Below are 97,412 nucleotides of genomic sequence, written 5' to 3'. Positions count from 1 at the left end.
GACGTCACCACCGTGCGAGCCCAGGTACGGCCGCACCCGGTCGAGCGCGTCGGACACCCTGCGGTGCACGTCGTGGGGGTGCAGGCCGTGGACGAGGAGCAGGCTGGCCACCAGGTCGTCGGTGGCCAGCCGCTCGGCCAGGCCCGGGCCTGGTCCGTCCCGGGAGCCCTCTTGAGCCAGCAGCATGATCCGTTCCAGCCCGGCCCCGTAGAGCCCGACCACCTCCCGGACCAACTCCCTCGCGCGTTCCTGCGCGGCCCCCCCGCTCGCCGCGCAGGAATCCAGCAGGGTCTGGATCCGATCGCCCGCTGTGCGCCAACGCGCCGCACTGTCGTCAAGGGTTTCCGGGCGATCCACCATCTCCTCACTCCCCGACGGGTGACTGAGTTGGCGTGTGCAGTCTCTCCAGGGTCTTGCCTTTGCCCAGGTACATGTGCACACCGCAGGGCAGGCACGGATCGAAGCTGCGCACCGTGCGCATGACGTCGATGCCCTTGAAGTTCTCCCGGCTGTTCTCCTCGAAGATCGGTTGACCCTGCACCGCGTCCTCGTACGGCCCGGGTGTGCCGTAGCTGTCGCGCGGGTTGGCGTTCCACGGGGTGGGCGGGTACGGGTGGTAGTTGGCGATCTTGCCGTCCCGGATCACCAGGTGGTGGCTGAGCACGCCGCGCACCGCCTCGGTGAAGCCGCACCCGATGGCTTCGTCGGGCACCTCGAACTTCTCCCACGTCTTGGTGCGGCCGGCACGGATCTCGGTCAACGCCTTCTCGGCGAAGTGCAACGCGCACGCCGCCGCGTAGGCCTGGAAGTAGGTGCGCGCCCGGTCGCGCTCGATGGTGTTGCTGCCGTATTTGGGCACCTTCCATTCGAACTCGACCGGACCCTTGAGCGCGGTCTTGGGCAGGTTGATCTTGACGCTGTTGCCGGTCGCCTTGACGTAGCCGATGTCGACCAGGCCGGCCAGCGCGGTCGACCACAACCGGGCCAGCGGGCCGCCGCCGGTGTCCAGCGCCAGGTGGTCCTTGCCGTCGAACCAGCGCGGCGACATCACCCAGCTGTACTTGCCGCCGTCCATGTCCCGCTTCTGCGGGTGCGGGTTGGTGTGCTGGTTCCACGGGTGGCGCCGGTCCACCGCGTTGCCCAGGGGATCGGTCTTGACGAACATCTCCTGCTCGGTCCAGTCGTCGTAATACGAACTGCCCAAGAGGATCCGGATGCCGAGGTTGATGTCCACCAGCGAGTGGGTGAGCAGTTTGCCATCGACCACCACGCCCGGGGTCACGAACATGGCGTTGCCCCATTGCTCCATGTCCTTGTATGCGAAGTTGCACACCTCGGGGTCCTGGAAGGAGCCCCAGCAGCCGAGCAGGGTGCGGCGCAGCCCGACCTTCTCGTAACCGGGCAGCGCCTCGTAGAAGAAGTCGAACAGGTCGTCGTGCATGGGCACGACCTTCTTCATGAACTCCACGTACCGCATCAGCCGGGTCATGTAGTCGGTCATCAGCTGAATCGTCGCGACGGTGCCGACCCCACCGGGGTACAGCGTGGACGGGTGCACGTGGCGACCCTCCATGAGGCAGAACATCTCTCGCGTCCAGCGGCTGACGGCCAGCGCCTCGCGGTAGAACTCGCCGGTGAACGGGTTGAGCGACCGCATGATGTCGGCGATCGTCCGGTACCCGTGGGCCTCGGCCTGAGGCGCGGGCGTCTTCTCGGCGAGCGAAAGCACACTCGGGTTGGTCTCGGACACCATCTTCTCGCAGAAGTCCACGCCGACCAGGTTCTCCTGAAAGATGTTGTGGTCGAACATGTATTCCGCGGCCTCACCGAGGTTGACGATCCACTCGCCGAGGTGCGGTGGCTTGACGCCGTACGCCATGTTCTGCGCGTAGCACGAGCAGGTCGCGTGGTTGTCACCGCAGATACCGCAGATGCGGCTGGTGATGAAGTGGGCGTCGCGAGGATCCTTGCCCTTCATGAAGATCGAGTAGCCGCGGAAGATCGACGAGGTGCTGTGGCACTCGACGACTTCGCGGTTCTCGAAGTCGATCTTGGTGTAGATGCCCAAGCTGCCCACGATCCTGGTGATGGGGTCCCAGGCCATGTCGACCAGTTGGCCGGGTTCCCGCTTGGCGTGGGTGGGCTCCGGAATGATGGTTGTCATCGCACTTCTTCTTCCCGCTGTGGGCTCTTGAGCTCGAGAGCTCAGACTTGAGAACGAAGCGCGCCCACCCGGTAGGTGACCTACCAGGTGCGGCGCGCTCCGGTGGTGAGTTGGTTACCGTTGTGGCGCCACCGCGGTTCCTTGTCGACGGTGCGCGACGTGATGCCCCGCAGATTGCGAATCACGGTTCCGTACAGGCCCACGGCGGTCGTCGAAACCTTGCCGCCCGGCGGTTCGTCCATGAACGGCATGAACTTGTCGGGGAATCCCGGCATCGTGCAGCCGATGCAGATCCCACCGACGTTGGGGCAACCGCCGACACCGTTGATCCATCCCCGTTTGGGCACGTTGCATTTGACCACCGGACCCCAACAGCCAAGCTTGACAATGCATTTCGGCGATCCGTATTCGGTGGCGAAGTCGCCCTGCTCGTAGTATCCGGCCCGGTCGCAACCCTCGTGCACGGTGGCGCCGAACAACCACGCGGGGCGCAGCGCGTCGTCGAGCGGGATCATCGGCGCCTGACCGGTCGCCATGTAGAGCAGGTAGGTCAGCGTCTCCGACAGGTTGTCGGGATGGATCGGGCAACCGGGCACGCACACGATGGGAATGCCGGCCTTGCTCTTCCAGTCCCACCCCAGGTAGTCGGGCACCCCCATCGCCCCGGTCGGGTTACCGGCCATGGCGTGGATGCCGCCGTAGGTGGCGCAGGTCCCGACCGCGACGACCGCGGTGGCCTTGGGCGTCAGCCGGTCGAGCCACTCGCTGGTGGTCATCGGCTGGTTGGTGGCCGGGTCGTTGCCGAACCCGCACCAGTAGCCCTCCTCCTTGATCTTCTCGTTGGGGATCGATCCCTCGACGACGAGCACGAACGGTTCGAGCTCGCCGCGATCGGCTTTGAAGAACCACGACAGGAAATCGTCCGCCCCTCCGCTGGGTCCGCACTCGAAATCGATGAGCGGCCAGTGCACGGCGACCTTCGGAAGCCCCGGTAGAGCCCCCAGGGCGATCTCCTCGATCGTGGGTTGGGTGGCGGCAGTCAACGCCACCGAATCGCCATCACAACTGAGCCCCGCATTAATCCATAGGACATGAATCAATGTTTCTTCCGCTTTGACTGCTGCTTCTGTTGGCATGCTGCAGCTTTCCGGGGCCGGGCTGAGGCCCCTGCGCCACCGGAGTCGACCGTCGGCCCACTTGCGCAGCGCTAATTTCTGGGTCTACTCTTCACCGCCCAGCGTGTCAACGTCTCTGCGGTACCAAGTAGTTAGACAACCGTTGCATACACTTTCGCGCCGCTCGGGGAGCAATCGTCGGCCGCGCCGATGCCCCGAGATCATGCGAAAGCCTTGCAAGAGCGGACCGTCAGGCCGGCGCGTCCGCGGCGAATCGTCGCAGCCAGCCGAACCAAGCGCCCATCCCCGCCCCGGTCCGCGCACTGAGCGGCAGGATCGTCGCCGTCGCATTGACCTTGCGCACGTGGGCGATGTACTCGTCGACATCGACGTCGAGGTACGGAACCAAGTCAATCTTGTTGAGCAACACCACATCCACCGAGCGGAACATCACCGGGTACTTCAGCGGCTTGTCCTCGCCCTCGGTCACGGAGTAGACCATGGCCTTAGCGTGCTCGCCCACGTCGAACTCGGCCGGGCAGACCAGATTACCGACGTTCTCGATGATCACCAGGTCCAGCGCGGGCAGGTCGAGACCCGGCAGTGCGCGGTTCACCATGGGCGCGTCGAGATGGCACTCGCCGCCAAAACCGTTGCTGGTGTTGAGCAGTGACACCTGGGCGCCTCGACCGCTGAGCTTGGCCGCGTCCAGGTCGGTGGCGATGTCGCCCTCGATCACCCCGATGGCAAGCTCACCGGCGAGCTCGTCAAGCGTGGCCTGCAGGACGGTCGTCTTGCCCGATCCCGGCGAGCTCATCAGGTTGAGGGTGCGCACCCCGCTGCTCTCGAACGCCGCGCGGTTGGCGTCGGCGAGCAGGTCGTTCTCCGCGAAGATCGCCTCCAGCACGTCGACCCGCTGCTTGCCGGTCTGGTATTGGCCGTGATCGCCGTGCCGGTGATCCGGGTCGTCGTGCTCGTGGGTGTGCACGGTCCCGTCGTCATGCCGATGAAATCTACCCATGGTCAAATCCGTTCGGAGCGGGCCAGTTTCATGAGACGTCCAACGACGTCACCAAGAATTCGTTGCCGCGCAACACCTCGACGTCGGAGCTGTCACACTCGGGACACCAGATCGACCAGGCCGACGTGATCTCCGAGTGCCGGCCGCACGCGCGGCAGCGCACCTCGGCGCCGACGCACTCGAGTTCCAGCTCGGCGCCGGGCATGTCCTCGGCGTCCCGCACGAGCGTCCAGCAGAACGACAGCGACTCGGGCACCACCTGGCGCAGCGCCCCGATCCGCACGCGCACGACGTCGACGTGCCGACCGTCGGCATGCGTCTTGACCACACCGGCGATCGCTTCGCACAGCGACAGCTCATGCACAGCCGATCACCGGCGTCCGGCCGCAGCGAGGCTCATGAGCACTGTTCTACACCGACGGCCCAGGATGCGCAGCCGCTCTCCGGGTTCGCGGTTTCTAAGGCGACGTCCACTTCTGTTCGAGGCGCCCGTAGCGCCAGACGAGCAACGCCACCGCCCAGGTGACGACGAACGCGCCGACGATGAAATAGCCGACGGCGCCCAGGTCCAGCCCGCCGATCCAGCTCCAGAACGCGCCCCGCCAGCCGAACTGCTCGGCGAACAGGGTGAGGAGTTCGACGCTGCCGATCAGCAGCGCGACGACCACCGACAGCGAAGTGATGGTGATGTTGTAGTAGATCTTGCGGACCGGATTCGAAAAGGCCCAGCCGTAGGCGAAGTTCATGAACGAGCCGTCGATGGTGTCCAGGAGGCACATGCCGGCGGTGAACAGCACGGGCAGACACAGGATGGCGTACCACGGCAACCCGGCGGCCGCGCTGGTGCCCGCCAGGACCAGCAGCGCGATCTCGGTGGCAGTGTCGAACCCGAGCCCGAACAGCAGCCCGACGGGGTAGGAGTGCCATGACTTGGTGACCGATTTGGTGAAGCGGCCGAGTAATCGGTTCATCAGTCCCCGGTTGTCCAAGTGCCGTTCCAGTTCTGCCCCGTCGGTGTCGGGGTCGTAGCCGCCGCGGCGGACCCGCGTGAACACCCGCAGGATGCCCACCAGCACGACGACGTTGAGGAGGGCGATCGCATAGAGGAACACACCGGAGACGCCCGTGCCGATCAGTCCCGTGTAGTGATGCAGCTTCGAGGAGTCGTCGCGGACCGGTCCCACGAACGTCTTGACCCCGGACGCCAGCAGGACCGCCAGCGCGAAGACCACCGTGGAATGGCCCAGCGAGAAGAAGAATCCGACCGCGAGCGGCCGCTGCCCGTCGTTCATCAGCTTGCGGGTGGTGTTGTCGATGGCGGCGATGTGGTCGGCGTCGAACGCGTGCCGCATTCCCAGGGTGTAGGCCGTCAACCCGACGCCGACCCCGAATGCCTTGCCGCCCAAGCTGAATTGCGCCGGGGCCACGAAGGCCGCCAGGGCGAACCAACCGACCACGTGGAGCGCGACGATGATCGCCGACATCGATGCGAGCCGCCCCCACTCCGCCGGTGTCAGGGCGCTGCGCAGCCTGGTCGTCCATGACGGGCGCCGACCGAACTCAGTACTGACCACTGGGTTCCTCCAGGGTCCTTCCAGCATCGGGCATGGAACGGAACAACCCGCACGACTGTATGTGCCGTCGTCAGCCAGATGCAAGTAGGTTGCAGGAATCCCGGGGCCGGTGCAGGGCGAATTCGGCCGAAAGCTGGCGCGCCCACCGCGGCGGCGCGACACTGAACGGGTGACGCCCAAGCCGCCGGCACTGGACCCGTCCGCCACCGCCCGGATCGGCGATCTCCTGCGCGCCCGGGGGCTGCGGCGGATGTCCTCGCGGATCCAGGTGCTGGCGGTGCTCGAGCCGGTCGACGGCCATCTGCCGGTGGCGGAGATCCACAAGCGGGTGCGGGCGTGCCTGCCGCACGGGGCCCAGGCTCCCGACGTGGCGACCATCTATCGCACGGTGACCACCCTGGTCGGCCAGGGAGTGCTGCACCCGTTGACCCTCGACGGCGGTGTCACCACCTACGGGATGGCCACCGCGCCGCACCACCACGCCGTATGTACCGAGTGCGGCTCGATCATCGAGGTGCCCGCCCGGCAGCTCAGTTCGGCGCTCGAACACGCGATGGCGGGCAGTTCCTTCGCGCTGTCCGAGGCCGCGGGCCTGACCCTGCACGGCCTGTGCCCGCAGTGCCAAAAGCGTTGAGCTGCACCAACAGTGGCGACCCGTCCCCCGCAAGCGGGAGGTGCCCCCAGCGCCCGGCTACGCCGCGCTTGCGATCGCCACTAGGACAGATCGAGTAGCGCGTTCTCGACCACCTCGGGCAGCGCCGGATGAATCCAGTACTGGCCGCGGGCCATCTCGTGGGCGGTGAGCCCGAAGCTCATCGCCTGGATCAGGGGTTGGATGATCGACGACGCCTGGTGGCCCATGATGTGCGCGCCCAGCAGACGGCCGGTGCTGCGCTCGGCGATCAGCTTGACTATCCCGGTGGTGTCCTCCATGGCCCAGCCGTAGGCGACGTCGCCGTAGTCGTGTATCGCGACCGAGACATCGAATCCCTGTGCGATGGCCTGGTTTTCGGTCAGTCCGGCGGATGCCAGCTGAGGGTCGGTGAACACCGCCGACGGTACGTGGCGGTGGTTGGTCATCACCATCGACTCGGTGTCGTCCCAGTCGCAGTGCAGGTTGTGCTGTACGACGCGGGCCTCGTGGTTGGCGACGTGCTTGAGCTGGTATGGCGACGAAACGTCGCCGAGGGCGAAAACACCACGCGCCGAAGTCCGTTGGTATTCGTCGACCACCACCCGGCCGCTCTCGACCTCGACACCGGCCTGTTCGGCGTCCAGCAGGTCGGCGTTGGACACCCGCCCGGTCGCGACCAGCAGCAGGTCGGCGTCCAGCGTCGACCCGTCGTCGAGGCGCAGCGCGACGCCGGAGCCGTTGTTGGTGCCGCCCACGATGTTTCGGTGTGTGCGCAGTTCCCATTTAGCTGCGGCGATGCGGGTGAAGCGTTTACAGATGGTGTCGTCACAGTGCCGCAGCATCGAGCTGCCGCGGATGACCAATGTCACCCGGACCCCGAGGGCGGAAAAGACATGGGCGAATTCAGCTGCCACGAAGCCACTCCCGACGATCACCAGGTGCTCGGGCAACTCCGGGATCCGCATGATCGTGTCGCTGGTGTGATAGGCGACACCGCAGTCGAGGATCGCGGGAGGGATGACCGGGCGGGACCCCGCCGCGATCACCACCTGATCGGCGGTGAATTCGTCGCCCCCGTCCGTGCGCAACAAGTAGCGCCCGTCGGGTTGAACCGGTCCGAACCGGGTGTGCTGGTCGTACAAGTCGATGCTGGGTGACGCGCGGCGGTAATCTTCGCCGCTCATCGAGATCGGATCGATACGTCCGAAGATCCGCGAGACGATGTCGTCCCAGCGGATCCGGTCGACGTGCGCGTCGACACCGAAGCGCGCCGCGTCCCGGATCGTCGTGGCGACTTCGGCGGCGTAGACGAACATCTTGGTCGGGATGCACCCGACGTTCAGGCAGGTGCCGCCGAACGTGCCGTGCTCGCACAGCGCCGCACGCTTGCCGGTGAACTGATCGTCGAGAAGGGTGTTGCCCGAGCCGGTTCCGATAATGGCGATGTCATATGTCTCCAACCCGTCACCCCATCCTCGAAGAGGGCTCGGTGCGGTCGATGTGGAGGTAGCGGTCCAGCCAGAGGTCGAGCTGGCGGTAGGCCGCCCGCCGAGGCTGCGGCAGCGAGAGGAAGACGTCGTGTTTGGCGTCGCCGATCGGCACGATGGTGCTGTGATTCCCGATGCATCCGGCCCGCCTGGCAATCTGGGTGACGTCGAGAACCGCGTCGCCGCACTGCATGGACGCCGCGTCGCTGGTTTCCCGCACGGTGTGGTCCGAGCGCAGGATGAGGTTTGGCACCCCGACGTCGAGCCCGCGGTGCAGCCGGGCGTGGCCGCGGCGGATGGCGTGCAGCCAGCCGAGCGTGATCGGGAAGCCGCCCACCGGTTTCCACTGCAGGTCGTAGTCGAACTCGCCGTGGTAGTCGCGGTGCAGGGTGGTGCCGTAGCCGCCCTCGGTGGGCGCCCGGACCACCACCCTGGACCGCACGCGGGACAGGCCGGCGATCAGCGCCGAGGTCACCGAATGGCGCAGCACCGCCGGGCCGTGCAGGTCCAAAAACGGGCTGTTGAGCACGAGACCGCCGATGCCGGCGTGGGCTGCGGCGTCGCGCCGGCGGAGCCGGTCCAGCCATAACGACACGATGAGCCCACCGGAGGAATGGCCGTACACCAAAACCTTGGCGGGTAGATGGTGCTCGCGGATCGCCGCCAGAGCGTGGTCGAGTTCGGCGTCGTAGTCGTCGAGGTTGGTGATGAAGTGCGGTGTCTGGCCGTCGCGGCGCGACCGGCCGCATTTCTGTAGGTCCAGCGCGTAGAAGGCAAAGCCGCGGTCGGCGAAGTGGTCGGCCAGCGCCGTGTTGAAGAAGTAGTCCGTGTAGCCATGCACGGCCAGCACCGCGTGACCCGCGCCGGAGGGTCCGGCGGGCTCACCGCGTCGGATCAGCGTCGCGACGATCTCGCCCTCGCCGACCGGGTCGGGCCCGAGGGGGATGGTGCGCTGCCAATAACCGGGCAGGACATCGGGCACCCAGCCAGTCACGAGGCCAGCTTAGAGGTTTTGCTGGCGATGGGGAGGCGCACGCCGTCCGTGCCGCGTTTGCCTCGGGATAGCCTGGGAACCGGCACAGTCGACGGAAGGACCAGGAGCAGGTGTCATCGCTAGCCCGAACCGCACGGACGGACGTCGTGCTGGTGGGCGCGGGCATCATGAGCGCAACCCTGGGTGCGTTGCTGCGGCGGCTGCAGCCCGACTGGTCCATGACCATCGTCGAACGCCTGGACGCCGTCGCGGCCGAAAGCAGCAGTCCGTGGAACAACGCCGGCACCGGGCACTCCGCGCTGTGCGAGCTCAACTACACCCCGCAGAACCCGGACGGCTCGATCGATATCACCAAAGCGGTGCGCATCAACGAGCAGTTCCAGGTGACCCGCCAATTCTGGGCCTACGCCGCCGAGAACGGGATCCTGACCGACACCGGCTTCCTCAACCCGCTCCCGCACGTGAGCTTTGTGCGCGGGGCGCAGCTCGTCGAGTTCTTGCGCCGACGGCAGCAGGCCCTGGCTCCCAACCCACTGTTCGCCGGCACCGAATTCATCGACGATCCGCAAGAGTTCGCCCGCCGGCTACCGTTCATGGCCGCCAGGCGCGACTTCTCCGAACCGACCGCGCTCAACTGGGCCCCCCACGGCACCGACGTCGACTTCGGTGCACTGGCCCGACAGCTCATCGGCTACTGCGTGCAGGGCGGCGCCACCGCGTTGTTCGGCCACGAGGTCCGCGACCTGACCCGGCAATCGGACGGCAGCTGGACGCTGCTGATCCGCAATCGCCGCACCGGCGAAAAGCGCCGGCTGAACGCCAAATTCGTCTTCATCGGGGCCGGCGGCGACGCGCTGCCGCTGCTGCAGAAGGCCGGCATTCACGAGGTCAGGGGCTTCGCCGGGTTCCCCATCGGCGGCCGGTTTCTGCGCACCGACAACCCCGCGCTCACCGCCGCGCACCGGGCCAAGGTGTACGGGGTCCCGGCGCCGGGGGCCCCGCCGCTCGGCGCGCTGCACCTGGACCTCCGGTTCGTCAACGGCAAATCCTGGCTGGTGTTCGGGCCGTACGCCGGCTGGTCACCCAAGTTCTTGAAACACGGCCGCCTCAGCGACCTGCCCCGCTCGGTGAAGCCGGACAACGCAATGGCCATGCTCGGGGTCGGCCTCACCCAGCTGACACTGATCAACTACCTGATTCACCAGCTGCGGCTGTCCGAACCGGACCGCATCCACGCGCTGCGCGAATTCGCCCCCAGCGCAGCGGGTTCCGACTGGGAGCTGACCGTGGCCGGTCAGCGCGTGCAGGTGATCAGGCGGGACCGGCGCAAGGGAGGCGTGCTGGACTTCAGCACCACCGTGCTGGCCGCCGCCGACGGCAGCATCGCCGGGCTGCTGGGAGCCTCGCCGGGAGCATCGACGGCCGTGTCGGCCATGCTCGAGGTGTTGGAGCGGTGCTTCGCCGGCCGCTATCAATCCTGGCTGCCCACGCTCAAAGAGATGGTGCCGTCGCTAGGGGTGGAGCTGTCCCGCGAGCCGGCGTTGTACGACGAGGTGTGGTCCTGGGGAACCGAGGTGTTGGGGTTGCAGTCCGATTCGGGGGTTCGGTCATGAGTGAAGCGTTGCGTCGGTCCTGGGCCAAAGACCTTGACGCCCGGACCCTTTACGAGCTGCTCAAGTTGCGGGTGGAGGTGTTCGTGGTGGAGCAGGCCTGCCCGTACCCGGAGCTGGACGGGCGCGACCTGCTCGCCGAAACGCGGCACTTCTGGCTGGAGACGCCCGACGGCGAGGTGATCTGCACGCTGCGGTTGATGGAGGAGCACGCCGGCGGCCGAAAGACGTTCCGGATCGGCCGGTTGTGCACCAAACGCAGCGCGCGCGGGCAGGGCCACACCACCCGATTGCTGCGCGCCGCCCTGGCCGAGGTCGGCGACTACCCGTGCCGGATCGATGCGCAGACCTACCTGTCGGACATGTACGCCCAGCATGGGTTCGTCCGCGCCGGTGAAGATTTCGTCGACGACGGCGTTCCGCACGTGCCGATGCTGAAGCCCCCACGCCCGCCTCCTCAGGGGGATACCCCGCCGGCATCGTCGACCGGCTGGCCGGGCGCCGGCCTGACGGAGCTCCCGTGAAGCCGTATCCGTTCAGCGCGATCGTCGGGCACGACCAGCTGCGCCTCGCGCTGCTGCTGTGCGCGGTGCGCCCGGAGATCGGCGGTGCGCTCATCCGGGGCGAGAAGGGCACGGCCAAGTCGACGGCCGTGCGCGGCCTGGCGGCGTTGCTGTCCGAGGCGACCGGTGACGCGGGCGCCGGCCTTGTCGAAATGCCGCTCGGCGCAACCGAAGACCGGGTGATCGGCTCGTTGGACCTGCAGCGGGTGCTGCGCGACGGCGAGCACGCGTTCTCGCCGGGACTGTTGGCGCGCGCGCACGGCGGCGTGCTGTACGTCGACGAGGTCAATCTGCTGCACGACCATCTGGTGGACGTGCTGCTCGACGCCGCGGCGATGGGCCGGGTGCACATCGAACGCGACGGGATCTCGCATTCGCACGAGGCCCGGTTCGTGCTGATCGGCACCATGAATCCCGAGGAGGGCGAGCTGCGTCCGCAGCTGCTGGACCGGTTCGGTCTCACCGTTGACGTGCACGCGTCCCGTGACGTCGACGTGCGGGTGGAGGTCGTCCGGCAGCGCATGGCCTACGAGGCCGACCCGGACGCGTTCGCCGAGCGTTACGTCGACGCCGAGGCCGAACTGGTCCGGCGCATCGCCGCCGCGCGGGCGCTCGTCGGCGAGGTGGTATTGCCGGACAACGAGTTACGGCGCATCGCGGCGGTATGCGCGGCGTTCGACGTCGACGGGATGCGGGCCGATCTGGTGGTGGCCCGCACCGCCGCCGCGCACGCCGCCTGGCGTGGGGCCAAGTCCGTCGAAGAGCAAGACGTCCGGGTGGCCGCCGAGCTGGCGTTGCCGCATCGGCGCCGCCGCGACCCGTTCGACGACCCCGGCATCGACCGCGACCAGCTCGACGAGGCGCTGGCGCAAGCCGGCGACGACGACCACGAGCCGGAACCCGACCCGCCGGGCGGCGGTCAGTCCTTGGAAGGCACTGGGGAGCAATCGAATTCATCGTCGGCGTCGAAGCTGCCGCAATCACCGAACTCGATGGGCAACGACCAGCCGCGCTCCAGCGCGCCGCCGTCAAAGACCTTCCGCGCCCGCGCGCTGACGGTGCCCGGGGTCGGCACGGGCGCGCCGGGGCGGCGATCACGGGCCCGCAACGCCAGCGGCAGCGTGATCGCGGCCACCGACGGAAACGACACGACTTCCGGCGCGCATGGGCTCCACCTGTTCGCCACCCTGCTGTCGGCCGCCGAGCGTGCCGGGTCCGGCCCCCTGCGCCCGGGGCCGGATGACGTGCGGCGGGCGATCCGGGAGGGGCGCGAAGGCAACCTGGTCATCTTCGTCGTGGACGCCTCGGGCTCGATGGCGGCGCGCGACCGGATGGCCGCGGTGAGCGGCGCGACGTTGTCGCTGCTGCGCGACGCCTACCAACGCCGCGACAAGGTCGCCGTGATCACGTTCCGCCAGCAGGAGGCGCGGCTGCTGCTGCCGCCGACATCGTCGGCGCACATCGCCGGCCGGCGGCTGGCCCGGTTCGACACCGGCGGCAAGACTCCGCTCGCCGAAGGCCTGCTCGCCGCGCGTGAACTGATCGTCCGGGAGAAGGCGCGCGACCGGGCCCGGCGTTCCCTGGTGGTGGTGCTGACCGACGGCCGGGCCACCGCCGGAACGGACCCGTTGGGCCGCAGCCGGGCCGCGGCCGCCCGGTTGGTGGCCGAGGGCGCGGCCGCCGTGGTCGTGGACTGCGAAACCTCCTATGTGCGGCTGGGTTTGGCCGAGCAACTGGCCCGCCACCTCGGGGCGCCGGCCGTGCGCCTGGAGCAGCTACACGCGGACTCTCTGACGCGCGCCGTGCGCAACGCGGCCTGAGAAAGGTAACCGCCGATGCCACAAGGCCGCCCACTGCAGGTCCCCGAGGACGGACTGAGCACCAAGGCCCGGCGCAACACCCCGGTGCTGGCGGTGCACACCGGCCCCGGCAAGGGGAAGTCGACTGCCGCGTTCGGAATGGCGTTGCGGGCCTGGAATGTCGGGCTCTCCGTCGCGGTCTTCCAGTTCGTCAAGAGCGCCAAATGGAGGGTGGGCGAGGAGACCGCCTTCGCTCAACTTGGCCAGGTGCACCAACAGCACAACATCGGTGGGCCCGTGGAATGGCACAAGATGGGCGCGGGCTGGTCGTGGTCGCGCAAGGCGGGCAGCGAACTCGATCACGCCGCGGCCGCGGCCGACGGGTGGGCGGAGGTCTCGCGCCGGCTGGCCGAGCAGCGCCACGACTTCTATGTGCTCGACGAGTTCACCTACCCGCTCAAATGGGGGTGGGTGGACGTCGACGAGGTGGTGGACGTGCTGCTGGCACGGCCGGGCCACCAGCACGTGGTCATCACCGGGCGCGATGCCCCGCAGCGGTTGATCGAGGCCGCCGATCTGGTCACCGAGATGACCAAGGTCAAGCACCCGATGGACGCGGGCCGCAAGGGGCAGAAGGGCATCGAGTGGTGAGTGTCCCCGCGGTCATCGTCGCCGCGCCGGCGTCGGGCAGCGGAAAGACCACCGTGGCAACGGGTTTGATCGGCGCGCTGCGGCGAGCGGGTCATGTCGTGGCACCGTTCAAGGTGGGCCCGGACTTCATCGACCCCGGTTATCACGGCCTGGCCGCCGGGCGTCCCGGCCGCAACCTGGACTCGGTGCTGGTCGGCGAGAACCTCGTCGGCTCGCTGTACGCGCACGGCTCGGGCGGTGCGGACATCGCGGTGATCGAGGGGGTGATGGGGCTCTTCGACGGGCGGATCGGGCCCGCCGCGGCCGGTCCCGCGGAAGGCTCCACCGCCCACGTGGCCGGCCTACTGGGTGCGCCCGTGATTCTGGTGGTCGACGCGCGTGGCCAGAGCCACAGCATCGCCGCACTGCTGCATGGCTTTTCGACGTTCGATGCCGCGACCCGGGTCAGCGGCGTGATCCTCAACCGGGTCGGTTCGGCCCGGCACGAACACGTGCTGCGGCAGGCCTGCGAGCAGGCCGGTGTCGCGGTGCTGGGGGCCATTCCGCGCACCACCGAATTAGAGCTCCCGACAAGGTATTTGGGTCTGGTCACCGCGGTGGAGTACGGGCGGCGGGCGCGGCTCGCGGTCGAGGCGATGACCGACCTGGTCGCCCGTCACGTCGACGTGGCGGCCGTGGCGGATGTCGCCGCGAGCCGGACCTGCACGGCGTGGGACCCGGCGACCGCGGTGGGGGAGACGCTCGGCGGGCGCGCCACCGTGGCGATGGCGGCGGGTAAGGCGTTCACCTTCGGCTACGCCGAGCACGCCGAGCTGCTGCGGGCCGCCGGCGCCGACGTGGTCGAATTCGACCCGCTGGCTGAGGAGTTGCCGGACGGCACGGACGCGGTGCTGCTGCCCGGCGGCTTCCCGGAACAGTTCACCGCGGAGCTCTCGGCCAACGACGCCGTGCGCCGGCAGATCAACGAGCTGGCCGCCGCCGGTGCGCCGATCCACGCCGAATGCGCGGGCCTCATCTATCTGGCCACCGAACTCGACGGCTACCCGATGTGCGGAGTGCTGGCCGGGTCCGCGCGGTTCACGCCGAATCTGACGTTGGCCTATCGCGACGCCGTCGCCGTGGCCGATTCGCCGCTCTATTCCGCCGGGCAGCGGGCGGTGGGGCATGAATTCCACCGGACCGCAATCACATTCAGCGGCGGCTACCAGCCCGCCTGGGCCTATCGGGGCAACGACGCGGATACCGTGCGCGAAGGCGTCGTGCACGCCGGAGTGCACGCCTCGTATCTGCACACCCATCCGGCTGCCGCACCACAAGCCGTCGCGCGGTTCGTCGCGCACGCCGCCGCCCGCCGTTACCGCCGCCCTCGCGGTCGCCACTAGGCTTGCCCGGTGACCGAGAACGCCTACCTCGCCGGGCTGCGGCTGGCCGGCAAGAAGGTCGTCGTGGTCGGCGGCGGCTCGGTTGCCCAGCGCCGGCTGCCCTTGCTCATCGCCAGCGGCGCGGACGTTCACGTCATCTCTCGCAGCGCCACCAGGTCGGTCGAGGCGATGACCGGAATCACGTTGTCGCTGCGCGAATACCGCGACGGTGACCTCGACGGGGCCTGGTACGCGATCGCGGCCACCAACGACGCGCAGGTGAACGCGGCCGTCGTCGCGGAGGCCGAGCGCCGTCACCTCTTCTGCGTCCGCGCCGACGTCGCCGTGGAAGGGACCGCGGTGACCCCGGCGTCCTTCAGCTACGAAGGGTTATCGGTCGGGGTGCTCGCCGGCGGCGAGCACCGCCGGTCCGCGGCCATCCGCTCGGCCATCCGGGAGGCGCTGCAGACCGGGGTCATCGCCCCGGACAGCGCGGTGAGCCCCGACGTCGTGCGCGGTGGGGTGGCGCTCGTCGGCGGCGGCCCCGGCGACCCCGAACTGATCACCGTGCGCGGGCGCCGCCTGCTGGCCCACGCGGACGTGGTGGTCGCCGACCGGCTGGCGCCGCCGGAACTCTTGGCCGAGCTGCCGCCGCACGTGGAGGTCATCGACGCCGCCAAGATTCCCTACGGGCGGGCGATGGCGCAGGACGCGATCAACGACGTCATGATCGAACGCGCCCGGTCCGGGAAGTTCGTCGTCCGGCTCAAGGGCGGGGACCCGTTCGTCTTCGCCCGCGGCTACGAGGAAGTGCAGGCGTGCGTCGACGCCGGGATCCCGGTCACCGTCGTGCCGGGTGTGACGAGCGCCATAGGAGTGCCCGCTCTGGCCGGCGTTCCGGTCACGCATCGGGCCATAAATCACGAATTCGTCGTGGTCAGCGGACATCTGGCGCCCGGTCACCCCGAATCGTTAGTGAATTGGAATGCGCTGGCCGCGCTCTCCGGCACCATCGTTTTGCTGATGGCCGTCGAACGCATCGAGCTTTTCGCCGACGCACTCATAGCGGGCGGCCGACCTGCGGAAACGCCGGTCCTGGTGGTTCAACATGGAACGACGGCGGCTCAGCACACTTTGCGGGCCACTCTCGCCGACACGCCGGAAAAGATCCGAGCCGAGGGCATCCGACCTCCCGCGATCATCGTGATCGGGCCGGTGGCGGCTTTCGGGCTTTAAACGGATCTTAAGATTACTGTAAGGTAACCCTTTATGACGGCCCTCAACGACAGTGAGCGCGCGGTGCGGAACTTCACGTCCGCGCGCCCCGATCGTCCGGCCCCGGCGCGCTCCACGCGCCCGGCGGAGACCGCCTCCACCCGCATCAGCAAGTACTACCCGGCCTGGCTGCCTTCCCGTCGCTTCATCGCGGCCGTGATCGCCATCGGCGGGATGCAGTTGCTGGCGACCATGGACAGCACCGTCGCCATCGTCGCGCTTCCCAAGATCCAGAACGAGCTCAGCCTGTCCGACGCCGGCCGTAGCTGGGTGATCACCGCATACGTGCTCACCTTCGGCGGGCTGATGCTGCTGGGCGGCCGGCTCGGCGACACCATCGGGCGCAAGCGCACCTTCATCGTCGGCGTCGCGCTGTTCACCATTTCCTCGGTGCTGTGCGCGGTCGCGTGGGACGAGGTGACCTTGGTCATCGCGCGGCTGTCCCAGGGGGTCGGTTCCGCCATCGCCTCGCCGACTGGGCTGGCGCTGGTCGCGACCACCTTCCCCAAGGGGCCCGCGCGTAACTTCGCGACGGCGGTGTTCGCCGCGATGACGGCCATCGGCTCGGTGATGGGCCTGGTCGTCGGCGGCGCGCTGACCGAGGTGTCGTGGCGGCTGGCCTTCCTGGTGAACGTGCCGATCGGGCTGGTGATGATCTACCTCGCCCGCACCGCGCTGCGCGAGACCAACCGGGAGCGGATGAAGCTCGACGCCACCGGCGCCATGCTGGCCACGCTGGCGTGTACCGCCGCCGTTTTCGCCTTCTCGATGGGACCGGAAAAGGGCTGGGTCTCGCTCACCACCGTCGGCTCGGGCGTGGTCGCGATGGCCGCCGCGCTCGCCTTCATCATCGTGGAGCGCACCGCCGAAAACCCCGTCGTCCCCTTCGACCTGTTCCGGGACCGCAATCGGCTGTTCACCTTCGCCGCGATCTTCCTGGCCGGCGGACTCATGTTCAGCCTGACCGTATGCATCGGCCTGTACGTGCAGGACATCCTGGGCTACAGCGCGCTGCGCGCCGGCGTCGGCTTCATCCCGTTCGTCATCGCGATGGGGATCGGCCTGGGCGTCTCCTCTCAATTGGTGTCACGGTTCTCGCCCCGGGTGTTGACCATCGGCGGCGGAATTCTGCTGTTCTGGGCGATGCTCTACGGCTGGGCGTTCATGCACCGCGGCGTGTCCTATGCCCCCAACCTCGTGCTGCCCATCATCGTCGGCGGAATCGGCATCGGCATCTGCGTCGTTCCGCTGACGCTGGCGGCCATCGCCGGTGTCGGCTTCGATCAGATCGGCCCGGTGTCGGCGATCGCGTTGATGCTGCAGAGCCTCGGCGGGCCGCTGGTGCTGGCCGTCATCCAGGCCGTGATCACCTCCCGCACGCTGTACATGGGCGGCACCACCGGCCCGGTGAAGATCATGAACGACCTCCAGTTGCACGCGCTCGACCAGGGCTATACCTACGGCCTGCTGTGGGTGGCCGGGGTGGCCGTCGTCGTCGGCGCGGCGGCGCTGTTGATCGGCTACACGCCGGCGCAGGTGGCCCACGCGCAAGAGGTCAAGGAAGCGATCGACGCCGGCGAGTTGTAACGCCGCGGGCCGCAGACGGCGGCCGGCTCCAAGATCTTTGCGCCGGATTCGATTTCGATAGCGCCGGTGATATCAGATTCGCGGAGCCTTGCATGGGTCCTCGGCTGCCGGGCGCCCATCCCTGACAAGTTAGGCTGGCCCGCTGTGATCACCCGGATGTCCGAACTGTTCTTGCGCACGTTGCGTGACGATCCCGCTGACGCCGAAGTGCCCAGCCACAAACTTCTGATCCGGGCCGGCTACATCCGGCCGATCGCGCCCGGGCTGTACAGCTGGCTGCCGCTGGGGCTGCGGGTGCTGCGCAAGATCGAACGCATCGTCCGCGAGGAGATGAACGCGATCGGCGGGCAGGAGATCCTGTTTCCCGCCCTGCTGCCGCGCGCGCCGTACGAGACCTCGAACCGGTGGACCGAATACGGCGACGGCGTGTTCCGGCTCAAGGACCGCCGCGGCAACGACTACCTGCTGGGGCCGACGCACGAAGAGGTGTTCACGCTGACCGTCAAGGGTGAATACAGCTCCTACAAAGACTTTCCGGTGTTGCTCTACCAGATCCAGAACAAATACCGCGACGAGGCGCGGCCGCGCGCGGGGATCCTGCGGGTGCGCGAGTTCCTGATGAAGGACTCCTATTCCTTCGACGTCGACGACGCCGGACTCAAGGCCGCCTATCACGCGCATCGGGAGGCCTACCAGCGCATCTTCAACCGGCTAAAGGTGCGCTACGTGATCGTGTCCGCGGTATCGGGGGCGATGGGCGGCAGCGCGTCCGAGGAATTCCTGGCCGAAAGTCCGGTCGGCGAAGACACCTTCGTGCGCTGCCTGGAATCCGGGTATGCGGCTAACGTCGAGGCGGTCGTCACCGCCCGCCCGGAGGCCAAGCCCGTGGATGGACTGCCCCAGGCGGTGGTCCACGACACCGGTGACACCCCGACCATCGCCACCCTGGTGGACTGGGCCAACACGGCCGACCTGGGCCGCACGGTCACCGCCGCGGACACGCTGAAGAACGTGTTGCTCAAGGTGCGCCAGCCCGGCGGGGAGTGGGAGCTGCTGGCCATCGGCCTGCCGGGCGACCGCGAGGTCGACGACAAGAGGCTGGGCGCCGCGCTGGAACCGGCCGACTACGCATTGCTCGACGACTCCGACTTCACCAAATACCCATTCCTGGTGAAGGGCTATATCGGCCCGAAGGCGCTGCGGGACAACGGCGTTCGCTACCTCGTCGACCCACGGGTGGTGGATGGCACCAGCTGGATCACCGGGGCGGACGAGCCCGGCCGGCACGTCGTCGGCTTGGTGGCCGGCCGGGATTTCACCGCCGACGGCACCATCGAGGCCGCCGAGGTGCGCGACGGCGATCCGTCTCCCGACGGCGCCGGCCCGCTGGTGTCGGCCCGGGGCATCGAGGTCGCGCACATCTTCCAGCTCGGCCGCAAATACACCGACGCCTTCGCCGCCGACGTGCTCGGTGAGGACGGCAAGCCGGTGCGGCTGACCATGGGGTCCTACGGCCTCGGCGTGTCGCGGATGGTGGCGGTGATCGCCGAGCAGCACCACGACGAGCTGGGCCTGCGCTGGCCGTCTTCGGTCGCGCCGTTCAACGTCCACCTGGTGATCGCCAACAAAGACGCGGACGCCCGCGCCGGGGCCACCGCGCTGGCCGCCGACCTGGACCGGTTGGGCGTCGAGGTGCTGCTCGACGACCGTCAAGCATCACCGGGGGTCAAGTTCAAGGACGCCGAGTTGCTGGGCGTGCCATGGATCCTGGTGGTCGGGCGCGGCTGGGGCAACGGCGTGGTGGAACTGCGCGACCGCTTCAGCGGACAGACGCGCGAGCTGGCCACCGGTCCGTCGCTGGCCACCGACGTCGCGGCCGCCCTGACCGGGTAGCGCTGAAAACCCTTGCGCCGCTAGTCGTTTCCGCCGGGAAAGCTCGTCGTGATGGGCCAGGCGCCCAGCACCCGGTTCCACCGAGCGGCCATCACCGCGCTTTGCGTCAGTGCCGTGGCGGCGAACGCGCGGTCGTCGGCCGTCTCGGCGTGCTCGATCACCACGCGCCAGGCCGACGCGCCATCGTTTTCCATCCGCGCCGCCAGCCGCGCCGCATCCGCCGCGCTGCCCACCAGGATCGGCAACTGGTAGCCGGGGGCGGCGACCGGCGCGTTGACCTTGCGGGCGGTCAGCATCGCGATCACGTCGTCGCGGCGCTGGCGGTGCTGGGACAGGGCTTCCACCACCAGGCCGTTGACGCTGGGCGGCGACAACGCCGAGACCATGCCATAGCCGTAGATCGTCGAGTGTTCGATGGCCAGCGCGTCGCACAGCGCCGCGTTGTCCGCGTCCTTGCCGGAGCTCATATCGACGGGCCCCCGGGCACCAGGGCGACCGTGTACGACGCGGTGCAGGACGCGATGATCGAGGCGAGCAACCCCGCGCGGTAGCCGGATTCGCCCGCCACCAATCGGCTGGCGCTGTCCGCCGAGGCACGCAAGGCGTTGATCACGTCGGACACCGGCGGCGGAGGCGGCGGCGGCCCCGCCGGTTCGGCGGGGCTCGGGCTGGGGCCCGTCGTCTCGCTGGTCGAGGAGGCGGTGATCTTGCCGGCGGCCCGCGAGATCTCCGTGGACAGGGCGCGGGCGTGCGCGGCACGCTGACTCGCGACCACGGCCAGCGCGGCGGCGATCTGCGGTGGATTGCCGACGGCCGCCGCGGCGGCACCGGCCAGCGCGCTGTCCTTGCGAGCCTGGTCCAGCGGCCCCAGCAGCTCTTCGACGGACGGGGGCTTGGGCTGGGACTCGCCGCAGGCGGAGGTCACCACCCCGAGCGCAGCCAGAGCCGCGCCGCCGGCGAGCACGCCCCGCCGGTTGACGACCGGAAATGCGCTAGACACAAACACATCCTGCCATCGGTGCGGGGGTGGGTACGAAGCCAGGACGCGATCCGGCCGTCAGACGCGATTCCTGGCGTATCGTTGATAGCTGCTCTCGCGGAACGGCAGCCTTCGCGTTCCGCCAGGACACTGGAGCCGCCCGCAGGGCAACGGGGCGGCGACGCCCTCCAGCTGACCGAACAACTCAAGATGAGGAGCTCGCCGTGACCACCGGGCTACCATCGCAGACGCAGGTGATCGAGCTACTCGGTGACGAGTTCGCGCGCGCTGGATACGAGATCGAAGACGTGGTCATCGACGCCCGGACGCGCCCGCCGCGGATCATGGTCGTCGCCGACGGTGACAAAGCCCTCGACCTGGACACCATCGCGACGCTGTCGCGCTCGGCGTCGACTTTGCTGGACGGCCTCGACGACGTCGCGGACCGCTATGTGCTCGAGGTGAGTTCCCCGGGCGTGGACCGCCCGCTGACCAGTGCGAAGCATTTCCGTCGCGCCCGCGGCCGCAAGGTCGACGTCTTTCTCGCGGACGGTGCGCGACTGACCGGTCGCGTCGGCGAGACGCACGGCGACACCGTCGCGCTGGTGGTCCGCGCAGGACGGGACTACCGGGTGCGCGAATTGCCGCTCGCTGATATCGCCAAAGCCGTTGTCCAGGTGGAGTTTTCGCCCCCAGCCCAAGCGGAGTTGGACCTGGCGGGCCAGGCCGACGGGACGGAGGCCGGAGCATGAACCGCGCCGGCGACGATGCAGAGCTTAGCGATGAAGAGGAGCGGCGCTGATGAACATCGACATGGGCGCGCTGCACGCCATCGAGGTGGATCGCGGCATCTCGGTCAACGAGCTACTCGAGACGATCAAGTCGGCGCTGCTCACCGCCTACCGGCACACCGAGGGCCACCAGAACGACGCGCGCATCGAGATCGACCGCAAGACCGGCGCCGTCAAGGTCGTCGCCCGCGAGACCGACGAGGACGGCAACGTCATCAGCGAATGGGACGACACCCCCGAGGGTTTCGGCCGCATTGCCGCCACCACCGCCCGTCAGGTAATGCTGCAGCGGTTTCGGGACGCGGAGAACGAGCGCACCTACGGTGAGTTCTCCACCCGCGAGGGCGAGATCGTCGCGGGCGTGATTCAGCGGGACAACCGCGCCAACGCCCGCGGCCTGGTCGTCGTCCGGATGGGCAGCGAGACCAAGGCCTCTGAAGGCGTGATCCCGGCGGCGGAACAGGTGCCCGGCGAAAGCTACGAACACGGCAACCGGGTGCGCTGCTACGTCATCGGCGTGACCCGCGGGTCCCGGGAGCCGCTGATCACGCTGTCCCGAACGCATCCCAACCTGGTCCGCAAGCTGTTCTCCCTGGAAGTCCCCGAGATCGCCGACGGGTCGGTGGAAATCGTGGCGGTGGCCCGGGAGGCCGGCCACCGCTCCAAGATCGCGGTGAAGTCCAACGTTCCCGGGCTGAACGCGAAAGGGGCCTGCATCGGCCCGATGGGCCAGCGGGTCCGCAACGTGATGAGCGAGCTTTCCGGGGAGAAGATCGACATCATCGACTACGACGAGGACCCGTCTCGTTTTGTGGCGAACGCGCTGTCGCCGGCCAAGGTGGTCTCCGTGTCGATCATCGACCCGAACGCCCGCGCCGCGCGCGTGGTGGTGCCCGACTTCCAGCTTTCCCTGGCCATCGGCAAGGAGGGCCAGAACGCGCGGTTGGCCGCGCGCCTCACCGGGTGGCGCATCGACATCCGCGGCGATACGCCGGGGGGATCGGAGTCGCATTCGGAGAGCCATCCCGAACACGGGGCCACCCACGGGATGGCGCACGACCGCTAGCGGATCCCCGCGCGCACCCTTGGGCGGTTCTGACCATCGGATAAGTGACGCTAGACTGAGCCGTGATCCAGCGTGAGCCTTCGGCCCGGGCGCACAGACGTGTGGACGGACCTGTCCGGACGTGTGTCGGGTGCCGAAAGCGAGAGCTGGCCGTCGAACTGCTTCGCGTGGTGGCTGTGTCGGACGGGAACGGCGAATATGCCGTGATCGTTGACACGAGGGCCAACCGGCCGGGGCGGGGTGCATGGCTGCATCCCGTACCGCAGTGCGTGCAACAGGCGATTCGGCGGCGGGCTCTCACCAGAGCGCTGCGCATCGACCGTCCACCGGACACATCCGCGCTGGTCGAGCACGTGGAATCGCTCGACCAGCACGGCAACAGAACAGGTAGCAAAGAACATGAGCACACCGTGAAGTCCCGATGACCATGCGTCATAGCTAAACCCGAGGCGCGGCCCCACGACTGTCGCCTCTTAGACAGGAGATGTAGTGGCAGGTAAGGCCCGCGTACACGAGTTGGCCAAGGAACTCGGTGTTACCAGCAAGGAAGTTCTCGCCCGGCTGAATGAACAGGGCGAATTCGTAAAATCCGCATCGTCAACGGTGGAAGCGCCGGTCGCTCGTCGACTGCGCGAATCCTTCGGGGGCGGCAAGCCGGCTCCCCAGAAGACGGCGGCCAAGGCGGCCGCCAAGGCTCCGGCCAAGGGTCCGGACAAATCGCTTGACCAGGCACTCGATAAGGCCATCGGCAATGGCGAGGCCAACGGCGAAGCCGCAGGCGGGACGACGACCGCCGCCGCCCAAGCGGCCCCGGCCGCGCCCGCGGAAGCGCCGGCGCACCCCGGCGCGGTGCCCGGCCGCCCCTCACCCGGACAGCCGACGCCGCCCGCCCCCGGGCAGCCAGCCGGACAGCCCGGCCCCCACCCCGGCATGACGCCGGGTCCGCGCCCGGGTCCGGCGCCGAAGCCCGGCGTCCGCACCCCGCGCGTCGGCAACAACCCGTTCTCTTCCGCGCAGCCCGTCGACCGGCCGATCCCGCGCCCGGTGCCCCGCCCCGGGGCGCCCCGGCCCGGGGGCGCGCGCCCCGGCGCCTCGCCCGGCAACATGCCGCCCCGTCCCGGCGGTGCCGCAGGTCAGGGCCGCCCGGCCCGGCCCGGCGCCCCGCGACCCGGCGGTGGCCGTCCCGGCGGTCCCGGCGGCCGTGACGGCGGCGGCGGCAACTACCGCGGCGGTGGCGGCGGAGTCGGCGCCCCGCCCGGGGGTGGCGGTGCGGGAGGTTTCCGCGGCCGTCCCGGTGGCGGTGGCGGCGGCGGTCGTCCCGGTCAGCGCGGCGGCGCCGCCGGTGCGTTCGGCCGTCCCGGCGGTGCGCCCAGGCGTGGTCGCAAGTCCAAGCGGGCGAAACGCGCCGAGTACGAGAACATGCAGGCGCCGGTCGTCGGCGGCGTGCGGTTGCCGCACGGCAACGGCGAGACCATCCGGCTGGCCCGCGGCGCGTCGCTGAGCGACTTCGCCGACAAGATCAACGCCAACCCGGCCTCGCTGGTGCAGGCGCTGTTCAACCTCGGCGAGATGGTGACCGCCACCCAGTCCGTCGGTGACGAGACGCTCGAGCTGCTGGGCAGCGAGATGAACTACGTCGTCCAGGTGGTCAGTCCGGAGGACGAGGACCGCGAGCTGCTGGAATCCTTCGACCTGACCTATGGCGAGGACGAGGGCACCGAGGAAGACCTGCAGACCCGGCCGCCGGTGGTGACCGTGATGGGTCACGTCGACCACGGTAAAACCCGGCTGCTGGACACCATCCGGAACGCCAGCGTGCGCGAGGCCGAGGCCGGGGGCATCACCCAGCACATCGGCGCGTACCAGGTGTCCGTCGACTTCGACGGCACCGAGCGGCCGATCACCTTCATCGACACCCCGGGTCACGAGGCGTTCACCGCCATGCGTGCCCGCGGCGCGAAGGCCACCGACATCGCGATCCTGGTGGTCGCCGCCGACGACGGCGTGATGCCGCAGACGGTGGAGGCCATCAACCACGCGCAGGCGGCCGACGTACCGATCGTGGTGGCGGTCAACAAGATCGACAAGGAGGGCGCCGACCCGGCGAAGATCCGCGGCCAGCTCACCGAATACGGCTTGGTTGCAGAGGATTTCGGCGGCGACACCATGTTCGTCGACATCTCCGCCAAGGAAGGCACCAATATCAAGGCGCTCGAAGAGGCGGTGCTGTTGACCGCCGACGCCGCCCTGGACCTGCGGGCCAACCCCGACATGGAGGCCCAGGGTGTGGCGATCGAGGCGCACCTGGACCGCGGCCGCGGCCCGGTCGCCACGGTGCTGGTGCAGCGCGGGACGCTGCGCGTCGGCGACTCGGTGGTGGCCGGCGACGCCTACGGTCGCGTCCGCCGCATGGTCGACGAGCACGGTGACGACGTCGAGGAGGCGCTGCCGTCGCGTCCGGTGCAGGTCATCGGCTTCACGTCGGTGCCCGGCGCCGGTGACAACTTCCTTGTCGTCGACGAGGACCGCATCGCCCGCCAGATCGCCGACCGGCGCAGCGCCCGTAAGCGCAACGCGCTGGCGGCGCGGTCGCGCAAGCGGATCAGCCTGGAGGACCTGGACTCGGCGCTGAAGGAAACCAGCCAGCTGAACCTGATCCTCAAGGGCGACAACGCCGGTACGGTCGAGGCGCTCGAGGAGGCCCTGATGGGCATCCAGGTCGACGACGAGGTGGAACTGCGCGTTATCGACCGCGGCGTCGGCGGCATCACCGAAACCAACGTCAACCTGGCGTCGGCGTCGGACGCGGTGATCATCGGCTTCAACGTGCGCGCCGAAGGCAAGGCGACGGAGCTGGCCAACCGCGAGGGCGTCGAGATCCGGTACTACTCGGTCATCTACCAGGCGATCGACGACATCGAGAAGGCCCTGCGCGGCATGCTCAAGCCGATCTACGAGGAGAAGGAGCTGGGTCGCGCCGAGATCCGCGCGATCTTCCGGTCCTCGAAGGTGGGCATCATCGCCGGCTGCATGATCAGCTCCGGGGTGGTGCGGCGCAACGCGAAGGCCCGCCTGTTGCGGGACAACGTCGTGGTCACCGAGAACCTCACGATCAACTCGCTGCGACGGGAGAAGGACGACGTGACCGAGGTCCGCGAGGGCTTCGAGTGCGGTATGACGCTGGGCTACTCCGACATCAAGGAAGGCGACATCATCGAGTCCTACGAGCTCGTCGAGAAGGAGCGCGCCTGATGGCCGACCCGGCCCGGGCGCGCCGATTGGCCAAACGCATCAACACGATCGTCGCCTCGGCGATCGAGTTCGAGATCAAGGATCCCGGCCTGGACGGGGTGACCATCGTCGACACGAAGGTCACCGCCGACCTGCACGATGCGACGGTGTTCTACACCGTGATGGGCCGCACCCTGGACGACGAGCCGGACTACGCCGCCGCGGCGGCCGCACTGGAACGGGCCAAAGGCGCGCTGCGCACTCTGGTGGGGGCGGGCACCGGCGTGCGATTCACGCCCACGCTGACCTTCACCCGCGACACCACGTTGGACACCGTGCAGCGGATGGACGAGTTGCTGGCGCGTGCCCGCGCCGCGGACGCCGATCTGGCGCGGGTTCGTTCCGGGGCCAAGCCGGCGGGGGAGGCCGATCCCTACCGGGGGTCTAGTGATGAGGACACCGGTGACGACGACCGACGCGAAGACTGAGCTGGCCCGCGCCGCGGGAGCCGGGGGCCGCGTTGACGCCCGCGGCGCGGTCGAATTGCTTTCGGGCGCCGCGACTATCGCGGTGGTCGCCCATGTCCATCCCGACGCCGACACGATCGGCGCGGGCCTGGCGCTGGCTTTGGTGCTGGACAAGTGCGGCAAAAGCGTCGAGGTCGGTTTCGCCGAGCCGGCGACGCTGCCGGAGTCGCTGTCGTCGTTGCCCGGTTGTCACCTGCTGGTCGGTGCGGACGAGATGCGGCGGGACGTGGATCTGGTTGTCACCGTGGATGTTCCGAGCGTGAAGCGGCTGGGCGCGTTGAGTGATCTAACCGGTCCCGGCCGCGAGTCGCTGGTGATCGACCACCACGCCTCCAACGAGCTGTTCGGGACCGCGAACTTCGTTGACGTGTCGGCGGATTCGACCACGATGATGATTGCCGACATCCTCGACGCGTGGGACAAGCCGATCGAACCGGACGTCGCGCACTGCATTTACGCCGGGCTGACGACCGACACCGGGTCGTTCCGCTGGGCCACCCCCCGTGCGCTTCGACTGGCGGCCCGGTTGGTGGAGACCGGCGTCGACAACGCCGCCGTCAGCCGAACGCTGATGGACAGCCATCCCTTCACCTGGCTGCCGCTGCTGTCACGCGTGCTGGGCTCGGCGCACCTGCTGCCCGAGGCGGCCGGTGGTCGTGGGCTGGTGTATGCCATTGTCGGACACCAGGATTGGGTCACTTCGCGCCCCGAGGAAGTCGAAAGCATCGTCGACATCGTGCGCACCACGCAGCAGGCCGAGGTGGCCGCGGTGTTCAAGGAGGTCGACCCGCAGCAGTGGTCGGTGTCGATGCGCGCCAAGGCCGACGTGGACCTGGCGGCGGTCGCGTCCGCGTTCGGCGGGGGCGGCCACCGGCTGGCCGCCGGCTATTCGACGAGCGGGCCGATCGACGACGCGGTCGCGTCGCTGCGTGCGGCCCTGGGCTGATTGCCCGACTTCTCCGCACCTCGCTGCGCGAGCTGCTGCGTCGCCGGGCGGGCTAGAACGCCCAGCTGCCCGCCCGCTGCAGCACGAACCCGTGGTCTCCGCTGGTGGTGTCCAGGCAGGCGACGAGGTTGTCGGCTCCGACGGCGCACGTGACGTTCAGGTAGGTCAGCTTCTGACCCGCGCCCAACAACTTGCCGCCCTGCGGCAGGGCGGCCGGGTTGCCGTCGCATCCGCCGTAGGACATGCGGCTCAACTGGTAGCCCGGTCCCTTGAACTCGACGGAACCCACCAGGCAATCGCCCGGGTGCGGGCGCCCGCCGAGAACCGGAACGTCGTCGATGCCGGGCATGTCGCCCTTGCACTTGATGTCCTGTGACGGCTGCGGCGCGGGCGCCGGTCCGCCATAGAAGTCGCAGGCCAGGGTGTACGGGGTAGAAAAACTGATCCGCGGCGGAGTGCTCGGGCCGCTGCTGGTGACGTAGCCGTCCGCCGGGACGGGCGTGAAACCGTCCAGGTTGGGAAATCCCGCCGGCGGCTGCGCGGTAGCGCGCGGCGCGGGACCCGCGATCGTTACCGCCGCGGCGAGCGCAACGGCGCACGCGAGCAGCCTCCCGATGACGTCGACGACCAAACGCATCAGCTGATCGTATTGGTTGCCCTCAGTTCACCCACAAGCCAGCGGCGATGAGAAGTGACACAACGCCGATGACCAGGGGCAACGCCGGCCATTTCCACATTCCGGCTCGACGGCGCGTGCCTGCGACCAGCGCCCCGATGCATGACACCAGCAGCGCCAGCGCAATCCCGCCCCCGATGACGACGGTCCCGGCGAAGGTGCGATGAAAACGGCGCTGACCGCCGGCTCCGCGACGAAGAGCAGCACGGTCGCGACGATTTCCGCGGTCGGTCGTCGCCACGGCGCGGCCGGCGGAAATTGGATCATCGACAAGGCCGCCGCGGCTAGCGGACCTGCGCCCGTCCCCGCTGCAGCACCGCCTCGCGGTTCGCGGCGATGTCGTCGCCGCTGGTCCGGAACTGGCGGGCCGCCATCGCTTCCAGCCACAGCCCCGCGCTGGTCTGCGAGTCGTCGATCCGGTGATAGGACGCCAGCAGCGCGCGCACCGCGTCCTGGTTATTGCCGACGATCGACGCCGCCACTGCGCGGGCGGCGGGCAACAGCCGGTCGTGCGGCACCACCTCGGTCACCAGCCCGGCGCGCAGCGCGTCGGTGGCCGACAGGTAGTCCCCGGTCATACTCATCCGGCGGGCCAGGCCGATTCCGACCTTCTGCGGCAGCCGCACGCTCAGTCCCCAGGTGGGCAGCAGGCCGACGCGGGCGTGGGTGTCGGCGAAACGGGCGTTCTCCGAAGCGATCAGGATGTCGCAGTACAGGGCCAGCTCCAGCCCGCCGGTCACCGCGGCGCCGTTGATCGCACCGATGACCGGCTTGCTCAGCGGTGGCCACCGCGGGGAGATGTCCGGCAGCGCCGAGGAACCGCCCAACTCCTTGAGATCCAGGCCCGCGCAGAACACCGGGTCGGCGCCGGTGACGATGACGACGTCGACGGCGCCGTCGGTTTCCGCGTCGGCCAGCGCCCCGAAGAACCGATCCCGCAGCGCCGAAGACAGCGCGTTGCGGGACTGCGGCCGGTTGAGGGTCAGGGTGCGCACCCGCTCGTCGGTTTCGATCAGCAGGATGTCGTCGCTCATGAGATCACCGTAAAGGGTCGCCGGCCGCGCCTATCGTTGAGGCATGTGCCGGAACATCACCGAGTTGCGCGGGCTGCAACCGTCGGCCACCGCCGAGGAGATCGCGGCGGCGGCCCGCCAGTATGTGCGCAAGGTCAGCGGGATCACCCGACCCTCGGCCTCGAACGCAGACGCCTTCGAGGCGGCGGTTGCCGAGGTCACCGAGACGACGACGCGGTTGTTGGCGGCGCTGCCCCCGCGGCGTCAGCCGCCCAAGTCCGTCCCGCCGTTGCGAAGGCCCGAGGTGGTCGCCCGGCTGGCCGGGGCGCAATGACGCTCACCGCGACCATGCCCGCCCTCAAGGAGTGGAGCGCCGCCGTGCACGCCCTGCTGGACGGTCGCCAGCGGGTGCTGCTGCGCAAGGGCGGCATCGGGGAGAAGCGGTTCGAGCTGGCCGCTTCCGAGTTCCTGCTGTTCCCGACGGTCGCGCACAGCCATGCGGAGCGCGTGCGGCCCGAGCATCGCGACCTGCTCGAGGCGGCCGCCGCCGACAGCACCGAGGACCGCCTGGTGATCCGGGCGGCAGCGAAAGTCGTTGCCGCCGTGGCGGTTAACCAACCCGACCGCCTAGCGGAAATCGAGGACCTGCACATCTGGACCCCCGAGTCGGTCCGCGCCGACCGGCTCGACTTCCGCCCCAAGCACAAGCTCGCCGTGCTGGTGGTGTCGGTGCACCCGCTGGCCGAGCCGGTGGAGATCACCCGGACGCCCGACTACGGCGGCTGCAAAAGCTGGGTGGAGCTGCCCATGCGGGCGCCGCTCGCCCCGCCGGTGCATGACGAGGCATCGCTAGCCGAGGTCGCCGCCCGCGTCCGCCGCGCCGTTGGCTGACAGGTCGAGCGGGCCGACGGGCAGCAACAGCCGGGAGCGTCCGTAGCGCACGGTGTGGGTGGCCGGCTCGGACTGTCGGCCCGTCAGAATCGGCTCGTCGGTGCCCAGGTTGCGCGCGTAGCGGGGAAACCAGCTGCCGGCGATCAGCAGGCGGATGCGGGAGCCGGCGCGGAAGCGGTGGGCGATGCCGTCGAGTTCGACGCGGACGGTCCCCTTCGACGACTTCTTGGCGGTCCGCAACCGCCGGTAGCCGTCGCTGACGTTCTTCGACCGGCCTTTGGCGTCGACCTCGCTCACCCGGACGAAGAGATCGACGTGGGGAGTGTCGGCGCCGTGCGTTAGCTCGACGACCGGGGTCCCGTAGACGCACAGGTCGTGGGTGAGGGTGAGGCTGGTGAAGGCCAGGACGTCGTCGCGCGACGCGAGCCGGCTGTCGTCGCGGTAACCGCCGTTCGGCGACAGCAACGGGCCGCCCGTGGTGGGTGTCGGGTCGGCGGGGTCGTAGCGGAAAGACGCCGGCGCCAGCCGCGCCAGGTCCGTCGGCGCGGTTTCACCGAGGTGGCCGCCGGGCCGCAGATACAGCGCGCGCTCGGTGGTGGCGGGCGGCCAGTCGGTGAGGTTGCGCCAACCCTGGCCGGTGACATACGCGTGGACCCGGCCGGGCCGGCGCGGGGCGGGGCCGCCACCGAGGTGGGCGCCCAGCCAGTCCAGCGACTCCCGGGTGCAGGTGCTCAACCCGGTGGTGAGCAGCTGGGTGTGCGTCCAGGGGCCCATCGTCAGCGCGACGTCGACGCCCCGGCCGCGCAGATGCTCGTACTGCTGCAGCGTCTGCCTGACGAAGATGTCCTGCCAACCGCCGATCAGCAGCACGGGCACGTCGACTCGGTCCAGCGCGTCGCCGCAGCGCAGGGCGTCCCAGAACGGATCGTTCGGGTCGGTGTGCTCGACCCACGACTCGAACCACGGCGCGCCCGCACCGAGCAGCGCCCGGGCCGTGTCGCCCACCGGCAGCCCGAGGGCCGCCTGTGTCACCCGGCTGCGGTTCTGCAGCTGGCGCAGCGCCGACCGGGCGCGCACCGGGTCCTCCTGGTGGGCGACCATGTGGCTCCAGCCCAGAAAGTCGTTGATCGCGAACGAGCCGGTGCCCCACACCGAGGCGTTGAAATCGTGCGGCCCCACGATGACGACCGCCGCGGCCAGCTCCGGCGGGGGATCGGTCATCAGCGCCCACTGGGTGAACCCGAGGTAGGACAGCCCGATGGTGGCGAACCGGCCGGTGAACCAGGGCTGCTCGCGCAGCCAGGCCACCGTGTCGGCACCGTCGGCGGCCTCGTTGGCCATCGGTTCGAAATCCCCGCCCGACCCGAACGTGCCGCGGACGCTCTGCAGCACGACGTGGTAGCCGCGGGCCGCGTACAGCGCGCCGAACACCAGGGAGAACGGGAAGGAGCGCCCGTAGGGCCCCCTCGCCAGCAGGGTGCCGGCGGGGGAGTCGGTGTTCGGCGTGTAGTGATCGGCCACCAGGTCGACCCCATCACGCATGGGCACCCGGACGCGTTCGACGGTGTACTCGGTGGTCGCCGGCGGCAGGCCAAGCAGCCGGCCCACAGCCTTGCCGCCGAGGTGTCGCAGGGCGTGCAGCGTGGGCTGGGCGGGTCGCGTCGAGGTGATACTCACGGTGCCCAGGTTAAGGCCCGCGTGGACTTTAGAACTTGTAGTAAGGCGCGAGGTCGTTGGCCCGCTGCAGGTCGGTCGACATGCAGTCGACCTCGGGATTGGAGTAAACGGTCGAGTAGTAGAGCGCCTGCTGCAGCACGCCGTAACTGGTCTTGAACGCGACCATGCAGGAGTAATACCAGTAGCTGTTGTGATACGTCGGCTTGAGCACCCAGTACTGCGCGGCGCGGTGGCCGGCGATGGTGGTCTCGACGGCGTCGGGAGGCAGCGACTCCTCGTAGGTGCGCCAGATGATGGGCTCGACGGCCACCTGGTAGTTGCCCGCGTCGAAGTGGCAGCGCAGGCCGTCTTCGTGCTCGGGCGGCGTGAACGCCAGCCCCAGCCGCTGGATGACGTCGAACGGGATGTCCTCGCACGCGTCGAACGGGCGCGGATCGGTGGTCGCCACGATCGGGCTCTTCATCGTGGTTTCCATCGGTGCCGCCGTCGAGCGCAGCTCGACGCGCCCGCCCCCGGTAGGCCCCGGAGCGGCGCCCTGCCACCCGGCCGTTCCGGCGATGGCCGCTGCGACCACGGCACCGATCGCCCCGATCAGACGCACCTTGGCGAACACGACACCCCCTGACGGCTCCCTGGCCCTTGCCGGGAGTGTACAAGTCGCCTCCCGCACGGTCACCGATAAACAAGAACACGTTCCAATGCCGGCGAGCAAGGCGCGGCCCCAACCGGCCCCGCACCGCGGGTCATTAGGCTGGTTAATCGTGGCTGGTCAAAATGCGGGGCAGGAATCGACCAATGGGGGGCAACCCACGCTGTGGGCCGTGTCCGACCTGCACACCGGCCACCTCGGCAACAAGCCGGTCACCGAATCGCTGCACCCGTCCTCGCCGGACGATTGGCTGATCGTCGCGGGTGACGTCGCCGAACGCACCGACGAGATCCGCTGGGCCCTCGACCTGCTGCGCCGGCGCTTCGCCAAGGTGATCTGGGTGCCCGGCAACCACGAGTTGTGGACCACGACGCGGGACCCTGTGCAGGTCTTCGGGCGGGCCCGCTACGAGTACCTGGTCCACATGTGCGACGAGTTGGGCATCGTCACGCCCGAGCATCCCTTCCCGGTGTGGACCGAGCGCGGCGGCCCGGCCACGATCGTGCCGATGTTCCTGCTCTACGACTACAGCTTCTTGCCCGAGGGGGCGGCGAGCAAAGCCGAGGGCCTGACCATCGCGCGGGAGCGCAACGTGGTCGCCACCGACGAATTCCTGCTGTCGCCGGAGCCGTACCCCACCCGGGAGGCGTGGTGCCAGGAGCGGCTCGCCACCACGCGGACCCGCCTCGAGCAACTCGACTGGATGACGCCGACTGTCCTAGTGAACCATTTCCCGCTGGTCCGCGAGCCCTGCGATGCGCTGTTCTACCCGGAGTTCTCGCTGTGGTGTGGGACCACCAAGACCGCCGACTGGCACACCCGCTACAACGCGCTCTGTTCGGTCTACGGTCACCTGCACATTCCGCGCACCACCTGGTACGACGACGTGCGCTTCGAGGAAGTGTCGGTGGGATATCCGCGGGAGTGGCGGCGCCGCAAGCCGCACAGCTGGCTGCGCCAGGTGCTGCCCGACCCGCAATACGCGCCGGGCTACCTCAACGACTTCGGCGGCCACTTCGAGATCACTCCCGAGATGCGGCAGCAGGCCGCGCAGTTCCGGGAACGGTTGCGGCAGCGGCAATCACGATGACGGACAAGCTGGTTTCCTCGGTACTGCCCGACATGGGCGAGCTCGCCTATTCAGAGCTGTACTCCGACCCGCCCGACCTCGTTCCCCTGCCCGAAGAGGAGCCGCTGATCGCCAAGTCGGTTGCCAAGCGGCGCAACGAGTTCGTCACCGTCCGGCACTGCGCCCGGGTCGCGCTGGGCGAGCTCGGGCTGCCGCCTGTGCCGATCCTCAAGGGCGAGAAGGGCGAACCGTGCTGGCCGGACGGCGTGGTGGGCAGTCTCACCCACTGCACCGGCTATCGCGGCGCGGTCGTGGGCCGCACCGAAGCGGTGCGCTCGGTGGGCATCGACGCCGAGCCGCACGACGTGCTGCCGGACGGCGTGCTGAACGCGATCAGCCTGCCCGAGGAGCGACACGAGATGACGACGTTGCCCGCCGGCCTGCATTGGGACCGAATCCTGTTCTGCGCCAAGGAAGCAACGTATAAGGCCTGGTTCCCGTTGACCAAGCGCTGGCTCGGTTTCGAGGACGCCCACATCGTGTTCGACCTCGACCCGCCGGACGGGGAGACCACCGGGGTGTTCGTGTCCAAGATCCTGATCGACGGGCAGACCCTCGACGGCCCACCGCTGACCGCGCTGAGGGGCCGGTGGTCGGTCGAGCGGGGACTGGTGCTGACCGCCATCGTGCTATGAGTGCGGGGCCTGGTCCGGGATTGGTCGTCGTCGACAAGCCGGCCGGGATGACCAGCCACGACGTGGTGGGACGCTGCCGCCGTATCTTCGCCACCCGCCGGGTGGGGCACGCCGGGACGCTGGATCCGATGGCCACCGGCGTGCTGGTGATCGGCGTCGACCGCGCCACCAAGATCCTCGGCCTGTTGACGGCGGCGGCCAAGTCGTACACCGCCACCATCCGGCTGGGGCAGACCACCTCCACCGAGGACGCCGAAGGGAAAGTGCTGCACAGCGTCTCGGCCGCGCACCTGACGCGCGAGGCGATCGCGGCCGCGGTCGCCGGCCTGCGCGGGGACATCCAGCAGGTGCCGTCGGCGGTCAGCGCGATCAAGGTGGACGGGCGGCGCGCCTATCGGCTGGTTCGCGAGGGCCAGACCGTCGAACTCGAGGCCCGGCCGGTACGCATCGACCGGTTCGAGGTGCTCGATGTTCGGCCCGGATCCGACGTCGACGGCGTCATCGATGTTGATGTGGAGGTCGACTGCTCGTCGGGAACCTACGTTCGCGCGCTGGCCCGCGACGTCGGCGCCGCGCTCGGCGTGGGCGGGCACCTGACGGCGCTGCGGCGCACCCGGGTCGGCCGCTTCACCCTGCAGCAGGCCCGCCAACTCGACGACCTGGCCGAGCGGCCCGGCCTGTCGTTGACCCTGGATGAGGCGTGCCTGCTGATCTTCCCGCGCCGCGACCTGACCGCCGGGGAGGCCGATTCGGCGGCCAACGGGCGAGCGCTCGCGCCTGCCGGCATCGACGGTGTTTACGCCGCCTGCGACGCCGACGGCCGGGTGATCGCACTGCTGCGCGACGAGGGCGCACGCACCAAGTCGGTGGTTGTCATCCGCCCGGCGACGCTGTAGCGGGCTTCGAGGGTCCCCATCGAGGGGCCGGCGGGGTTAAGTTGCACACTGGGGGCCTGGCCGTTGGAAAGGGACAAAGATGTCTAACAAGGTTTACGTCGTCGGCGTCGGCATGACGAAGTTCGAGAAGCCGGGCCGCCGTGAAGGCTGGGACTACCCGGACATGGCGCGCGAGTCCGGGACGAACGCGCTCACCGATGCGGGGATCGACTACCGCGAGGTGCAGCAGGGCTACGTCGGCTACGTCGCCGGCGATTCGACGTCCGGGCAGCGGGCGCTCTACGAGCTGGGCATGACCGGCATCCCGATCGTCAACGTCAACAACAACTGCTCGACCGGCTCGACCGCGCTGTTCCTGGCGGCCCAGGCGATCCGCGGCGGGATCGTCGACTGCGCCATCGCGCTCGGCTTCGAGAAGATGCAACCCGGCCCGCTGAGCGGCGGCTTCCAGGACCGCGAATCGCCGATGGGCAAGCACGTGAAGGCGATGGCCGAGATCGACGAGTTCGCGATGCCCGTCGCGCCCTGGATGTTCGGTGCCGCCGGTCGCGAGCACATGCGCCAATACGGCAGCACCGCAGAGCATTTCGCCAAGATCGGTTACAAGAACCACAAGCACTCCGTCAACAACCCGTTCGCGCAGTTCCAGGAGTCCTACACGCTCGAGGACATCCTGGCGGCGCGGATGATCTCCGACCCCCTGACCAAGTTGCAGTGCTCGCCCACGTCCGACGGCTCCGGCGCGGCGATCCTGGCCTCGGAGGGCTTCGTCGACCGCCACGGGTTGGCCGCCCAGGCCGTGGAGATCGTCGGCCAGGCCATGACGACGGACTTCGCGTCGACGTTCGACGGGAGCGCCAAGAACCTGATCGGCTATGACATGAATGTGCAAGCGGCGCAACAGGTTTACGGCCAGTCCGGGCTCGGCCCGGAGGACTTCCAGGTGATCGAGCTGCATGACTGCTTCTCGGCCAACGAGCTGCTGCTCTACGAGGCGCTCGGCCTCTGTGGCCCGGGCGAGGCGCCGAAGCTGATCGACAACGGCGACACCACCTACGGGGGACGCTGGGTGGTCAACCCGTCGGGCGGCCTGATCTCGAAGGGGCATCCGCTGGGCGCGACCGGGCTGGCGCAGTGCGCCGAGCTGACCTGGCAGCTGCGCGGCACCGCCGACAAGCGTCAGGTCGACAACGTCAGCGCCGCACTGCAACACAACATCGGGCTGGGCGGCGCGGCGGTTGTCACCGCGTACCAGCGCGCCGAACGCTAACGCCGCGCTCGCGATCGCCGCTAGCCCACCACCCAGACCGCCCGGGCCGCCGGGCTGCCCAGGTCGACCGTCGTCTCCGCACCGTCGCCGGCTTCGATCGCCACTGAGATCATGCCGGCGAATTCCCGGCGGGTCAGGACCCGCAGTCGCGAATCGAGGTTGATGCCGACGTCGGCGAAATAGCGCAGCATCTCCGGGTCGGCGTCGGAGATCCGGGCCACCGTTCCGGTGTCTCCGTCGCCGCACGCCCACAGCTGGCGGGCCGGCGGCGTGGGCACCTGCCCGTCGGAGGCCGGGATCGGGTCCCCGTGCGGGTCGCGTTGCGGGAACCCGAGCTTGGCGTCGATGCGGGCCACCAGCCGATCCGACACCGCGTGTTCGAGCACCTCGGCCTCGTCGTGCACCTCGTCCCAGCCGTAGCCGAGCTCGTTGACCAGGAAGGTCTCCAGCAGCCGATGCCGGCGCACCATCGCCAGCGCCGCCCGCCGTCCCGCCTCGGTCAGGGTCACGGCCCCGTATTTCTCGTGATCGACCAGGCCCTGCTCGGCGAGTTTGCGGATCGACTCCGAGGCCGTGCTGGCGGAGACCCCGATCTTCTCGGCCAGCATCTTGGTGCTGACCTTCTCCCGGGACCACTCCTGGGCATTCCAGATGACCTTGAGATAGTCCTGGCCGACCGCGGTGAGACCGCCACGCTCTTCGTCAGCCCTCACACCGAGAAAGTTTAGGCAACCCAAGCCTGATCGTGTGCTCCTCGACACCCTCGCGCCGGCGGATCTCCCGGCGGCCCGCGGCGGGCCGTAGGCTTGCGGTCGTGCAGCGGTGGCGCGGCCAAGACGAGATTCCCACGGACTGGGGCAGATGCGTGCTCACCATCGGGGTGTTCGATGGCGTGCACCGGGGCCACGCGGAGATAATCGCGCATGCCGTCAAGGCCGGGCGCGCCCGCAACGTGCCGACCGTGCTGATGACATTCGATCCGCACCCGATGGAAGTCGTCTACCCGGGCAGCCATCCCGCGCAGCTGACGACGCTGACCCGCCGCGCCGAACTCGTCGAGGAGCTGGGCATCGACGTCTTCCTGGTGATGCCGTTCACCAGCGACTTCATGAAACTCACGCCGGAGCGCTACGTCCATGAGCTGCTGGTGGAACACCTGCACGTGGTCGAGGTCGTGGTGGGGGAGAACTTCACCTTCGGCAAGAAGGCGGCCGGCAACGTCGAGACCCTGCGGCGCGCAGGCGAGCGATTCGGCTTCGCGGTGGAGTCGATGTCACTGCTCAGCGAGCACCTGAGCAACGAGACCGTGACGTATTCGTCCACGTATATCCGGTCCTGCGTGGACGCCGGTGACGTGGTGGCGGCCATGGAGGCGCTGGGCCGTCCGCATCGCGTCGAGGGCGTCGTTGTCCGCGGCGAGGGGCGGGGCATGGAGCTGGGATTCCCGACCGCCAACGTGGCGCCGCCTATGTATTCGGCGATCCCGGCCGACGGCGTGTATGCCGCCTGGTTCACCCTGCTCGGGCACGGACCGGTGACCGGCACCGTCGTCCCGGGCGAGCGCTACCAGGCCGCGGTGTCCGTGGGCACCAACCCGACCTTCTCCGGGCGCACGCGCACCGTCGAGGCCTTCGTCCTGGACACCACCGCCGACCTCTACGGCCAGTACGTGGCGCTGGACTTCGTCGCCCGCATCCGCGGTCAGCGCAGGTTCGACTCGGTGAAGGAGCTGATCGACGCGATGGGCAAGGACACCGACCGGGCGCGCAAGATGCTCTCGGCGCAGGACTGAACGGCCGCAGCTTCAGGAAGCAACCAGGTCGTCGATTTGGTTGATGGCCGACGTGGAGCCCTCGACGACGCCCATGTCCAGCACTCGCTGAAGATCCTCCGCGGATCCGAAGGTGCACACGTAGATCGCGCGCGTGCCGCCGCCGTGCTCGGTGAAGCTGTAGGTGTTCTCCGCGACCGGCAGGTCGGGGTTCGGGTTGAAGTCCAGGTCGGCGAACCCGTCGAGAAACGAGAAGCTGTTCGGCTCGTCGACGGCGGTGATCTCCCAGTAGCCGGCGTACTTCTCGCCGTCCGGACCGGTCATGAAGTAGGTCGTGCGGCTTCCCGGCGTGAGGCTGTGGCTCACCACGGTCGCCGGATGCGACGGCGGTCCCCACACCTTCTCCAGTTGACGCGGATCGGCGTAGATCTGCCAGATGCGCTGCACCGGGGCGGCGAAGGCGGCGGTGATGGTCAGCGTCAGGGCGTCCGGGTCATGCTTGACGTCGGTCACGGGCATGGTCAGTCCTCCTTGGTTGGGTCGGTCGAGATGAGTTCGTCGATGCGGGCGATGCGGCCCCGCCAAACCTGCTCCAGCTCGGTGAGCATGCCGGCGACCGACCGCACCGCCGCCACGTCACCGCTGGCCAACTGCTCGCGACCGTTTCGGCGTTTTTTGATCAGGCCGGCCTTCTCCAGCACGACCACGTGCTTCTGCACGGCCGCAAAGCTCATGTCGTATTTCAGGGCGAGCGAGGAAACCGAGTGTTCCCCGGCCAGCGTCCGGCGCATGATGTCGCGCCGGGTCCGGTCGGCGAGCGCGTGAAAGAGGGCGTCCACCCGGTCCTCTTCGTCGACGGTCACCCGCCAAACATACAACCAAATGGTTGTATGTTGTCAAGCGCTGGGTGCTGGCCTGCGATTTCGGTGGACATCGCAGCCGCTGATAGACTCGCCCCCCGGATATGGCGTGTGCTGCAGTCCGCGGTGGCCACGTACGAATTTTTCGCGGCACCGATTGATGGAGATGTTTTCGTGGCGCTGACAGCCGAGCAAAAAAAGGAAATCCTGGGCACCTACGGCCTGCACGACTCCGACACGGGTTCCCCGGAGGCGCAGGTCGCGCTGCTGACCAAGCGGATCGCCGACCTGACCGAGCACCTGAAGGTCCACAAGCACGATCACCACTCCCGGCGGGGCCTGCTCCTGCTGGTCGGCCGGCGTCGCAGGCTGCTCAAGTACGTCGCCCAGATCGACGTGGAGCGGTACCGCTCGCTGGTCGAGCGCCTGGGTCTGCGCCGCTGACCCGGGCCTGCTTTCGGGCCAAGTCCGCCCGTGTAGAGTGGGAGCGTTCTGGGCCGGGTTCGGCCCGAGCGAACGGTGCGGCCACGCAGATCCGCGTGCGCCGTTCCAGCGTGTCATGACGGGAGCAGCCCAGTCTGTATCGGGCGGTCTTCGGTAGTGGCTGCCGGGCTCTCCGGATCTGGGGCAGGTCGGCCGCTTCGATCGATGGCCGTAGCCGCATTCAGACTTTTTCCTCTCGTAGGAAGCTCTCGGGTTACTTGCGCGTGACGACGCGAAATAGCTAAATACCCAGAGAGGCCGTACGGACACCTATGTCTGTCGCTGAAATTGAAGAAGGCGTGTTCGAGTCGACCGCCGTTATCGACAACGGGAGCTTCGGCACCCGCACCATCCGTTTTGAGACCGGCCGGCTGGCCCAGCAGGCCGCCGGCGCTGTCGTCGCCTACCTCGACGACGAGAACATGCTGTTGTCGGCGACCACCGCCAGCAAGAACCCGAAGGAGCACTTCGACTTCTTCCCGCTGACCATCGACGTCGAGGAGCGGATGTATGCCGCCGGGCGGATCCCCGGCTCGTTCTTCCGCCGCGAGGGCCGGCCCTCCACCGACGCGATCCTGACCTGTCGCCTCATCGACCGGCCGCTTCGCCCGTCGTTCGTCGCCGGACTGCGCAACGAGATCCAGGTCGTCGTGACGATCATGAGCCTGGACCCCAACGACCTGTACGACGTGGTGGCGATCAACGCCGCCTCGGCCTCCACCCAGATCTCCGGCCTGCCGTTCTCCGGCCCGGTCGGCGGCGTGCGCGTGGCCCTGATCGACGGCACCTGGGTCGCCTTCCCGACCGTCGAGCAACTCGAACGGGCCGTGTTCGACATGGTGGTGGCCGGCCGCAAGGTCGATGGGGATGTCGCGATCATGATGGTCGAGGCCGAGGCCACCGATAACGTTATCGAGCTCGTCGAGGGCGGCGCCCAGGCGCCGACGGAAACCGTGGTGGCCGAAGGCCTGGAGGCGGCGAAGCCGTTCATCGCCGTGCTGTGCACCGCGCAGGAGGAGCTGGCCGGCGCGGCCGCCAAGCCGACCGGCGAGTACCCCGTCTTCCCCGAGTACGGCGAGGACGTCTACTACTCGGTTGCCTCGGTGGCCACCGACGAGCTGGCCAAGGCGCTGACCATCGGCGGCAAGGCCGAGCGCGACCAGCGCACCGACGAGCTGAAGGCCGAGGTGCTGCAGCGGCTCGCCGAGACCTACGAGGGCCGGGAGAAGGAGGTCGGCGCCGCGTTCCGCTCGCTGACCAAGAAGCTGGTCCGGCAGCGCATCCTGACCGACCACTTCCGCATCGACGGCCGGGGCATCACCGACATCCGCGCGCTGTCGGCCGAGGTCGCCGTGGTGCCGCGGGCGCACGGCAGCGCGCTGTTCGAGCGCGGCGAAACCCAGATCCTGGGTGTGACCACGCTGGACATGGTCAAGATGGCCCAGCAGATCGACTCGCTGGGACCGGAAACCTCCAAGCGCTACATGCACCACTACAACTTCCCGCCCTTCTCCACCGGCGAGACCGGCCGCGTGGGTTCGCCCAAGCGGCGCGAGATCGGGCACGGCGCGCTCGCCGAGCGGGCCCTGATCCCGGTGCTGCCCAGCGTCGAGGAGTTCCCGTACGCCATCCGCCAGGTGTCCGAAGCGCTGGGCTCCAACGGCTCGACGTCGATGGGATCCGTCTGCGCGTCCACGCTGGCGCTGCTCAACGCGGGTGTGCCGCTCAAGGCGCCGGTCGCCGGCATCGCGATGGGGCTGGTCTCCGACGACGTCGAGATCGACGGCAAGAACGAGCGTCGCTTCGTCACGCTGACCGACATCCTCGGTGCCGAGGACGCGTTCGGCGACATGGACTTCAAGTGCGCGGGCACCAAGGACTACGTCACCGCCCTGCAGCTGGACACCAAGCTGGACGGGATCCCCTCCCAGGTGCTCGCGGGCGCGCTGTCCCAGGCCAAGGATGCACGCCTGACCATCCTCGAGGTCATGGCCGAGGCCATCGACGCGCCCGACGAGATGAGCCCCTACGCGCCGCGGGTGACCACCATCAAGGTCCCGGTGGACAAGATCGGCGAGGTCATCGGGCCCAAGGGCAAGGTCATCAACGCCATCACCGAGGAGACCGGGGCGCAGATCTCCATCGAGGACGACGGCACGGTGTTCGTCGGCGCCACCGACGGGCCCTCGGCGCAGGCCGCGATCGACCGGATCAACGCCATCGCCAACCCGCAGCTGCCGACCGTGGGCGAGCGGTTCCTCGGAACCGTGGTCAAGACAACCGATTTCGGCGCGTTCGTGTCGCTGCTGCCGGGACGCGACGGCCTGGTCCACATCTCCAAGCTGGGCCGCGGCAAGCGCATCGCGAAGGTCGAGGACGTCGTGAACGTCGGAGACAAACTGCGGGTCGAGATCGCCGACATCGACAAGCGCGGCAAGATCTCCCTCGTCTTGGTCGAGGAGGACAGCGCTGCCCCAGCCGATGCTCCGGCGGCCGCCCCTGCCGATGCCGCGACCGCCAGCAACTGACCTACCCCGGCCGCGTCCGACTCGTGCGGGCGCCCTGCGCCGGGGTAAGCAGATCGCCGAGGCGGAACCGGACCGCCAATCCGCACTGCGCCGCAGCCCGCTTCCGGGCGGTCTGCGGGTAGTCACCGAGTACCTGCCGTCGGTGCGTTCGGCGTCCGTCGGGGTCTGGGTCGGCGTCGGATCGCGCGACGAGGGCGCCACCGTGGCGGGGGCGGCGCACTTCCTCGAGCATCTGCTGTTCAAGTCGACCCCCACCCGGAGCGCCGTGGACATCGCGCAGGCGATGGACGCGGTCGGCGGGGAGCTGAACGCGTTCACCGCCAAGGAGCACACCTGCTACTACGCGCACGTGCTGGACAGCGACCTGGAGCTGGCCGTCGACCTGGTGGCCGATGTGGTGCTCAACGGCCGCTGCGCGGCGGAAGACGTCGAGCTGGAACGCGACGTGGTGCTCGAAGAGATCGCGATGCGCGACGACGATCCCGAGGACGCGCTGGGGGACATGTTCCTGGGGGCGATGTTCGGTGACCACCCGGTTGGCCGGCCGGTGATCGGCACCGCGCAGTCGGTGTCGTCGATGACCCGGACCCAGCTGCACTCCTTCCATGTCCGGCGCTACACGCCGGAACGCATGGTGGTCGCCGTGGCCGGCAATGTCGACCACGACGAGGTGGTGGCGCTGGTGCGTGAGCACTTCGGGCCGCACCTGGTGCGCGGGCGCCGGCCCGTCGCCCCGCGCAAGGGCGCCGGACGGGTGACCGGCCGGCCCGGCTTGATGCTGGGCAATCGGGACGCCGAGCAGACCCACGTCGCGCTGGGCGTGCGCACCCCGGGGCGTGGTTGGCCCCATCGCTGGGCGCTGTCGGTGCTGCACACCGCGCTGGGCGGGGGGCTGAGTTCCCGCCTGTTCCAAGAGGTTCGCGAGTTGCGCGGGTTGGCCTACTCGGTGTACTCGACGGTGGACATGTTTGCCGACAGCGGCGCGCTGTCCGTCTATGCGGCCTGCCAGCCCGAGCGGTTCGCCGAGGTGATGCAGGTGACCAACGAGGTCCTCGAGTCGGTGGCCCGCGACGGCATCACCGAGGCCGAGTGCCGCATCGCCAAGGGGTCGTTGCGCGGCGGCCTCGTCCTCGGCCTGGAGGATTCCAGCTCCCGGATGAGCCGGCTGGGCCGCAACGAGCTGAACTATGGCCACCACCGCAGCATCGAGCACACCCTGCGGAAGATCGACCAAGTGAGCGTCGAGGAGGTCAACGCGGTTGCCCACCGGCTGCTGAGCCAGCCCTACGGGGCCGCCGTCCTGGGTCCGTATGCCTCCAAACGGTCACTGCCCCAACAACTTCGGGCGATGGTAAATTAGCCCCGTGGTACTGGGCTTTTGGGACATCATGGTGCCCATCGTGGGTGCGCCGATGGCCGGCGGACCGGGCACGCCCGAGCTGGCCGCGGCGGTGTCCAACGCGGGTGGACTCGGCTTCGTCCCGGGCGGCCACCGGAGCGCGGAGCGCTTCGCCGAGGACATCGCCGCCGCGCGCAAGGCCACCACCGGGCCGCTGGGCGTCAACCTGTTCGTTCCGCAACCCAGCGTCGCCGACTGGATGGCGCTGGACTACTACGCCGAAGAGCTCGAGGAGATCGCGGACTACTACCAGGTCGAGGTCGGCCACCCGCACTACGGTGACGACGACGACTGGGAGCGCAAGCTCGAGATGGTCGCCGACGTGCGGCCCGAGCTGGTGTCGTTCACCTTCGGTGTCCCGCCGCCCGACGTCATCCGGCGGCTGGGGGCGCTGGGCCTGCTGGTGATGGTCACGGTGACGTCGGCGTACGAGGCCGGGGTGGCCGTCGCCGCCGGCGCGGACAGCCTCATCGTCCAGGGGCCGGACGCGGGCGGGCACCGGGGCACGTTCGCGCCCGACATGGAGCCCGGTAACGAATCGCTGCACCACCTGATCGATCGCATCCGCCACGCGCATGAAGTGCCCGTCGTCGCGGCGGGCGGGCTGGGCACCGCCCGGGATGTCGCCGCCGTGCTGCATCGCGGCGCGGTGGCCGCCCAGATCGGCACCGCGCTGCTGCTCAGCGACGAAGCGGGCACCAGCACCGCGCACCGCACCGCCCTGAAGAATCCGGTCTTCGGCACCACCGTTGTCACCCGCGCCTTCTCGGGCCGGTATGCGCGCGGCCTGGAGAACAACTTCACCCGCCTGCTCGACAACGTCGCGCCGCTGGGCTACCCGGAGGTCAACCAGATGACCTCCCCGATCCGCGAGGCGGCGGCCGCGATGGAGGACCCGAACGGGATACCGCTGTGGGCCGGAACGTCGTTCAAGGAGGCCCAGCCGGGGCCGGCGGCCGATATCATCGCCAGCCTGGTGGAAGCCGACTAGGCCAGGACGCTCGCCGGATCGGTGAACGGCAGCCCCAAGTCGGTGGCCACCCGTTCGGACAGCAGCCCGCCGTCGTGCGTCGAAAGTCCCTTCGCCAGAGCGGGATCCGACCGGCACGCCGCCTGCCAGCCACGGTTGGCCAGTTCCAGCACGTACGGCATCGTCGCGTTGGTCAGCGCCACGGTCGACGTCTTGGGCACCGCGCTGGGCATGTTCGACACGCAGTAGAACTGCGTGTCGTGCACGGCGAACGTCGGGTCATCGTGCGTGGTCGGCCGGGAATCCGCGAAGCAGCCGCCCTGGTCGATGGAGATGTCCACCAGCACCGCACCCGGCTTCATCTGCGCGACAAGCGAATTCGAAATCAGTTCCGGCGCCTTGGCGCCCGGCAGCAGGACCGCCCCGATCAGCAGGTCGGCCCGCGTGACCGTGCCCTCCAGCTCGTACGCCGACGAGTAACGCGTGCGGACCTGTCCGCCGAACTCCGCGTCCAGCAGCCGGAGCTTGCTGATGTTGAGGTCGAGCACCGTCACGCTCGCGCCCATGCCGTTGGCGACCCGGGCGGCGTTGTAACCGGCCGTGCCGGCGCCGATCACCACGACGTCGGCGGGTTTGACGCCCGGGACCCCGCCCATCAGCACACCGCGCCCGCCGTGGGACCGCATCAGATGGTAGGAGCCGACCTGCGCCGAGAGCCGACCGGCAACCTCGCTCATCGGGGCCAACAACGGAAGGCTGCCGTCGGCGGCCTGCACGGTCTCATAGGCGATTGACGTTGTGCGGGAAGCCAATAACGCTTCGGTGCAGGAGCGAGAGGCGGCCAAGTGCAGATAGGTGAACAGCACCTGATGCTGCCGCAACAGGCCGTATTCGGCCGGAATCGGTTCCTTCACCTTGAGCAGCAGGGCGGCGTCGGCCCACACCTGTTCGGCCGAGTCGGCCAGTTGGGCCCCCGCCGCCTTGAACTCCTCGTCGGGAATCGACGACCCCTCACCGGCGCCGGCCTGGACGAGCACCTCGTGGCCGCGACGGGTCAGTTCGGCGACGCCCGCGGGGGTGATGGCCACCCTGAACTCGTTGGCCTTGGTCTCGGTCGGTACGCCGACTCGCATGGTTGCCCCTTGCTTTGGGAGGTTCGCCCTTCAGTGTGGAGAAAGTTCGGATGGGCCGCAATCGAGGTGAAACCGCGGGAGCGCTGGCTATGATCGGCCCATGACTGACCCCTGCGTGTCGGACACCGTGCAGGTCGATGCCCGCCCGGACGTGGTGTACCGGCTGATCACCGACCTGCCCACGCTGGCCTCGTTCGCAGAGGAGGCGGTGGCGATGGAGTGGCGCAAGGGCGATTCGGCGCGCCCCGGGGCGGTGTTCACGGGTCACAACGAGAGCAGCAAACGGCGCTGGAGCACCAAGTGCAGGGTCACCGACGCGGAACCGGGCCGCCTCTTCGCGTTCGATGTGCGGCACTCCGTGCTTCCGATCGCGCGCTGGCAATACGACATCGTCGCGGCCGATGGTGGTTGCCGGGTCACCGAAAGCACCTGGGATCGCAGGCCCGGCTGGTTTCGCAAGATCGCCGGCAAGGCCACCGGTGTCCCAGATCGCGTGGCCGCCAACACCGAACACATCCGGCTCACCTTGCAGCGCCTCAAGCAGCGCGCCGAGTCCGAGTAGCCGGCAACCATGCGACGCGATCCCGCCGTAGCCGTCGTCGGAGCCGGCATGTCGGGCATGTGCATCGCAATCGCGTTGCTGCGCAGCGGGATAACCGACGTGACCCTCTACGAGAAGGCCAGCGAGGTCGGCGGGACCTGGCGCGAGAACACCTACCCCGGTCTGGTCTGTGACATCCCTTCGCGGGTCTACCAGTACACGTTCGCCCGAAACCCCAACTGGTCGCACCTGTTCTCGCCCGGCCGCGAAATCCAGGCGTATTTCCGCGACGTCGCGGACCGCTTCGGGTTACGCGACCGCATCCGGTTCGGCACCGAGATCTCCGATGCGCGCTTCGAGGGCGGCCGCTGGCGGCTGCGCACGGATGCCGGGGAGGAATCGAGCGTCGACTTCCTGATCTGCGCGACCGGCGTGCTCCATCACCCCCGCCTACCGTCGATTCCCGGCCTGCAGGACTTCGGCGGGCGGGCTTTTCATTCGGCGCGGTGGGATCATTCCGTCGAGTTGCGCGGTCGCCGGATCGCGATCATCGGCAACGGGTCGACGGGCGTGCAGCTCGTCTGCGGCCTGACCGGCGTCGCGGGCCGGGTCATGCTGTTCCAGCGAACCGCGCAGTGGGTGCTTCGGCTGCCCAACCCCCGGTACAGCAGGTTCACCAACGTCACCCACAACAGGTTCGGCTGGCTCGACCGGATGGCTTACCGCTGCTACAGCTTCGGCTTCGACCTGTTCGCCGCCGGCCTCACGAAGCCGGGCCTGCGCCGAAAGATCATGGGGGCGCTGTGCCGCGCCAGCCTGCGCGAGGTCCGCGACCCCGAGCTGCGCCGCGCCCTGACCCCCGACTACACGCCGATGTGCAAACGGCTGGTGATGTCCAATGGCTTCTACCGCGCCATCCAGCGCGACGACGTCGAACTGGTCACCGCCGCTATCGACCACGTGGAACCGCGCGGCATCGTGACCGGCGACGGCGTCCTGCACGAGGCGGACATCATCGTGCTCGCCACCGGATTCGACACCCACGCGTTCTTCCGGCCGATGCGGCTGATCGGCCGCGACGGTATCGCCGCCGACGACGTGTGGCGTGACGGCCCGCGGGCCTACCAGACCGTGGCGCTGCCGGGCTTCCCCAACTTCTTCATGATGCTGGGTCCGCACAGCCCGGTCGGCAACCTCGCGCTCACCACCGTCGCCGAATCGCAGGCCGACCACATACTGCGGTGGATTCAGCGTTGGCGGCGTGGCGAATTCGACACGGTGGAGCCGACCTGGCCGGCGACCGAGAACTTCAACGCCAAGCTGCGCGCCGCGATGCCGAACACGGTGTGGACCACCGGTTGCCAGAGTTGGTACCTGAACAAGGACGGGGTGCCCGAGGTGTGGCCCTTCACGCCGGGCGAGCATCGCGCCATGCTGGCGAACACCGATCTCGGACAGTACGACTTGCGCCGACACGTCACCGCCGGCTGAGCCGGAAGCCCAGATGGGCGACCTTGATGCCGCCCACGGGCTCCCAGTCCAGGGTGCGTCCGTCGGCGCGAAAGTCGTTCTTCTCGTAGAAGGTTCGCGCTTGGATGTTGCGTTCCGCGCACCACAGGACGACGTCAACCGACGGGCTTTCGGCCAGAGCGGTGGCGAGCAGGCGCTCGCCGACACCCCGCCGTTGGCATTCCGCCGCGATGTACAGCGAGTCGAGTTCGACCTGCTCGGGATTCGCCGGGTCCGGTCCGAAGATGGCCATTCCGATTGTCCGGGAACCTGATTCGGCGACCCACATGCTCCAGTCGCGGCGCTGCAGGATTCGCGGGTACGCCAGCACCGCCCAGCGCCGCGGCGATCCGAGGACGTCGAGGGTGGCGTCCGGCAGGATGCCGGTCCAGGACTGCCGCCAGACCGGATAGTGCATCTCGGCGACGTTCGCGAGATCGGCAGGTCCGGCTTGGCGGATCGTGATGCCGCCCATCGTCACGGGCGGGGTTGTTCCAGATAGGCGGCCAGCGCGTTGGTCAGGCCCCGCCGCGCCATGTCCAGGTCGGCGTACGAGCCGAGCTGGCGCTCGGACACCAGCCCGCGCATCGCGCCGGGAATCAGGGCGGCCACCTCGCGCACCCGGTCCGGGTCGACGTCGAGACCGGCGAAGGCGTTCTGGCAGGTCTCCAGCCAGCTCTTGCCCCACGAGAACAGCTCGGCGGCGGTGCGCGGGAACAGCCGCTCGAGCTCGTCGGGGTCGCGGGGGAGCGCCGCACGGAGGTTCTCGATCGCGCGCGAATCCGGCGACGCCAACCCGGTGTAGAGGGTGTCGATGATGGCGCCGACCCGCTCGCGCAGGGGCGCGTCCGGTGAGATCGGCGTTGAGAGGGTCGAGAAGGTTGCGGCGCGCCGTTCGGCGGTGCGGTGCAACACCGCCGCCCAGAACCCGTCGGTGTCGCCGAACTGGTACTGCACGGCGCCCCAGGTCGCGCCGATCTCCTTGGCGATGCGATTGGCCGACACCGAGCCTGGGTCGCCGGAGGCCAACGACTTGAGCGCGGCTTCGAGCATGCTCTCGCGCGTGGCGTTGCCACGCCGGTTGGGGCGCCGGTTCGCGGTTCCGGCCCCGCTCACCTGCCGAGTCATCTGCCGAGCGTATCGCACACCCAAAGTTTCATAGAGGGTACTTTTATTTCTTCGGTCGCCCCGCCTATCATTCTTTTCAAGGAGGGATCCCGCATGGCTAAGCCGCCGCTGTCGATGAGGCCCACGGGCTGGTTCCAGGTCGCCTGGTCCGACGAGATCGGTATGGGCGACGTGCACAAGATGAAGTATTTCGGCCAGGAGATGGTCGCGTGGCGGGCCGAGTCGGGTCAGCTCACCGTGATGAACGCCTACTGCGAACACCTCGGCGCGCATCTCGGTTACGGCGGCACGGTCGTCGGCGAGGTGTTGCAGTGCCCCTTCCACGGGTGGCAGTGGAGCCAGGAGGGCCGCAACGTCCGCATTCCGTACCAGGATCGCCCCAACCGCGGGCGGCGCATCCGCACCTACCCCGTGGTGGAACGCAACGAGTCGGTCTACATCTGGCACGACGTCGAGCGCCGCGAGCCGTACTTCGATGCTCCGGACGTGTTCGGCGCGTTCGGCGACGGCAGCAACTCGGACGACTACTACCCCCAGCAGCGGTTGTACCGGCCGGCCCTGGAGCTGCATCCGCAGTACGTGCTTGAAAACGGTGTCGACTTCGCACATTTCAAGTTCGTGCACAACACGCCTATCGTGCCGGTGTTCACCCGGCACGACTTCGCCGAACCGGTGTCGTTCGTCGACTTCACCATCACCTTCGAGGGTGACGACGGGCAGAAGATCGAGGACGTCAACAGCGGCGTCGAGGCCATCAACGGCGGTCTGGGCATCGCGGTGACCAAGAGCTGGGGGATGATCGACAACCGCACCATCTCCGCGGTCACCCCGGTAGACGAGTTCACCTCCGACGTCCGCTTCATGGTCTACATCGGCCGCACGCCGGGCAAAGACCCGGCCCGCGCCGAGCTCAAGGCGACCGAGTTCGGCCGTGAGGTGATCCGGCAGTTCGAGCAGGACATCGAGATCTGGCGGCACCAGCGCTACTCCGACCCGCCTGCGCTGGCCACCGACGAGTACGAGGGCTTCACCGCAATCCGCAAGTGGGCCAAGCAGTTCTACCCCGAGGCATTCGCAACGCAGAAAGGCTCAACGGAATGAGTACAGCACCGGTCCGCGTCTTCCAAGTGGCCACCGGAAATGTCGGCTCGGAGATGATCAAGCGGATCGCCACCCAGCCAGACCTCGAACTCGTTGGCGTGCACTGCTATTCGCCGGACAAGATCGGGCGCGATGCCGGCGAGCTCGCGGGCATTGAGCCCAACGGGGTGAAGGCCACCGGCTCCATCGAGGAGATCATCGCCGCCAAGCCGGACGTGCTGACCTTCCACGGTGTGTTTCCCGACGAGGACCTCTACGTCAAAGTGCTTGAGGCCGGGATCAATATCGTCACCACCGCCGACTGGATCACCGGCTGGCACCGCGACAAGAACCATCCGCACCCGTCGGGCAAGCCGGTGAGCCGGCTGCTCGCCGAGGCTTGCGAAAAGGGTGGCGCGACGTTCTACGGGACCGGGATGAACCCGGGCCTGAACCAGATACTGGGCGTGGTGTGTTCGGCCGACGTCGCCGACATCGAGAACGTCACCACCATCGAGTCCGTGGACGTGTCGTGCCACCACTCCAAGGACACCTGGATCGAGGTGGGCTACGGCCAGCCGGTAGACGATCCGGAGATCCCGTCCAAGCTGGAGAAGTACACCCGCGTCTTCGCCGACAGCGTGTTGATGATGGCCGACTGCTTCGATCTGACCCTCGACGAGGTGAAGTTCAGCTACGAGCTGGGCGCCTGCACCAAGGACGTCGACCTGGGCTGGTACACCCTGCCCAAAGGCTCGCTGGGCGGCAACTACATCAAGTACCAGGGCATGGTGGACGGGGTGCCCCGGGTCGAGACGCACCTGGAGTGGCAGATGACGCCGCACACCGATCCGAGCTGGAACATCAAGGGCTGCTACATCACCCAGATCAAGGGCGACCCGTGCATCTACAACAAGCACATGATCTTCCCCAAGCCCGGTGTGGACCTGTCCAACCCGGACAACTTCGCCTCCATCGGGATGACCGTCACCGGCATGCCCGCGCTGGCCTCGATCAAATCGGTCGTGGCGGCGCCGCCGGGGCTCATCACCAGCGCGGACCTGCCGCTGCGCGGGTTCGCCGGTCGGTTCAAGACTTAGGCGCCGGTCAAGGATCCGCGAGGCGCTCCGGGTGGTGATAGTCGTTAGTGCCCGGGCCGCGGCCCACGCGAGGCGGAATCCATTCGGTACGCCCGTCAGTTAGCTTCCTTGTGTGCCAGCCCTTTTCGATCAGCTTGTGGTGCGGGGTGCAGGCGAAGGTGAGCTTGTCGGCATCGGTCAGGCCGCCGGTGGCCCATTCGTCGAGATGGTGGACCTCGCACCAATAGCCCGGCGCGTCGCAGCCCGGATGCGTGCAGCCGCGGTCCTTCGCATAAAGCACCACCCGCTGATCCGGTGTGGCGATTCGCTGCGTCCGGCCGAGATACAGTGGGCGGCCGGAGTGTTCGTCGAACACGGCCAAATAGTGGTAGGCGTGTCGCGCCATCCGGATCACGTCGCGCATCGGCAACACCGTTCCGCCGCCCGTGACCGCGCGCCCGGTGCCCGCCGTCAGCTCCTGCAGCGTGGTGGAGACGATGACGGTGACCGGCAATCCGTTGTGCGCCCCTAACCGCGGGTCGCCCAGCTGGCCGCGCACCAGCGCGTTGATCGCGTCATGCTGGCGCTGCGCTTGGCTCCGCGTGTCGCCGTTCGCGGATTCCTCGGCGGGTTCGCCGTCGACACAGGGCTTTTCGTCGTCCGGATCGCACATGCCTGGGGCCGCGAACCGCGCGAGCCAGGCATCGAGATTGGCCCGCAGCTCCGGCGAGGCGACCAGCTTGCCGATGCTCATACCGTCGAGACGCTGCCCAGTCCAGGCGAAGCCGCGCTGCCGGGCGCGGTCGGTGTCGGAGAATTTCCCGTCGGGATTGATCCGCAGGGCGCACTGGTGCGCGACCTTTTGCAGCTGGTCGGGACGCAAACCCAGCGCCTGCTGGGCCAGGAAGCGCTCGGCCGCATCGACCTTTCCGGCGGGCACGGCGTCCGGTAGGTCGCGCACGAACGCCTGAATCACCCGCAGGTGCTGCCCGTCGAGAAGGCCGCTCCGCCACGCCACGGCGGTGGCCGGCAGCTCCGGCGGCATCTCCTGGCCGGTGAGGGTCAGGCGCGGCGAGAGCTGCTTGGCGTCTCGAACTCGACGGCACGCGTCGGCATAGCTGATCCGCAGCCAGTCGGCGATCACCTTATGGACCGGACCGCCGACGTCGCCGGGATCCTCGTTCGCCAGGCCGGCGATCACGTCGGTGCCGACCGCGGTCTGGCGCCGGTGAGAGCGCTCCATCGCTTCCAGCACGCGCAGCCGTACTTCGGGGCGCAGCGCGTCGAAGTCCAGCCCGCCCACCGCCGCATCGGCCGCGGCCAGCGCGTCCAAGGCGGCCTCCACCTCGGCCGGGACCTCGATCGAACTCATGTTCGAACACTATCCGGGGACTCCGGCGCCGGCCACCGCGAAAGCGACCGCTGTGGATAAACACCCAACTGTGGATGAAGTGGCCCGGTCTAGGGTGAAGCTCATGCGGGTAGGCGTCTTGGGAGCTAAGGGCAAAGTCGGTGCGGCGATGGTGGCGGGCGTGCAGGCCGCCCAGGACTTGACCTTGTCCGCGGAGGTGGACGCCGGTGACTCGCTGGACATGTTCACCGACTCCGGCACCGAGGTGGTCATCGACTTCACCCATCCCGACGTGGTGATGGGCAATCTAGAGTTCCTGATCGGCAACGGGATTCACGCCGTCGTCGGCACCACGGGCTTCACGCAGGAGCGCCTCGACCAAGTGCAGGCGTGGTTGGCCGACAAGCCCAACACGAGCGTCCTCATCGCCCCGAACTTCGCGATCGGCGCGGTGCTGTCGATGCACTTCGCCAAGCAGGCGGCGCGCTTCTTCGAGTCGGTGGAGGTGATCGAGCTGCACCACCCGCACAAGGCCGACGCCCCGTCGGGTACGGCCGCGCGCACGGCCAAGCTGATCGCCGAAGCGCGAAAGGGCATGCCGCCCAACCCCGATGCCACCAGCACCAGCCTGCCCGGCGCCCGCGGCGCCGACGTCGACGGCATCCCGGTGCACTCGGTGCGGCTGGCCGGGCTGGTCGCCCACCAGGAGATCTTGTTCGGCACCGAGGGGGAGACGCTCACCATCCGCCACGACAGCTTGGACCGCACCTCGTTCGTGCCGGGCGTGTTGTTGGCGGTGCGGCGCGTCCAGGAACGGCGCGGCCTCACCGTGGGCCTCGAGCCCCTGCTCGACCTGCACTGAACCTGCGATGAACACCGCCCTGCGCACCCAGTTCCTCATCGCGTTCCTCTGCGTGGCGATGCTGGTTTACTTCGTGCTGCTGGGGCGGATGGCCGTCGCGATGATCGCCTCGGGCCGGGCGGCCGCCGTGGGCCTGGGCCTGGCGGTGCTGATCATGCCCCTGATCGGGCTGTGGGCCATGGTGGCGACCCTGCGGTCCGGGTTCGCCCACCAGAAGCTGGCCCAGTTAATCGCGGCCGACGGCATGGAGCTCGACACCAGCGCGCTGCCGCGACGGGCGTCGGGCCGCATCGAGCGGGACGCCGCCGACGCGCTGTTCGCCTCGGTGCGCACCGAAGTCGAAGACCACCCCGACGACTGGCGGCGCTGGTACCGGCTGGCCCGCGCCTACGACTATGCGGGGGACCGCAGGCGGGCGCGGGAGGCCATGAAGACGGCGCTGGAATTGCAGGGCCGCCAATGAGCAAGACGCTGCTGATCGTCCACCACACGCCGTCCCCGCATTGCCATGAGATGTTCGAGGCGGTCGTCTCGGGTGCCACCGACCCCGAGATCGAGGGCGTCGAGGTCGTCCGGCGCCCGGCGCTGACCGTGTCCCCGGCCGAGATGCTCGAGGCCGACGGCTACGTGTTGGGCAGCCCCGCGAACCTGGGCTACATGAGCGGGGCGCTCAAGCACGCCTTCGACTGCGCCTACTACCAACTGCTCGACTCGACGCGCGGGCGCCCGTTCGGCTTGTACCTGCACGGCAACGAGGGCACCGAGGGCGCCGAACGCGGCGTCATGTCGATCACCACGGGGCTCGGTTGGACGAAAGCCGCAGAGACCGTGCTGGTTTCGGGCAAGCCGGACAAGAGCGACCTACAGGCGTGCTGGGAACTCGGCGCTACGGTTGCTGCCCAGTTGATGGGATGAGCCGTCTAGGCGAAAGCCGGCTTGAATGCCTCGGCCGGCTGGGCCAGGGCCAGCGCCGAGCTGGTGCCGATCGGCCCGTGCCGGTCGAACAGGGTGGCTGCCCCGGTCGCGACGCCGGCCGTCGCGTAGTGGCTCTGGGCCGCCAGCCCCAGGTATTCACCGTCGGGCAGGCGGCTCGCGGTGACCGTGTAGTCGGCGTTGATGTAGCGCAATCCGCCGGTGCCCCAATGGGTCAGCGAACTCGTGATGTCTCCGACGAAGGCCAGGCGGGTGAACGGGGTCAGTGGGTGGCCGTGCACCATCGGGCGAAAGATCCGCGTCCAGGCGAACTTCTGGGAATGGGACTGTTCCCACTCGCCGGCCGCGATGCCCGGGCTGCCCGCGGCGGTGGCCCCGTAGCCCCAGATCAGGAACGGCATGTCGGTAGGGGAGCCCTCGGAATCGGCCGGAAGCGGCGGCATTTGAAGGGGCGCGGACCACACCGCCCCCTCGGGATGATCCCCTCGGCGCAGGAACAGCGCGCTGGCCCGCGCGACGGTGTTGCCGTTCTGCACCAGCGCCCCGTCGACGAGCTTGATCCGCCGGCCTTCCCGTTGCACCGAGGTCCGAATCTGCACCGGCTCGGGCAACGCCGGACGCAACAGGTCGACCGTGAGGCGGGCCGGCTGGAAGTCGGGTTCGATGCCGGATTGCTCTATGCCCCAACCGAGCAGGCCGCCGACGATCTGGCCGCCCATCGCCGCACCCCACGGCCCTCCGGTCAACCGGCCGGGCAGGTAGCAGTCGCCGTCGACAGTGAAGAACGCCTCGGGCATGATGGCGGGATCGTCGATCGTCACCGCTATCACGATAGGACACCGGATAGTAAGGAACGGGCATGCCTGCAGTGATCGAAATTTCCCGTGAAAACAACCCGTTCCCCACGACCGGCGTGACCCGCGACGCCGACGGCGTCCCGCACTACGACGATCTACCCGCCACGCTGCTGGACATGCTGGCCGAACAGGTCGACCGGCGCCCGGACAGCGAGGCGCTGGTCGAACTCGGTGCCGGTCGGCTGACCTACCGCCAGCTGTGGGACCGCGCCGCGCGCGTCGCCGGTGGGCTGCGCGCCGCCGGGCTGCGGCCCGGTGACCGCGTCGCGGTGCGATACCCGGCCGGCGTCGACTGGGTGCTGGCGTTCTGGGGCACCGTGATGGCGGGTGGCGTTGCGGTGGCGGTCAATACGCGCTCGGCGCAACCGGAAGTCGAGTTCGTCCTCTCCGACTCCGGGGCGACACTGGACCTGGCGGCGGACACGCCGCTGCCCGACGGCCAGCCCTACGTGACCGAGCGACTCGGCCCCGCCGACGTGGCCGCGCTGTTCTACACCTCGGGCACCACCGGCCACCCCAAAGGCGTGCCGACCACTCACGAGGCCTTCCTGACCAACACCGAGAACGGGATCCGCTGTCTCGACCAGCCCCGAGACCTGGGCGAAGGGATGCGCACGCTCATCTCGGTGCCGCTGTTCCACGTGACCGGTTGCAACACACAGCTTTTGGCCGCCGCCCGGCTGGGCGGGGCCTCGGTGATCATGCCCGCCCTCAACCTGGACGCCTTGATCGCCACCCTGGGCGCCGAGCGCATCTCCGTCATGGTCACCGTTCCGGCGGTCTACGCATTGATGCTGCGGCAGAATGCCTTTGCCGACGCCGACGTTTCCAGCGTCCGCTGGGTGGGTTACGGGGGCGCCCCGATCGCCCCGTCGTTGGTGCGGGCGGTGCAGAACGCCTTCCCGCAGGCCACGGTCTTCAACGGCTACGGCATGACCGAGACCTCGTCGCTGATGACGGTGCTGCCCAGCCGGGATGCCGTCGAGCACGCCGACTCGGTCGGCTACGCGGTCCCTTCCGTCGACCTCGGCCTGATTCCGTTTGGCGGCGACGAGCCAGGCGTCGGTGAGTTGGTGGTGCGCGGGGCCAACGTGACCGCCGGGTACTGGAACAGGCCGGAAGCGACCGCGGCCACCATCGTGGACGGCTGGCTGCACACCGGCGACGTGGTGCGGGTCGACGACGTGGGCCGGGTGCACATCGTCGACCGGCTCAAGGACATCATCAACCGCGGCGGTGAGAACGTCTCCAGCGTCGAGGTGGAAGCCGTGCTGCTGGCGGCGCCCCAGGTGCAGGACGCGTGCGTGCTGGCGGTTCCCGACGACGTCATGGGCGAGAAGGTGGGCGCGGTGTTGTTCGGCGGTGCGGACGGGATCGACGTGCCGGCGGTGCTCGACCACTGTCGCGAGCAGCTCGCCGACTTCAAGGTGCCGCAATACGTCACGGTGGTCGACAGCGCGCTGCCGCGCAACGCCGGCGGCAAGCTGCTCAAGGGCAAACTCCGTGAACAGGTGCAGTGGGGAGAGCCGCTGCGATGAGCGCGACCGTACTGGTGGCAAACCGGGGCGAGATCGCGCTCCGAATCATTCGCACGGCAGTCGAATTGGGCATGCGAACGGTCGCGGTCTACGCCGAAGACGATGCCGAAAGCCCGCACGTGCATGCCGCCGACGAAGCGATCGGCCTTCCCGGCGCCGGCCCGCGAGCCTACTTGGACCAGCCCGCCATCCTGGCCGCGGCCAAGAGCTGCGGCGCGGAGCTGATCCACCCCGGTTACGGATTCCTCAGTGAGAACGCCGAATTCGCCCGCACCTGCGCCGGCGCCGGCTACGCGTTCGTGGGACCGGACGCCGACGCGCTCGAACTGGTCGGCAACAAGTCCGCCGCCCGCGGCGCCGCCACCGCCGCCGGGGTGCCGGTGTTGCCCGCGACCGACGGGCCGAGCAGCGTCGCCGAGATGGAGGCGTTCTTCGAGGCCCAGGGCGGCGCCATCATGATCAAGGCGCTTGCCGGCGGCGGTGGGCGGGGAATGCGCACCGTGCGCAGCGCCGACCAGATCGGCAGCGCCTACCAACAGTGCGCCGGGGAGGCGCAACTGGGCTTCGGCGACCCGGCGCTGTTCGCCGAGGCGCTGCTCGACGGCGCGCGGCACATCGAGGTCCAGGTCGTCGCCGCGCCGGCGGGGCACCAAACCCGCGCGCTTGCGCTCGGCGACCGTGACTGCAGCATCCAGCGGCGTTACCAGAAGCTCGTCGAAATGGCGCCCGCCCAAGGGCTTTCCGACATATTGCGGCGTGACTTGCACCAGGCCGCGGTCCGGCTGTGCGCACGGGTCGGGCTGCGGGGGCTGGCGACCGTCGAATTCCTGCTCGCCGGTGAGGAATTCGTGTTCCTCGAAGTCAACCCGAGAATCCAGGTGGAGCACACGGTCACCGAGGAGACGACCGGATTCGACCTGGTGGCCGTCCAGCTGGCCATCGCCGGGGGCGCCTCCTACTACCAGCTCGGGCTGCCGGCCGGGATCGCCTCCGACGGCAACGAAATCATCGGGGAGCCCGCGGCGCATCGGGGCATCGCCATCCAGGCCCGGGTCAACATGGAGACTTTCGCCCCCGACCTCTCCGTTGTGCCCGCGGCCGGCACGCTCACCGCGTTCTCGCCGCCGAGCGGGCCGGGGATCCGCGTCGACACCTACGGCAGGACCGGCCTGGTCGTCAACCCGCAATACGACTCACTGCTGGCGAAGGTGGTGGCCCATGTGCACGGGTCGTCGCCGCAGGCGGCGTTGCGGAAGGCCCGAACCGCGCTCGCCGAGTTCGGCATCGAGGGGGTCCGCACCAACATCGACTTCCTCAACGAGCTGTTGAATGACCCCGCCGTTCAATCCGGTTGCGTGAGCACCGGTTTCGTCGACGAGAAGTTACCCGAGCTGGTGGCGGCGGCCTCGTCGCACCAGCACGACGTCCGCGCGGCTTCGGTCGAGCTCTATCCCGGCGAGGACGTGCTGCGCGCCCAGCTGGCCGGCACGGTGGTCGAGCTGGTGCCCGAAGGCGCGGAACACCCGGCGGGCAGCCAGCTCGTCGTCCTCGAAGCGATGAAGATGCAGCATGTGCTCGTCGCGCCGGACGCGCTGCGGACCGTGCGCAATCTGGTGACGCCCGGGCAGGTCGTCGGAACCGGTGACCCGTTGCTCGTGTTCGCTCGCACCGATGCCGGCGTACGGGGCGACTCATCCACGGCCGCAACGGATCTCGACCGTCCGCGCGCCGACCTCGACGAGGTGCGCAGGCGGCATCTGTTCACCCTCGACGAGGGCCGCGAGGCCGCGGTCGCCAAGCGGCACAAGCAAGGCCGTCGCACTGCGCGGGAGAACATCGCCGATCTGGTCGACCCCGGCAGCTTCGTCGAATACGGCGCGCTGGCCATCGCGGCGCAGCGCAGCCGGCGCTCGGAAGACGACCTCATCGCCAACACGCCGGCCGACGGCCTGGTCGCCGGCCTGGCCACCATCGGCGCGGACCGTTTCGGGCGAGCGGCGGCCGAGGCCGTCGTGGTCTCCTACGACTACACCGTGCTGGCGGGCACGCAAGGCATGCGCAACCATGCCAAGACCGACCGTGCGTTCGACCTGGCCGCCCGGAAACGGCTGCCGGTGGTGCTGTTCGCCGAGGGCGGCGGCGGCCGGCCGGGGGACACCGACGTCGGCGGCGCCGCCGGTCTGGACGTCCCTACCTTCCGGATGCTGGCCGCGCTGAGCGGCCGGGTGCCGCTGGTATCGATCGTCTCGGGCCGGTGCTTCGCCGGGAATGCCGCGCTGGCCGGCGTGTGCGACGTCATCATCGCGACCCCGGACGCCAACATCGGGATGGGCGGGCCGGCCATGATCGAGGGCGGCGGCCTGGGGGTGTACCCGCCGGAGGCGATCGGGCCGATCGGCGTGCAGCGGCGCAACGGCGTGGTCAGCCTGGTCGCCCGCGACGAGGCGCACGCGGTGTCGCTGGCCAAGCAGTACCTGTCGTATTTCCAAGGCGCCAAAGATGATTGGGCGGCACCGGATCCGCGGCTGGCCCGGTATGTGGTGCCGCAGAACCGGTTACGCGCCTATGACGTGCACCGGGCGATCGGGGCGATCGTGGACACCGGCTCCGTGCTGGAACTGCGGCCGGACTACGGCGTCGGCATCGTCACGGCGCTGGTCCGCGTCGAAGGTACGGCGTACGGGCTGATTGCCAACAGCACGCATCACCTCGGCGGCGCCATCGACGCGGAGGCGGCCGACAAGGCCGGCGACTTCCTCGCGCTGTGTGAATCGTTTCGGCTGCCGGTGATTTCGCTGTGCGACACCCCGGGCTTCATGGTCGGGCCCGACGCGGAAAAGGATGCGGCGGTCCGGCGGTTCGGGCGGATGTTCGTGCTGGGCGCGCGCTTGACCGTGCCGGTCGGAATGATCATTTTGCGAAAGGGATACGGGCTCGGGGCGATGGCGATGGCCGGCGGTTCCTTTCGCGCCCCGCAGTTCACCGTCGCCTGGCCGACCGGGGAGATCGGCGGGATGGGACTCGAGGGGGCCGTGCGCCTCGGGTTCAGCAAGGAGCTGGCGGCCGAGGGTGACCCCGTCAAGCGCCAAGAGTTATTCGACAAGCTGGTGGCGGCGGCCTACGAGCACGGCAAGGCGCTGCGGGCGGCCACCACCTTCGAACTCGACGACGTCATCGACCCCGCGGAGTCCCGGGCCTGGATCGCCAGGCTCCGGGAGCCGCGAGGACCGACTGATCAGGCGTGACCGGAACCGCAGCCGACGCCGGGCAGGCAGCCCTGGCCGCCCGGAATTCCGCCCGGTCCGGCGTTTTGGCCGCCGGAGCCGCAGCCGACGCCCGGGAGGCAGCCCTGGCCGCCTGGACCGCCGCCCGGGCCGGTGTTCTGGCCGCCCGAACCGCAGTTGCCGTTGGCGTCACAGCCCCCGCCGTTCGGGTCGTCCTTGAACACCAGGTGCGTGGGTGCCGCGGACTGCGCAGGTGCGAAAGCCAGGGAATCGGTTACGGCGATCGGGGTAACCGCGATCGCGGCGGCCGCAGCCCCGCCCACCACCAGTTTTTTCGTGAAGGTTAATTTCGTGGTCATGCGGGTCGCATACCACGCTGACGCACGTGTAAACACATCCATATAGCGAACGGTAAACCGTTGGCTGTCGCGACGGAAGGCATATCTCGATGACTTCACTGGATCTGACCGGCCGAACCGCGATCGTCACCGGCGCATCGCGCGGGATCGGGCTCGCGATCGCCCAACAGCTCGCGGCCGCCGGGGCCAACGTGGTGCTCACCGCCCGCAAGCAGGAGGCCGCCGACGAGGCCGCGGCACAGGTAGACGGCAACGCGCTGGGCGTCGGCGCGCACGCCGTCGACGAGGACGCCGCCCGGCGCTGCGTGGACCTCACGCTGGAGCGTTTCGGCAGCGTGGACATCCTGATCAACAACGCAGGCACCAACCCGGCGTACGGCCCGCTGATCGACCAGGACCACGCCCGCTTCACCAAGATCTTCGACGTCAACCTCTGGGCCCCGCTGCTGTGGACCTCGCTCGTCGTCAAGTCGTGGATGGGGGAGCACGGCGGCGCGATCGTCAACACCGCCTCCATCGGCGGCCTGCACCAATCGCCGGCCATGGGCATGTACAACGCCACCAAGGCCGCGCTGATCCACGTCACCAAGCAGCTGGCGCTGGAACTGTCGCCCCGCGTCCGCGTCAACGCGATCGCCCCGGGGGTGGTGCGCACCCGGTTGGCCGAGGCGCTGTGGAAGGACCACGAGGATCCGCTCGCGTCCTCGATCGCTCTGGGACGCATCGGTGAGCCCATCGACGTGGCCGCCGCCGTGGCATTCCTGGTCTCCGACGCGGCGAGCTGGATCACCGGCGAGACGATGGTGATCGACGGCGGCCTGCTGCTCGGTGCCGCACAGGGCTTTCAGGCTCGATCGCAGGACTAGCCATGAGCTCCGATGACCTGGCGACTGACCTGAAGGCGCGGGTGCAGGCGCTGCTGGACGGGCATGACCCGGCCACCACCGATCCGCGCGAATTCCTTGGCGCGCAGTACGACGCGGGCCTGGCCTGGGTGCACCTGCCGCACGGCTTCGGCGGGCTGGACCTGCCGCGAAAGGCCCAGGAACTCGTCGACGCCCAGCTGGCGGGCGCCGGCGCGCCGGTGGGCGGCACCGTACAGAACTTCATCGGGATGGGCATGGCGGCGCCCACCATCGCGGCGTTCGGGACCGACGAGCAGAAACGAAAGTTCCTGCGCCCCTTGTTCACCGGTGAGCAAGTGTATTGCCAGTTGTTCAGCGAACCCGGCGCGGGCTCGGACCTGGCCGGGTTGGCCACCCGGGCGGTCCGCGACGGTGACGACTGGATTGTCAACGGGCAGAAGGTGTGGACGTCGATGGCGCAGCACGCGCAGATGGCCATCCTGGTTGCCCGCACCGACCCGACGGTGCCCAAACACTCTGGCCTGACGTACTTCCTGTGCGACATGACGCAGCCCGGTGTCGAGGTGCGCCCGCTGCGCCAGATAACCGGCGAGGCGGAGTTCAACGAGGTGTTCCTCACCGACGTGCGGGTGCCCGACGAGAACCGGCTCGGCCCGGTCGGCGGCGGCTGGCGGGTCGCGACCACCACGCTCAACAACGAGCGCGTCGCGATCGGTACCCGCGCCGGAACGCCGCGCGAGGGCGGGATCATCGGGAAGGTCACCAAGGCGTGGCGGGATGACCCCGGCGTGCGCAATCCCGCGATGCACGACGAGCTGATGAAGTTGTGGGTCGACGCGGAAGTCCTTCGCCTGGCCGGCGAGCGGCTCCGGCAGCAGGCGCAGGTGGGCCAGCCCGGACCGGAAGGCGCCGGCATGAAGGTTGCCTTCGCCAAGCTGGCGCAGTCCATTTCGGGCTTCGACATCGAGCTGCACGCCGAGGCGGGGCTGCAGTACGACGACTGGACCATGCGCAGGACCGAAGTCGTGGATCTGGTCGGGCGCGAGCCCGGATACCGCTATCTGCGGGCTCGCGGCAACTCGATCGAGGGCGGCACCTCGGAGATCCTGCGCAACACCATCTCTGAGCGCATTCTCGGCCTGCCGGGCGAGCACCGCGTCGACAGGGACGTCGCGTGGAAGGACCTGGATCGGTGAGTGACCTGCTCTACTCGGACACCGAGGAGGCCCTGCGCGACAGCGTTCGGCATCTGTTCGCCGACCGCTGCCCGCCCGAATCGGTGGCCCGCGCCTATGACCCCGAACCGCAAGACTTCTCAAGCCTCTGGCGGGCACTGGCCGTCGAGCTCGGGGTGGCCGGCCTGCTGGTCCCGGAGTCGCTTGGCGGGGCCGGGGCGGGTGCCCGCGAGGCCGCGGTCGTCATGGAGGAGATCGGCCGGGCCGTCGCGCCGGTGCCGTTCTTGTCGAGCGCGGTGTTGGCCACCGTTGCGCTGTTGCATGCCGGCGATACCGAGACCGTGTCCGCCCTGGCCCAGGGCGAGCTGACCGCGGCGTTGGTAGTGCCGCTCTCGACAGCACCCGGGGATCCGCCCGGGGCGGTGACCGGCGGCGCAGACGGGCTGAGCGGATCGGTCACCAGCGTCGCCGGTGCCGCGCAGGCCGACGTGCTGGTGGTGCCGGTTGCCGGTCCGGACGGACACGAGCTGCACACCGTCTCGCGCACCGCGGCCGGTGTGGAGGTGTCGCCACTGCTGGCGCTGGACATGACGAGACCCCTTGCGGATGTGCGCTTTTCGGCGGTCGCCTCGTCACGCGTCGGGCCGGCCGACGGCGCGGTCACCGAGGCGCTGCGCACGGGGGCGGCCCTGCTCGCGTCCGAACAGCTCGGCATCGCCCAATGGTGTTTCCAGACCACGCTGGAATATGCCAAGCAGCGCAAGCAGTTCGGCCGCGCGATCGGCTCGTACCAGGCGATCAAACACCGGTTGGCCGATCTGTGGTTCGAAGTCAGCGCCGCGACGGCGGCGGCCCGCTACGCCGCCGACACGTGTGCCCGCGGCGACGAAGACGCGGCCCTCGCGGCCGCCGTCGCCCAGGCGTATTGCAGCGGCGTCGCCGTGCACGCGGCCGAGGAGTGTGTGCAGCTGCACGGCGGCATCGGCATGACGTGGGAGTATCCCGCGCACCTTTATCTCAAGCGCGCCAAGAGCGACCAGTTGATCTTCGGCACCGCCTACCGTCACCGCGCCCGGCTGGCCGAATTGGTGGGCCTGCCCCCGAACTAGTTGGGCTCGGATTGATTTTTTCCCCGCGGCGCGCCGCGGAGGGCAAACTTCGTTATTTTGCCGCGGTATTCGCGGCGTCATGGGAATCGCCTTCCGGGTTGACGCAGGCCACGGGCCGCCGTTTCATGCGAAGGTGTCGGTCCGCGGTGGGCGACGAGGTGGCCGACCGCACGCCGGAGGTGAAGAACGTCGGAATGCGTGTGTTGCTGTCCACCCACGATTCGCGCGGGGCGGTCGAACCGCTTGCGGCGCTCGGGGTTCAGTTGCGGGCGCTCGGCGCGGAGGTTCGGGTGTGCGCGCCGCCGGACCAGGAATTCGGGGAATTGCTGGCCGGTATCGGCCTGCCGCTGGTGCCATTCGGCGATTCGTGGCGCGCGATGGCGGCCGGCCTCACACCGTCCGAGGACGACCTCCGCCGGCACTTGGACGCGCTGGTGGCCGCCCAATTCGACACGGTGGCCGCCGCGGCCGACGGATGTGACCTGCTGGTGGCCACCGGCTTCCCGCCGGTCGCGGCGGGCGCGCGGTCGGTGGCCGAGCGCCTGGGCATTCCCTACGTCTATGTGAGCTACCAACCGACGATCCTGCCGTCGCCGCACCACCTGCCCCCGACGTATGCCGGCCAGTTTCCGCCGGGAGTGATCGACAACCGGGTGCTGTGGTGGATGGACGCCCAGCACATGGACACGCTGTTCGGCGCGACGCTCAACGACCACCGTGCCTCGCTGGGCCTGCCGCCGGTGGACGACATCCGCGACTACGCCCTCACCGAGGGTCCATGGCTGGCGGCGGACCCCACGCTGGGACCGTGGCCGGAACGAAGCGGGCTCGACGTGGTCCAGACCGGGGCGTGGCTGCTGCCCGACGAACGTCCCCTCCCCGCCGACGTGGCGGAGTTCCTCGACGCCGGCCCGGCGCCGGTGTACGTGGGCTTCGGCAGCATGCCGATGCGCGCCGCGACCGACCTTTCCCGGGCGGTCGTCGAGGCCGTCCGCGCCCATGGCCGCCGGGCGATTCTCTACCGAGGCTGGGCCGGCCTGGCCCCGATAGACGACCGCGACGACTGCCTCGCCGTCGGTGAGCTCAACCACCGGGCGCTCTTCGCCCGCGTCGCCGCAGTCGTGCACCACGGCGGCGCGGGCACCACGACCACCGCCGCGCGGGCCGGTGCGCCGCAGGTGGTGCTGCCGCAGGGGGCCGATCAGCCGTATTGGGCCGGTCGGGTGGCGGACCTGGGCATCGGTGTCGCGCACGACGGTCCGGCGCCTACCGCCGAGTCGCTGTCGGCCGCGCTCGAGACGGCCCTGTCGCCGGATATCCGTGCGCGGGCGAGTGCCGTGGCCGCCACGATCCGCACCGACGGCGCGGCGGTGGCCGCGACGCTGCTGCTGGACGGGTTAGCGCGGTAACGCGGAAGCGAAGACCTCGGTCATCGCCTGCCAGTGCCGCTCCGCCGCGGCGGGGTCATACGGCGCGTTGTCCGGAACCGCGAACCCGTGGGCCGCCGGATACCACTCGATCGTGTGCTGCACGCCGGCTGCGGTCAGCGCCTTGTCGAGCTGCTCGGCGTGGTCGTGGGTGAAGGACGCGTCATCTTTGGCGCCACCCACATACACCGTCGCGCGCATCCGATCGGCCAGCAGATGCGGGCTGTCCGCCGTGTCGGTCACCAGGCCGCCGCCGTGGAAGGACGCCGCAGCGGCCACGCGCTCGGGCACCCGGCCGGCGACCACCAAGGACGTGCGGCCGCCCATGCAATATCCACACACGCCGAAGCGCTCCCCGGACACCTCCGGCCGGGCCGACAGGTAGTCGAAGAAGGCGACGGCGTCGCTGGCCATCTTGTCCGGGGTGATGCTGCCGATCATCCCGAACAGCCGCTTGCGTTCCTTCTCGTCGGCGAACACGGTGGCCATGTCGAACGGAGCCCACTCGCCGCTGCGGTAGTACACGTCGGGAAGAAGCACGACGTAGCCGTATCCGGCCAATTTGGCCGCCATTTGTTCGAAGGTGTCGCGAAATCCGCCGGCGTCGGGGTACATGACCACGCCGGGCCACGGAACTTGGGATTCCGGACCATCGGGGGTGAACAAGTGGACGGTGCAGATCCCGTCAGCGGTGGCGATGGTGTCGATGATGTTCGGCATGGGACCCGTTCTACTCCTGGCCCTGGGAGCTAAGCTGGCCGCGTGCCGATCCCGACGCCCTACGAGGACCTGTTGCGCCTGGTGCTCGAGCGGGGCACGGCCAAAGCCGACCGCACCGGCACCGGGACCCGCAGCCTGTTCGGCCAGCAGTTGCGCTACGACCTGTCGGCCGGCTTCCCGCTGCTCACCACCAAGAAGGTGCATCTGAAGTCGGTCATCTACGAGTTGCTGTGGTTCCTGCGCGGCGATTCGAATGTCGCCTGGCTGCACGAGCACGGCGTCACTATCTGGGACGAATGGGCAAGCGAGACAGGCGATCTCGGGCCGATATATGGCGTGCAGTGGCGGTCCTGGCCGACGCCGACGGGTGAGCACGTCGACCAGATCACCGCGGCGCTGGACTTGCTGCGCACCGACCCGAACTCGCGGCGCATCATCGTCTCGGCGTGGAACGTGGGGGAGATCCCGCAGATGGCGCTGCCGCCGTGCCACGCGTTCTTCCAGTTCTACGTGGCCGACGGTCGGCTCAGCTGCCAGCTGTATCAGCGCAGCGCCGACCTCTTCCTCGGTGTGCCGTTCAACATAGCCAGCTACGCGCTGCTCACCCACATGATGGCCGCCCAGGCCAACCTGTCGGTCGGTGAGTTCGTCTGGACGGGCGGCGACTGCCACATTTACGACAATCACGTCGAGCAGGTGCGCACCCAGCTCAGCCGCGAGCCGCGGCCGTACCCGGAACTTGTACTGGGACACCGGGATTCGATCTTCGACTACACCTACGACGACGTCGTCGTGAAGAACTACGACCCGCACCCCGCGATCAAAGCCCCCGTCGCTGTATGACCGACCTCGGCCTGGTGTGGGCTCAGTCGACGTCGGGCATCATCGGCCGTGGTGGCGACATCCCGTGGCGAGTCCCCGAGGACCTGGCCCGCTTCAAAGAGCTGACCATCGGGCACACCGTGATCATGGGCCGGCGCACGTGGGAGTCGCTGCCTGCCAAGGTCCGGCCGCTGCCCGGTCGCAGGAATGTCGTACTCTCGCGGCGGAGGGACTTCGTGGCCGACGGCGCGGAGGTCGTCGGGTCGCTCGAGGCGGCTCTTGCCGGTTCCGAGACCGAGCCCGAGACGTGGGCGATCGGTGGCGAGCAGGTCTATCTGCTCGCGCTGCCCCACGCCACGCGGTGTGAGGTCACCGAGGTCGAAGTCGACCTGCGGCGCGACGACGACGACGCGCTGGCGCCTGTGCTCGACGACGCCTGGCTGGGTGAGACGGGGGAGTGGCAGGTCAGTCGCACGGGGCTGCGGTACCGGCTGCACAGCTACCGTCGGGCATAGGCGTTGGTCTCCGCGCCCGTGACATACTCGGACGCGGGGGTCGGTCTCTCCGCGTCACCACACGTTGCCAGGAGGGGGAATTGGCAGTGATAACCGAACCCACGAAAGCGTTCACTCGCATGTTCAGGGGCTACGACCCGGCCGCGGTCGATGCCCACATCGAGATGTTGACCACCAAACAGCAGTTGCTGCTCGACGATGTCGAGAGCCTGAGGTCCCGGCTGAAGGAAGCCGGCGACCAAACGGCCGCACTGCGCAAGGAGGTCGCCGTCCTCACCGACACCTCACCCTCACCCCACGCGGTGCAGCGCCGGATGGCGAAGATGCTGCAACGCGCGGTCGAGGAGGTTTCCGAGATGCAGGCTGAGGCGCGGAGCGAGGCGGACGCGCTGATCGCAGCGACCGAGGCCGAGGTCGAGGCCGCGCAGCGAAAGCACGAAGAGGAGTTGGCGGCGATGGCCGAGCAGCGAAAAGCCATGGAAACCGATTACGAGGAAGCCAAGAAGCAGCTCGAAGCCGAATTGGCCGGGATGCGCGCCGAGACCGAAGCGGCGATCGACAAGGCGTGGCGCGACGCCCAGCGCGAGGCCGATCACTATCGCGAGCAGGCCCGGCGTGCGGCGGACGAGGCGATCAAGCAACGGGTCAACGTCCTCGAGCAGCTGATGGGCGTGTACCGCGACCTCGAAGCGGTCCCGGCCGCTCTCGAGTCGGCCTACCAGGAGCAGAAGAGCGCGCCGGAGCCGAGCGTCGTGGTGCCGCTGGACGGGAAAGTCAGCACGGGCTAGCCGCGTCGCCGCGGGGCGCTGTCGCACCCGAGCGGTATTCTCGGCGCCGTGTCGATCCGGACCCCCAGGCTGTCGGCCGCGCAAGCCCGACGGATCGCCGTTGCGGCCCAAGGCTTTAGCGAGCCACGGCCCGCCGGTCCGATCACTCGCGCCCATCTGAAGCGGCTGATATCGAGAATCCAAGTGCTGCAACTGGATTCGGTTTCGGTCGCGGTGCGTGCCCACTACGCGCCGGTGTTCAGCCGGCTCGGCCCCTACGACCGCGACGTGTTGGACCGCGCCGCCTGGGGCCCGCGCGCGTCGCGGCTGCTGGCCGAGTACTGGGCGCACGAGGCCGCGCTGATGGCCGTCGACGACTGGCCGCTGCTGCGCTGGCGGATGCGCCAGTACCGGCACGGCCGCTGGGGCGTGCACATCGTCAAGGCCAATCCCCAGCTCGCCGACAAGATCGTCGCCGCCGTCGCCGAGCTCGGGCCCAGCACCGCCGGACAGATCGAGGCCCATCTCGAGGCCGAACCGCGCGGGCCCAGAGGAAGCTGGTGGGGCAGCCGCAGCGACACCAAGTGGGTCGCCGAGGCGCTTTTCGCGGCCGGCGTGCTCACGACGGCAACCCGGGTGGGCTTCGCACGGCACTACGACCTGGTGGAACGGGTGCTGCCGGCGGGCGTGCTGGCGCGCGACGTCGACGACGAGGAGGCCGTCCGGGAACTCACGCTGCGGGCGGCCACCGCGCTCGGCGTGGGCACCGAGGCCGACATCCGCGACTACTTCCGGCTGTCGGCCCAGCAGGTCAAGCCGGCGGTCGCCGACCTGGTGGCCGCGGGTGAGATCGAGCGGGTCGACGTCGAAGGCTGGCCCGCGCCGGCCTATCTGCGCACCGGGCGCGCGGTGCCGCGCGCCGACCGGGGCACCGCGCTGTTGTGTCCGTTCGACCCGTTGATCTTCTTTCGGCCCCGGGTTGAGCGGCTGTTCGGATTTCACTACCGCATCGAGATCTACACCCCGGCCCATAAGCGCCAGTACGGCTACTACGTGTGGCCGCTGCTGATGGACGGGCAGCTGGTGGCGCGGGTCGACCTCAAGGCCGATCGGGCCGCCGACACGCTGCGCGTCGTGGGCGCGTTCGGTGAACCCGACGTGCCGCGACCGCGCGTCGTCGAGGCGCTGGCCGGCGAATTGCAGTCGATGGCGTCGTGGCTGGAACTTGGCGGGTTCAGCGTCGCCACCCGGGGCGACCTGGCCGCCGATCTGCGGGTGGCCGGCTGATGCGGGCAACGGACAAAGAGCTCAAAGACACGCTGTGGAAGGCGGCCAACAAACTGCGCGGCTCCCTATCCGCCGGCCAGTACAAGGACGTCGTCCTCGGGCTGGTGTTCCTCAAGCATGCCTTCGATGCGCAGTGGAAGTTGTTGGTGCACAACGCGGAATCGCCCGACATCGGCCGGCTCGTCGACGAGGCGATGGAGGCCGCGGCGCTGCCGCGGCTGTACGAAAACCACCTCGACCCGCGCCGCCTCGGTGAACTGCTGGGCCTGTTGGACACCGCGCGATTCGGTGAGCGTGGCCACGCCCGGGACGTGCTGGGCGAGGTGTACGAGTACTTTCTGGGCAATTTCGCGCGCGCGGAAGGGCGCCGTGGCGGCGAATTCTTCACCCCACCCAGCGTGGTCCGCGTGATCGTCGAGGTTCTGGAACCCTCAAGCGGGCGGGTGTATGACCCGTGCTGCGGCTCGGGCGGGATGTTCGTGCAGACCGAGCGGTTCATCGCCGAACACGACGGTGACCCCGCCGGAATCACGATCTGCGGACAGGAAAGCGTCGAGCAGACCTGGCGGATGGCGAAGATGAACCTCGCCGTGCACGGCATCGACAACTCCGGGCTGGGTGCGCGGTGGGGTGACACGTTCCGCGACGACCAGCACGCCGGCGTGCAGATGGATTACGTGATGGCCAATCCGCCCTTCAACATCAAGGATTGGGCCCGCGACGAGCGCGACCCGCGGTGGCGCTTCGGTGTCCCGCCAGCCGGCAACGCCAACTACGCGTGGATTCAGCACGTCCTGTCCAAACTGGCCCCGGGTGGGAAGGCCGGCGTCGTCATGGCCAACGGTTCGATGTCGTCGAACGTGGCCGGGGAAGGGGAGATTCGCGCGCGGATCGTCGACGCCGACCTGGTGTCGTGCATGGTCGCTCTGCCCGGGCAGCTGTTCCGCAGCACGTCGATTCCGGTGTGCCTGTGGTTCTTCGACACCGACAAGGGCAAGCGGTCCGGGCAGGTGCTGTTCATCGACGCCCGCGGGCTCGGCTACCTGGTGGACCGCACCGAGCGGGCGCTGACGCACCAGGAGGTCGTCCGCATCGGCGACACCTATCACGCGTGGCGCGGATCGGAATCGGCTGCCACGAAATGCCTTACTTACCAAGATGTTCCGGGGTTCTGCGGTTCCGCGTCGCTCGACGACATCGCCGCGGCAGGCTACCCGCTTACGCCGGGACGCTATGTCGGGGCGCCCGCCCCCCAGGGCGACGGCGAGCCGGTAGAGCAGAAGATCGCTCGGCTGACCGGCGACCTGCTCGCCGCACTCGACGAATCCGCACGCCTGGAAAGCGTTGTACGCCAACAATTGGAGCGCCTGGGTGACCACCACACTGGGTGACCACTTGGCGTTCAGCACCGGCGGCGGCGCGCCGCTGCCGGCGCCGGGCGGCTGCTTCCGCGTCTACGGCGCCAACGGGGCCATCGGTTACACGGCCGAACACAACGCGGCCGGCCCGCTGATCGTCCTCGGGCGCGTCGGGGCGCAGTGCGGCAGCCTGCGGTACTGCGACTCCGACGTCTGGGTCACCGAGAACGCACTGGTATGCCGGGCCAACGACCCACGCGAGACGCGGTATTGGTACTACGCGTTGCACACCTGCCGGCTGGGCGATCACCGCTCCGGATCGGGGCAGCCGCTGCTGAGCCAGCGCATCCTGCGTGACGTCGCGGTGCGCAGCGTGGGCGCGCCGCAGCGCCAGGCGATCGCCGAACTGCTCGGCTCCCTCGACGACAAAGTGTCCGCCAACGAACGGGTGATCGAGACCGCCGAGAACGTGATGGTCGCCATCGCGGAGTCGGCCCGCGAACGCGTGCCGCTGTCCAGCCTGGCGTGCCGGTCGGCGGCGTTCCTCAACGTGACCGAGTTCGACGACGTGGTCGCGCACTTCAGCCTTCCGGCCTTCGATGACGGGGCGCAGCCCCGCGCCGTGGGCGCCGAGTCCATCAGGAGCGGCAAGTTCCTGCTGTCGGAGCCGTGCGTGTTGTTCGCGAAGCTCAATCCCCGGATTCCGCGAATCTGGAACGTGGTGAGCCTGCCGCCGCGGATGGCCGTGGCCAGCAGCGAGTTCGTCGTCCTGAAGCCGAGCGGCGTCGACGCCTCGGCCCTGTGGTCGGCCGTTCGGCAACCCGACGTCTCCGAACGGCTGCAACGCCGGGTGGCCGGGACTTCGGGGAGCCATCAGCGGATCCAGCCGCGCGATCTGTTGGACGTCATGGTCCCGGACGTCCGGCGCCTGCCGACCGCGGCCCTGCAAACGATCACCGACCTGGGGGCGCTGTGCCACGCACGTCGCACCGAGAGCGCGCGGCTGTCCGCCGTCCGCGACGCGCTGCTGCCCCCGCTGATATCGGGTGAGCTCCGGGTACGGCCGCCACGTTAAGGTGAGCGCCGTGGCCGAGACCGCGCCGCTACGCGTGCAACTGATCGCCAAGACCGAGTTCCTGGCGCCGCCGGACGTGCCGTGGACCACCGACGCCGACGGTGGCGCGGCGCTGGTTGAGTTCGCCGGCCGGGCCTGCTATCAGAGCTGGTCGAAACCCAATCCCAAGACCGCGACCAACGCCGGCTACATCAAGCACATCATCGACGTCGGGCACTTTTCGGTGCTCGAACACGCCAGCGTGTCGTTCTACATCACCGGCATTTCGCGATCGCTCACGCACGAGCTGATCCGGCACCGGCATTTCTCCTACTCGCAGCTGTCGCAGCGCTACGTGCCGGAGGGCGACTCGCGAGTCGTCGTACCCCCGGGCATGGAGGACGACCCCGAACTGCGCCGGATCCTGACCGAGGCGGCCGACGCCAGCCGGGCCACCTACGCCGATTTGCTGGCCAAGCTCGAGGCGAAATTCGCCGACCAACCCAACGCCATCTTGCGCCGCAAGCAGGCGCGCCAGGCCGCGCGGGCGGTGCTGCCGAACGCGACCGAGACCCGCATCGTCGTCACGGGCAACTACCGGGCCTGGCGGCACTTCATCGCCATGCGCGCCAGCGAGCACGCCGACGTGGAGATCCGGCGGCTGGCCATCGAGTGCCTGCGCCAGCTCGCCGACGCCGTGCCCGCGGTGTTCGCCGACTTCGAGGTCTCGACGCTGGCCGACGGGACCGAGGTAGCCACCAGCCCGCTGGCGACCGAAGCCTGACTTTCCAGTCGGCACTGCAGTCACCCCGCCGGGCTCCTGAGGCTGACCGCCCCCGCCGCCCGGGCAACGCACGTCCGCGCCGTTGCCAAATACCTTGCCGCCGCCAGGTAACCTAAGGACCGTGAGCACCGTCGGATTCGACGCCCCGGCCCGGTTGGGAACCGTGCTGACCGCGATGGTGACACCGTTCGCTCCCGACGACTCCCTCGATACCGGCGCCGCGGCACAGCTGGCGAGCCACCTGGTGGACGCGGGGTGTGACGGCCTGGTGGTCTCCGGCACCACCGGCGAGTCGCCGACCACCACCGACGACGAGAAGCGAGAGTTGCTCCGCGTCGTGCTGGAGGCGGTGGGCGACCGCGCCCGGGTGATCGCCGGCGCGGGCACCTATGACACCGCTCACAGCGTCCGGCTGGCCAAGGCCTGCGCGGCCGAGGGCGCCCACGGATTGCTGGTGGTCACGCCCTACTACTCGAAGCCGCCGCAGAGCGGGCTCATCGCGCACTTCACCGCCGTCGCCGACGCCACCGAACTGCCGGTGCTGCTCTACGACATCCCGCCGCGCTCGGTGATCCCGATCGAGACCGAGACCATCCGTGCGCTGGCCGCCCATCCGAACATCGTGGGAATCAAGGACGCCAAAGCCGACCTGCACAGCGGCGGCCAGATCATCGCCGAGACCGGGCTGGCCTACTACTCCGGCGACGACGCGCTGAACCTGCCGTGGCTGGCCATGGGCGCCACCGGCTTCATTAGCGTGATCTCTCATGTGGCCGCGGGTCAGCTCCGAGAAATGTTGTCCGCCTTCGCTTCCGGCGACATCGCCACCGCGCGGAAGATCAACGTCTCCGTCGCCCCGCTGTGCAACGCGATGAGCCGGCTGGGCGGCGTGACGATGTCCAAGGCGGGGCTGCGCCTGCAGGGCATCGAAGTTGGCGATCCCCGGCTGCCGCAAATGCCGGCGTCGCCCGAGCAAATTGACGCGCTGGCCGCCGATATGCGCGCGGCGTCGGTGCTCCGGTGAGCCAAAGGGTGGCCCGTAAGTGGATGTAGACCTCGCCCCTCCTGGTCCCTTGGCCGCTGGTGGGTTGCGGGTCACCGCGCTGGGCGGCATCAGCGAAATCGGCCGGAACATGACGGTTTTCGAGCATCTCGGCCGGTTGCTGATCATCGACTGCGGGGTGATGTTTCCCACCCATGACGAGCCCGGGGTGGACCTGATCCTTCCGGACCTGCGCCACATCTCGGACCGGCTCGACGACATCGAGGCGCTGGTGCTGACCCACGCGCACGAGGACCACATCGGCGGCATCCCGTTCCTGCTCAAGCTGCGCCCGGACATCCCGGTCGTCGGATCGAAGTTCACCCTGGCGCTGGTCGCCGCGAAATGCCGTGAGCACCGGCTCAAGCCGGTGTTCATCGAGGTCAGCGAACGCCAGCGGAGCACCCACGGCGTCTTCGAGTGCGAATACTTCGCCGTCAACCACTCGATCCCGGATGCGCTGGCGATCGCCGTGCACACCGGCGCGGGAACCGTCTTGCACACCGGCGACATCAAGCTCGACCAGCTTCCCCTCGACGGCCGGCCCACCGATCTGCCCGGCATGTCCCGCCTCGGCGACGCCGGTGTGGACCTGTTCTTGTGCGACTCGACCAACTCCGGGATCCCCGGCGTCGGGCCGTCGGAGAGCGAAGTGGGACCGACGCTGCACCGCCTGATCCGGGGCGCCGAGGGTCGGGTGATCGTCGCCTGCTTCGCCTCCAACGTCGACCGGGTGCAGCAGATCAGCGATGCCGCGGTCGCGTTGGGCCGGCGGGTGTCGTTCGTCGGGCGGTCCATGGTGCGCAACATGGGCATCGCCCGCGAGCTGGGGTTCCTGCGGGTGGCCGATTCCGACGTGATCGACATCGGCGCCGCCGAGATGATGCCGCCCGAGCGCGTGGTGCTGATCACCACCGGCACCCAGGGCGAGCCCATGTCGGCGCTGTCGCGGATGTCACGCGGCGAGCATCGCAGCATCACGCTCACCGCGGGCGACCTGATCGTGCTGGCGTCGTCGCTGATCCCCGGCAACGAGGAGGCGGTCTACGGCGTGATCGACGCGCTCGCCAAGATCGGGGCCCGCGTCGTCACGAACGCCCAAGCCCGCGTGCATGTTTCGGGCCACGCGTACGCCGGCGAGCTGTTGTTCCTCTACAACGGCGTGCGGCCGCGCAATGTCATGCCGGTGCACGGCACCTGGCGGATGCTGCGCGCCAACGCCAAGCTGGCGGCCAGCACCGGGGTGCCGGAGGAATCGATCCTGTTGGCCGAGAACGGCGTCAGCGTCGACCTGGTCGCCGGCACGGCGTCGATCGCCGGGGCGGTACCGGTCGGCAAGATGTTCGTCGACGGGCTTATCAGCGGCGACGTCGGCGATATCACGCTGGGGGAACGGCTCATCCTGTCGTCGGGCTTCGTCGCGGTGACCGTCGTCGTCCAGCGCGGCACCGGGCGCCCCGTGGCCGCGCCGCACTTGCATTCGCGCGGGTTCTCCGAAGACCCCAAGGCGCTGGAGCCCGCCGGGCGCCGGGTCGAGGCGGAGCTGGAACTGCTTGCCGCGGACAACATCACCGATCCGGGCCGCATCGCCCAGGCCGTGCGCCGCACCGTCGGCAAGTGGGTGGGCGAGGTGTACCGCCGGCAGCCGATGATCGTGCCGACGGTCATCGAGGTCTAGTGGCGATCGCGAGCGCGGCGAAGCCGGGCGAGGCGGGTCGCGACGATCGGACCTACAGCTTTTCCGCGTAGGCCGACCATTCCAGTTGCGACGCCTTCAACTTGCGACCCGTGGGTTCCACGTACCGCTCGAGGAGTTCGTCCGGGCCGGCCTGCTCCAGCAGCCGCCAACCGTATTCACCGACGAACTCGCCGACCTCCTCGGGCTGTAAGCCGAAGTGCCACAACTGCCTCCGCTGGCGGACGCTGCGATAGAGCGTGCGAGTGCCGTACCGATTCGTACCGTCGATGAAATCCCGCCGGACGTAGGTGAATACCAAACGGCTGCCCGGCGCGGCCGCGCGCAACCCGTCCAGCGTCCGGCGAACGGTGGCTTCGGTCAGGTACTGGGTGACTCCCTCGCAGATGAAGAAGGCCCGGTAATCGGTGCGGTAGCCGTGCTCGGCCAGGGCGGTCAGCAAGTCGTCGCGCTCCAGGTCCAACGCCACCTGCCGCACCGACATCGGCGGCCCGCCGAGCACCCGCCGGACCGTCTTCACCTTCCTGGCGACGTTGACCGGCAGGTCGACCTCGAAGACGGGGACGCGGACTTGGCGCGTCAACAGGTAGGCGCGGGTGTCCAACCCGGCACCGAGGATGACGACCGCGTCGACGCCCTCGAGCGCCTCGGCCAGCTTGTCGCCGATGAAACGCTTGCGGCAGGCCATGTTCGCCCATAGGCCGCGGCCGGTCCACTCCGATCCGCGGATCATCAAGCGGCGCACGGGGGCCACACGGGTGGCCGCGACAAGCCAGCGCAGTGGCGCCGGCAGAAACAGTTCCGCGAGGTCGTCGTCCACCAGGCGGCGGCCCGGTGGCTCGTTCTGTTCGACGGCAGCCAACACCATCGGGCCGAAAGCGGTCTGCGCGGCGGGATTCCGTGCCATTCGACTACTTGTTCAGGAAGCCCGCATCGACCGGCAACGTCACGCCGGTGATGTAGCGGGCCTGGTCGCTCACCAGCCACGCCACCGCGTTGGCGACGTCCTCGACGTCCAGCACCTCCACCGGCATGGCATTGCCCATGGCGCCCGGTGTGTCGGTCGCGGCGGCCATCTTGGCCAGCCATTCCCGGGTGAACTCGTTGTTGATCATCGGGGTCTCGACACCGGACGGGTGGATCGAGTTGACCCGAATATACTGTGTGGCAAGCAGATTCGCATATACCCGCATCAGCCCCACCACGCCGTGCTTGGCGGCGGCATAGCCGACGGAACCGGCGTCCGGGCTGCCGACGCCGGCCAGTCCGGCGCTCGAGCTGATCAGCACGATCGAGCCTCCGGTGCCCTGCTTGACCATGGTCGGGATGGACACCTTGATGGTGTTGTAGACGCCGGTGAGGTTGACGTCGATGACGTCGCGCCAGCCGTCGTCGCCGGACTGCATCGGTGCGATACCGGCGTTGGCCACGACGATGTCGAGCCGGCCGAACTCGTCCAGGCCCGCCTGTAGCGCGGCCGACAGCGAGGCCCGGTCACGGACGTCGCCACGGGCGGCCACGATCCGGGCGCCGGTGTCCTCGACCAGCTTGACGGTTTGCGCCAGGTCGTCCTCGGTGGCCAGGGGATACGGCACGCTGGCGATCTGGTCGCACAAGTCGACCGCGATGATGCTCGCGCCGTCGGCGGCGAGCCGCACCGCGTGTGCACGTCCCTGGCCGCGCGCCGCGCCGGTGATGAAGGCGATCTTGCCTTCGAGGGGCCGCGTCATCAGGACCGGAGCTGACCCTTGTCCGGGTCGCCGGCGGGAACCGGCTGCAGCATCTTGATGTCCGGCGCCCCGGCGAGGTGGTCGCCGGCCGCGGTGAACATCTTGGTGACGGCGGGAGCGGTGCTGTGGGCCTTGAGCGCCTCGGGATCGGCCCACTGCTCGACGAAGACGAAGGTCTCGCCCGATTGGTGCAATGAGTACAACTGGCAGCCGGGTTCGTTGTGCACTTCCTCCACAGCCTGCGTAAGGATGTCGCGGACCGCGTCGACCGATTCGGGTTTGACGGTCATGGTGGCAACGACGACGACGGGCATGCTGGGGCCTCCTGGGGCTACGGGGTGGGTGACGCGCATGACTTCTGTTATCTAAATCACCGGTTGTCACCCTACTCACGCGGCCTGACGGCCCATCCGTCAGATGGCTCACATGACCAAACCGTAACCAGTGTGGCGGGTGGTGCAGATGATGGCGGTGCGACTACCCTTGCCGACATGGCTAACAAGACCGCCGCCCGCTCCAAAGCCAGAACGAGCAGGTCAAAGGCCCCTTCGCGAAGTGGGTCGGGTCGCGCGCGGCCGGCGGCGCCCCGTAAGCGGCCGAGCAGGCCCGCCAAACGGCGAAACCACTCGCTGCTGGTGGCCGCCGGGCTGACCGGCGGCCGCGCGCTGCGCGCCACCTGGCTGATGGCGGCACGCAGCACTGGCGGCGCGGCCCGATCGATCGGCCGGGCCCGCGACATCGACCCGGGGCACCGCCGCGACGGGATCGCGCTGATGCTGCTCGGCCTTTCCGTGGTGGTCGCCGCGAGCTCGTGGTTCAACGCCGCCCGGCCGGTCGGCGCGTGGGTCGACACGCTGTTGCGCACCTTCATCGGGGCGGGCGTCCTGGCGCTTCCGGTCGTCACCGCCGCGGTCGCGGTGGCACTGATGCGCACCCAGCCCAACCCCGATGCGCGACCCAGGCTGATCCTGGGCGCCACCCTGATCGCGCTTTCCGTTCTCGGCTTGCGGCACCTGTGGTCCGGCTCGCCGGAAGACCCGGAAGCGCGGCGCCGCGCGGCGGGGTTCATCGGCTTCGCCATCGGCGGCCCACTGTCCGACGGGCTGACGGCGTGGATCGCGGCGCCGTTGTTGTTCATCGGCTTCATGTTCGGCCTGCTGTTGCTGACCGGGACCACCATCCGGGAGGTGCCCGACGCCGTCCGCGCCATGTTCGGCGCCCGACTGCTCGGCGATGACGAGTACTACGACGACTATGACGACGACGCGGATTCCGGTGCGGTCCAGGACTTTTCCGACGAGTTCTACGACGAGAGTTCGCTCGATCCCGAAGATGGGCCGCCGCCGGCCTGGGCGACTGCGGAGCCGGCAGCGGCCCTGCGCGACAACGAGGACGACATTCCCACCACGCCGGAGCCGGCCATCGGGAAGAGCCGCCGCCGCGACAAGAAGAAGACCGAGGTGCTCGACCGCGTCGTCGAGGGGCCCTACACCCTGCCGTCGATGAGCCTGCTGGTGGCGGGTGACCCGCCGAAGAAGCGCAGCGCCGCCAACAACGTCATGGCCGACGCCATCGGCGAGGTGCTCACCCAGTTCAAGGTCGACGCAGCCGTCACCGGCTGCACCCGCGGACCGACCGTCACCCGCTACGAGGTCGAGCTCGGGCCGGGCGTGAAGGTGGAGAAGATCACCGCGCTGCAGAAGAACATCGCCTACGCGGTGGCCACCGAGAGCGTGCGCATGCTGGCCCCCATCCCCGGCAAGTCCGCCGTGGGCATCGAGGTGCCCAACACCGACCGCGAAATGGTGCGGCTGGCCGACGTGCTGACCGCGCCGTCGACCCGTCGCGACCACCACCCGCTGGTGATCGCCCTCGGCAAGGACATCGAGGGCGACTTCATCTCGGCCAATCTGGCCAAGATGCCGCACCTGCTGGTCGCGGGATCCACCGGCTCCGGTAAGTCCAGCTTCGTCAACTCCATGCTGGTGTCGCTGCTGACCCGGGCCACCCCCGAAGAGGTCAGGATGATCCTGATCGATCCGAAGATGGTGGAGCTGACCCCGTACGAGGGCATTCCGCACCTGATCACCCCGATCATCACTCAGCCCAAGAAGGCCGCCGCCGCGCTGGCGTGGCTGGTCGAGGAGATGGAGCAGCGCTACCAGGACATGCAGGCGTCGCGGGTGCGCCACATCGACGACTTCAACGAGAAGGTGCGGTCGGGGGCCATCACCGCGCCGCTGGGCAGCCAGCGCGAATACCGGCCGTACCCGTACGTCGTGGCGATCGTCGACGAGCTGGCGGACCTGATGATGACCGCGCCGCGCGACGTCGAGGACGCGATCGTGCGGATCACCCAGAAAGCCCGGGCCGCCGGCATCCATCTGGTGCTGGCCACCCAGCGCCCGTCGGTCGACGTGGTCACCGGGCTGATCAAGACCAACGTGCCGTCACGGCTGGCGTTCGCCACGTCGTCGCTCACCGACAGCCGGGTGATCCTGGACCAGGCCGGTGCCGAGAAGCTGATCGGCATGGGCGACGGCCTGTTCCTGCCGATGGGCGCGAGCAAGCCGCTGCGGTTGCAGGGCGCCTACATCACCGACGAGGAGATCCACGCCGTCGTCAACGCGTGCAAGGACCAGGCCGAGCCCGAATACACCGACGGCGTCACCACGGCCAAGCCGACGGGCGAACGCACCGACGTCGACCCCGACATCGGCGACGACATGGACGTGTTCCTGCAGGCGGTCGAGCTGGTGGTGTCCAGCCAGTTCGGCTCCACCTCGATGCTGCAGCGCAAGCTGCGCGTCGGCTTCGCCAAGGCCGGCCGGCTGATGGACCTGATGGAAACCCGCGGCATCGTCGGGCCCAGCGAGGGATCCAAGGCGCGCGAGGTGCTGGTCAAGCCCGACGAGCTGGCCGGAACGCTGGCGTTGATCCGGGGCGGCAGCGACGCCGACGGCGGCGACCCCGACGAATAGCTCGCGGGGCCTGTGGCGATCGCGAGGGCGGCGTAGCCGGGCGAAGCGGGTCGCCACCATCGGGCTAGAGCACCAGCAGCATCCGGGAGTTGCCCAGGATGTTGGGCTTGACGTAGCTCAGGTCCAGGAACTCGGCGACACCGATGTCGTAGGAGCGGCACATCTCCTCGAACACCTCGGCGGTGACCGGCGTGCCCTCGATCTCGGTGAACCCGTGCTTGCCGAAGAACTCGGTCTCGAACGTCAGCACGAACAGGCGCTTCAGCTGCAGCTCGCGCGCGACCTCCAGCAACCGATCGACGATCGCGTGGCCGATGCCGTGGCCCGTCATCGCCGGGTCGACCGCGACGGTGCGGATCTCGCCCAGGTCGGACCACATCACGTGCAGCGCGCCGCAACCGACCACGTCATCGCCGCATTCGGCCACCCAGAACTCCTGGACGGCCTCGTACAGCGTCACCAGGTTCTTCTCGAGCAGGATCTTCCCCGCGTAGGTGTCGACGAGTTGTTTGATCGCGGGGACGTCGGACGTTCGCGCGCGGCGCACCACCGCTCGGCGGTCCTGTGGACATTCAGTCACGGCTAACAGTATCGGCATCGGGGACGGGCGCGCTGGTCAACAGTTATTCTGTTGCCGTGTCGGGGCAGCCGCAAACGGGACCGTTGATGGGACCGCCGGGCCGCGCCCATATCGCAAACCTCGCCAACACGCTGACGCTGTTGCGGCTGGTGTTGGTGCCGATCTTCCTGCTCGCGCTGTTCGCCAAGGACGGTCACGAGATCGCTTTCCGGATCGTGGCTTTCGTGATTTTCGCGGTTGCCGCGATCACGGATCGGCTGGACGGCCTGCTCGCCCGCAACTACGGCATGGCGACCGAATTCGGGGCGTTCGTCGATCCGATCGCGGACAAGACGCTGGTCGGGTCGGCGCTGATCGGTCTGTCGATGCTCGGCGAGCTGCCGTGGTGGGTCACGGTCGTGATCCTGGTCCGCGAGTTCGGGGTCACGGTGCTGCGGCTGGCGGTCATTCGCCGTGGGGTCATCCCGGCCAGTTGGGGCGGCAAGGTCAAGACCGTGGTCCAGGCGGTGGCGATCGGCCTGTTCATCCTGCCGCTGGCCGGGCCTTTCCGGGTGACGGCGGCGGTGGTGATGGGTGTGGCCATCGTGCTGACGATCGTCACCGGCATCGACTACGTGGTGTCGACCGTTCGGGAAGTGCGTCGGACGACCGACTGATTTTCCGGTCGCCGAACGGGAACCAAGGCCCCGCTCCCCGCGTTTCACGTAGTGAGCATCCGCCGGACGCGGTCGATTTCGTGCCGAGCGGGGCTGACTGGACGAAGGAGGGCAGGAATGCCGTCATTAGTGCGCGAGGTCATCGGCGACGTGCTGCGCGAGGCCCGGGTGACGCAGGGCCGGACGCTGCGCGAGGTGTCCGATTCGGCGCGGGTGAGCCTCGGATATCTGTCCGAGGTGGAGCGCGGGCGCAAGGAACCCTCCAGCGAGCTGCTCAACGCGATCTGCGAGGCGTTACAGGTCCCGCTGTCGTCGGTGCTCACCGACGCCGGCGAGCGGATGGCCGGCCAGGAACGGGCGGCCCACAGCGCGCCCGTCGACGGGGCGCGCGGTCCCAGCATCGACGCCGGCACGAAGGTCGTCATCCCGCCGGTGGCGTCCCTGGCGATCGCCTGAGCGCAGCCCGGCGCGGCGATCCAGCGCCAGGGGTAGGGCGATCGGCCCCGACCCACTAAATTGAGCGACAAGCGACGGCCCATCCAGGGACCATCCGGCCTATAAGAAGCGAAGGTGGAGCTCACTCATGGCCAATCCGTTCGTCAAAGCGTGGAAGTACCTGATGGCGCTGTTCAACGCGAAGATCGACGAGCACGCCGACCCCAAGGTGCAGATCCAGCAGGCCATCGAGGAAGCGCAACGCACGCACCAGGCGCTGACGCAGCAGGCGGCGCAGGTGATCGGCAACCAGCGCCAGCTGGAGATGCGGCTGAACCGGCAACTCGCCGACATTGAAAAGCTGCAGGTCAACGTGCGCCAGGCCCTGACGCTCGCCGACCAGGCCACCGCCGCCGGTGACGCCGCCAAGGCGACCGAGTACAACAACGCCGCCGAGGCGTTCGCGGCCCAGCTGGTGACCGCCGAGCAGAGCGTCGAGGACCTCAAGACGCTGCACGATCAGGCGCTGAGCGCGGCCTCGCAGGCCAAGAAGGCGGTCGAGCAGAACGCGATGATGCTGCAACAGAAGATCGCCGAGCGCACCAAGCTGCTCAGCCAGCTCGAGCAGGCCAAGATGCAGGAACAGGTGAGCGCGTCGCTGCGGTCGATGAGCGAGATCGCCGCCCCGGGCAACGTGCCCAGCCTCGACGAGGTGCGCGACAAGATCGAACGTCGCTACGCCAACGCGATCGGCTCCGCCGAGCTCGCACAGGGTTCGGTGCAGGGCCGCATGCTCGAGGTCGAGCAGGCCGGGGTGCAGATGGCCGGTCACTCCCGGCTGGAGCAGATCCGCGCGTCGATGCGCGGCGAAGCGCTGCCGACCGGGGGGACACCCGCCGCCGGGGCCACCCCGGAGGCGAAGCCCGCGTCCGCCGAGACCACCGGGGGCGCGGTCACCGAGAAACCTTTTGGCCAGTAACGCGGGTGTCGTGGCGGTGAGCGAGACGCGGCGCGGGCTCTGGCGCACGTTGCTGGGGCGCGGGTTGGCCACCGCCGCCGACCTTTCCGATTTGGTGGCCCAGAAGATCAGCGCCGCCGCGGATCCGCGTGCGCGGCTGCTGCGGCGGCAACGTCGCGCGCTGCGGTGGGGCCTGATCTTCGCCGCCGGCTGCGTGTTCTGGGCGTTGGTGACGATGCTGCTGGCAGCCTGGGGATGGTTCGCGCTGCTGCTGGAGATCACCGGCGCCGTCGCGGTCATCATGACCATCCCGGCGACGCTGTTGTTGTTCCGCTACCGGTGGCTGCGCTCCGAGCCGCTGCCCACGCCCCGCCCGGCGAACGCGCGCCGGCTGCCGCCACCCGGGTCGGCGGCGCGGCCCGCCATGTACGCGCTGGGCGCCTCCGAACGCGGATTCCTCTCCCTGCTGAACGTGATCGAGCGCGGCTCGATGTTGCCGACCGCCGAGATCCGTGACCTGACCGCGGCGGCCAACAAAACCTCGGCGGCCATGGCGGCCACCGCTGCGGAGGTGGTGTCGATGGAGCGGGCGGCGCAGTCCAGCGAATCATCGCGGGCGTATCTGGTGCCCACCATCAACGCGTTCACCGCGCAGTTGAGCGCCGGCGTCCGTCAATACAACGAGATGGTCACCGCCGCAGCCCAATTGGTGTCTTCGGCCAACGGCGATCAGTTGGCCGCCTCGCAGCGCTACCGCGCCGAGCTCGCCGGGGCAACCGACCGGCTGGTCGGCTGGGCGCAGGCGTTCGACGAACTCGGCGGCTTGCGCGGCGCCAGCTAGCGGGCTAGAACGTCGCTTTCAGCGACGGCAGCACCACGGCGGCCAGGCCGCGAAGGGTGGCCTTGAACATGTCGAAGAAGTCAAAGTAGTCGCGCCACAACGTGATTCGCCCGTCGTGGACTTCGAACACGCCGCACACCCAGAACTGAAGCCGCAACGGGCCGAAGATCAGGGCGTCGGTGCGCTCGGTGAGCACCGCCCCGCCGTCGGCGGCGATGCGGTGGATCTTCACCTCGAAGGCGGCGCGGCCGTCCATCCGGCGAAACAGCTTCATCGCCCTGGCGCGGCCGTGAATCGTCGGCAGCCCGACATTTTCGTAGACGAGGTTGTCGTCCAATGCTGCGTCGGCGGCCTCGTAATCCGCATCCTGCAGGGCGTTCAGAAAGCCCTCGACCGTGCGGGTGTTCGCAACGGTTGTCCCAGTCAGCTCGGTCATGGGTGCCAGCGTAGGCGAGCGTTTGGGTGGCGCGCTGTGGCAGGGTAAGGCCGATGCGCGTCGCCGTGGTAGCCGGGCCGGATCCCGGGCACTCGTTTCCCGCGATTGCGCTGTGCCAACGCTTCGCCCACGCCGGCGACGAGCCCACGCTGTTCACCGGCGCCGAGTGGGTCGACACGGCCCGCGCCGCCGGCATCGACGCCGCCCCGCTGGACGGACTGGCCGCCACCGACGACGACGCCGACGCCGGGGCCCGGATCCATCGGCGCGCGGCGCGGATGGCCGTCCTCAACGTGCCGGCGCTGCGCGACCTGGCGCCCGACCTCGTGGTGTCCGACGTCATCACCGCGGGGGGCGGCATGGCCGCCGAGCTATTGGGCATCCCGTGGATCGAGCTCAACCCGCATCCGCTCTACCTGCCGTCGAAGGGACTGCCGCCGATCGGGAGCGGACTGGCGCCGGGCACCGGCCTCCGCGGCCGGCTCCGCGACGCCACGATGCGGGCGCTCACCGCGCGGTCGTGGCGCGCGGGCCTGCGGCAGCGCGCGACCGTGCGGGTCGAGATCGGACTGCCGGCCCGCGATCCCGGGCCGCTGCGGCGGCTGATCGCCACCCTGCCCGCCCTCGAGGTGCCGCGGCCGGACTGGCCGGCGGAGGCCGTGCTGGTGGGCCCGCTGCACTTCGAACCGACCGATCGGGTGCTGGAAATCCCGGCGGGCTCCGGACCCGTGCTGGTGGTCGCGCCGTCGACCGCGATGACCGGGACCGAGGGGCTGGTGGAGGTCGCGCTGGCTCACCTGCGGCCGGGGGAGACGCTGCCGGCCGGATCGCGGCTGGTGGTCTCGCGGCTGGGGGGAGCGGATCTGCAGGTGCCCCCGTGGGCGGTGGTCGGGCTCGGCAGCCAGGCCGAGTTGTTGCGCCACGCCGACCTGGTGATCTGCGGCGGTGGGCACGGCATGGTGGCCAAAACGCTGCTGGCGGGGGTGCCGCTGGTCGCGGTGCCCGGTGGCGGGGATCAGTGGGAGATGGCGAACCGGGTGGTCCGGCAGGGCAGCGGGCGGCTGATCCGGCCGTTGACCGCCGAGGCGCTGGTGGCTGCGGTGAACGAGGTGCTGTCGTCGCCCCGCTATCGGGAGGCCGCCCAAGCCGCCGCCGCTAGCATCGTCGGCGTGGCCGATCCGGTCCGGGTGTGCCACGAAGCGCTCGCTCCGACGGGATGATCGGGCGGGTTCGCGAAGGGAGGGCGTCGGCAATGAGGACGATCGCCGCGGGCGGCCTGCTTCTTGCCTTGATGTTCGGCTCGGGCGTCGCGCGTGCCGACAGCGGCGACGAGCAGCAGGCATGCCAGTTGATGGACGACCCGGCGGCCGCTGAGCAGGGCTATGCGCCGGCCGAATACGCCTTCATGCAGTTGCGCTCCCGAATGTCGGCGCAGCGGGCGCGGACGACCATGTCCGAGGCCGTCCAGGACTTCTGCCCCAACCACCTGATCGACCTGCCGGCCAGTTGGCGGTAATGCGGCCGGTGTCCGAACGCTGCCCGGTGGGTATCTTGCTGGCGTGCGGCTAACGGAATTCAACGAGCGCGTGGTCCTGCGATTCGGTGCGGCATACGGCTCTTCGGTGCTGGCGGACCATGTGCTGAGCGGTTTCGACGGCCGTACCGCCGCCCAGGCGATCGAGGACGGGGCCGAACCCCGCGACGTGTGGCGGGCCCTGTGCGTCGACTTCGACGTGCCGCGCGACCAGTGGTGACGTGCGGGCCGCAACCTTGTTCGTAGGGCGGGTACTCGTTCTGCCGCAGTAGAGCCGCGAGCCTAACTTCGCTTCGACGGTGGCGCCTCGAACACGCAATCGCCGCAGACGGACCGACCCGGAAGGCGATAGAAGAGGCAGCAACTACGACGTTTGAAGCCCAGGCGTGGGCCGGTGACGCCCGATCCGGCCAGCGCGCCGGTACCCAGCAGCGCATGGGTCATCTCGGCGATCCGCGGGCCGAGGTCGGGCCGCGCCGCGAGCAGGGCCCGGGCGGCGCCGGTCAACGCGGAGGCGACGTTGCCCGCCAGCAGGGCGGGCGCCAGCTTGACCCGCAGCCCGGCGGCAAGCGGCTCCATGTGCTCTTGCACCACCACCCGGTACAGCACGTCCGGCGAGTTGGCGGGGACCCCGACGGGCGCGGGCAACCGCAGTTGCGCCCCGTCGTCGGCGCGTTGCAAGTCGTTGAGGTCGGGGACGACGCCGTGACCCAGCGCGCAGGCGAGCACGGGCGACCACAGGCGGGTGGCGTGGCCGAGCTGAACCAGGGAGGCGGCGACGCGCAGGTCCGTCGTGTGATAGCGCCTGGCGGTGGCGTCGACCAGGTCGGTGAAACCGTCGGCGTAGGACCGCCCGACCGGGTGCCATCCCGCCGCATCGCCGCCCACGGGCAACGCGAAAAATCCTTTGTAGCAGGATATTTCGGCCAGCTCAGCAGAGATATCCATATATGCGCAACCAAGCCTCTTCAGGGGAGATCCGCCCCGGTTGTGGTGAGGAAGCGCCGACGGTGAGTGTCTGGCTCTCGGGTGGGGGCATCCCCATCCCGGTCACAGTGGCGGGACCGCGCCGGATTCGCACCGGTTTCCTCAGGCTTATGCCCCGTCAGCGCCTTTCGGTAGCAGATGTTGCCATACGCGGTGGGGGCCCGGCGTGTCCACTTGAATCGAACAGGTGTTCGGCTACTGTGGGGAACGTTCGGTGAGTCAACTTGTCGGTGGCCTTCTCTAGTGTCACGGCCAACCGACCGACACCGGTCACCGAACACAACGAACCATAGGAGAGGCACCATGACGCAAGCCCCCGACCGCGAGAAGGCTCTCGAACTGGCGATGGCCCAGATCGAAAAGAGCTATGGCAAAGGCTCGGTGATGCGTCTCGGCGACGAGATGCGTCAGCCGATCTCGGTCATCCCGACCGGATCCATCGCACTGGACGTGGCCCTGGGCATCGGCGGCCTGCCCCGCGGCCGGGTCGTGGAGATCTACGGCCCGGAGTCCTCGGGAAAGACCACCGTCGCCCTGCACGCGGTGGCCAACGCCCAGGCCGCCGGCGGCGTCGCGGCGTTCATCGACGCCGAGCACGCGCTGGACCCGGACTACGCCAACAAGCTGGGCGTGGATACCGATTCCCTGCTGGTCAGCCAGCCCGACACGGGGGAGCAGGCGCTCGAGATCGCCGACATGCTGATCCGCTCCGGAGCGCTGGACATCCTGGTCATCGACTCGGTGGCGGCGCTGGTGCCGCGCGCGGAGCTCGAGGGCGAGATGGGCGACAGCCACGTCGGTCTGCAGGCCCGGCTGATGAGCCAGGCGCTGCGGAAAATGACTGGCGCGCTGAACAATTCGGGAACCACCGCGATCTTCATCAACCAGCTGCGGGAAAAGATCGGGGTGATGTTCGGCAGCCCGGAAACCACCACGGGCGGTAAGGCTTTGAAGTTCTACGCGTCGGTGCGCATGGACGTGCGCCGGATCGAGACGCTCAAGGACGGCACCAACGCGGTCGGTAACCGCACCCGGGTCAAGGTCGTCAAGAACAAGGTGGCGCCGCCGTTCAAGCAGGCGGAATTCGACATCCTCTACGGCAGGGGAATCAGCCGCGAGGGTTCGCTGATCGATATGGGTGTGGAGCAGGGCTTCATCCGCAAGTCCGGTTCCTGGTTCACCTACGAGGGTGAGCAGCTCGGTCAGGGCAAGGAGAATGCCCGCACCTTCCTGATGGAAAACGGCGAGGTGGCCAACGAGATCGAGAAGAAGATCAAGGAGAAGCTCGGCATTGGCGCGGTCGTGACCGATGACGAAGTCCTGCCCGCCCCCGTCGATTTCTGAGCCCTCTCGCGAGGAGCAGGCGCGGACGCTGTGCCTGCGCCTGCTCACCGCGAGGGCGCGCACCCGGGCCGAGCTGCACGGCCAGCTGGCGAAACGCGGTTACCCCGAGGACATCAGGGCTGCCGTGCTCGACCGGCTCGCCGCCGTTGGCCTGGTCGATGACAGCGACTTCGCCGAGCAGTGGGTGCAGTCCCGCCGGGCGAAGAGCAGGCGGGCCCTGGCCGCTGAACTGCGCACCAAGGGTGTCGACAGGGACGTGATCACCACCGCGCTGTCCGGGATCGACGCCGGTGCCGAGCGGGACCGGGCCGAGCAGTTGGTGCGGGCCAAGCTGCGTCGGGAAGCGCTGGACGGCGATGACGCGCGAGTGACCCGCCGGCTGGTCGGGATGTTGGCGCGCCGTGGCTACAGCCAGAACCTGGCGTGCGAGGTCGTCCTCGCCGAACTGGCCGCCGAACGGGAGCGCCGCCGGGTCTAGCCCGGTGACGTGCGGTTTCTCGCCCGCCGACCGGTCGCCGTACCATGGCCCCGTGACTTCGATGGTGGCCCGAGATGTTTCGGGGGCGCGTACCTACCAGGTGCGCACCTACGGCTGCCAGATGAACGTCCACGATTCCGAGCGGTTGGCGGGTCTGCTGGAAGCGGCCGGTTACGAGCGGGCGGTCGAGGGGGCCGACGCCGACGTGGTCGTCTTCAACACCTGCGCGGTCCGCGAAAACGCCGACAACAAGCTGTACGGCAACCTCAGCCACCTGGCGCCGCGCAAGCGCGGCAACCCCGAGATGCAGATCGCGGTCGGGGGTTGCCTGGCCCAAAAAGACCGGGATGCGTTGCTGCGCAAGGCGCCCTGGGTCGACGTCGTCTTCGGCACGCACAACCTCGGATCGCTGCCCACGCTGCTGGAACGGGCGCGGCACAACAAGGTCGCCCAGGTGGAGATCGCCGAGTCGCTGCAGGAGTTTCCGTCGTCGCTGCCGAGCGCGCGCGAATCAGCTTACGCCGCTTGGGTTTCCGTCTCCGTCGGGTGCAACAACAGCTGCACCTTCTGCATCGTGCCCTCGCTGCGGGGCAAGGAGGTCGACCGCAGCCCGGCCGACATCCTGGCCGAGGTGAGGGCGCTGGTGGACGACGGCGTGCTCGAAGTCACGCTGCTGGGCCAGAATGTCAACGCCTACGGGGTGTCGTTCGCCGACCCGGCGCTGCCCCGCGATCGCGGCGCCTTCGGGCGCCTCCTGCGGGCCTGCGGGGACATCGACGGTCTGGAACGGGTGCGGTTCACCTCCCCGCATCCGGCCGAATTCACCGACGACGTCATCGACGCCATGGCGCAGACGCCGAATGTCTGCCCCGCCCTGCACATGCCGCTGCAGTCGGGCTCCGACCGGGTGCTGCGCGCGATGCGGCGCTCGTACCGCGCCGAGCGCTACCTCGGCATCATCGACCGCGTGCGCGCGGCCATGCCGCACGCCGCCATCACCACCGACCTGATCGTCGGGTTTCCCGGTGAGACCGAAGAGGACTTCGCGGCCACCCTGGACGTGGTGCGGCAGGCCCGGTTCGCGGCCGCGTTCACCTTCCAGTACTCCAAGCGGCCCGGCACCCCGGCCGCCGAGCTCGCCGGGCAGCTCCCGAAAGCCGTTGTGCAGGAACGCTATGAGCGCCTGGTCGAGCTGCAGGAGCAGATCTCGCTGGAGGGCAATCGCGCGCTGGTCGGCCAGACCGTCGAGCTGCTGGTCGCCGCAGGCGAGGGACGCAAGGACACCCGCACGGCGCGGATGACCGGCCGCGCCCGCGACGGCCGCCTGGTGCACTTCAGCGCCGACGACCGAATCCGACCCGGGGATTTCGTCACCGCGGTGGTCACCCAGGCCGCGCCGCACCACCTCATCGCCGACGCCGGCGTCCTCAGCCATCGCCGCACCCGCGCCGGGGACGCGCACGCCGCCGGGCAGCGCCCGGGTGGCATCGGGCTCGGCATGCCCGCCGTCGGACCGCCCGCCGGCCCAATCGAACCCCTTGGATGTGCCCGATGAACGAAGAACACCCCGACCTCGACGCCCTGCGCACCGAAATCGAGGCCGCCGAGCGCCGCGTGGCGCGCGGATTCGACCCGGGCCCACGGGGTTTCGTCGTGGCCATCCTGGTCTTCGTGCTGCTGGGATCGTTCATCCTGCCGCACACCGGCGCGGTGCGCGGCTGGGACGTGTTGTTCAGCAGCCACGGGGCCGGCGCGGCCGCGGTGTCGCTGCCGTCGCGGGTGTTCGCCTGGCTGACGCTGGTGTTCGGCGTCGGCTTCTCGATGCTGGCGTTGGTCACGCGGCGCTGGGTGCTGGCCTGGATCGCGCTGGCGGGTTCGGCGCTCGCCGGCGCGGCGGGACTGTTGGCCATCTGGTCGCGTCAGACGGTGGCCGCGGGGCACCCGGGCCCGGGGGTGGGGCTGATCGCGGCCTGGATCATCGTCCTCACGCTGACCTACCAGTGGGCCCGGGTGGTGTGGTCGCGCACCATCGTGCAACTCGCGGCCGAGGAGCAGCGGCGCCGCGTCGCGGCGCAGCAGCAGTCGATGACGCTGCTCGACAGCCTGGACGACGGGCCTGACGCCCCGAACCGCCGGGGCGGGCCGAACGGCGCCGCCGCCGGGGATCCCGAAGCCTAGGGCTTGCGGGTCAGCGCCTCTGCGGCCGCCTGCGCCCACTGCCGCCACTGCTCGGCGTTGGCCCTGGCCTCTTCGGCCTCTTTGGTGCGGCCCGCCGCCGCGGCCTTCTGGGCCTGCTGCTCGTATTGTTCGGCACGGGTGCGGAACTGCTCGGCGCGGGCCTGCGCCTGCGGATCCGACCAATCGGCCTCGCCCGCATCGCGCACCTTCTTCTCGATCGCACGCAGCCGGCGCTCCAATTCGGCGGACCGTTCCCGCGGCACCTTGCCGATCGCGTCCCACTTCTCGGCGATCGACCGCAGCGCGGCCCTGGCCGCGTCGTGGTTGCTCGTGTCGATCTTCTCCGCCTCGGCCAGCAGCGCCTCCTTGGCGGTGGCGTTGGCCCGCAGCTCCGCGTCCTTCTCCGCCGTCGCCGCGTTGCGGGCCGCGAAGAAGATGTCCTGGGCCGCCTTGAACCGCCGCCACAGGGCGTCGTCGACGTCGCGGGCCGCTCGGCCCGCCGCCTTCCACTCCGTGAGCAGCTTGCGGAATTCCGCGCTGGTGGCAGTCCAGTCCGTCGAATCGGACAACTCCTCGGCCCGCTCGCACAGCCGTTCCTTCGCCTGCCGGACTCCCACCCGCTCCCGGTCCAGCTCGGCGAAATGCGATCCCCGCCGCCGGTTGAAGGCCTCCCGGGCCGCCGAATAACGCTTCCACAGCGCATCGTCGACCTTGCGGTCCAGGCCGTTGATGGTCTTCCACTCGTCGAGGATGGCGCGCAGCCGGTCGCCGGCCGCCTTCCACTGTGTCGAGTTGGCGCCCAACTCCTCGGCCTCGGCGGCCAGCGCCTCCTTCCGTGCGGTCTGGGTGGCGCGGTGCTCGTCGCGGCGGGAGCGCTCCTCGGCGACGGTGCTCTCGACCTGGTCGATGAGGCTGGTCAGCCGGCGGGCGAGCGCGTCGATGTCGCCCAGCACGGACGCCGTCGGCAACGTTTCGGCCAATTCGGTGGCGTGGGCTTTGATCTTGCGGGCGTCACCGGTTCCGGCCGCCAGCCGCTCCTCCATGAGGGTGACCTCGGTGCTCAGGTCGTCGAAGCGGCGGCCGAAGTGGGCGAAGGCGGCTTCTCGGTCGCCGGCCTGCCAGGAGCCGACGATGCGCTCGCCGGCGGCGGTGATCAGCCAGACCGTGCCGTCGTCGTCGACCCGCCCGAACTGATGCGGATCGCTGCGCGGGGGCGCCGGTATGGGATGGGTGGTGGGCCGCGGCCCCGGACTGAGCGGCCGGGGCCCGGGACGTGGTCCCGGACGTGGCACCGGGCGCGAAACCGGTTGGGCCACCGGGTCAGCCGGGTCTCCGCCGTGTGGTTCGTCAGCCGTCATGCGCTCGTCACCTACCCTTCGCGCGGTCGGTATTCCGCGCACCTGCCGCGCGTAGCGGCACCATCTGCTGCAGCCGCGGGCCGGCCGTCTCGGCTCTCCCAACAGCTGCTTAACAGTATTCAAGCAGCTTGGCGGCCCATGCGCCGCCACCCTGATCTTCTCGTTCATACCCGCTGCATCCGTCCGGACGCAGCGGGTATGACGGTTGTCCGTACCCCGACTCGGACCGAGGAACCATGGCCAAGGCGGACATCGCCACGTTGCTCGCGTTGGCGTCCGCGCTCTGCGCCAGAATGCTGGCGGTGGCGGCGCTGGTGATGACGGCCGCCGCCACCGTCGAGCTCGCTCGCGTCGACGCCTCCGCGACGCGCGACCGGGTAGAGGCGCGGCTCGGGACGCCGTCGCGCAACCGGCGTAGCCGGCCCGCCGTTGTAATCGAATCGCGGCGGTACCCACAGCACCTACTTATGTTGATGAAGTATCAACAGTGGGTGAACCGGTCAAAGAGCAATGACGTGCGCTACGTCATACAGTTGTTGCTGAACTGATCGCGAATTTTTGGTGTATTTCCCCGCACCCCAGGGAAAGCTGGTCGGGGCAGTCGTGAGGTGAGGGGTCGCTCATGTCGAAGGTTGATGTCGCGGCGCTGATAGCGCTGTGTGCGGCGTTGGCGTCCGCGGTCGGCGATGTGATCCGTCAGCGCTCGGCGCAGGAGATCACGGATAAGAAGGTCGGCCATCTCGAGCTGTTCCGCATGTCGCTGCGGGACACCCGGTGGTGGTTGGGCGGCCTGGCCGCGATCGTCAACTACAGCCTGCAGGCCGGGGCCCTGGCGTGGGGTTCGGTGGTGTTGGTGACCGCGCTGCAGGTGACCGCGTTGCTGTTCGCCCTGCCGATCTACGCGCGGCTGACCAAGCGCCGGGTGACCCGCTGGGAGTGGGTGTGGGCGGTGACACTGGCCGGCGCCCTGGCGGTGGTCATCATCGTCGGTGACCCGGCCTCCGGCCATCAGCGCGCGTCGGTGGAGACGTGGGCCATCGTCGCCGCGGTGATGGTGCCTTTGCTGATCGCGTGCGTCGTGGCCGCGCGAATCTGGTCGGGCAGCCCGATGGCGGCCGCGCTGCTCGCGGTGGTGGCGGGGTCGGCCCTGGCATTGTTCGCGGTGCTCACCAAGGGCATCGTCGAGGTGGGCGAGAACGGCCCGTTGGCCGTGCTGACAGCCCCTGAGTTCGTCCCCTGGCTACTGCTGGCGCTGACCGGGATGATCTTCCAGCAGTCGGCGTTCCGTGCCGGCGCGCTGACGGCCTCGATGCCGACGATGACCGTCGCGAAGCCCGTCGTGGCCGGGTTGCTCGGCATCTTCGTGCTCGGCGAAACACTGCACGCCGACGGGCCCAAGGCCTTCGTCCTGATCGCGGCGGTGGCGGTGGTGATCGTGGCAACGGCCGCACTGGCCCGCGGCGAGGCCGCGACGATGGTTGCGGAGGTTGGGCGCGACGACGGAAGCCTCACGCCGGGCGCGTGGTCATCCGAGGACGGCGACGCCGGCCCTTTTAACACCGGCCCCGTTGTCGCGGCGGCCGAGGCCTAAACGCACGCGTCGGCGAACCGTTAGTTTGGTGGCGTGCTCAGCGGCATTGCCATCGTTCCCTCGGCTCCGCTGCTGGTGCCCGAGCTCGCCGGAGCGGCCGCCGCGGAGGTGACCGACCTGACGGCCGCGGTGCTGGCGGCGGCCGCCCTATTGCCCGCGCGCTGGACCGTCATCGGGACCGCCGGGCGCGACGACGTTTTCGGCCCCGACACGGCCGGCTCCTTCGCGGGTTTCGGCGCCGACGTGCGGGTCGGGCTTTCCCCGCAAGCCCCCTCCGCGGCGCCCGCCGACCTGCCCGTGTGCGTGTTGCTGGCCGGCTGGGTCCGGGGCCAGGCCCGGCCCGACGCGACCGCGCAGGCCCGCGTCTACTCCGCCGACCACGACGCCGGGACCGCGCTCGCCCAGGGGCGACGCTTGCGCGCCGACATCGACCGATCACGGGAGCCGATCGGCGTGCTGGTCGTGGCCGACGGCGCGAACACCCTGACGCCGGCCGCCCCCGGCGGATTCGACCCGGGCAACGCCGGCGCGCAGGCCGCCCTCGACGACGCGCTGGCAACCGGCGACGTCGCCGCCCTGACGCGGCTGCCGCGGCAGATCCTGGGCCGGGTCGCCTTTCAGGTGCTGGCCGGCCTGTCCGAACCCGGGCCGCGATCGGCCAAGGAGCTGTACCGGGGTGCGCCCTACGGCGTGGGCTATTTCGCCGGCGCCTGGCAGCTCTGAGGTGGCCGTGCGACCACTGGCGATCATCGGCCCCACCGGAACCGGCAAGTCGCAGCTGGCGCTCGACTTTGCAGAACGGGTCGAACGGCTCGAGGGATCCGCCGAAATCGTGAACGCCGACGCGATGCAGCTCTATCGCGGAATGGACATCGGGACGGCCAAGCTTCCCGTCGACCAACGCCGCGGCATCCCGCATCACCAGCTCGACGTCCTGGACGTCACCGAGACCGCGACCGTCGCCCGCTACCAGCGCGCGGCCGCGACCGACGTCGAGGCGATCGCCGCCCGCGGCGCCGTCCCCATCATCGTGGGCGGCTCGATGCTCTACATCCAGTCCCTGCTCGACGACTGGTCGTTCCCCGCGACCGATCCCGCCGTGCGGGCGCGCTGGGAACAGCGGCTGGCCGAGGTCGGGGTCGGCGGGCTGCACGCCGAGCTGGCTCGTCGCGACCCCGCCGCCGCCGCGGCCATCCTGCCCACCGACGCGCGGCGCACCGTGCGGGCGCTCGAAGTGGTCGAGCTGACGGGACGGCCGTACGCCGCGTCCGCACCCCGCATCGGCCCGCCGAGGTGGGACACCGCCATCGTCGGACTGGATTGCGAGACAACGATTCTGGACGAGCGGTTGGCCCGCCGCACCGACGCCATGTTCGACCAGGGCCTGGTCGGCGAGGTGAGCGCGCTGCTCGGCGCGGGCCTGCGCGACGGGGTCACCGCGTCGCGCGCCCTGGGCTACGCCCAGGTGATCGAGGCGCTCGACGCCGGGGGCGGCGCGGATCGGCTGCGCGACGCGCGGGAACAGACCTACATGGGCACCCGACGCTATGTGCGACGGCAGCGGTCATGGTTCCGCCGCGACCACCGGGTCCACTGGCTGGACGCCGCGGATAGCGCGCGGCTCGTCGACGAAGCCCTGCGAGCCTGGCGCCACGTATCCTGAGCAGGTGAATCGCGCGGCGCACATGATCTTCGCCAAGGGCCACGGCACGGAGAATGACTTCGTGTTGTTGCCCGATGTCGACGCGGCGCTCACACTTACCGCGGCCCGGGTGTCCGCCTTGTGCGACCGGCGGCGCGGGCTGGGCGCCGACGGGGTGCTGCGGGTGACCACCGCCGGTGCCGCCCACTCGGCCGGCGTGCTCGACCGGCTGCCCGATGGCGTGGACTCGGCCGACTGGTACATGGACTACCGCAACGCCGACGGCTCCGTCGCCCAGATGTGCGGCAACGGCGTCCGGGTGTTCGCACACTACCTGCGGGCCAGCGGGATGGAGTCCCGGGACGAGTTCGTGGTCGGGTCGCAGGCCGGCCCCCGGCCGGTCACCGTGCACCGCGTCGATGCGACGTATGCCGACGTCACCGTCGACATGGGCAAGGCCAACACGCTGGGCCCGGGCGAGGCGACGGTCGGCGGGCGCCGGTTTTCCGGCGTGGCGGTCGACGTGGGCAATCCCCACCTGGCGTGTGTGGATCCCGACCTGACCGCCGAGGAGCTGACAAGGCTGAACGTGGCGGCGCCGGTCAGCTACGACCACGCCCAGTTCCCGGAGGGGGTCAACATCGAAGTTCTCACGGCACCGGCCGGCGGCGCGGTGCGGATGCGGGTGCACGAGCGGGGCGTGGGTGAGACCCGCTCGTGCGGCACCGGAACGGTCGCGGCCACGGTGGCCGCACTGGCCGCCGGCGGGGCGGACACCGGCACCCTCACGGTGCGGGTGCCGGGCGGCGACGTCGTCGTCACCGTCACCGATGCCACCAGCTACTTGAGAGGACCGTCGGTATTGGTCGCGCACGGGGAGATCAGCGGGGAATGGTGGGACGCGCAGCAGCGTTAATTCGGGTGCACGACGCCGATCCGCCGTGCATCATCTTGTATTGCCTATGACACATCCTGAATTCTCCAATCCCGCTGTGCCGGAGCCAAGCACCGGCGAACTCGCCCTGGAAGAACGGTCGGCGCTGCGCCGCGTCGCCGGTCTATCCACCGAACTCGCTGACGTATCCGAAGTCGAGTACCGCCAGCTCCGGCTGGAACGCGTAGTGCTGGTCGGCGTGTGGACCGACGGCACCGCCGCCGACAGCGAGGCCAGCATGGCCGAGTTGGCCGCCCTGGCCGAGACCGCCGGTTCCCAGGTGCTCGAAGGGCTCATCCAGCGCCGCGACAAGCCCGACCCGTCGACCTACATCGGCTCGGGCAAGGCTCAGGAGCTGCGCGAAGTGGTGCGGGCCACCGGCGCCGACACCGTGATCTGCGACGGTGAGCTGTCCCCGGCGCAGCTGACCGCGCTGGAGAAGGCGGTGAAGGTCAAGGTCATCGACCGCACCGCGCTGATCCTGGACATCTTCGCCCAGCACGCCACCAGCCGGGAGGGCAAGGCGCAGGTCTCGCTGGCCCAGATGGAGTACATGCTGCCGCGGCTGCGCGGCTGGGGTGAGTCGATGTCCCGGCAGGCAGGTGGCCGCGCCGGCGGCAGCGGGGGAGGCGTGGGCCTGCGCGGCCCCGGTGAAACCAAGATCGAGACCGACCGCCGCCGCATCCGTGAACGAATGGCCAAGCTGCGCCGCGAGATCAAGGACATGAAACAGGTCCGCGACACCCAGCGCAGCCGCCGCCTGCACAGCGACGTGCCGTCGATCGCCATCGTCGGCTACACCAACGCCGGCAAGTCCAGCCTGCTCAACGCGCTGACCGGCGCGGGGGTGCTGGTGCAGGACGCGCTGTTCGCCACGCTGGAACCCACCACCCGCCGCGCCGAGTTCGCTGACGGGCGGCCGCTGGTCCTCACCGACACCGTCGGGTTCGTCCGGCACCTGCCCACCCAACTGGTCGAGGCGTTCCGCTCGACGCTCGAGGAGGTCGTCGACGCCGACCTGTTGCTGCATGTGGTCGACGGCTCCGACGCCAACCCGCTGGCCCAGATCAACGCGGTTCGCGCGGTGATCTCCGACGTCATCGCCGACCATCACGGCGATCCACCCCCGGAGCTATTGGTGGTCAACAAGGTCGACGCCGCGACTGGCCTGACCCTGGCCAAGCTTCGTCACGCGCTGCCCGGCGCGGTCTTCGTCTCGGCCAGGACCGGTGAGGGCATCGACGCGCTCCGGCGCCGGATGGGCGAGCTGGCCGTTCCCGCCGATACCGCAGTGGACGTGGTGATTCCCTACCACCGCGGTGACCTGGTGGCCCGGCTGCATGCCGACGGTCGCGTGCAGCAGGAGGAGCACAACTCCGACGGCACCCGGATCAAGGCCCGCGTACCGGTGGCGCTGGCCGGGCGCCTACAGGAGTTCTCGACGCGCTGATCTGCCCGGCGACCGGACCCCGCCGGCCGCCTACCAACCGTCTGGTTGGTATATGTTGGGCGACAGAGTTTCCAGTCGCCGGAGGTCATCCACATGGGCAGTGCCGTCAAGTACCAGCGCTCTCTTTTCGAGGCGGAGCACGACCTGTTCCGCGAGTCCTACCGGGCCTTCCTCGATCGCCACGTCGCGCCCCATCACGACGAATGGGAGAAGGCGAAGATCGTCGACCGCGGCGTGTGGCTCGAGGCCGGCAAGCAGGGCTTCCTCGGCATGGCGGTTCCCGAGGAGTACGGCGGCGGGGGCAACCCCGACTTCCGGTACAACACGATCATCACCGAGGAGACCACCGCCGGTCGCTATAGCGGGATCGGCTTCGGCCTGCACAACGACATCGTGGCGCCGTACCTGTTGGCCCTGGCCACCGAAGAGCAGAAGCAACGCTGGCTGCCGAAGTTCTGCACCGGCGAGATCATCACGGCGATCGCGATGACCGAGCCGGGAACCGGCAGCGACCTGCAGGGCATCAAGACCCGTGCGGTCAAGCAGGGCGACCACTACGTGCTCAACGGCGCAAAGACGTTCATCACCAACGGAATCAACGCCGACTTGGTGATTGTCGTGGCGCAGACCGATCCCGACAAAGGGGCGCAGGGCTTTTCGTTGCTCGTCGTCGAACGTGGCATGGAGGGTTTCGAACGCGGCCGGCACTTGAACAAGATCGGGCTGGACGCGCAGGACACCGCCGAGTTGTCGTTCACGGATGTCAAGGTGCCCGCCGAAAACCTGCTGGGGCAGGAGGGCATGGGATTCATCTACCTGATGCAGAACCTGCCGCAGGAGCGGATTTCGATCGCCATCATGGCGGCCGCGGCAATGGAGCAGGTGCTGGAAGAAACCCTGCAATACACAAAGGAACGCAAGGCATTTAACAAGCCGATCGGCAGCTTCCAGAACAGCCGCTTCGTGCT

General features: G+C 69.2%; 97 protein-coding genes, 1 pseudogene and 1 riboswitch (1 of these 99 only partly in view). Of the genes and pseudogenes, 67 read left to right on the top strand and 31 right to left on the bottom strand.

The features are described from left to right. The 6 genes and pseudogenes from A5781_RS00835 to A5781_RS00810 form a co-directional block, all read right to left on the bottom strand. Positions 1-360, bottom strand: a pseudogene (locus A5781_RS00835) (hypothetical protein); the annotation flags it as partial. Positions 361-364: 4 nt separating this feature from the next. Then, positions 365-2,164, bottom strand: coding sequence for a nickel-dependent hydrogenase large subunit (locus A5781_RS00830; RefSeq protein WP_067199626.1), 1,800 nt, complete (start codon positions 2,162-2,164; stop codon positions 365-367). Between the two features lie 80 nt (positions 2,165-2,244). Beyond that, positions 2,245-3,300, bottom strand: coding sequence for a hydrogenase expression protein HypE (locus tag A5781_RS00825; RefSeq protein WP_067199623.1), 1,056 nt, complete (start codon positions 3,298-3,300; stop codon positions 2,245-2,247). Positions 3,301-3,529: 229 nt separating this feature from the next. After that, positions 3,530-4,300, bottom strand: coding sequence for a hydrogenase nickel incorporation protein HypB (hypB, locus tag A5781_RS00820; protein ID WP_067199618.1), 771 nt, complete (start codon positions 4,298-4,300; stop codon positions 3,530-3,532). 28 nt (positions 4,301-4,328) lie between these two features. Beyond that, positions 4,329-4,664: a hydrogenase maturation nickel metallochaperone HypA gene (locus tag A5781_RS00815; protein WP_067199614.1), complete on the bottom strand. Its 336-nt coding sequence runs from the start codon at positions 4,662-4,664 to the stop codon at positions 4,329-4,331. A gap of 94 nt (positions 4,665-4,758) precedes the next feature. Further along, complete coding sequence (locus A5781_RS00810) at positions 4,759-5,874, bottom strand: HoxN/HupN/NixA family nickel/cobalt transporter (protein ID WP_067199611.1); 1,116 nt, start codon at positions 5,872-5,874, stop codon at positions 4,759-4,761. Positions 5,875-6,043: 169 nt separating this feature from the next. On the opposite strand from A5781_RS00810, the gene A5781_RS00805 reads away from it, so the two are divergent. Further along, complete coding sequence (locus A5781_RS00805; protein WP_067199683.1) at positions 6,044-6,508, top strand: Fur family transcriptional regulator; 465 nt, start codon at positions 6,044-6,046, stop codon at positions 6,506-6,508. Positions 6,509-6,588: 80 nt separating this feature from the next. Here A5781_RS00805 and mtr read toward each other — a convergent pair whose 3' ends face one another. Then, positions 6,589-7,968, bottom strand: a complete 1,380-nt coding sequence (gene mtr, locus A5781_RS00800; protein ID WP_067199608.1) for a mycothione reductase — start codon at positions 7,966-7,968, stop codon at positions 6,589-6,591. A gap of 4 nt (positions 7,969-7,972) precedes the next feature. Further along, positions 7,973-8,989 carry an alpha/beta hydrolase gene (locus A5781_RS00795; RefSeq protein WP_067199605.1) on the bottom strand — a complete coding sequence of 339 codons (1,017 nt, stop codon included), beginning with the start codon at positions 8,987-8,989 and terminating at the stop codon, positions 7,973-7,975. Between the two features lie 110 nt (positions 8,990-9,099). Here A5781_RS00795 and mqo point away from each other — a divergent pair, with 110 nt between their 5' ends. The 8 genes from mqo to A5781_RS00755 all read left to right on the top strand — a co-directional run bounded on the left by mqo (position 9,100) and on the right by A5781_RS00755 (position 19,728). Beyond that, a complete protein-coding gene (mqo, locus tag A5781_RS00790) occupies positions 9,100-10,602 on the top strand; it encodes a malate dehydrogenase (quinone) (protein ID WP_082939161.1) in 1,503 nt (500 codons plus the stop codon). Continuing rightward, positions 10,599-11,123 carry a GNAT family N-acetyltransferase gene (locus A5781_RS00785; RefSeq protein ID WP_067199603.1) on the top strand — a complete coding sequence of 175 codons (525 nt, stop codon included), beginning with the start codon at positions 10,599-10,601 and terminating at the stop codon, positions 11,121-11,123. Before mqo ends, A5781_RS00785 begins: the two co-directional genes overlap by 4 nt. After that, positions 11,120-12,982: a magnesium chelatase subunit D family protein gene (locus tag A5781_RS00780; protein WP_067199602.1), complete on the top strand. Its 1,863-nt coding sequence runs from the start codon at positions 11,120-11,122 to the stop codon at positions 12,980-12,982. Before A5781_RS00785 ends, A5781_RS00780 begins: the two co-directional genes overlap by 4 nt. A 15-nt stretch (positions 12,983-12,997) precedes the next feature. Further along, complete coding sequence (gene cobO, locus A5781_RS00775) at positions 12,998-13,612, top strand: cob(I)yrinic acid a,c-diamide adenosyltransferase (RefSeq protein ID WP_067199598.1); 615 nt, start codon at positions 12,998-13,000, stop codon at positions 13,610-13,612. Then, the gene (locus A5781_RS00770; protein ID WP_067199595.1) at positions 13,609-14,994 is read left to right on the top strand and encodes a cobyrinate a,c-diamide synthase; all 1,386 of its coding nucleotides are present in this window, start codon (positions 13,609-13,611) and stop codon (positions 14,992-14,994) included. Before cobO ends, A5781_RS00770 begins: the two co-directional genes overlap by 4 nt. A gap of 9 nt (positions 14,995-15,003) precedes the next feature. Continuing rightward, complete coding sequence (gene cobA, locus A5781_RS00765; protein WP_067199592.1) at positions 15,004-16,209, top strand: uroporphyrinogen-III C-methyltransferase; 1,206 nt, start codon at positions 15,004-15,006, stop codon at positions 16,207-16,209. A gap of 33 nt (positions 16,210-16,242) precedes the next feature. Then, the gene (locus A5781_RS00760) at positions 16,243-17,835 is read left to right on the top strand and encodes an MFS transporter (protein ID WP_067199588.1); all 1,593 of its coding nucleotides are present in this window, start codon (positions 16,243-16,245) and stop codon (positions 17,833-17,835) included. A gap of 144 nt (positions 17,836-17,979) precedes the next feature. Then, the gene (locus A5781_RS00755; protein WP_067199585.1) at positions 17,980-19,728 is read left to right on the top strand and encodes a proline--tRNA ligase; all 1,749 of its coding nucleotides are present in this window, start codon (positions 17,980-17,982) and stop codon (positions 19,726-19,728) included. 20 nt (positions 19,729-19,748) lie between these two features. On the opposite strand, the gene A5781_RS00750 is transcribed toward A5781_RS00755, so the two are convergent. Both A5781_RS00750 and A5781_RS00745 read right to left on the bottom strand, forming a co-directional pair. Continuing rightward, positions 19,749-20,195, bottom strand: a complete 447-nt coding sequence (locus A5781_RS00750) for a ferritin-like domain-containing protein (protein WP_066946437.1) — start codon at positions 20,193-20,195, stop codon at positions 19,749-19,751. Continuing rightward, the gene (locus tag A5781_RS00745; protein ID WP_067199676.1) at positions 20,192-20,728 is read right to left on the bottom strand and encodes a hypothetical protein; all 537 of its coding nucleotides are present in this window, start codon (positions 20,726-20,728) and stop codon (positions 20,192-20,194) included. The genes A5781_RS00750 and A5781_RS00745 overlap by 4 nt, the downstream gene beginning before the upstream one ends. A gap of 203 nt (positions 20,729-20,931) precedes the next feature. Between A5781_RS00745 and rimP the strand changes: the two genes are divergently transcribed. The 6 genes from rimP (at position 20,932) to A5781_RS00715 (ending at position 27,268) form a co-directional block, all read left to right on the top strand. Further along, entirely contained in the window at positions 20,932-21,459 is a 528-nt protein-coding gene (gene rimP / locus A5781_RS00740; RefSeq protein WP_067199581.1) for a ribosome maturation factor RimP, read from the top strand. Positions 21,460-21,508: 49 nt separating this feature from the next. After that, a complete protein-coding gene (gene nusA, locus A5781_RS00735) occupies positions 21,509-22,564 on the top strand; it encodes a transcription termination factor NusA (RefSeq protein ID WP_067199578.1) in 1,056 nt (351 codons plus the stop codon). A 62-nt stretch (positions 22,565-22,626) separates the two neighbouring features. Beyond that, a complete protein-coding gene (locus A5781_RS00730; protein ID WP_197503638.1) occupies positions 22,627-22,989 on the top strand; it encodes a YlxR family protein in 363 nt (120 codons plus the stop codon). A gap of 64 nt (positions 22,990-23,053) precedes the next feature. Continuing rightward, on the top strand, positions 23,054-25,816 hold the full coding sequence (infB, locus tag A5781_RS00725; RefSeq protein WP_067199575.1) for a translation initiation factor IF-2: 2,763 nt from the start codon (positions 23,054-23,056) through the stop codon (positions 25,814-25,816). Next, a complete protein-coding gene (rbfA, locus tag A5781_RS00720) occupies positions 25,816-26,283 on the top strand; it encodes a 30S ribosome-binding factor RbfA (RefSeq protein WP_067199571.1) in 468 nt (155 codons plus the stop codon). The genes infB and rbfA overlap by 1 nt, the downstream gene beginning before the upstream one ends. Further along, positions 26,258-27,268 (top strand): bifunctional oligoribonuclease/PAP phosphatase NrnA, encoded by a 1,011-nt coding sequence (locus A5781_RS00715; RefSeq protein WP_156624270.1) that lies wholly within the window; start codon positions 26,258-26,260, stop codon positions 27,266-27,268. Before rbfA ends, A5781_RS00715 begins: the two co-directional genes overlap by 26 nt. 52 nt (positions 27,269-27,320) lie before the next feature. Here the strand turns inward: A5781_RS00715 and A5781_RS00710 are convergent, their stop codons facing one another. Together A5781_RS00710 and A5781_RS00700 are read right to left on the bottom strand one after the other, a co-directional pair. Further along, positions 27,321-27,905, bottom strand: coding sequence for a hypothetical protein (locus tag A5781_RS00710; protein WP_067199566.1), 585 nt, complete (start codon positions 27,903-27,905; stop codon positions 27,321-27,323). A 323-nt stretch (positions 27,906-28,228) separates the two neighbouring features. After that, positions 28,229-28,978, bottom strand: a complete 750-nt coding sequence (locus A5781_RS00700) for an enoyl-CoA hydratase (protein WP_067199559.1) — start codon at positions 28,976-28,978, stop codon at positions 28,229-28,231. 43 nt (positions 28,979-29,021) lie between these two features. Between A5781_RS00700 and A5781_RS00695 the strand changes: the two genes are divergently transcribed. After that, positions 29,022-29,291 carry a DUF2277 domain-containing protein gene (locus A5781_RS00695; RefSeq protein WP_067199556.1) on the top strand — a complete coding sequence of 90 codons (270 nt, stop codon included), beginning with the start codon at positions 29,022-29,024 and terminating at the stop codon, positions 29,289-29,291. Next, positions 29,288-29,848, top strand: coding sequence for a DUF1802 family protein (locus tag A5781_RS00690; RefSeq protein ID WP_067199553.1), 561 nt, complete (start codon positions 29,288-29,290; stop codon positions 29,846-29,848). The genes A5781_RS00695 and A5781_RS00690 overlap by 4 nt, the downstream gene beginning before the upstream one ends. Here the strand turns inward: A5781_RS00690 and A5781_RS00685 are convergent. After that, positions 29,807-31,525 carry a CocE/NonD family hydrolase gene (locus A5781_RS00685; protein ID WP_067199549.1) on the bottom strand — a complete coding sequence of 573 codons (1,719 nt, stop codon included), beginning with the start codon at positions 31,523-31,525 and terminating at the stop codon, positions 29,807-29,809. The two genes, A5781_RS00690 and A5781_RS00685, sit on opposite strands and share 42 nt — an antisense overlap. A 28-nt stretch (positions 31,526-31,553) precedes the next feature. Further along, on the bottom strand, positions 31,554-32,138 hold the full coding sequence (locus tag A5781_RS00680) for a DUF3558 domain-containing protein (RefSeq protein WP_067199544.1): 585 nt from the start codon (positions 32,136-32,138) through the stop codon (positions 31,554-31,556). Between the two features lie 148 nt (positions 32,139-32,286). Here A5781_RS00680 and A5781_RS00675 point away from each other — a divergent pair, with 148 nt between their 5' ends. From A5781_RS00675 to A5781_RS00660, 4 genes are all read left to right on the top strand, one after another. Beyond that, positions 32,287-33,264, top strand: coding sequence for a metallophosphoesterase (locus A5781_RS00675; protein WP_067199539.1), 978 nt, complete (start codon positions 32,287-32,289; stop codon positions 33,262-33,264). Beyond that, a complete protein-coding gene (locus A5781_RS00670; protein WP_067199535.1) occupies positions 33,261-33,938 on the top strand; it encodes a 4'-phosphopantetheinyl transferase in 678 nt (225 codons plus the stop codon). Before A5781_RS00675 ends, A5781_RS00670 begins: the two co-directional genes overlap by 4 nt. Continuing rightward, complete coding sequence (gene truB, locus A5781_RS00665) at positions 33,935-34,834, top strand: tRNA pseudouridine(55) synthase TruB (protein ID WP_067199520.1); 900 nt, start codon at positions 33,935-33,937, stop codon at positions 34,832-34,834. The genes A5781_RS00670 and truB overlap by 4 nt, the downstream gene beginning before the upstream one ends. Before the next feature lie 79 nt (positions 34,835-34,913). Further along, a complete protein-coding gene (locus tag A5781_RS00660; protein ID WP_067199516.1) occupies positions 34,914-36,104 on the top strand; it encodes a lipid-transfer protein in 1,191 nt (396 codons plus the stop codon). A gap of 20 nt (positions 36,105-36,124) precedes the next feature. Here A5781_RS00660 and mntR read toward each other — a convergent pair whose 3' ends face one another. Then, on the bottom strand, positions 36,125-36,817 hold the full coding sequence (gene mntR, locus A5781_RS00655; protein WP_067199512.1) for a manganese-binding transcriptional regulator MntR: 693 nt from the start codon (positions 36,815-36,817) through the stop codon (positions 36,125-36,127). Positions 36,818-36,918: 101 nt separating this feature from the next. Here mntR and A5781_RS00650 point away from each other — a divergent pair, with 101 nt between their 5' ends. After that, the gene (locus A5781_RS00650) at positions 36,919-37,896 is read left to right on the top strand and encodes a bifunctional riboflavin kinase/FAD synthetase (RefSeq protein WP_067199509.1); all 978 of its coding nucleotides are present in this window, start codon (positions 36,919-36,921) and stop codon (positions 37,894-37,896) included. A gap of 12 nt (positions 37,897-37,908) precedes the next feature. On the opposite strand, the gene A5781_RS00645 is transcribed toward A5781_RS00650, so the two are convergent. Next, a complete protein-coding gene (locus A5781_RS00645; protein ID WP_067199505.1) occupies positions 37,909-38,394 on the bottom strand; it encodes an SRPBCC domain-containing protein in 486 nt (161 codons plus the stop codon). Positions 38,395-38,396: 2 nt separating this feature from the next. Further along, positions 38,397-38,738 carry a helix-turn-helix transcriptional regulator gene (locus tag A5781_RS00640; RefSeq protein ID WP_067199501.1) on the bottom strand — a complete coding sequence of 114 codons (342 nt, stop codon included), beginning with the start codon at positions 38,736-38,738 and terminating at the stop codon, positions 38,397-38,399. A gap of 171 nt (positions 38,739-38,909) precedes the next feature. Here A5781_RS00640 and rpsO point away from each other — a divergent pair, with 171 nt between their 5' ends. From rpsO to A5781_RS00620, 4 genes are all read left to right on the top strand, one after another. Further along, positions 38,910-39,179 carry a 30S ribosomal protein S15 gene (gene rpsO, locus A5781_RS00635; RefSeq protein WP_067199669.1) on the top strand — a complete coding sequence of 90 codons (270 nt, stop codon included), beginning with the start codon at positions 38,910-38,912 and terminating at the stop codon, positions 39,177-39,179. A 311-nt stretch (positions 39,180-39,490) separates the two neighbouring features. Then, the gene (locus A5781_RS00630; RefSeq protein WP_082939159.1) at positions 39,491-41,746 is read left to right on the top strand and encodes a polyribonucleotide nucleotidyltransferase; all 2,256 of its coding nucleotides are present in this window, start codon (positions 39,491-39,493) and stop codon (positions 41,744-41,746) included. Then, entirely contained in the window at positions 41,724-43,106 is a 1,383-nt protein-coding gene (locus A5781_RS00625) for a pitrilysin family protein (RefSeq protein ID WP_067199663.1), read from the top strand. Before A5781_RS00630 ends, A5781_RS00625 begins: the two co-directional genes overlap by 23 nt. Positions 43,107-43,110: 4 nt before the next feature. Next, the gene (locus tag A5781_RS00620) at positions 43,111-44,136 is read left to right on the top strand and encodes a nitronate monooxygenase (protein WP_067199494.1); all 1,026 of its coding nucleotides are present in this window, start codon (positions 43,111-43,113) and stop codon (positions 44,134-44,136) included. On the opposite strand, the gene ald is transcribed toward A5781_RS00620, so the two are convergent. Beyond that, positions 44,133-45,248 carry an alanine dehydrogenase gene (gene ald / locus A5781_RS00615; protein ID WP_067199490.1) on the bottom strand — a complete coding sequence of 372 codons (1,116 nt, stop codon included), beginning with the start codon at positions 45,246-45,248 and terminating at the stop codon, positions 44,133-44,135. The genes A5781_RS00620 and ald overlap by 4 nt on opposite strands. Before the next feature lie 100 nt (positions 45,249-45,348). Here ald and A5781_RS00610 point away from each other — a divergent pair, with 100 nt between their 5' ends. Both A5781_RS00610 and A5781_RS00605 read left to right on the top strand, forming a co-directional pair. Then, on the top strand, positions 45,349-45,810 hold the full coding sequence (locus A5781_RS00610; RefSeq protein WP_067199487.1) for an SRPBCC family protein: 462 nt from the start codon (positions 45,349-45,351) through the stop codon (positions 45,808-45,810). Positions 45,811-45,819: 9 nt separating this feature from the next. Beyond that, positions 45,820-47,280, top strand: a complete 1,461-nt coding sequence (locus A5781_RS00605; RefSeq protein ID WP_067199483.1) for an NAD(P)/FAD-dependent oxidoreductase — start codon at positions 45,820-45,822, stop codon at positions 47,278-47,280. On the opposite strand, the gene A5781_RS00600 is transcribed toward A5781_RS00605, so the two are convergent. Both A5781_RS00600 and A5781_RS00595 read right to left on the bottom strand, forming a co-directional pair. Then, entirely contained in the window at positions 47,267-47,773 is a 507-nt protein-coding gene (locus A5781_RS00600) for a GNAT family N-acetyltransferase (protein ID WP_067199480.1), read from the bottom strand. The two genes, A5781_RS00605 and A5781_RS00600, sit on opposite strands and share 14 nt — an antisense overlap. 2 nt (positions 47,774-47,775) lie before the next feature. Continuing rightward, positions 47,776-48,351, bottom strand: coding sequence for a TetR/AcrR family transcriptional regulator (locus A5781_RS00595; RefSeq protein WP_369816478.1), 576 nt, complete (start codon positions 48,349-48,351; stop codon positions 47,776-47,778). Between the two features lie 168 nt (positions 48,352-48,519). Here A5781_RS00595 and A5781_RS00590 point away from each other — a divergent pair, with 168 nt between their 5' ends. Continuing rightward, positions 48,520-49,527, top strand: a complete 1,008-nt coding sequence (locus tag A5781_RS00590; protein ID WP_067199473.1) for a Rieske 2Fe-2S domain-containing protein — start codon at positions 48,520-48,522, stop codon at positions 49,525-49,527. Next, positions 49,524-50,606: a dihydrodipicolinate reductase gene (locus A5781_RS00585; RefSeq protein ID WP_067199470.1), complete on the top strand. Its 1,083-nt coding sequence runs from the start codon at positions 49,524-49,526 to the stop codon at positions 50,604-50,606. The genes A5781_RS00590 and A5781_RS00585 overlap by 4 nt, the downstream gene beginning before the upstream one ends. Before the next feature lie 7 nt (positions 50,607-50,613). On the opposite strand, the gene A5781_RS00580 is transcribed toward A5781_RS00585, so the two are convergent. Beyond that, on the bottom strand, positions 50,614-51,957 hold the full coding sequence (locus A5781_RS00580; RefSeq protein WP_067199467.1) for an HNH endonuclease signature motif containing protein: 1,344 nt from the start codon (positions 51,955-51,957) through the stop codon (positions 50,614-50,616). A gap of 103 nt (positions 51,958-52,060) precedes the next feature. Here A5781_RS00580 and dapB point away from each other — a divergent pair, with 103 nt between their 5' ends. The 3 genes from dapB to A5781_RS00565 are packed head-to-tail and all read left to right on the top strand — an operon-like array spanning position 52,061 to position 53,713. Next, entirely contained in the window at positions 52,061-52,798 is a 738-nt protein-coding gene (gene dapB / locus A5781_RS00575) for a 4-hydroxy-tetrahydrodipicolinate reductase (RefSeq protein ID WP_067199660.1), read from the top strand. A gap of 7 nt (positions 52,799-52,805) precedes the next feature. Beyond that, positions 52,806-53,261, top strand: a complete 456-nt coding sequence (locus A5781_RS00570) for a hypothetical protein (RefSeq protein ID WP_067199463.1) — start codon at positions 52,806-52,808, stop codon at positions 53,259-53,261. Next, positions 53,258-53,713 carry a flavodoxin family protein gene (locus A5781_RS00565; protein WP_067199459.1) on the top strand — a complete coding sequence of 152 codons (456 nt, stop codon included), beginning with the start codon at positions 53,258-53,260 and terminating at the stop codon, positions 53,711-53,713. Before A5781_RS00570 ends, A5781_RS00565 begins: the two co-directional genes overlap by 4 nt. A gap of 5 nt (positions 53,714-53,718) precedes the next feature. On the opposite strand, the gene A5781_RS00560 is transcribed toward A5781_RS00565, so the two are convergent. Then, positions 53,719-54,552 carry an acyl-CoA thioesterase domain-containing protein gene (locus A5781_RS00560; protein WP_082939158.1) on the bottom strand — a complete coding sequence of 278 codons (834 nt, stop codon included), beginning with the start codon at positions 54,550-54,552 and terminating at the stop codon, positions 53,719-53,721. 38 nt (positions 54,553-54,590) lie between these two features. On the opposite strand from A5781_RS00560, the gene A5781_RS00555 reads away from it, so the two are divergent. Together A5781_RS00555 and A5781_RS00550 are read left to right on the top strand one after the other, a co-directional pair. Next, positions 54,591-56,126: a class I adenylate-forming enzyme family protein gene (locus A5781_RS00555; RefSeq protein ID WP_197503637.1), complete on the top strand. Its 1,536-nt coding sequence runs from the start codon at positions 54,591-54,593 to the stop codon at positions 56,124-56,126. Next, positions 56,123-59,371, top strand: a complete 3,249-nt coding sequence (locus A5781_RS00550) for a carboxyl transferase domain-containing protein (RefSeq protein WP_067199453.1) — start codon at positions 56,123-56,125, stop codon at positions 59,369-59,371. Before A5781_RS00555 ends, A5781_RS00550 begins: the two co-directional genes overlap by 4 nt. Here A5781_RS00550 and A5781_RS00545 read toward each other — a convergent pair. Beyond that, complete coding sequence (locus tag A5781_RS00545; protein WP_067199451.1) at positions 59,362-59,709, bottom strand: PE-PGRS family protein; 348 nt, start codon at positions 59,707-59,709, stop codon at positions 59,362-59,364. The genes A5781_RS00550 and A5781_RS00545 overlap by 10 nt on opposite strands. 89 nt (positions 59,710-59,798) lie before the next feature. Between A5781_RS00545 and A5781_RS00540 the strand changes: the two genes are divergently transcribed. The 4 genes from A5781_RS00540 (at position 59,799) to A5781_RS00525 (ending at position 64,268) form a co-directional block, all read left to right on the top strand. Then, entirely contained in the window at positions 59,799-60,575 is a 777-nt protein-coding gene (locus A5781_RS00540) for an SDR family oxidoreductase (protein ID WP_067199447.1), read from the top strand. A gap of 2 nt (positions 60,576-60,577) precedes the next feature. Further along, positions 60,578-61,771 (top strand): acyl-CoA dehydrogenase family protein, encoded by a 1,194-nt coding sequence (locus A5781_RS00535; protein WP_067199443.1) that lies wholly within the window; start codon positions 60,578-60,580, stop codon positions 61,769-61,771. After that, positions 61,768-62,859, top strand: a complete 1,092-nt coding sequence (locus A5781_RS00530; RefSeq protein ID WP_082939157.1) for an acyl-CoA dehydrogenase family protein — start codon at positions 61,768-61,770, stop codon at positions 62,857-62,859. Before A5781_RS00535 ends, A5781_RS00530 begins: the two co-directional genes overlap by 4 nt. 194 nt (positions 62,860-63,053) lie before the next feature. Then, positions 63,054-64,268 (top strand): glycosyltransferase, encoded by a 1,215-nt coding sequence (locus tag A5781_RS00525; RefSeq protein WP_067199653.1) that lies wholly within the window; start codon positions 63,054-63,056, stop codon positions 64,266-64,268. On the opposite strand, the gene A5781_RS00520 is transcribed toward A5781_RS00525, so the two are convergent. Next, positions 64,257-65,006, bottom strand: a complete 750-nt coding sequence (locus tag A5781_RS00520; RefSeq protein WP_067199436.1) for a dienelactone hydrolase family protein — start codon at positions 65,004-65,006, stop codon at positions 64,257-64,259. The genes A5781_RS00525 and A5781_RS00520 overlap by 12 nt on opposite strands. A gap of 42 nt (positions 65,007-65,048) precedes the next feature. On the opposite strand from A5781_RS00520, the gene A5781_RS00515 reads away from it, so the two are divergent. The 9 genes from A5781_RS00515 (at position 65,049) to A5781_RS00475 (ending at position 74,313) form a co-directional block, all read left to right on the top strand. Beyond that, a complete protein-coding gene (locus tag A5781_RS00515) occupies positions 65,049-65,849 on the top strand; it encodes a thymidylate synthase (protein WP_067199433.1) in 801 nt (266 codons plus the stop codon). After that, positions 65,846-66,343, top strand: coding sequence for a dihydrofolate reductase (locus tag A5781_RS00510; RefSeq protein ID WP_067199430.1), 498 nt, complete (start codon positions 65,846-65,848; stop codon positions 66,341-66,343). Before A5781_RS00515 ends, A5781_RS00510 begins: the two co-directional genes overlap by 4 nt. A gap of 86 nt (positions 66,344-66,429) precedes the next feature. Then, the gene (locus A5781_RS00505) at positions 66,430-67,131 is read left to right on the top strand and encodes a DivIVA domain-containing protein (protein ID WP_067199427.1); all 702 of its coding nucleotides are present in this window, start codon (positions 66,430-66,432) and stop codon (positions 67,129-67,131) included. An 18-nt stretch (positions 67,132-67,149) separates the two neighbouring features. Continuing rightward, positions 67,150-68,397, top strand: a complete 1,248-nt coding sequence (locus A5781_RS00500; RefSeq protein ID WP_197503640.1) for a winged helix-turn-helix domain-containing protein — start codon at positions 67,150-67,152, stop codon at positions 68,395-68,397. Continuing rightward, entirely contained in the window at positions 68,397-69,788 is a 1,392-nt protein-coding gene (locus A5781_RS00495) for an N-6 DNA methylase (protein WP_067199423.1), read from the top strand. Before A5781_RS00500 ends, A5781_RS00495 begins: the two co-directional genes overlap by 1 nt. After that, a complete protein-coding gene (locus A5781_RS00490) occupies positions 69,769-70,830 on the top strand; it encodes a restriction endonuclease subunit S (RefSeq protein WP_067199420.1) in 1,062 nt (353 codons plus the stop codon). Before A5781_RS00495 ends, A5781_RS00490 begins: the two co-directional genes overlap by 20 nt. 10 nt (positions 70,831-70,840) lie before the next feature. After that, positions 70,841-71,593, top strand: coding sequence for an FAD-dependent thymidylate synthase (gene thyX / locus A5781_RS00485; protein ID WP_067199647.1), 753 nt, complete (start codon positions 70,841-70,843; stop codon positions 71,591-71,593). Between the two features lie 121 nt (positions 71,594-71,714). Next, entirely contained in the window at positions 71,715-72,617 is a 903-nt protein-coding gene (gene dapA / locus A5781_RS00480; RefSeq protein ID WP_067199417.1) for a 4-hydroxy-tetrahydrodipicolinate synthase, read from the top strand. 19 nt (positions 72,618-72,636) lie between these two features. Next, positions 72,637-74,313 carry a ribonuclease J gene (locus A5781_RS00475; protein WP_067199413.1) on the top strand — a complete coding sequence of 559 codons (1,677 nt, stop codon included), beginning with the start codon at positions 72,637-72,639 and terminating at the stop codon, positions 74,311-74,313. Positions 74,314-74,365: 52 nt separating this feature from the next. Here A5781_RS00475 and A5781_RS00470 read toward each other — a convergent pair whose 3' ends face one another. From A5781_RS00470 to A5781_RS00460, 3 genes are read right to left on the bottom strand one after another with little or no spacing between them, the layout of a single operon-like run. Beyond that, positions 74,366-75,238: an SAM-dependent methyltransferase gene (locus A5781_RS00470; RefSeq protein ID WP_067199410.1), complete on the bottom strand. Its 873-nt coding sequence runs from the start codon at positions 75,236-75,238 to the stop codon at positions 74,366-74,368. A 4-nt stretch (positions 75,239-75,242) separates the two neighbouring features. Then, positions 75,243-76,064, bottom strand: a complete 822-nt coding sequence (locus tag A5781_RS00465; protein WP_066950641.1) for a mycofactocin-coupled SDR family oxidoreductase — start codon at positions 76,062-76,064, stop codon at positions 75,243-75,245. Beyond that, positions 76,061-76,375 (bottom strand): putative quinol monooxygenase, encoded by a 315-nt coding sequence (locus tag A5781_RS00460; RefSeq protein WP_066950438.1) that lies wholly within the window; start codon positions 76,373-76,375, stop codon positions 76,061-76,063. Before A5781_RS00460 ends, A5781_RS00465 begins: the two co-directional genes overlap by 4 nt. 177 nt (positions 76,376-76,552) lie before the next feature. Here A5781_RS00460 and A5781_RS00455 point away from each other — a divergent pair, with 177 nt between their 5' ends. Then, complete coding sequence (locus tag A5781_RS00455; protein WP_082939155.1) at positions 76,553-79,042, top strand: DNA translocase FtsK; 2,490 nt, start codon at positions 76,553-76,555, stop codon at positions 79,040-79,042. Positions 79,043-79,106: 64 nt separating this feature from the next. Here the strand turns inward: A5781_RS00455 and A5781_RS00450 are convergent, their stop codons facing one another. Continuing rightward, a complete protein-coding gene (locus tag A5781_RS00450) occupies positions 79,107-79,622 on the bottom strand; it encodes an amino-acid N-acetyltransferase (RefSeq protein WP_197503636.1) in 516 nt (171 codons plus the stop codon). Between the two features lie 56 nt (positions 79,623-79,678). On the opposite strand from A5781_RS00450, the gene pgsA reads away from it, so the two are divergent. From pgsA to A5781_RS00430, 4 genes are all read left to right on the top strand, one after another. Beyond that, complete coding sequence (pgsA, locus tag A5781_RS00445; protein WP_082939154.1) at positions 79,679-80,278, top strand: CDP-diacylglycerol--glycerol-3-phosphate 3-phosphatidyltransferase; 600 nt, start codon at positions 79,679-79,681, stop codon at positions 80,276-80,278. A 117-nt stretch (positions 80,279-80,395) separates the two neighbouring features. Beyond that, positions 80,396-80,734 carry a transcriptional regulator ClgR gene (clgR, locus tag A5781_RS00440; RefSeq protein WP_067199399.1) on the top strand — a complete coding sequence of 113 codons (339 nt, stop codon included), beginning with the start codon at positions 80,396-80,398 and terminating at the stop codon, positions 80,732-80,734. 127 nt (positions 80,735-80,861) lie between these two features. After that, positions 80,862-81,692 (top strand): phage shock protein PspA, encoded by an 831-nt coding sequence (gene pspA / locus A5781_RS00435; protein ID WP_067199395.1) that lies wholly within the window; start codon positions 80,862-80,864, stop codon positions 81,690-81,692. A 10-nt stretch (positions 81,693-81,702) separates the two neighbouring features. Further along, positions 81,703-82,512, top strand: coding sequence for a hypothetical protein (locus A5781_RS00430; RefSeq protein WP_067199392.1), 810 nt, complete (start codon positions 81,703-81,705; stop codon positions 82,510-82,512). Positions 82,513-82,516: 4 nt separating this feature from the next. On the opposite strand, the gene A5781_RS00425 is transcribed toward A5781_RS00430, so the two are convergent. Continuing rightward, the gene (locus A5781_RS00425; RefSeq protein ID WP_067199388.1) at positions 82,517-82,948 is read right to left on the bottom strand and encodes a limonene-1,2-epoxide hydrolase family protein; all 432 of its coding nucleotides are present in this window, start codon (positions 82,946-82,948) and stop codon (positions 82,517-82,519) included. 53 nt (positions 82,949-83,001) lie between these two features. Here A5781_RS00425 and A5781_RS00420 point away from each other — a divergent pair, with 53 nt between their 5' ends. Genes A5781_RS00420 through A5781_RS00410 form a run of 3 tightly spaced genes read left to right on the top strand, consistent with a single transcriptional unit; the run spans position 83,002 to position 84,702 of the window. Then, entirely contained in the window at positions 83,002-84,168 is a 1,167-nt protein-coding gene (locus tag A5781_RS00420; RefSeq protein ID WP_067199384.1) for a glycosyltransferase, read from the top strand. 32 nt (positions 84,169-84,200) lie between these two features. Next, on the top strand, positions 84,201-84,464 hold the full coding sequence (locus A5781_RS00415) for a hypothetical protein (protein WP_067199643.1): 264 nt from the start codon (positions 84,201-84,203) through the stop codon (positions 84,462-84,464). Between the two features lie 19 nt (positions 84,465-84,483). Then, complete coding sequence (locus A5781_RS00410; protein ID WP_197500931.1) at positions 84,484-84,702, top strand: DUF3046 domain-containing protein; 219 nt, start codon at positions 84,484-84,486, stop codon at positions 84,700-84,702. Positions 84,703-84,764: 62 nt separating this feature from the next. Here A5781_RS00410 and A5781_RS00405 read toward each other — a convergent pair whose 3' ends face one another. Beyond that, positions 84,765-85,430, bottom strand: coding sequence for a (2Fe-2S)-binding protein (locus A5781_RS00405; protein ID WP_067199377.1), 666 nt, complete (start codon positions 85,428-85,430; stop codon positions 84,765-84,767). A 43-nt stretch (positions 85,431-85,473) separates the two neighbouring features. Continuing rightward, positions 85,474-85,604, bottom strand: a riboswitch (cobalamin riboswitch). Positions 85,605-85,772: 168 nt separating this feature from the next. On the opposite strand from A5781_RS00405, the gene recA reads away from it, so the two are divergent. From recA to A5781_RS00385, 4 genes are all read left to right on the top strand, one after another. Further along, complete coding sequence (gene recA, locus A5781_RS00400) at positions 85,773-86,813, top strand: recombinase RecA (protein ID WP_067199374.1); 1,041 nt, start codon at positions 85,773-85,775, stop codon at positions 86,811-86,813. Continuing rightward, positions 86,779-87,291: a recombination regulator RecX gene (gene recX / locus A5781_RS00395; RefSeq protein WP_067199370.1), complete on the top strand. Its 513-nt coding sequence runs from the start codon at positions 86,779-86,781 to the stop codon at positions 87,289-87,291. Before recA ends, recX begins: the two co-directional genes overlap by 35 nt. Before the next feature lie 61 nt (positions 87,292-87,352). Further along, the gene (gene miaB / locus A5781_RS00390) at positions 87,353-88,846 is read left to right on the top strand and encodes a tRNA (N6-isopentenyl adenosine(37)-C2)-methylthiotransferase MiaB (RefSeq protein ID WP_197503639.1); all 1,494 of its coding nucleotides are present in this window, start codon (positions 87,353-87,355) and stop codon (positions 88,844-88,846) included. Next, positions 88,843-89,469, top strand: coding sequence for a hypothetical protein (locus tag A5781_RS00385; RefSeq protein ID WP_067199362.1), 627 nt, complete (start codon positions 88,843-88,845; stop codon positions 89,467-89,469). Before miaB ends, A5781_RS00385 begins: the two co-directional genes overlap by 4 nt. Here the strand turns inward: A5781_RS00385 and A5781_RS00380 are convergent. Continuing rightward, positions 89,466-90,827, bottom strand: a complete 1,362-nt coding sequence (locus tag A5781_RS00380) for a DUF349 domain-containing protein (protein ID WP_067199359.1) — start codon at positions 90,825-90,827, stop codon at positions 89,466-89,468. The genes A5781_RS00385 and A5781_RS00380 overlap by 4 nt on opposite strands. A 236-nt stretch (positions 90,828-91,063) precedes the next feature. On the opposite strand from A5781_RS00380, the gene A5781_RS00375 reads away from it, so the two are divergent. The 7 genes from A5781_RS00375 to A5781_RS00345 all read left to right on the top strand — a co-directional run. Continuing rightward, a complete protein-coding gene (locus A5781_RS00375) occupies positions 91,064-91,375 on the top strand; it encodes a hypothetical protein (RefSeq protein WP_067199355.1) in 312 nt (103 codons plus the stop codon). A gap of 74 nt (positions 91,376-91,449) precedes the next feature. Further along, positions 91,450-92,418: a DMT family transporter gene (locus A5781_RS00370; RefSeq protein WP_067199352.1), complete on the top strand. Its 969-nt coding sequence runs from the start codon at positions 91,450-91,452 to the stop codon at positions 92,416-92,418. Positions 92,419-92,451: 33 nt separating this feature from the next. Beyond that, positions 92,452-93,141, top strand: coding sequence for a hypothetical protein (locus A5781_RS00365; protein ID WP_067199349.1), 690 nt, complete (start codon positions 92,452-92,454; stop codon positions 93,139-93,141). A gap of 7 nt (positions 93,142-93,148) precedes the next feature. After that, entirely contained in the window at positions 93,149-94,081 is a 933-nt protein-coding gene (gene miaA / locus A5781_RS00360; protein ID WP_067199640.1) for a tRNA (adenosine(37)-N6)-dimethylallyltransferase MiaA, read from the top strand. Positions 94,082-94,103: 22 nt separating this feature from the next. Further along, positions 94,104-94,976, top strand: coding sequence for a diaminopimelate epimerase (gene dapF / locus A5781_RS00355; RefSeq protein ID WP_067199346.1), 873 nt, complete (start codon positions 94,104-94,106; stop codon positions 94,974-94,976). Positions 94,977-95,022: 46 nt separating this feature from the next. Beyond that, positions 95,023-96,444, top strand: a complete 1,422-nt coding sequence (hflX, locus tag A5781_RS00350; protein WP_067199342.1) for a GTPase HflX — start codon at positions 95,023-95,025, stop codon at positions 96,442-96,444. Between the two features lie 93 nt (positions 96,445-96,537). Further along, a protein-coding gene (locus A5781_RS00345; protein WP_067199338.1) for an acyl-CoA dehydrogenase family protein crosses the window boundary here: on the top strand, positions 96,538-97,412 show its 5' portion. The gene runs 286 nt beyond the window's last position; only the first 875 of its 1,161 coding nucleotides appear in the window; it begins with the start codon at positions 96,538-96,540; the stop codon falls past the right edge of the window.

Origin of the sequence: Mycobacterium sp. 852002-30065_SCH5024008, assembly GCF_001665645.1 — a bacterium.
Taxonomy (GTDB): domain Bacteria; phylum Actinomycetota; class Actinomycetes; order Mycobacteriales; family Mycobacteriaceae; genus Mycobacterium; species Mycobacterium paraffinicum.
Note: the sequence above shows the minus strand (reverse complement) of the source record. Positions and strands in the feature narration are given on the sequence as shown.

Coding starts and splice junctions, on each gene's coding strand:
- A5781_RS00405 (WP_067199377.1), bottom strand. CDS start 85,430: ATGGATATCTCTGCTGAGCTGGCCGAAATATCCTGCTACAAAGGATTT.
- A5781_RS00760 (WP_067199588.1), top strand. CDS start 16,243: ATGACGGCCCTCAACGACAGTGAGCGCGCGGTGCGGAACTTCACGTCC.
- A5781_RS00750 (WP_066946437.1), bottom strand. CDS start 20,195: ATGAGCTCCGGCAAGGACGCGGACAACGCGGCGCTGTGCGACGCGCTG.
- A5781_RS00645 (WP_067199505.1), bottom strand. CDS start 38,394: ATGCCCGTGACCGACGTCAAGCATGACCCGGACGCCCTGACGCTGACC.
- hypB (WP_067199618.1), bottom strand. CDS start 4,300: ATGGGTAGATTTCATCGGCATGACGACGGGACCGTGCACACCCACGAG.
- A5781_RS00535 (WP_067199443.1), top strand. CDS start 60,578: ATGAGCTCCGATGACCTGGCGACTGACCTGAAGGCGCGGGTGCAGGCG.
- A5781_RS00590 (WP_067199473.1), top strand. CDS start 48,520: ATGGCTAAGCCGCCGCTGTCGATGAGGCCCACGGGCTGGTTCCAGGTC.
- A5781_RS00550 (WP_067199453.1), top strand. CDS start 56,123: ATGAGCGCGACCGTACTGGTGGCAAACCGGGGCGAGATCGCGCTCCGA.
- dapF (WP_067199346.1), top strand. CDS start 94,104: ATGATCTTCGCCAAGGGCCACGGCACGGAGAATGACTTCGTGTTGTTG.
- A5781_RS00370 (WP_067199352.1), top strand. CDS start 91,450: ATGTCGAAGGTTGATGTCGCGGCGCTGATAGCGCTGTGTGCGGCGTTG.
- recA (WP_067199374.1), top strand. CDS start 85,773: ATGACGCAAGCCCCCGACCGCGAGAAGGCTCTCGAACTGGCGATGGCC.
- A5781_RS00525 (WP_067199653.1), top strand. CDS start 63,054: ATGCGTGTGTTGCTGTCCACCCACGATTCGCGCGGGGCGGTCGAACCG.
- A5781_RS00470 (WP_067199410.1), bottom strand. CDS start 75,238: ATGGCACGGAATCCCGCCGCGCAGACCGCTTTCGGCCCGATGGTGTTG.
- A5781_RS00690 (WP_067199553.1), top strand. CDS start 29,288: ATGACGCTCACCGCGACCATGCCCGCCCTCAAGGAGTGGAGCGCCGCC.
- A5781_RS00385 (WP_067199362.1), top strand. CDS start 88,843: ATGAACGAAGAACACCCCGACCTCGACGCCCTGCGCACCGAAATCGAG.
- A5781_RS00420 (WP_067199384.1), top strand. CDS start 83,002: ATGCGCGTCGCCGTGGTAGCCGGGCCGGATCCCGGGCACTCGTTTCCC.
- miaB (WP_197503639.1), top strand. CDS start 87,353: ATGGTGGCCCGAGATGTTTCGGGGGCGCGTACCTACCAGGTGCGCACC.
- A5781_RS00510 (WP_067199430.1), top strand. CDS start 65,846: ATGACCGACCTCGGCCTGGTGTGGGCTCAGTCGACGTCGGGCATCATC.
- A5781_RS00375 (WP_067199355.1), top strand. CDS start 91,064: ATGGCCAAGGCGGACATCGCCACGTTGCTCGCGTTGGCGTCCGCGCTC.
- A5781_RS00695 (WP_067199556.1), top strand. CDS start 29,022: ATGTGCCGGAACATCACCGAGTTGCGCGGGCTGCAACCGTCGGCCACC.
- A5781_RS00545 (WP_067199451.1), bottom strand. CDS start 59,709: ATGACCACGAAATTAACCTTCACGAAAAAACTGGTGGTGGGCGGGGCT.
- A5781_RS00540 (WP_067199447.1), top strand. CDS start 59,799: ATGACTTCACTGGATCTGACCGGCCGAACCGCGATCGTCACCGGCGCA.
- dapB (WP_067199660.1), top strand. CDS start 52,061: ATGCGGGTAGGCGTCTTGGGAGCTAAGGGCAAAGTCGGTGCGGCGATG.
- nusA (WP_067199578.1), top strand. CDS start 21,509: ATGAACATCGACATGGGCGCGCTGCACGCCATCGAGGTGGATCGCGGC.
- A5781_RS00785 (WP_067199603.1), top strand. CDS start 10,599: ATGAGTGAAGCGTTGCGTCGGTCCTGGGCCAAAGACCTTGACGCCCGG.
- A5781_RS00580 (WP_067199467.1), bottom strand. CDS start 51,957: ATGAGTTCGATCGAGGTCCCGGCCGAGGTGGAGGCCGCCTTGGACGCG.
- A5781_RS00710 (WP_067199566.1), bottom strand. CDS start 27,905: ATGCGTTTGGTCGTCGACGTCATCGGGAGGCTGCTCGCGTGCGCCGTT.
- A5781_RS00610 (WP_067199487.1), top strand. CDS start 45,349: ATGACTGACCCCTGCGTGTCGGACACCGTGCAGGTCGATGCCCGCCCG.
- recX (WP_067199370.1), top strand. CDS start 86,779: ATGACGAAGTCCTGCCCGCCCCCGTCGATTTCTGAGCCCTCTCGCGAG.
- A5781_RS00585 (WP_067199470.1), top strand. CDS start 49,524: ATGAGTACAGCACCGGTCCGCGTCTTCCAAGTGGCCACCGGAAATGTC.
- ald (WP_067199490.1), bottom strand. CDS start 45,248: ATGCGAGTCGGCGTACCGACCGAGACCAAGGCCAACGAGTTCAGGGTG.
- A5781_RS00825 (WP_067199623.1), bottom strand. CDS start 3,300: ATGCCAACAGAAGCAGCAGTCAAAGCGGAAGAAACATTGATTCATGTC.
- A5781_RS00625 (WP_067199663.1), top strand. CDS start 41,724: ATGCCGCGACCGCCAGCAACTGACCTACCCCGGCCGCGTCCGACTCGT.
- A5781_RS00670 (WP_067199535.1), top strand. CDS start 33,261: ATGACGGACAAGCTGGTTTCCTCGGTACTGCCCGACATGGGCGAGCTC.
- A5781_RS00425 (WP_067199388.1), bottom strand. CDS start 82,948: ATGACCGAGCTGACTGGGACAACCGTTGCGAACACCCGCACGGTCGAG.
- A5781_RS00570 (WP_067199463.1), top strand. CDS start 52,806: ATGAACACCGCCCTGCGCACCCAGTTCCTCATCGCGTTCCTCTGCGTG.
- A5781_RS00460 (WP_066950438.1), bottom strand. CDS start 76,375: ATGCCCGTCGTCGTCGTTGCCACCATGACCGTCAAACCCGAATCGGTC.
- A5781_RS00605 (WP_067199483.1), top strand. CDS start 45,820: ATGCGACGCGATCCCGCCGTAGCCGTCGTCGGAGCCGGCATGTCGGGC.
- A5781_RS00495 (WP_067199423.1), top strand. CDS start 68,397: ATGCGGGCAACGGACAAAGAGCTCAAAGACACGCTGTGGAAGGCGGCC.
- A5781_RS00595 (WP_369816478.1), bottom strand. CDS start 48,351: ATGCTCGAAGCCGCGCTCAAGTCGTTGGCCTCCGGCGACCCAGGCTCG.
- A5781_RS00380 (WP_067199359.1), bottom strand. CDS start 90,827: ATGACGGCTGACGAACCACACGGCGGAGACCCGGCTGACCCGGTGGCC.
- A5781_RS00455 (WP_082939155.1), top strand. CDS start 76,553: ATGGCTAACAAGACCGCCGCCCGCTCCAAAGCCAGAACGAGCAGGTCA.
- A5781_RS00660 (WP_067199516.1), top strand. CDS start 34,914: ATGTCTAACAAGGTTTACGTCGTCGGCGTCGGCATGACGAAGTTCGAG.
- pspA (WP_067199395.1), top strand. CDS start 80,862: ATGGCCAATCCGTTCGTCAAAGCGTGGAAGTACCTGATGGCGCTGTTC.
- A5781_RS00830 (WP_067199626.1), bottom strand. CDS start 2,164: ATGACAACCATCATTCCGGAGCCCACCCACGCCAAGCGGGAACCCGGC.
- A5781_RS00600 (WP_067199480.1), bottom strand. CDS start 47,773: ATGGGCGGCATCACGATCCGCCAAGCCGGACCTGCCGATCTCGCGAAC.
- A5781_RS00565 (WP_067199459.1), top strand. CDS start 53,258: ATGAGCAAGACGCTGCTGATCGTCCACCACACGCCGTCCCCGCATTGC.
- A5781_RS00555 (WP_197503637.1), top strand. CDS start 54,591: ATGCCTGCAGTGATCGAAATTTCCCGTGAAAACAACCCGTTCCCCACG.
- rbfA (WP_067199571.1), top strand. CDS start 25,816: ATGGCCGACCCGGCCCGGGCGCGCCGATTGGCCAAACGCATCAACACG.
- cobO (WP_067199598.1), top strand. CDS start 12,998: ATGCCACAAGGCCGCCCACTGCAGGTCCCCGAGGACGGACTGAGCACC.
- A5781_RS00630 (WP_082939159.1), top strand. CDS start 39,491: ATGTCTGTCGCTGAAATTGAAGAAGGCGTGTTCGAGTCGACCGCCGTT.
- A5781_RS00520 (WP_067199436.1), bottom strand. CDS start 65,006: ATGCCGAACATCATCGACACCATCGCCACCGCTGACGGGATCTGCACC.
- clgR (WP_067199399.1), top strand. CDS start 80,396: ATGCCGTCATTAGTGCGCGAGGTCATCGGCGACGTGCTGCGCGAGGCC.
- A5781_RS00700 (WP_067199559.1), bottom strand. CDS start 28,978: ATGAGCGACGACATCCTGCTGATCGAAACCGACGAGCGGGTGCGCACC.
- truB (WP_067199520.1), top strand. CDS start 33,935: ATGAGTGCGGGGCCTGGTCCGGGATTGGTCGTCGTCGACAAGCCGGCC.
- A5781_RS00415 (WP_067199643.1), top strand. CDS start 84,201: ATGAGGACGATCGCCGCGGGCGGCCTGCTTCTTGCCTTGATGTTCGGC.
- hflX (WP_067199342.1), top strand. CDS start 95,023: ATGACACATCCTGAATTCTCCAATCCCGCTGTGCCGGAGCCAAGCACC.